Annotated in this window: 79 protein-coding genes (1 of these 79 running past the window's edge); 66 read left to right on the forward strand and 13 right to left on the reverse strand. The window is 46.1% G+C overall.

Annotated features, from left to right (window positions below):
- Positions 1-163 precede the first annotated feature (163 nt).
- Positions 164-517 carry a hypothetical protein gene (locus FHS17_RS06725; protein ID WP_167277060.1) on the forward strand — a complete coding sequence of 118 codons (354 nt, stop codon included), beginning with the start codon at positions 164-166 and terminating at the stop codon, positions 515-517.
- A gap of 726 nt (positions 518-1243) precedes the next feature.
- On the opposite strand, the gene FHS17_RS06730 is transcribed toward FHS17_RS06725, so the two are convergent.
- Positions 1244-1942 carry an IclR family transcriptional regulator gene (locus tag FHS17_RS06730; protein WP_167277063.1) on the reverse strand — a complete coding sequence of 233 codons (699 nt, stop codon included), beginning with the start codon at positions 1940-1942 and terminating at the stop codon, positions 1244-1246.
- A gap of 105 nt (positions 1943-2047) precedes the next feature.
- Here FHS17_RS06730 and FHS17_RS06735 point away from each other — a divergent pair, with 105 nt between their 5' ends.
- The 14 genes from FHS17_RS06735 to FHS17_RS06800 all read left to right on the forward strand — a co-directional run bounded on the left by FHS17_RS06735 (position 2048) and on the right by FHS17_RS06800 (position 27882).
- Positions 2048-3484, forward strand: a complete 1437-nt coding sequence (locus FHS17_RS06735; protein ID WP_167277066.1) for a glycosyl hydrolase family 28 protein — start codon at positions 2048-2050, stop codon at positions 3482-3484.
- 315 nt (positions 3485-3799) lie between these two features.
- Positions 3800-4927, forward strand: coding sequence for a glycoside hydrolase family 88 protein (locus FHS17_RS06740; RefSeq protein ID WP_208420254.1), 1128 nt, complete (start codon positions 3800-3802; stop codon positions 4925-4927).
- A 44-nt stretch (positions 4928-4971) separates the two neighbouring features.
- Positions 4972-5934 (forward strand): ABC transporter permease, encoded by a 963-nt coding sequence (locus FHS17_RS06745; protein WP_167277072.1) that lies wholly within the window; start codon positions 4972-4974, stop codon positions 5932-5934.
- A gap of 18 nt (positions 5935-5952) precedes the next feature.
- A complete protein-coding gene (locus tag FHS17_RS06750; protein ID WP_167277075.1) occupies positions 5953-6825 on the forward strand; it encodes a carbohydrate ABC transporter permease in 873 nt (290 codons plus the stop codon).
- A gap of 74 nt (positions 6826-6899) precedes the next feature.
- Positions 6900-8486, forward strand: coding sequence for a type 2 periplasmic-binding domain-containing protein (locus FHS17_RS06755; RefSeq protein WP_167277078.1), 1587 nt, complete (start codon positions 6900-6902; stop codon positions 8484-8486).
- Positions 8487-8578: 92 nt separating this feature from the next.
- Positions 8579-9481: a glycoside hydrolase family protein gene (locus FHS17_RS06760; RefSeq protein ID WP_167277081.1), complete on the forward strand. Its 903-nt coding sequence runs from the start codon at positions 8579-8581 to the stop codon at positions 9479-9481.
- Between the two features lie 102 nt (positions 9482-9583).
- A complete protein-coding gene (locus tag FHS17_RS06765) occupies positions 9584-11092 on the forward strand; it encodes a response regulator (protein ID WP_167277085.1) in 1509 nt (502 codons plus the stop codon).
- Between the two features lie 5 nt (positions 11093-11097).
- Positions 11098-12834: a sensor histidine kinase gene (locus FHS17_RS06770; RefSeq protein WP_167277088.1), complete on the forward strand. Its 1737-nt coding sequence runs from the start codon at positions 11098-11100 to the stop codon at positions 12832-12834.
- A gap of 33 nt (positions 12835-12867) precedes the next feature.
- Positions 12868-14412: a DUF3502 domain-containing protein gene (locus FHS17_RS06775; RefSeq protein ID WP_167277091.1), complete on the forward strand. Its 1545-nt coding sequence runs from the start codon at positions 12868-12870 to the stop codon at positions 14410-14412.
- A gap of 268 nt (positions 14413-14680) precedes the next feature.
- Complete coding sequence (locus FHS17_RS06780; RefSeq protein ID WP_167277095.1) at positions 14681-20251, forward strand: hypothetical protein; 5571 nt, start codon at positions 14681-14683, stop codon at positions 20249-20251.
- Between the two features lie 270 nt (positions 20252-20521).
- On the forward strand, positions 20522-21904 hold the full coding sequence (locus FHS17_RS06785; protein ID WP_167277098.1) for a glycoside hydrolase family 30 protein: 1383 nt from the start codon (positions 20522-20524) through the stop codon (positions 21902-21904).
- Between the two features lie 15 nt (positions 21905-21919).
- Complete coding sequence (locus FHS17_RS06790) at positions 21920-24685, forward strand: beta-galactosidase (protein ID WP_167277101.1); 2766 nt, start codon at positions 21920-21922, stop codon at positions 24683-24685.
- A gap of 188 nt (positions 24686-24873) precedes the next feature.
- The gene (locus FHS17_RS06795) at positions 24874-26715 is read left to right on the forward strand and encodes an RICIN domain-containing protein (RefSeq protein WP_167277105.1); all 1842 of its coding nucleotides are present in this window, start codon (positions 24874-24876) and stop codon (positions 26713-26715) included.
- A gap of 126 nt (positions 26716-26841) precedes the next feature.
- The gene (locus FHS17_RS06800; RefSeq protein ID WP_167277109.1) at positions 26842-27882 is read left to right on the forward strand and encodes a LacI family DNA-binding transcriptional regulator; all 1041 of its coding nucleotides are present in this window, start codon (positions 26842-26844) and stop codon (positions 27880-27882) included.
- 70 nt (positions 27883-27952) lie between these two features.
- On the opposite strand, the gene FHS17_RS06805 is transcribed toward FHS17_RS06800, so the two are convergent.
- A complete protein-coding gene (locus FHS17_RS06805) occupies positions 27953-28546 on the reverse strand; it encodes a TetR/AcrR family transcriptional regulator (RefSeq protein ID WP_167277112.1) in 594 nt (197 codons plus the stop codon).
- Between the two features lie 232 nt (positions 28547-28778).
- On the opposite strand from FHS17_RS06805, the gene FHS17_RS06810 reads away from it, so the two are divergent.
- On the forward strand, positions 28779-30287 hold the full coding sequence (locus tag FHS17_RS06810; RefSeq protein ID WP_167277115.1) for a DHA2 family efflux MFS transporter permease subunit: 1509 nt from the start codon (positions 28779-28781) through the stop codon (positions 30285-30287).
- Positions 30288-30476: 189 nt separating this feature from the next.
- Entirely contained in the window at positions 30477-32741 is a 2265-nt protein-coding gene (locus FHS17_RS06815; protein WP_167277118.1) for a helix-turn-helix domain-containing protein, read from the forward strand.
- 115 nt (positions 32742-32856) lie between these two features.
- On the opposite strand, the gene FHS17_RS06820 is transcribed toward FHS17_RS06815, so the two are convergent.
- Positions 32857-33033 carry a hypothetical protein gene (locus FHS17_RS06820; protein WP_167277121.1) on the reverse strand — a complete coding sequence of 59 codons (177 nt, stop codon included), beginning with the start codon at positions 33031-33033 and terminating at the stop codon, positions 32857-32859.
- Here FHS17_RS06820 and FHS17_RS06825 point away from each other — a divergent pair.
- From FHS17_RS06825 to FHS17_RS06840, 4 genes are all read left to right on the forward strand, one after another.
- On the forward strand, positions 33008-34639 hold the full coding sequence (locus FHS17_RS06825) for an ABC transporter substrate-binding protein (RefSeq protein WP_167277125.1): 1632 nt from the start codon (positions 33008-33010) through the stop codon (positions 34637-34639). The genes FHS17_RS06820 and FHS17_RS06825 overlap by 26 nt on opposite strands.
- A gap of 74 nt (positions 34640-34713) precedes the next feature.
- Positions 34714-35628: an ABC transporter permease gene (locus FHS17_RS06830; protein WP_167277128.1), complete on the forward strand. Its 915-nt coding sequence runs from the start codon at positions 34714-34716 to the stop codon at positions 35626-35628.
- A 29-nt stretch (positions 35629-35657) separates the two neighbouring features.
- Positions 35658-36557, forward strand: coding sequence for a carbohydrate ABC transporter permease (locus tag FHS17_RS06835; RefSeq protein ID WP_167277132.1), 900 nt, complete (start codon positions 35658-35660; stop codon positions 36555-36557).
- 29 nt (positions 36558-36586) lie between these two features.
- A complete protein-coding gene (locus FHS17_RS06840; protein ID WP_167277136.1) occupies positions 36587-39121 on the forward strand; it encodes a LamG-like jellyroll fold domain-containing protein in 2535 nt (844 codons plus the stop codon).
- Between the two features lie 297 nt (positions 39122-39418).
- Here the strand turns inward: FHS17_RS06840 and FHS17_RS06845 are convergent, their stop codons facing one another.
- Entirely contained in the window at positions 39419-41404 is a 1986-nt protein-coding gene (locus FHS17_RS06845; RefSeq protein ID WP_167277139.1) for a beta-galactosidase, read from the reverse strand.
- A 278-nt stretch (positions 41405-41682) separates the two neighbouring features.
- Here FHS17_RS06845 and FHS17_RS06850 point away from each other — a divergent pair, with 278 nt between their 5' ends.
- The 15 genes from FHS17_RS06850 (at position 41683) to FHS17_RS06920 (ending at position 64465) form a co-directional block, all read left to right on the forward strand.
- Entirely contained in the window at positions 41683-42621 is a 939-nt protein-coding gene (locus FHS17_RS06850) for an ABC transporter permease (RefSeq protein WP_243865263.1), read from the forward strand.
- 128 nt (positions 42622-42749) lie between these two features.
- Positions 42750-43634, forward strand: a complete 885-nt coding sequence (locus FHS17_RS06855; RefSeq protein ID WP_167277146.1) for a carbohydrate ABC transporter permease — start codon at positions 42750-42752, stop codon at positions 43632-43634.
- A 69-nt stretch (positions 43635-43703) separates the two neighbouring features.
- Positions 43704-45296, forward strand: coding sequence for an extracellular solute-binding protein (locus tag FHS17_RS06860; RefSeq protein ID WP_167277149.1), 1593 nt, complete (start codon positions 43704-43706; stop codon positions 45294-45296).
- 166 nt (positions 45297-45462) lie between these two features.
- Complete coding sequence (locus FHS17_RS06865) at positions 45463-47799, forward strand: helix-turn-helix transcriptional regulator (RefSeq protein ID WP_167277152.1); 2337 nt, start codon at positions 45463-45465, stop codon at positions 47797-47799.
- Positions 47800-47921: 122 nt separating this feature from the next.
- Positions 47922-50522, forward strand: coding sequence for an exo-rhamnogalacturonan lyase family protein (locus FHS17_RS06870; protein ID WP_167277155.1), 2601 nt, complete (start codon positions 47922-47924; stop codon positions 50520-50522).
- A complete protein-coding gene (locus FHS17_RS06875) occupies positions 50519-51208 on the forward strand; it encodes a DUF1961 family protein (RefSeq protein ID WP_167277158.1) in 690 nt (229 codons plus the stop codon). Before FHS17_RS06870 ends, FHS17_RS06875 begins: the two co-directional genes overlap by 4 nt.
- 18 nt (positions 51209-51226) lie before the next feature.
- Positions 51227-52024 carry a polysaccharide deacetylase family protein gene (locus FHS17_RS06880; protein WP_167277161.1) on the forward strand — a complete coding sequence of 266 codons (798 nt, stop codon included), beginning with the start codon at positions 51227-51229 and terminating at the stop codon, positions 52022-52024.
- A 110-nt stretch (positions 52025-52134) separates the two neighbouring features.
- The gene (locus tag FHS17_RS06885) at positions 52135-53400 is read left to right on the forward strand and encodes an FG-GAP-like repeat-containing protein (RefSeq protein ID WP_167277165.1); all 1266 of its coding nucleotides are present in this window, start codon (positions 52135-52137) and stop codon (positions 53398-53400) included.
- Between the two features lie 19 nt (positions 53401-53419).
- Complete coding sequence (locus tag FHS17_RS30455; protein ID WP_167277168.1) at positions 53420-54526, forward strand: rhamnogalacturonan acetylesterase; 1107 nt, start codon at positions 53420-53422, stop codon at positions 54524-54526.
- 328 nt (positions 54527-54854) lie between these two features.
- Positions 54855-59303, forward strand: coding sequence for a fibronectin type III domain-containing protein (locus FHS17_RS06895; RefSeq protein WP_167277171.1), 4449 nt, complete (start codon positions 54855-54857; stop codon positions 59301-59303).
- Between the two features lie 131 nt (positions 59304-59434).
- Positions 59435-60247, forward strand: a complete 813-nt coding sequence (locus FHS17_RS06900; protein ID WP_167277176.1) for a helix-turn-helix transcriptional regulator — start codon at positions 59435-59437, stop codon at positions 60245-60247.
- Between the two features lie 77 nt (positions 60248-60324).
- Complete coding sequence (locus tag FHS17_RS06905; protein WP_167277180.1) at positions 60325-61284, forward strand: proline dehydrogenase family protein; 960 nt, start codon at positions 60325-60327, stop codon at positions 61282-61284.
- A gap of 17 nt (positions 61285-61301) precedes the next feature.
- Complete coding sequence (locus FHS17_RS06910) at positions 61302-62219, forward strand: sugar phosphate isomerase/epimerase family protein (RefSeq protein ID WP_167277184.1); 918 nt, start codon at positions 61302-61304, stop codon at positions 62217-62219.
- 157 nt (positions 62220-62376) lie between these two features.
- Positions 62377-63699, forward strand: a complete 1323-nt coding sequence (locus tag FHS17_RS06915) for a discoidin domain-containing protein (protein ID WP_243865229.1) — start codon at positions 62377-62379, stop codon at positions 63697-63699.
- A gap of 109 nt (positions 63700-63808) precedes the next feature.
- On the forward strand, positions 63809-64465 hold the full coding sequence (locus FHS17_RS06920; RefSeq protein ID WP_167277189.1) for a DUF2238 domain-containing protein: 657 nt from the start codon (positions 63809-63811) through the stop codon (positions 64463-64465).
- 47 nt (positions 64466-64512) lie between these two features.
- Here FHS17_RS06920 and FHS17_RS06925 read toward each other — a convergent pair whose 3' ends face one another.
- Positions 64513-65352: an AraC family transcriptional regulator gene (locus tag FHS17_RS06925; RefSeq protein ID WP_167277193.1), complete on the reverse strand. Its 840-nt coding sequence runs from the start codon at positions 65350-65352 to the stop codon at positions 64513-64515.
- Between the two features lie 137 nt (positions 65353-65489).
- Between FHS17_RS06925 and FHS17_RS06930 the strand changes: the two genes are divergently transcribed.
- From FHS17_RS06930 to FHS17_RS06975, 10 genes are all read left to right on the forward strand, one after another.
- On the forward strand, positions 65490-67799 hold the full coding sequence (locus FHS17_RS06930) for a beta-galactosidase (RefSeq protein WP_341805809.1): 2310 nt from the start codon (positions 65490-65492) through the stop codon (positions 67797-67799).
- Between the two features lie 699 nt (positions 67800-68498).
- Complete coding sequence (gene ilvB, locus FHS17_RS06935; protein ID WP_167277197.1) at positions 68499-70238, forward strand: biosynthetic-type acetolactate synthase large subunit; 1740 nt, start codon at positions 68499-68501, stop codon at positions 70236-70238.
- 52 nt (positions 70239-70290) lie between these two features.
- Positions 70291-70683, forward strand: coding sequence for a thioredoxin domain-containing protein (locus tag FHS17_RS06940; protein ID WP_167277200.1), 393 nt, complete (start codon positions 70291-70293; stop codon positions 70681-70683).
- A gap of 103 nt (positions 70684-70786) precedes the next feature.
- Positions 70787-71146, forward strand: coding sequence for an IDEAL domain-containing protein (locus FHS17_RS31030; protein ID WP_167277204.1), 360 nt, complete (start codon positions 70787-70789; stop codon positions 71144-71146).
- A gap of 286 nt (positions 71147-71432) precedes the next feature.
- Positions 71433-73160: a sensor histidine kinase gene (locus FHS17_RS06950; RefSeq protein ID WP_167277209.1), complete on the forward strand. Its 1728-nt coding sequence runs from the start codon at positions 71433-71435 to the stop codon at positions 73158-73160.
- Positions 73161-74813: a response regulator gene (locus tag FHS17_RS06955; RefSeq protein WP_167277213.1), complete on the forward strand. Its 1653-nt coding sequence runs from the start codon at positions 73161-73163 to the stop codon at positions 74811-74813.
- A 107-nt stretch (positions 74814-74920) separates the two neighbouring features.
- Positions 74921-76606, forward strand: coding sequence for an extracellular solute-binding protein (locus FHS17_RS06960; protein ID WP_167277217.1), 1686 nt, complete (start codon positions 74921-74923; stop codon positions 76604-76606).
- Positions 76607-76682: 76 nt separating this feature from the next.
- The gene (locus FHS17_RS06965) at positions 76683-77582 is read left to right on the forward strand and encodes an ABC transporter permease (protein WP_167277223.1); all 900 of its coding nucleotides are present in this window, start codon (positions 76683-76685) and stop codon (positions 77580-77582) included.
- 12 nt (positions 77583-77594) lie between these two features.
- Positions 77595-78476 carry a carbohydrate ABC transporter permease gene (locus FHS17_RS06970; RefSeq protein ID WP_167277226.1) on the forward strand — a complete coding sequence of 294 codons (882 nt, stop codon included), beginning with the start codon at positions 77595-77597 and terminating at the stop codon, positions 78474-78476.
- 139 nt (positions 78477-78615) lie between these two features.
- On the forward strand, positions 78616-80271 hold the full coding sequence (locus FHS17_RS06975; protein WP_167277229.1) for an MGH1-like glycoside hydrolase domain-containing protein: 1656 nt from the start codon (positions 78616-78618) through the stop codon (positions 80269-80271).
- Positions 80272-80303: 32 nt separating this feature from the next.
- Here FHS17_RS06975 and FHS17_RS06980 read toward each other — a convergent pair whose 3' ends face one another.
- The 3 genes from FHS17_RS06980 to FHS17_RS06990 form a co-directional block, all read right to left on the reverse strand.
- On the reverse strand, positions 80304-80729 hold the full coding sequence (locus FHS17_RS06980; protein ID WP_167277232.1) for a hypothetical protein: 426 nt from the start codon (positions 80727-80729) through the stop codon (positions 80304-80306).
- A 103-nt stretch (positions 80730-80832) separates the two neighbouring features.
- Complete coding sequence (locus tag FHS17_RS06985; protein WP_167277234.1) at positions 80833-81429, reverse strand: restriction endonuclease; 597 nt, start codon at positions 81427-81429, stop codon at positions 80833-80835.
- 401 nt (positions 81430-81830) lie between these two features.
- Positions 81831-83189: a uracil/xanthine transporter gene (locus FHS17_RS06990; RefSeq protein WP_167277236.1), complete on the reverse strand. Its 1359-nt coding sequence runs from the start codon at positions 83187-83189 to the stop codon at positions 81831-81833.
- Positions 83190-83355: 166 nt separating this feature from the next.
- Here FHS17_RS06990 and FHS17_RS06995 point away from each other — a divergent pair, with 166 nt between their 5' ends.
- Together FHS17_RS06995 and FHS17_RS07000 are read left to right on the forward strand one after the other, a co-directional pair.
- Entirely contained in the window at positions 83356-84240 is an 885-nt protein-coding gene (locus tag FHS17_RS06995; protein ID WP_167277239.1) for a LysR family transcriptional regulator, read from the forward strand.
- 104 nt (positions 84241-84344) lie between these two features.
- The gene (locus FHS17_RS07000; RefSeq protein ID WP_167277241.1) at positions 84345-85307 is read left to right on the forward strand and encodes a glycoside hydrolase family 25 protein; all 963 of its coding nucleotides are present in this window, start codon (positions 84345-84347) and stop codon (positions 85305-85307) included.
- A gap of 48 nt (positions 85308-85355) precedes the next feature.
- Here FHS17_RS07000 and FHS17_RS07005 read toward each other — a convergent pair whose 3' ends face one another.
- A complete protein-coding gene (locus tag FHS17_RS07005; RefSeq protein ID WP_167277245.1) occupies positions 85356-86051 on the reverse strand; it encodes a helix-turn-helix domain-containing protein in 696 nt (231 codons plus the stop codon).
- Positions 86052-86243: 192 nt separating this feature from the next.
- Between FHS17_RS07005 and FHS17_RS07010 the strand changes: the two genes are divergently transcribed.
- Entirely contained in the window at positions 86244-87323 is a 1080-nt protein-coding gene (locus FHS17_RS07010; RefSeq protein ID WP_167277248.1) for a GntR family transcriptional regulator, read from the forward strand.
- Between the two features lie 43 nt (positions 87324-87366).
- On the opposite strand, the gene FHS17_RS07015 is transcribed toward FHS17_RS07010, so the two are convergent.
- Entirely contained in the window at positions 87367-89853 is a 2487-nt protein-coding gene (locus FHS17_RS07015; protein ID WP_167277253.1) for a family 43 glycosylhydrolase, read from the reverse strand.
- 246 nt (positions 89854-90099) lie between these two features.
- Here FHS17_RS07015 and FHS17_RS07020 point away from each other — a divergent pair, with 246 nt between their 5' ends.
- On the forward strand, positions 90100-91260 hold the full coding sequence (locus FHS17_RS07020) for a glycoside hydrolase family 172 protein (RefSeq protein ID WP_167277260.1): 1161 nt from the start codon (positions 90100-90102) through the stop codon (positions 91258-91260).
- 26 nt (positions 91261-91286) lie between these two features.
- Positions 91287-93161 carry a beta-L-arabinofuranosidase domain-containing protein gene (locus tag FHS17_RS07025; protein WP_167277267.1) on the forward strand — a complete coding sequence of 625 codons (1875 nt, stop codon included), beginning with the start codon at positions 91287-91289 and terminating at the stop codon, positions 93159-93161.
- Positions 93162-93237: 76 nt separating this feature from the next.
- Here FHS17_RS07025 and FHS17_RS07030 read toward each other — a convergent pair whose 3' ends face one another.
- The 3 genes from FHS17_RS07030 to FHS17_RS07040 all read right to left on the reverse strand — a co-directional run bounded on the left by FHS17_RS07030 (position 93238) and on the right by FHS17_RS07040 (position 96347).
- On the reverse strand, positions 93238-94392 hold the full coding sequence (locus tag FHS17_RS07030; RefSeq protein WP_167277273.1) for a mannitol-1-phosphate 5-dehydrogenase: 1155 nt from the start codon (positions 94390-94392) through the stop codon (positions 93238-93240).
- Positions 94393-94488: 96 nt separating this feature from the next.
- On the reverse strand, positions 94489-95169 hold the full coding sequence (locus FHS17_RS07035; RefSeq protein WP_167277276.1) for an HAD family hydrolase: 681 nt from the start codon (positions 95167-95169) through the stop codon (positions 94489-94491).
- Between the two features lie 245 nt (positions 95170-95414).
- The gene (locus tag FHS17_RS07040; protein ID WP_167277279.1) at positions 95415-96347 is read right to left on the reverse strand and encodes an ArsR family transcriptional regulator; all 933 of its coding nucleotides are present in this window, start codon (positions 96345-96347) and stop codon (positions 95415-95417) included.
- A 161-nt stretch (positions 96348-96508) separates the two neighbouring features.
- On the opposite strand from FHS17_RS07040, the gene FHS17_RS07045 reads away from it, so the two are divergent.
- From FHS17_RS07045 to FHS17_RS07115, 15 genes are all read left to right on the forward strand, one after another.
- A complete protein-coding gene (locus FHS17_RS07045) occupies positions 96509-98269 on the forward strand; it encodes a glycoside hydrolase family 2 protein (protein WP_167277282.1) in 1761 nt (586 codons plus the stop codon).
- 179 nt (positions 98270-98448) lie between these two features.
- The gene (locus FHS17_RS07050) at positions 98449-99756 is read left to right on the forward strand and encodes an ABC transporter substrate-binding protein (protein WP_167277284.1); all 1308 of its coding nucleotides are present in this window, start codon (positions 98449-98451) and stop codon (positions 99754-99756) included.
- Between the two features lie 105 nt (positions 99757-99861).
- Positions 99862-100755 carry a carbohydrate ABC transporter permease gene (locus FHS17_RS07055; RefSeq protein ID WP_167277286.1) on the forward strand — a complete coding sequence of 298 codons (894 nt, stop codon included), beginning with the start codon at positions 99862-99864 and terminating at the stop codon, positions 100753-100755.
- A 5-nt stretch (positions 100756-100760) separates the two neighbouring features.
- On the forward strand, positions 100761-101585 hold the full coding sequence (locus FHS17_RS07060) for a carbohydrate ABC transporter permease (protein ID WP_167277288.1): 825 nt from the start codon (positions 100761-100763) through the stop codon (positions 101583-101585).
- 147 nt (positions 101586-101732) lie between these two features.
- Positions 101733-103472, forward strand: coding sequence for a family 43 glycosylhydrolase (locus FHS17_RS07065; protein ID WP_167277290.1), 1740 nt, complete (start codon positions 101733-101735; stop codon positions 103470-103472).
- Between the two features lie 97 nt (positions 103473-103569).
- Positions 103570-104865, forward strand: a complete 1296-nt coding sequence (locus FHS17_RS07070) for an ABC transporter substrate-binding protein (RefSeq protein WP_167277292.1) — start codon at positions 103570-103572, stop codon at positions 104863-104865.
- Between the two features lie 10 nt (positions 104866-104875).
- Complete coding sequence (locus tag FHS17_RS07075) at positions 104876-106663, forward strand: cache domain-containing sensor histidine kinase (protein ID WP_167277295.1); 1788 nt, start codon at positions 104876-104878, stop codon at positions 106661-106663.
- Between the two features lie 12 nt (positions 106664-106675).
- On the forward strand, positions 106676-108301 hold the full coding sequence (locus tag FHS17_RS07080) for a response regulator (protein ID WP_167277300.1): 1626 nt from the start codon (positions 106676-106678) through the stop codon (positions 108299-108301).
- A gap of 425 nt (positions 108302-108726) precedes the next feature.
- On the forward strand, positions 108727-109332 hold the full coding sequence (locus FHS17_RS07085; RefSeq protein WP_167277303.1) for a hypothetical protein: 606 nt from the start codon (positions 108727-108729) through the stop codon (positions 109330-109332).
- A 320-nt stretch (positions 109333-109652) separates the two neighbouring features.
- Positions 109653-110132 (forward strand): sigma-70 family RNA polymerase sigma factor, encoded by a 480-nt coding sequence (locus tag FHS17_RS07090; RefSeq protein WP_167277307.1) that lies wholly within the window; start codon positions 109653-109655, stop codon positions 110130-110132.
- Positions 110133-110741, forward strand: coding sequence for a zf-HC2 domain-containing protein (locus FHS17_RS07095; protein WP_167277311.1), 609 nt, complete (start codon positions 110133-110135; stop codon positions 110739-110741). It begins immediately after the preceding gene.
- A gap of 421 nt (positions 110742-111162) precedes the next feature.
- Positions 111163-111462: a hypothetical protein gene (locus FHS17_RS07100; RefSeq protein WP_167277315.1), complete on the forward strand. Its 300-nt coding sequence runs from the start codon at positions 111163-111165 to the stop codon at positions 111460-111462.
- A gap of 310 nt (positions 111463-111772) precedes the next feature.
- Positions 111773-112438 (forward strand): GntR family transcriptional regulator, encoded by a 666-nt coding sequence (locus FHS17_RS07105; protein WP_167277318.1) that lies wholly within the window; start codon positions 111773-111775, stop codon positions 112436-112438.
- A gap of 21 nt (positions 112439-112459) precedes the next feature.
- Entirely contained in the window at positions 112460-114151 is a 1692-nt protein-coding gene (ilvD, locus tag FHS17_RS07110) for a dihydroxy-acid dehydratase (protein WP_167277322.1), read from the forward strand.
- A 205-nt stretch (positions 114152-114356) separates the two neighbouring features.
- Positions 114357-115343: the 5' portion of an ankyrin repeat domain-containing protein gene (locus tag FHS17_RS07115; protein ID WP_167277326.1), read on the forward strand. 315 nt of this gene lie beyond the right edge of the window; the window shows 987 of its 1302 coding nt (coding positions 1-987); its start codon is at positions 114357-114359; its stop codon lies beyond the right edge, outside the window.

Consider the following 115343-nt stretch of genomic DNA (forward strand, 5'->3'; position numbering starts at 1 on the left):
GTGCTCATCTTCGTATTCCTGCAGAAATTCTTAGTTGAAGGAATGACGGCTGGGGCGGTAAAGGGGTAAGTGGATAATTAGTGCTAGAGGGCCATCTTTCGTGATGGTCCTTTTCATTTGTATATAGAAACTCGTATATTTAAAACAAGGAGGCGAGCTCTAAATGAAAAATACGGCTGATAGAATACAAGGTTTTTATCAGAAACATTACAAGCTTTGCTACATACAATCCTTTAATCTGGTACGTTGTGAGAATGAAGTGGGGATTTTAACAGATAACTTAATCATAACGCTTAGTTCACTTCCGCTAGTGGAAGAGGGGCAAAAAGTAATCATTACTTTTGAGGATGTTAAAGATCTAAAAATAAGCAGCTTCCAGGGAGTATTCCGTGTAGAAATAAACATTCAGGATATTTCAGAGGAACAACTTGAGGATATAAGCTTTAGGGTAAAAGAAGAAGAGCATGATACCTTCGCATTTATGTGTAGAGCTTTTGATTGGGTAAGAACGTACTAGGAAATGTATGGTTCACAAGCTCGTATTGATCTCGATCAAAATGCTGGAATACATGATAATCTCGAGAGACAAGAGCTAATCGCTTAATATAATGCGATAATACAGTTAGATTAGCCATTCTTGAGCAATTTATTACCAATTTGAGATTTTACCTGCACATTTGCATCAGATTCAATGGAAATGAGCATCAACTGCTAAATGGCCTGCACTTTTGCAGGTTGATTGAGACTATATAAGGTACCTGTTGAGTAGAGATAACTCTAGCAACTGGTGCTTTTTTTTCTATAAACGAAACTAATCACGTATTTCTGTCGTCTAACAACTAGAATTAAATCCCTTATAATGGAATCTATCAATCGTAGAGGTGAGTCATTATCAAGCTGCAGAAACGAACGATAACCAGGATAGCCATCATTATTTTAGTTATGATGTGGGTTGTTAGCTTCTTAACCCCGGAATTGACAATCCGAAGGTATATGCTGATCCGCATTCACCTTGGAAGTGTATTTACATCAAATATAACTGATATGAAGCAATATGACCGTCATTATGGGCATTGGTATGATGTAACCAATTATGTAGACAGAGTTACTGGTGATGAATTATTTGTTTTCTATCTTAGAAAATTTGGGCCGTTCTGGGTTGTCTCAAGTGTTGGGACTGCTCCTTAACAGCCATAAAACGAAAACAACCACTTCCCATACAGTAGGGAAGTGGTTGTTTGTTTTAAATAATTGATTTGCCGATAATCTCTTCAACTGGCTTAAGCAGCTTGGGATTACGCATCGTTGTGCTAAGAATTAGTTTTTCTCTCGGCACGGTAATAACAGCTAATTGTCGTCCTTGGCTTAACTTCTGTAAAGCAGCTTCGATCTTTTCAGGTGACATTCGAAATTCCGGTCCCCCTACGGTTAATGAAGATACAACTTCTCGGGAAGCGTTAAATAAAGGCAAGGAAAGTGCAAATACGGATTCCGTATATTCCCCTACTGAATAGGCCCATCCCGCAGCGCGGATCTTCTCAAGATCAAGGCGAAGCGCATCCTCAGAAACGATTGTCTTGTTGGTAAATGGCTGCAGTCCGTTGCTCATCAACGATTCCTGCTCCTCTTTCGGGAGAAAAGCCATAATGACTTTGTTCGATGCCCCTGTGTAAAGTGGAGACCGGCTTCCTACTGTAACGCCATAACGGATCGTTTGCGAGCTTTCCACGATTTCGCCTAAGGAATACTTCTTTGTATCCTTATCCTGCATAAGAAATCCATGCTGTTCGAAGGTAGCTAAAATTCGAAATACGATAGAATGGTTCATTTCCATTGCTTTCGCCAATTCCCGAACGCCCCACTGAGGCGTCTCCTTCGTAAAGTAATTCAATAGTTCGAGTGAATTATCTAACGTTTTTAACAAGGCAACCTTACGTGTCATTATTTACAAGAAATCTAGCAAAATTACGATAGTCCACGCTAATTGGGATGAGTAGAATGAAGGAATAAATGGATAGGCAATAAGGCTGTATGGAGGAATGTTCAATTGACTAAAATAGTGGTTAACGATTTGAGAACGTATTCTATTCCAGACACAATACCGAAAAATAAAGATTTTAATGTGCAAGTACGTACATCGGACGGGGAATGGACGGAGCTGGAGGTATTACTTGTAAAAGTGGATATGCATAACGTCAGGGAGGCATCGCTGGTAAAATTTGATTTCAGTGGTGAAGTTGAGGTGAAAATCTATTGTAACCGAGGATTGGTAAAAGAAGCTGCGATCCGTCCTCTCTCAAAGGGCATATCTGCAAAAGTGATTGATGAGCAAGTGATCCAGTTCATCTTAACCAAGCCCGAAAAACTTTCCATTGAGATCAACGGAGATCGATTCCATAACCTGCATCTCATTGCGAAAGAGCTGGAGGAGGATCACCCTGATCCAACCGATCCTGGTATTGCAGTCATTGAACCTCGAATTCATCGTGTGGAAGACTTGCAAGAGAAACTAACGTCGGATCGCTTTCATACGTTATATTTCAAACCTGGTATGCACCATATTGAGCAGGTCATCATTAACATTCCTTCCAACAAGAAGATCTACATCGAAGGCGGCGCTTATGTAGCTGGATCATTTGTCTGCGATAAGGTGGAGAATGTGCAAATCTCAGGTCGAGGCATGATCTATTTGGCGGAGTTTGGACGCTTCGCTGCCTTCCGTGGAGTTCGGGTGATGTACGCTCAGCATATCGACATCTCTGGAATATCCGTTATCGATCCGCCTCATTACAGCATTTATCTTGGGCAATCCCAACATATCCGAATCTCAAATTTTGAATCATTTAGTACTCGGGGCTGGTCAGATGGTATCGATATGATGTCCTGCTGCGACGTTGAGATCGATGATGTGTTCATGCGTAATTCGGATGACTGTATCGCCATCTACGGTCATCGCTGGTGTTACTATGGTAACACTCGGAATATTACGGTAAAAAATTCAACCCTATGGGCCGATGTAGCCCATCCGACTATGATTGGAACACATGGGGATTATGATGCAGATGGAACTCTAATCGAAAACATCATTTTCGAAAATATCGATATCCTCGAGCATCATGAGCCTCAGGATAATTATCAGGGCTGCCTGACCATCAACGCCGGTGACAAAAATACGGTGCGCCAAGTGTCTTACCGCAACATCCGAATCGAGCCATTTGAGCTCGGACGGATTATCGATATCCGTGTCATCTGGAATCCTGACTACAATCCATTCCCAGGTAATCGAATCGAGCATATAACGTTCGATGGTATCTATTACAATGGCAGCGACAACGCGATTTCCCGCCTCAGTGGTTTCGATGCAGAACGTTCCATCGACGGAGTCACAATCCAGAATTTCTATATCAACAATCTTAAAGTCACCGATCCCACCTCCGGTAATTTCGAGCTGGGAGAGCACGTGAATCGACTTAAGTTTAGTTAGGTTTTAACTTACTATCTTTTAATGGCTGTGCGGATTAAGACCGTACAGCCATTTTTTGTTCGCTCACAAAGTGAAAACGGAGCAATCGAATGATTCTGAAGAAGCGTTAGCGTCCGCCTTTGCTCTGGGATTCCAACCTTATTAATTTTAGATCAAGGAATAACAGAGCAACAGTGGTCGAAGAACATTCGATTGCGCAGTTTGAACGGAAAATTACAAGGAATCTTGTAAAAGTGTGATATTTTCATTTTTTTGATGCGCTTACAATTAGTTTAGCAAGAGGAAATGTTAACAACAGAGAGTAGGAGAATGGGCATGGATAAAGACAAGATTCAGCAGTGGATTGACAGCACATGGGACAAAATCGAGCTTAAGATGTCTGCGCAATGTGACCGGATCGGTGATCGAATCCCTTATGTACCAGAAGGTGGGGTATACCGTGAGGATATGGGAGAGAGCGACGTATTCTGGTGGACGAACGGATTTTGGCCGGGCATGCTATGGCACATGTATCAAGCGACGAAGGAAGACAAATATAAAGCTGCAGCTGAAGGTGTGGAACGCAGACTGGATGCGGCGTTTGACGGATATGACGGATTACATCATGATGTTGGGTTTATGTGGCTGCATTCCGCAGTAGCGAACTATCGCTTTACTGGGAATGAGAGATCGAAGTCTAGAGGCATGCACGCTGCGAATCTGCTGGCCGGACGATACAATCCCCGGGGCAAATTCATCAGAGCCTGGAATGATGACTGCACAGGCTGGATCATTATCGACAGCATGATGAACATTCCGCTCCTATATTGGGCGAGTCAGGAATCAGCTGACCCAAGGTTTCAATATATCGCAATCGATCACGCGGATACAGTGCTCCGGCACACAATACGGGAAGACGGCTCTAGCAATCATATAGCAATTCTGAGTCCTGAGAACGGCGAGTTAATGGAAACGCCAGGTGGTCAAGGTTTTGCGAGTGGTTCCTCTTGGTCGAGAGGTCAGGCATGGGCATTATATGGGTTCGCATTAAGCTACCGTTACACGAAGGATGAACGTTACCTGAACGCAGCAAAACGTATCGCACACTACTTCATCGCTAACGTATCTGCCACAGGATTTGTTCCTGTCGTTGATTTCCGTTCGCCGAAGGAGCCAGTGAAATGGGATACAACAGCAGGTGTATGTGCAGCTTGCGGGCTGCTCGAATTAGCAGATGCACTTCCGGAGCTTGAACAGGATTTATACCGGCATGCAGCAATTAACATTCTTTGTGCAACGGATGAACGCTTCTGCAATTGGAACGTAGGCGAAGATTCTATCGTGGACGGCGGAACGGCAGCTTATCACGGCGAGAGACATACAGAGGTTCCAATTATTTACGGCGATTACTTCTTCATCGAAGCAGTAATGCGTTTGAAAGGCAAGCATGTGCTCATTTGGTAGAAGAAAGCATCAGATGAGAGTGATATGGAAAGGAGCACATCGTAATGGAAAATGCACATCCTGCAATAATTGAAAGCGCTTCTGCGAAGCAATCCAAATTACGACACACCTGGAGAGAGTATAAAAAGAGCAGATATCTTCTCCTGATGCTGCTGCCGGTCCTGGTATGGTATGCGATTTTCTGCTACGGACCTATGTACGGCATTCTGATTGCTTTTAAAGATTTTAGTCCAGTTCTGGGAACTTGGGACAGCCCTTGGAACAACTTTGCCTACTTTGATTACTTGTTCAATCAGTCACCAGAGTTTCCTCGAATTTTAAAAAATACCGTAATCATAAGCGGTCTAAATATTTTATTCGGATTTCCAGCACCGATCATTTTAGCCCTTTTGCTTAATGAGCTGCGAATCACCTGGTTTAAGAAAATTGCGCAGTCGATCTCGTACCTGCCGCATTTCTTCTCGTGGGTTGTTCTATCAGGTATCGTCTTCCTGATGCTTTCGCCTTCAACTGGTCCAGTTAACTATGTTCTTGGATGGTTTGGTATTGATCCGATCTACTTCCTTGGGGATACGAGGTATTTCCGATTTAGTCTAGTTGTGACCAACATCTGGAAAGAGGTAGGCTGGGGAACAATCGTATACCTCGCTGCATTGTCGAGTATTGATCAGACCTTGTACGAAGCTGCGCGTATGGACGGGGCGAACCGCTGGAAGCAAACGTGGCATGTCACTCTTCCATCGATGCTGCCAATTATATCAATTATGTTTATTCTCTCACTTGGCGGCATTCTGAACGCTGGCTTTGATCAAATCTACAACCTGTACAGCCCAGCTGTTTTTGAGGTTGGGGACGTCATAGACACCTATGTTTACAGGCAGGGTATTGTTAACTTCCAGATGGGATTAACAACAGCAGTTGGCTTATTCAAAAATGTGGTCGGGATCACACTGGTCCTTGGCACGAACTATATTGTGAAAAAAATGGGTCAGGAAGGCGTTCTGTAAGGAGGGGAGCAAGACAAGATGAAAATGACAAGCGGTGAAAAAATTTTCCAAGTAATTCTTCTCGTGTTTATATTAATACTTTGTGCAATAGCCATCTATCCATTCATCCATATTGCATCCATATCCTTCAGTGCTCCTAAGGAAGCTGGCCGCTTTGGGTTCCATTGGTTCCCAAGAGACATTGACCTCTTCTCCTGGAAGCAGCTGCTAACGCAGAAGAAGATTTGGATCGGGATGCGTAACACAACGCTTCGTACGGTCATTGGTACTGTGCTCAGCCTCATTGCAATGGCGCTGGCGGCTTATCCGCTCTCACGCAAGCATCTGCCGCATCGCAGCTTCTATACGATGATCATTGTATTCACGATGTTTTTCAGCGGTGGATTAATTCCAACTTACTTGCTGATTAGAGATCTGCACCTGCTTAACAACTTCTGGGTGTACATTCTGCCAGGATTAATTCCAACGTTTTCGATGCTCATTATGCGCAATTTCTTTATGACAATTCCGGTTGAAGTAGAAGAGTCAGCCAAAATCGACGGTGCAAACGATATGCGGATTTTATGGAGTATCATTCTTCCACTCTCAAAGCCGGTTCTAGCTACTTTAGGTTTATGGGCAGCCGTTGCCAATTGGAATGCTTGGTTTGATGCCATTATCTACGTCACTGACACAGATCTAAAGACCATTCAGTTCTTTCTGAGGGAAGTTGTCGTAACAAGCGCGGATGCCGAAATATTCGGAAGGGTTACGGGGGCGGCCAATCTTCAGTATGAGACCTCGATCAAGGCAGCTACTGTCATCTTCGCTGTTGTACCTATTCTAATCGTGTATCCGTTCCTGCAAAAGTATTTCGTTAAAGGGACGATGGTAGGTTCTCTGAAAGGTTAATACGGTGTGGTTTATCCGGATCTCTTACTCCGTTTAAATAATAGTCTATTACATGATAAAGGGGAGCAATAAAAATGAAGCATGGCAAAAAAGTGGTATTAGCGTCCGTATTGGCATTATCCCTTATGGCAGGCTGCAGCAGCAACTCGAACAATACACCAAACAGCACTACTAGCAATAATGCATCACAGACGAATGATGCTAAAGCTACGGATACAGCGAATGAAAAACTTATCGAGATCTCCATCGGTTCGACATGGAATCTGCCATCGGCAGACGGCAACGCAACTCAGAAATATCTTGAAGAGAAATATAATGTGAAATTCATCAACATGAATCTTACAGATGAGAGCTTTAAGCTGAAGCTTGCTTCCAACGAGATTCCTGATATTTTCCCAGGTACACTTCAAGAAGCAGACATGGCCAACTACGCAAGACAAGGGATTATCGCAACAATCTCTACGGATGAGATCAAGCAATATATGCCAAAATATTCGGCCGATATCGATGAAATTGACACCGCGGCATGGGGAATTGCACTTGTTGACGGTAAAAACTACGGCGTACCAAGAATTTGGTTGAACGGCCGATATGGATTTATCCCTACTTTTAATGGAGCTTGGCTGAACAAGATTGGCTATACAGAAGCACCAAAAACGTTAGAAGAATACGAGGATGTGCTGACGAAATTCCGTAATGACGATCCGGATGGCAACGGCAAGAAAGATACTTATGGCATGACAGGCCGCGGTAAAGCGGCAAGAAATCAGCTGTTTAATGAAGTTTTCGCTTCGTACGGGGTTAACCCTTATCAATTCATGCTGGCAGCGGACGGTACAGTCACTTGGGGCGGAATTACAGACCAAGCCAAGGAAGCGGCTAAGAAAATTAATCAATGGTATAACGCTGACCTGATCGATCCGGAATTCCTGACAGACGATAACGATCAAATTACGACGAAATGGAACAGCCAGAAGATTGGAATAAAAGACACCTTCATGTACCATCATCTATTTGGCATGCTGGAGCAGGACAAAGCAAATGGATTCCCGGTTGTATATGGCAAAGGTCTGATGGGTCCGGCAGGCAAGACATATGTCATGTCGAATGGTCCTCTGCAAACTCCGCTTATGTTCGGCAAGCAGCTGGAGAAGGATGATAAGAAACGGATTAAAATCCTGCAAATGCTTGAAGATCTTGCAACTAATGATGAAGTGTATCTCAAAACGACTTACGGTGAAGAAGGCGTATCGTACGATATGGTAGACGGTGTTCCTGTGTGGAAAAAAGAATATTTGGATACTCCGCAGCTTCAGAATGACCTGGGTACAGGTGGTTTCTATAATCCATTCGTAGATCGCTCGCTTTCCAATGCGAAGTTCCAAATGCCTGCCGACAAACAAGCATTCTCGGATAAGCTGAATACTGGTAACGAGATCATTTCCGATCTTCTTGGACCAACACCTTTGGAATCGAAAACGCAATATCTGGCTAACTTGAATACACTCGAGGATTCGTTCTATTCCAAAGTGATGGTAACGAAAGGCGACGTGGACAAGGAGTTTGTATCCTTTAAAGCGGAATGGCTGAAAGCCGGCGGTCAGCAAATGCTGGATGAGGCGACCAAAGTTTATCAAGAGCGTCAAGCAGCGTTGAAATAATAGGCCAAAGGAAGGCTTCTGGACGATCAGAAGTCTTCTTTTTTGCAGCTTAACAGCCTTTCAAATTTCACAATAGATAGAGGGTAGATGATGTGGCGGATAACTATGCAGGCTATTTGTTTGCCTATTTCAAGGGCAATGAGACAGCAGATGAAGAGCAGGTATACTTTGCGCTGAGTAAAGGGAATGATCCACTGCATTGGCTGGAGCTAAATGGCGGACGTCCTGTTCTGACCTCCAGATTAGGAGAAGGAGGGATAAGGGATCCGTATCTGGCAAGGTCACCGCAAGGGGATAAATTTTATCTAGTGGCAACTGATCTGAGTATTTATAGAAATCCGGGCTGGAACCGCGCGGTGACCTCAGGCAGCAAATCTATTATGGTGTGGAATTCCTATGATCTTATCCATTGGTCTGATCAGCGAATGGTCGAGGTTGCTCCGAGTGATGCAGGCTGCACTTGGGCACCGGAGATCTTCTATGATGCGAGGCATCAGCACTTTAAAGTATTCTGGGCTTCTATGGCAGACAGCTTCCCTGGCCGTTATCATCGGATGATGTATGTAACAACAAAAGATTTTGTGCAATTCAGTAAGCCGAAGGTATATATGGATTATGGCTATTCCGTTCTTGATGCGACTTTAATTGAACATCATGGGCAAATCTATCGGTTTACCAAAGGGAAGAACATTATCCAGGAGGAGGGACAATACTTTGAGGATGATTCCTATACGATGATCCATCATCAGGTAGAGCTGGATTTTATGGTTCGAGGGGAAGGGCCTATCATTTTCAAATCCAATGTCGAGGAGAAATGGTATCTGTTTATCGATGAATTTGGATTCAGAGGGTATATTCCGCTTGTGACTTCCGATCTATCATCGGGTACCTGGCAGATGCCCGCTCATTATTCCTTGCCGGATCGGCCGCGTCATGGCTCAGTTATTCCGGTTACGGCTCTGGAATATGAGAGATTACTGCAGGTTTATGGATAGATGTGAGAATCTATCCTTTCTATTTAAATTTGCGACAAGATCATATAAACTTTAAGAAGTTGCAAGCGTTATCATCATGGTAGAAAAGGGGCGGGATGACTCATGCGGCTGCTAATTGCAGATGACGATGATTACACCCGGGAAGGTTTAAGCGAGTCGATCGATTTCGAGAAATTTGGCATACAGGAAGTGTTCCTCGCATGTGACGGGGCTGAGGCATTAAAGCTGGCTGCACTTAAGAAGCCGGATATTGTTCTGACCGACGTCCGTATGCCGAAGCTGAATGGTATCGAATTTGCTGAGAAGCTTGCCGAGACATCTCCGGGATGCCAATTATTATTTATGAGCGGCTATATGGATGTGGAATATTTGAAGAGTGCCATTAAGCTGTCCGCTGTTGAATATATAGAGAAGCCGCTTAAGCTTGCTGAGGTAGAACAAGCTATTCTCAAATCCGTTCTTAGCATTCAGAGTAAACAGAAGCAAACGGCGGTTCTGAATCAAAAAAATGAGCTGGAGCGGCAGCGGCTGGTCGGCTTATTACGTAATACTGGAGCTGATCAGGACACCATTAAGGAGCTATGCCAGGAAACAGGTTTTCCCCTTGGCAAACGTTACGTGGGGATGATTATGTTTAGCAGGAATGAGGATGAGAGCAGCCGTGCCGATCTGGATCTCATTAACCGCTACTGGAGCAGTAACGGGGTAATGGCGATCGGAGAGCAGCTTGACCGATACCGCTGCTTTGTTATCGCCGCTTATGACAAACAGGATTATAAGCGGGTAAATTACTTGGCAGACTTGTTTGTCCGGAAAAATGAGACATACAGCATTGGAATGGGAGTGACTGCTAACCGGCTGGAAGAGCTTCCGGAGAGCTATCGCTTGGCTTGTATTGCAGCGGAGCGATCTTTCTATTATCCAGAGATCCGTTTCTACTCGCAGCAAGAGGAGAGAGAACAGAGCAAAGCTTTCTTCACGACTCTGCTGCCCAAGTTTTATAAAGTTAAAGAAGAACATCCCGATCAGCTTCTGCATTGGGTGGATACCACATGCAGCATGCTGAGAGATCATGAATATACAGACCGTGCACGAATTATTACCTTATTTGAGACCGCTGCGTTAGCCTTGGTTGGCGGAAATCAGAAGCTGCTTATTCAACTGGAGAATGATTATGGCATTCGGAATGTGGAGCAAAGCCTGCGTGAATGCAGGACACTTGATAGTTTGGAAATGATGATGCGGATCATCTGTACGACCTATATGGAGGAGGTTCAGGAGTCCTCTCCTTATTCCCGTCTCGTGCAGGATGTGATTGGGTATATTGCAGCTCATTACCGCAATCCGGACCTTGATTTGAGGACCATCGCTGACCAGATGCATCTGTCGACGGCTCATCTTGGGATGCTGTTCAAGCAGGAGACAGGTACATCAATCAAACAGTATATTAGCGATTACCGAATAGGTCTGGCAAAGAAGCTGGTCATGAGTGAGCATTATAAAATGAATACGATTGCTGAGCTGTGCGGCTACGCCAGTGCGAGCTATTTCGCCAAGGTGTTTAAGGCTTCTACCGATTTGTCGCCACTTGAATATAGAAAGAAGACCTGATCAGGATGAACCTTATCCATACCGTCAATGACATGCCTTTGCGCAAGAAGATCATTATTTTATTTGCTTTAATCGGGATTGTACCGCTCATTATCACCTTCTTTATCTCTTACGGAGAAATTCGCAAGCTTGTTGTGAACGGACAGAACTATGCGGAGAATCAGAGCTATGAGCAGACGCTGACCACCTTAAACCGCAAGCTGGAGCATATTGAGGAGTTATCCTCGATGCTGATCGTCAACAAAGATATGGAAACGATCCTATCCAAAGGTGCTGCCCGTATGAGTGTAGCCGATCAGATTGAGGTCTACGGCAATATCGTGGATTATACACAGATCATGGTATCAAGCTCGGACATCGACAACATCGTTTATTTTGTGGATGACAACTATGCCTTTACAGGTGTAGATACCCTCTTCCGGCGCATGAACAGCATTCGGCAGCAGGACTGGGCACAGAAGGTTATTGAAAATAAAGGCAGCCCTACCTGGACGTTAAATAAAGATATAGATATCCGTACAGGCCTGTCCTACCTGTCGCTGAACAAGCTGCTGTGGAACCCGGAAGACTATACCTCTGCGATTGGCATCGTATCTCTAAATGTGGAATTAAAGCAGATTGAGCAGAGTTTGACCAAATCCAATCCGGAACAACTCGTTTATGTCGAGACCGCAGCTGGTGAGCTTGTCGCAGGCAGCGGGAAGAAGGAGATTGAGACGATGCGGCTCGAGGGGCCTTTTGACAGTAAGGGCTCCTATGTCAACGTATCACTTGCAAGCGGATCCTATATGGCGAGAGGGCAAGAGATTGGGAATACCAATCTGTATCTGATGTCTGTCATTTCCCACCGCGCTGCGGCAGAGAGCATCAATAAAATTAAATATCAAATGGTCATGGTTTATTTGATCATTTGTCTTGTTCTTCTCTTATTTATTTTTCCAGTTGCCAAGTCTATTACACGCCGGATTTATCTGCTAATGAACAAAATGAGCCAGGTGAGGCAGGGCCGTCTGAATGAACTGGATATTCGTCCAAGCAAGGATGAGGTTGGCCAGCTGATCTTAAGCTATAACTATATGATTAATAGCGTGCAGGAGCTTATGGTCGAGCAATATAAATTAGGCCAGGAGAAGACGCAAGCGGAACTGAAGGCGCTCCAATCCCAGATCAATCCCCATTTTCTGTACAATACGCTTGATATGCTTAACTGGATGGCGCAGAAGGAAGAACGGGACAATATTCAGCAGATTATTTATGCCTTATCTGATTATTACAAGCTGATTTTGAACAAAGGTCATGATTTTGTAACGGTCAAGGATGAGCTCAAGCTGAGCACAATCTATATGGAAATCCAGAAGAAACGGTTCAAGAACCGGATTCAGCTTGAAGTGGAAGTTGATGAGCAGGTGATGGACTGCATGCTTCCTAAGATCACTCTTCAGCCGATTGTCGAGAACGCGATCCTTCACGGAATTTCTGAAAAGCCAGGTGGAAGAGGAACGGTTCGGATCACAGGCCGCATAGACAACGAACGTCTCATTATACAAATATGCGATGACGGTGTTGGCATGTCGGAAGAGGGAAGCAGTCAGCAGCGCAGACATCGCGGAAGCGGCTATGGCATCAGCAATATTATGAAGCGGCTGGATTTATATTTTGGTCAGACTGCAGAGCTCACGCTGCAAAGCACGCCAGATGAGGGGACTTGTGTCACGATTGATGTTCCGGTCACTCACCGATAGAGAGATGGTTGGTTTCAAGGGGGTTAGTATAGTATGCGATTACTTCGATTAATGCCGGCTTTGCTGGCTATACCAATATTCATGAGTGGTTGTTCGGGGCAGGCGAATGATGCGCTTGATGTTACAGATGTAAACGAGGTTATTAAGCCGGTTATTCAGCTCAATGCGATTACGATGGGAAGCCCGCCTGCAGGTGGTATGGATTCCTTTTATAAGCAGCTTGATGAATTGACCATACGGGATTTTGGGATGACAATCCGGTTTGACTTTATCCCTTGGGATGAAGAGAAGAGCAACATTGGCATGGCGATTGCCTCAAAGAAATATGATTTCTACGTGGGTGGCTCCTGGTCAGACTTCAAGTCCTTTGCCGCCAAAAATGCATTCGTTAACTTGACCCCTTTATTAAATCAGGTCCCAAAGCTGGTCGATCACTATCAAGGTATATTGGGAAAAATGAAGATTGATGGGAAGCTCTACGGCATTCCGCAATTAAATGTACCCGGGGCAGGCCGTGAAGGCATGTTTTATCGGGAAGATTTGAGAAAGAAGTGGGGATTACCTCCAATTAAGAACTTTGAAATAATGGAGCAGTATTTGTATAAAGCAAAAGGGGAATACCCGGACACACCAATGATTATTGATAAACGATACAGTGATAATTTGTGGTTTTCCTTAACCGGGGATAAATATTATAAGGTGACCGAGCTCGCAGTTGCACCGATTGATGACCCCTATAACGTGACGAGTATGTTTGATACCCCAGAGTATAAGCAAATGGTAGCAAAATCAAAGCAATGGTATGACGACGGAATCGTCGACCATGATATTCTTGGGGCGCAAGAGAATGAAACAACAAAGACATTAGGCTTAATGAAGGAAAATAAGAAGCCGCTGGAATTTAACAATCATTTTGGAGCGGTCAGCAATTCTTATGTTTCAACCCTGCAGTCTACTTATCCCGAGCAAGAATACGGTTGGTTTGACTATATGTTTGATATGTTCCCAGGCACTGTTTTTATGCCAAGTACGTCTGTTAACGCCACAACACAGATTTCGATAGGATCCAATTCCAGGTATCCTGATCTAGCGCTTAAATTTCTTGAAAAAGCCCATACAGACCAAGCCTACTACAATCTGCTGACGTATGGTGTTGAAGGGGAGAATTATCATTTAATGGATGGTAAGATTTCTTACGAAGGAATTAAGGATGAGAATAAAAAGCAATCTTGGACCGGCGTGTTAGACGGTTATATGAATGTTCCAATTCGATATCCTGAGGAGTGGCAGAAGACCGTCGATAAGCTTACAGTAACGGAAGGACCTAAGCTTGCGGAGAAAAATGGTGCCGATCCGTATCAGGATTTCCTGTTTGATACGTCATCCCTTTTCGAACAGCTGTCGAATCTGGTGACGGTACAGGAGCAGTACATTCAACCGCTTAATCTAGGGATTAGCAAGGACATCGATCATGACCTTGCGGTTCTTAAGGTGAAGCTGAAGGAAGCGGGAATTGATACGTATATGAAGGAGCTTCAAGCGCAGCTGGATAAGGTGAAGCTCAGCAAAAGCAAATAGGGAACTGTAACGAATGAAGGCTATCCAATGGAACAATGTCATTAAGGGCTAAACTTAATGACATTGTTCCATAGGGATAGCCTTTTTTATTACCTATATTCTAACAGCGAAAAGTTAAAGGAATCTTGCAAAATTGTGATAGGAGCGTTGAAAGCGGCACTCTATAGTTAAGATAGATGGAACGAAGGAGGGAATCTACTGTTTCAAAATTACATTTTATAAGCCTAATTGAAAGCGGTGTCATTTATATTCGAGGAGGAGTTTATTTGTGCGAGATTTACTTTTAAGTAAAGTATGGATGCGTTTGATGTCCGTCATCTTAACCGTGAGTATGGTAACAGCGTTTATTCCACAAGGTACAGCTGCTGCGGCAGAAGAGGTTGATGAGGTAATCAGTTCCGGCTATACGGTAGACATTCAAGAAAGTATCAGCAGCAATGGGTTTACTCACCCAGGTGTTGGACTAACGAAGGAGACGCTCGAGAACTTAAGGACACAGGTACTGGCGCATAAGGAGCCATGGTATTCCTATTATAAAGGTATGATAGCATCAGCCCAGGCTTCCAAAACGGTCTTGATTAAAAATCAAAGCACAACGGATCCTACAAAGCCGGCAGCTAATTATTTTAACAGCCAGGGCATCCAATCCCGATTTATTAGCGATGCGCTGCTGGCGTATACGCAAAGTATTATGTATTTCATTACTGGCGATGTAACTTACCGGGCTAATGCCATGCAAGCGATACGGATCTGGTCCCAGATGGATCCTGCACAGTATGCATATTATACAGATGCTCATATTCATACAGGAATACCGCTGAACCGAATGGTTACGGCAGCAGAAATTCTGAGATATACAAGCAGCCCGACGCCTGAACTTGAATGGACGGAGCAAGATACGACGAGCTTCACGAACAACCTGATAAATCCGGTCATTGAAACGTTCCAGCACAGCAATAACTATTTCATGAACCAGCATACGTATCCACTGATGGGAGCGATGGCCGGTTATATCTTTACCAACAATAAAGAGAGGTACAACGAGGCAGTTGAATGGTTCACCGTGAATAAGACTGCGAATGATCAAGGCTTTAATGGATCAATCCGCCAGATGTTCCGAATGGTGGATACGAATGATTTGACAGGTGAACCGGTAACGCCGCATGTCCAGCATTTGGAGATGGGACGTGATCAGGCGCATGGCGGCGGAGACTTGACGAATGCTGTGACGATTTCCCGAATGCTCCTGGCTCAAGGAACAAAGGTGGATCCGGAAGATGGTACCGTATCTGAAAGCGCTGATGCAGTAGGGCCTTTCGAGTTTTTAGATAATCGTATTCTCGCAACCGCTAATTATTTCTGGCAGTATATGCTTGGTTATGATACCCCTTGGACACCGGTGGCGTATGCGATTTCACCGGACGGCACGATTAGAGATACCTATACCCATATTGCGAGCGGCTACAGAGGCAGGTTTAATACCGCAAACTTCTGGGATCTCTACTATTACTATACTTATGTGAAAGGGGAAAATGTGGCCGAGAAAGCTCCGTATTATTATGAGGCTTTTAAGAAGAGAACCCCACTTACTTTCTATTACGGCGGCGCTCTTAATAACAACTGGGATAACGTAGATGGCGGCGGTGATTTTTGGCTTTATATACCGAAGGAAGCCGAGTCAGAAGGAGAAGTGAATCTGCCCAAGCAGCAGACAAGCGCATCCTTGCTTGAAGTGGAAGAGCGGTATACCTCGTTAGATCATCGTACGGAAACGGTGCAGGAAGGAGATACTTCCTTCATCAGAATGAACGCAGCAGAAGCTGGAACAAAGATTGCCTTCCTGAGCTCCGGTTACGCTGCATCACAAACCTTTGGATTAAAGATCCGGACGAATGGTACAGCGACATTGGATATGCTTGGATCGTTATGGACATTGCCCGATACGAAAGGACAGTGGACCTATTTCACGGTATCGGGAACGATGGGTGACATTGCTTATTTGACGGTAAAAGGGGCAACTGGTACAACCGTCGATATAGATCATATTAATGCACAGGCAGGGGCACAATTGACACCGCCGGTATTTAGATCTGGCAGCTCTGATTTGAACGTATTTACTTACTTGGGAACAGCTCTTAGCCTGGATTTGTCTGCTGAGGATGCAGGCAGCACAGGCGTTATAACTTATGAGCTTCAAGCTTCTCCTGAAGGCTCGGAGATTAATGATGAGACAGGTGCATTTACCTGGCAGCCGGAGCAAGCTGGGACTTTGTCCTTTGTTGTTACCGCATCAGACGGTGTAACCGTGACAACTAAGAAAGTAACCGTAGTGACAGCTGGCGACAGGGCGTCTGCAGTAGAAGCAGCTATAACGCCATATGATTCAGATGAAGTTTACGTCTCCACTTCACTTGCTCATTATAAGTCTGTTTATGATGAGACGATGAACTTGATCGGAACAGCATCAGATGAAGACTTTAACGAGCAGCTGGGAGAGCTTCGAAATGCAGCTGAGAACCTGGAATTAACAACTCCTCTAAGATCGGATGGCAGTATCCATTACTCCGACGTTGTTTACTGGTCCAGCTGGGGGGCAGATGTGACCAAGCAAGATGATTTAAGCTATGATACAGGTGGCTATTATGGACTCGCTCTTGGAACACCGCCGCATCTATACCATATTCTTGATTTCGGACCGGATTATAAGGTTTCTGCGAACAAATTTGGATTCCAAAGTAATATTTTCGCCGATCGTCTAGCCAATTCAACCGTATATGGCTCGAACGATGGGGAGAACTGGACACGTCTGACACCGGGTGTCACACGTCTGACGCAGGAATTCCAAACACTTGATGTGGATGCTGCTTATCAGAATGAAAAATACCGGTTTATCAAGCTGGAAATGATTCAGCCTTTGCCTGATGTTCTGTATGGCATCGTCAGAAATTTCCTGGAGCTGCCCGAATTCAGAATTTATGGCACACGTTATGAGATTGACAATAAACTCGAATCGGTCTCCATGAGTTCGGATCAGGGCGTAAATGGCAAGATCTCAACAGGGGATTCGGTCAAATTAAACATCCAAACACGTGAAGAAATTCAGAACGTGAAGGTTCGTATCCAAGGTCAAGATGCTGCCGTCAGCAAGCTTGATGATAAGAATTGGACGGCGGAAGCTAAAATGGAACCAGGTGCACCAACCGGTCCTGTCAAATTTACAATCGATTATCTGAAGACTGATGGTACAAACGGAGAAACTGCTTTTTCAACTACGGACAGCTCTTCTCTTTTCCTTGTGGATGGGACGACTTATCTCGATGTGACCAAGCTCGCCAAAGTAACAGCTTCCGATCCGCAGTGGCCAGGAACCGGATTGACTGCTGATCAAGTAGGTTATTTGTTGTTTGATAGAGATTCAACTACGTATGGGGACCTTACCAATAGTACAGGAACGTATACCGTTGATTTTGGAGAAGGCGTATCCGTAGAGCTGAATGAAATTGTACTTATGCCAAGATCTACTCATCCTGCCAGAATGAATGGACTTATTATTCAGGGCTCTAAGGATAATGTGAATTGGACGAATCTTACGAAAGCGGTAGCCTCATCTCAGCCTAACAAATGGTTAGATATAAGTAAGGATCAGCTATTGGAGCATCGAGCTTACCGTTATTTCAGGCTTTATAATAGCACCGCATGGAGTGGTAATGTAGCAGAAGTTGAGCTTCATGGCACGTATACGGCATCTGCTGAAGTCGTGGCATCCAAGATCACAAGTCTTGCTGTACCGGCAAAAGGGGCTACCAGCTTAACGCTGCCTAAAGTGCCCGGAGGTTATTCGATCTCTCTTGCATCCACGGCACCTGAAGGAATTATTGGGACAGACGGTACAATTACTCAGCCTAATATGGACACGATTGTCTCGGTGGTTCTGACTGTAACGAGCGATGCGGATGGTTCTACAGCAAATACAGGTGTAATTCCTGTTGTAGTACCAGGTAAATCTGCTCCAATCAAAATCGATGTCACGGGGCTGGCAACCGTTACGGCCTCAGATAATCAGTATGTGAAAACGGGTTCCGGCCTGACGAAGGAACAAGTAGGATATTTGTTGTTTGACGGTAATACAACCACCTATGGTGATCTGATCACTGGCCCAGGTTCATATTACACGATAGATCTCGGTACGAACTCTTCGATTAATCTGACCCAAATCAAGCTTTCCCCAAGAGGGACGATGGGCAGCAGATTAAATGGACTTGTCGTTCAAGGCTCTAACGATAATACCAGCTGGACCAATCTGACGAATCCTATTTCGGGTGCGTTATCCAATACCTGGACCGATCTTAGACTAGATAAGATTGTGGACCATAATGCTTATCGTTATTTGAGACTCTATAATGCAGAGAGCTGGTATGGAAACCTTGCAGAAGTGGAGATTTTCGGTTATTACGACTATGACATCAATTCGAAGGTCGTTGCCCCAGATGGCTATACCCAAGCCAGCTACTATAACTATTTGAAAGAAATCGACAACATCAAGAAAGCTTCTATCGAGCCTGGAGCAGACAAAATGGACATTCTTGACCAACTGCTGAAAGCAAGAAATCTTCTAGTGTCTCTAGCAGACATTTATCCGAAGATCACCATTACATCGTCTATGTCGCTCGCCTCGTCTGTTTCCTGGGATGGAACAGCTGATGCTGTAACGAATGGCTGGCGTGCATTTGACGGAGATGCAGCCACTTCACCGGATACAAAAACCGCATCAGGCTGGGCTCGAGTGGATTTGGGCGTAGGCAATGAAAAGGTTATCGGCAGCATCCGGTTTATACCGCGTGCTGGTAATATTCCACGGATTAACGGTGCTCAGATTCAAGGCTCTAACGATGGAATGAATTACGAGACCTTATTTACGATTAACGGAATAACGGATTTGAAATGGTATTCTCAGCTCATTAACAGCAGTAAAGCTTATCGTTATTTGAGATACAACACACCAAGTGGTTACGCCAATATCGGGGATATTGAATTCCATGAGAAAGTGGCAGATCGCACATTGCTCGAGTTGTATATTGAAGAAGCCAAAGCTGTAGATCTTGACCCGTATACAGCTGATAGTGTCACGGCCTTCCAGACGGAATTAACGGCAGCGAAAGAGATGTTTAACAAACCTTCTGTAACGCAGGAGGAGATTGATACGGAGGCTGCAAAGCTTCGGCAAGCTCAATCGAATTTGAAAAAGCAACCCGTTCTCGCAAAAGGTGCTCCCGGTAAAGCTGTATTGTCCGATAACAACGGGTATGATACAGGCATTAAGGATGGCGACTATTCCGTCACAATGAATCTATGGTGGGGATATAACGGTACCGAATTCAAGCTGTACGAGAACGGCGAATTAATCAAGACACAGAAGCTGACGGACAACTCGCCTGAGGCGCAAACCTTCAAGACCGATGTTACGGGGAAAGCTAACGGAACGTATAAGTATACCTGCGAGTTAATCAATTCGTTTGGTACGACGGCATGCGATCCGCATGTTGTAACGGTCATAGAAGCGAGCCCTGGTAAGCCGGTTTTGTCCAATGATAATTGGGATAGAGATGGGGAATACAAGATCACTATGAATATGTGGTGGGGAACCAATGCAAGCGAATACCGTTTATATGAGAACGGTCAGTTGGTAGATACTCAGTCTCTTACAGCTGGCACGCCAAATGCTCAGTCTGCAGTAACGAGCCTTACAGGCAGAGAAGCAGGTGAATATGAGTATGAGGCTGTGCTTGTTAATGCTGCAGGAGAAACGAAGAGTGAGAAAATGAAGATTACGGTGAAATAGTTGGATCAAATAAGGTTGTTGACGAGACTGTCCCTAGGGCAGTCTCGTTGTTCCAAATGGAAGCAATAAACAAGTATTGACAGTTATGTTAACGCGGGAATATAATAAAAACCAGACGGATGAAAGCCCTTTCATAATTGGTGATTGGCTGTTTATTTGTTGTACCCGCATCAGGGTATTTATTTTTCTACTTAATGAAACCCGTTTCATGAAATAGGTTTCAGGTATGACTCTTTATATCTTGGCTGCCAATTCGGAATAGGAGGATATATGAATCATTCATTCGGGTCTAAGGCCATATCTATCGTGCCTGCAGATGGTTACGAAGGTTTTGAAGGTTGGGGTACTTCGCTGGCATGGTGGGGACATATTGTTGGTCAGTGGAGCAATATAGACAAACGGGAAGAAGTTCTGGATCTTGTATTTGACGCGGACAAAGGTCTTGGCCTCAATATTGTCCGGTACAATATTGGCGGTGGAGAGAATCCGTCGATCCAGCCGAATACGCTGCGCCCTGGCGGCGATGTTCCGGGATTTCAGCCGGAGAAGGGTGTATGGGATTGGAATGCGGATGAAGGACAACGTTTGGTCATGCTTGCTGCATTCGATAGAGGAGCAACCATTGCAGAGGCTTTTTCCAATTCACCTCCTTACTGGATGACGATCAGCGGCTCGGTTACTGGCGCAGTTGATGGCGGCAACAATTTGCAGGAAGAGTATTATGAGGATTTTGCAGACTATCTGACAGAAGTAGTTCAGCATTACAAAGAAGCTTACGGTATCGAATTCCGGACACTTAATCCTCTCAATGAACCAATCTCGAATTGGTGGAAGAAAGGCAATATTCAAGAAGGCGCTCATTTCACAATAGATAAACAGATGGAGATTATTAAGCAAACGGCTAACTCTCTTCAATTAAAAGGGTTAAGCGGAACAACGGTTAGTGCACCGGATGAGAACAGTGTGGATGAAACACTTGAGATGCTGCATGGTTATGATGAAGAGACGTTTAACAGCCTTGCTCAAATCAATACCCATACGTACACCGGCGTTCAATTGTCGGAGCTTCGCAAGTTGGCGGAGGAGAAAGGGAAACGTCTCTGGATGTCTGAGTACGGCACCGGCGGAACCGAGCCTCATAATCATGAGGATCTGAGCAGTGTGCTTGAGCTGGCGGAGCGAGTCATCACAGATTTGCATCAGCTGCAGCCCACGGCATGGGTGTATTGGCAGGCGATTGAAGATGAAAGCGCACAGAACAACTGGGGCTTTATACATACGGATTTTAGGCATGGAGACGGCAGCTATGAGCTGACGAAGCAGTATTACGCGATGGCTCAATTCAGTAAGTTTATTCGACCGGGCAGCCGGATTTTGTTTACTGGTGATGAGCGTTCTATTGCAGCCTATGATGCAGCAATCAAACAGCTTACAATCGTCACTTGTAATACCGGTGATTCGAGAGAAGTAAGTTACGACCTAAGCGCATTCCAGATAGATGACTGTGCAGCCAAAGTATATCGTACGTCACAGCGTGATAACTTGGCTGAATCTGAACTGTCCATGTACAGTAACGGATTTACGTTAGAACTTGACGGACAGTCTGTAACAACTGTTGTTTTGTCGAATATCGCATTCACCAACCAGATCTAGGGGAGGAATAGAGAGATGCAGGAAACGTTATCCAGTACGGATGGGAAAGTATATGCTCATACAAACTTAGCCGTTCAATATGACAAGTTCAGTTATAACATTAACGGACAGCAGATTTTCCTTAATAGTGCTGCCATACATTATTTCCGTATGCCAAAGGAAGAATGGCGGGAAGTGCTTGTTAAGGCAAAGCTTGCAGGGATGAACTGCGTAGATACATACTTCGCCTGGAATGTTCATGAACCGGAAGAAGGGCAATGGAGCTTTGAAGGAGACAATGATTGCGGCGCTTTTCTTGACCTGTGTCACGAATTGGGGCTTTGGGTAATTGCTCGTCCGGGTCCTTTTATTTGCGCAGAATGGGATTTCGGCGGATTCCCTTACTGGCTGAACAACAAAGGCGGGATAAAATTCCGGTCCTACGATGAGCAGTATTTGACTTATGTGGACCGCTATATGGATCAGATTATTCCGATTATCTGTAAGCGGGAGATAGGCGCAGGCGGTTCTGTCATTCTTGTGCAGGTGGAGAATGAATACGGTTATCTCGCAGACGATGAAACAGCACGAGATTATATGCACCATCTACGGGACGTGATGCTTGAGCGTGGAGTAACTGTACCACTGATTACATGCGTGGGCGGCGCTGAAGGAACGATTGAAGGTGCAAACTTCTGGTCAGGCGCTGATCATCATTACGGAAACCTCGTTAAGAAGCAGCCTCATACACCTAAGATTGTAACGGAGTTTTGGACGGGATGGTTTGAGCATTGGGGAGCTTCTTCCGCTACTCAGAAGACGCCAGCTTTATATGAGAAAAGAATGCTCGAAACGCTGCAAACGGGCTTCAGCGGTATAAGCCATTATATGTTCTACGGCGGTACCAACTTTGGCGGTTACGGCGGCCGCACAGTAGGGGCAAGCGATATCTTTATGGTGACGTCCTACGATTATGATGCACCGCTGAGTGAGTTTAATCGGGTAACGGACAAATATAATACAGCCAAGCGAATGTCCTATTTCGTAACAGCTGTAGAACGGATGCTGCTTAATACCGTCGAAGGGGATTCTGCTCTCGCTGCACTGCCACAAGGCTTTAAGGCACGGGTAAGAGAGAACGGTAATGAACGGATCTGGTTCGTCGAAAGCTCGAAGGATGAGCGCGAGACAACAAGCATGACGATACAAGGTGGCCGTACGATCCCTGTTACAATCAATGCTGGAGCAATCCTTCCGGTTATCGACAGGCTGCAGCTGGAGCCGGGTGTACAATTGACATGTAATACGTATCTGCTCGCCAATGAGCAGATCGACGGTATCCATACTTTAATCGTGTCGGCAGACAACGGCCAGCGCTCGTATATTGAGATCGAGTCGGAGCAGCCCGTTCTAGTTGAGTATGATGGAGTTAGAAGGCAGCAGCTATTAAATGGAGATAAAAAGGTGATTTTTGACCTCTGCCATTTCCAAGAGGCACAGATAGTTACACTCACCATTGGTAATAAGCCTTATCAGATTATTGCTATTAACAAAGAGACGGCCGACCGTTCATGGCGTATCATCGATAAGAACAGTGCGAAGTGGGCAATTGGTTATGCTGACTTTGATTTGCTGGCGGACGGCACCTTCAAGGCAGCATTACAAGATGGTGTGGAGCAACCAATTCTCCTTGGAGACTGGAACATGGAACCAAGCCATCAGGTCGCTCCTTACGTTTATCTGGAGGCTCCTTCACTAGAGGAGTGGAGCTCGGAGACTTGTGAGTTATCGGCTGCACAAGGTGAGGAAGCTGCCCAGCCTAAAGCATTCTCTGAGCTTGGTCAGCCTTATGGACATTTGCTATACGAAAGCGATTTTGTGGCAGGAGATCAGACAGAAGCCACTCTCATTATCTCGAGGCTTGAGGATACGGCTCGGGTATATGTGAATGGTACGGAACAAGCGCTGGTAGAGAAAGTAGGTGCTGCAGCAGTTAAGCTTCAAGTGAAGCCAAATAGCAGCAATCGTGTGCAGATTCTAGTGCAAAATATGGGCCGCCTCAATTTCTCGCCAAATTTAGGTGAGGTAAAAGGGGTAGCCGGTGCAGTCTTTGCAGACGGGCAGTCTTATGATCTCCTTCCGAATTGGAAGCATGAGGAGACAACTCTAGAGCTGAATGAAGTGAACGAACTTGCCAGCGGAACGATCATCCGCAGAACGTTCACGATGGATGGCGATTACGACCGTGCTGTCCTGGTAGGAGCTGTTAGCGGGAAGCTTAGCATTAACGGCAGAGAGATTATAATTGAAGGTTATCAAGATTGGTTCCTGCACCATACGCTTGATATTTCTGATTATATTCAGGATGGTGTAAATGAGATCGCTATGGCCTATGTGAAGTCACCACTCCAAAGGCTTGAACTACTCGTCTCTTCCTCGGAGAAGGAAATAAATAACTGGCGAATCGCTGATGTCGAGAAGCTGAAACGCGTAGCGTATGGTGGCGAAACAGGCATACCGGTATGGCATACGGTACAATTTGCTAAACCGTCGCTCCCTGAAGAAGTTAACGCCAAGTTAAAGCTTCGGTTAACGGGAATGAGCAAAGGTACGGTATGGCTTAACGGCTACAATCTAGGCCGATATTGGCAGGTAGGTCCTCAAGAGGATTACAAGATCCCAATGGCATGGCTTAAAGATCGCAATGAACTGGTTCTATTTGATGAAAGTGGAGCAAGTCCATCCAAGGTACGTCTGCTCTACGATAAACAATCCAATAAACGCTGGATTTCGCTCCAATAAGATAAAGCATAGTTAATAAGTTATAAACCGCTGCTTAGATGATGTTCATTATTTTGAATAAATCTGCTAGGCAGCGGTTTTTGTTTGACTAGTTTGTAACCGTTTACATGGAAAGGGGTGATGCCAAAACGTCCATCTCAGCGAGAATCGTCATAAGACTGAGGAATCTCAAATAAGGAGAGGAAAACATGAGAAAGATGAAACGATTATTGGCCGGAGTTGCGGCAGGCGGTATGCTTGTGGGTAGCTTTGGAATGACTGCATCTGCGGCAGGCTCTTACACAGCAGCTGCTGATCCATCTCAGCAGTATCAGACGGTGGAGGGCTGGGGAACATCCCTCGCCTGGTGGGGCAAAGTAGTAGGCGGCTATTCGAACAAGGATGAGTATGCGGACAAAATGTTCAGCACGACAAGCGGAATTGGCCTAAATGTCCTTAGATACAATATTGGAGGCGGCGAAAATCCAAGCTTGAATTACTTGGAATACCGTAAAGCAGTGCCTGGCTTCCAGACGACACAAGGTGTGTATGATTGGACAGCCGATGCCAACCAGAGATATATGCTGCAAGCAGCCAAAACCAGAGGCGCCAATGTATTCGAAGCCTTCTCTAATTCCGCTCCTTACTGGATGACTAATAGCGGCAGTGTTACCGGAGCTTCCGGCGGTGCTAACAATTTAAAAACGGATTATTATGATGATTTTGCCGATTATTTGACCGAGGTCGTCAAGCATTTCCGCGACAACTGGGGCATTACTTTCAAAACCTTAACCCCGCTCAACGAGCCGGTATCGACATGGTGGTCACTTGGCAACAATCAGGAAGGCATGCACTTTGATCGGGCGAATCAGAACACCATTCTAAGCCAGGTCAACTCTTCTCTGGTTGCAAAGGGACTTACAGGGACAAAGCTAAGTGCTCCGGAGGAATATAGCGTTGATGATTCTTCGGTTTCCTACAATAGCTATACGAGTGCCGTAAAATCTGCTATTTCGCAAATCAATACCCATACGTATGGTGGGACGAATAGGGCGGCTTTCCGTAATATCGCTGCCTCGAACGGGAAGACTCCTTGGGTTTCGGAATATGGGGACGGGGATGCCAGCGGCTTGACGATGTCCCGCACCATCTTGAAGGACATGAAGAACATGGGAGTAACCGCTTGGATTTATTGGCAAGCCGTTGACAGCGCAGATGGCTGGGGCTTTTTCAAAAATGTTCTCAACAATACTCAAACCACAAGCTATACCGTGAACAAGAAATATTATGTCATGGGTAATTACAGCAAATTTATTCGCCCGGGTTACAAAATTATTGGGATGAGCGATGCCAATACGCTTGCGGCGTATGATGCGGCATCCAGCAAGCTGGTGCTCGTAACGACTAACAGCGCAACAACGGACACGTCAGTTACCTATGATCTGAGCAAGTTTACGGCAACAGGCAGCTCAGCAGCAGTATACCGTACATCCTCCACCGAGGATCTTACCCAATTGTCGAACGTAAGTGTAACGAACAAGACGTTCACGGCTAACGCTAAGGCAAGCTCGGTCACCACGTATGTCATCTCCAATGTGACGTACACCGGAACAACGGGTTATCCTTCGACTGCCATCTACAAGCTGGTAAACAAGAACAGCGGGCTCGTCATGGATGTGAACAACGCATCTACAGCGAATAGTGCATCCATTCTTCAATACACGGATAATGGCGGCAACAATCAACGCTGGCAGCTTGTTTCCGCAGGCAATGGCTACTATAAGATCAAAAATGTAAACAGCGGCCTGCTCCTTGATGTCAATCAAAGCTCCACGACAGGGGGGGCTGCACTTATTCAGTACCAGGATAATGGTGGTTACAACCAGCAATGGCTGCCGGTAGACGCAGGGGGGTCACTCATCTTGGTTAACCGGAACAGCGGATTGACGGCAGACGTCAATTCGGCCTCAACGGCAAGCGGAGCAGCGGTAATCCAATGGGCGGATAATGGCGGGAACAACCAGCAGTGGACGCTTGTTAAAGTGAATTAGAACATAGTACGATAGTTTCATAGAAAGCACGACTTAAGGCTGAATCGCTCATGAAATCAATTTCATTAGCATACAATCTTTGGTATAATTTTAGGTATATTAGTTGTACTAGAAGGGAACCAGACGATGAAGCAAGTTACCGTATACGATATAGCCAAAGAAGCCAAAGTATCTGTTGCTACGGTCTCCCGGGTGCTTAATGACACTGCTCCTGTACGCGCTTCCACGCGGGAGAAAGTCGAAGCGATTATGCAGAAATATCAGTTCCAGCCTAACGCGAATGCGAGGAGCTTACTGAAGAAAGAGACGGGGATTATTGGCGTTATATTGCCGGATATTACGAACCCCTTTTTCCCTGAGGTGTTTTCCGGTGCAGAGCAGGAGGGGCGAGAGTTCGGACATACCTTTTTCCTTTGTAATACCATTGGCCTACATGACAAGGAATCTGAATTTCTAACCATGATGCAGGAAAAACGGGTGGACGGCATTATCTTTATGGGCGGGCGTATCAACTTGAAGGATTGTAAGCCAGCTTTAATTCAAGAGGTCGTCGAGCATGCGCAGAAAATTCCTTTGGTGCTCGTGAACGGGAATCTCAAGGATTCCGGTTTAACACGTGTAATTACGGATGAATATGCGGGCACTGTTCTTGCTGTCAAACATTTGATCGACATCGGCCATACGAAGATCGGATTTATCGGCGGCGAGAGTCATATGTCTACCACAGCGGTGAAAATTCGGGCATACAAGAAGACGATCAAGGATGCCGGATTGCAGCTGCATGAGGAATGGATCCTGCCGGGCAGCTTCTCGGTAGATTCGGGGCGTGAACAAATGGAGGCTTTATTGAAGTTAACAGATAAGCCTACAGCTGTCTGCTGTGTGAATGATTTTACTGCTATTGGTGCTATTAAGGCAGCCGTTGAACAAGGTCTGCGTGTGCCGGATGATATTTCGATCGTTGGGTTTGATGATATTCCGTTAGCTCATCATGTTATTCCAGAATTAACTACGGTCTCGCAGCAAGCGAATAGTCTTGGACGTACAGCGGTTCGAGTGCTGCGGGAGCTTATGAGTAAAGAAAAGGTCAAGAAGGTGTACTCGCTGGAGCCGGAGCTTGTCATTAGACAAAGTACGGCACCAGTAACAGATGGATATAAGATTTAAAAAAACAGCGGTAGTAGAAAATCGCCTTCACCTGATTAGTATTCCCAGGGTGGAGGCGATTTACATGTCGTTATTCTGTGTTATCTTCAAGCTTGCGCAGCATAAGAAACTGCTTGGCAAGAAACATTGGGGTATAGGGCATGTCCACCCGAAGCCAAGACACGATTGTTCCAATTAAGGCAGCTGAACTGTACCAGACGGCAATATCTTTCTGAATATTGTTTTTGGTAACAAAAGAGCTGTTTCCCCGCTTTTCGATTCCATCCGAGATGAGTTTAGTCAACAGTCTCAATAATCGATCTGTAAAGATTGTTGTACGATGGGATGCAAGAATGACCTTATAAAATTTCGAATGCTCCGCAATATGTTCGAGTAAATTAACAAGCAAAGTAGAATTAATTAATTCCGGTGAATCTGATTTTACAGTTGATTGATCCAATACGCGATGAATATCGTCAATCATGTCATCTGCCATCTTGTCCAGCATATCCGGGATGTCCTTATAATGAAGGTAAAAAGTGACGCGGTTAATTGTAGCGCGCTCTGCAAGGCGATTGACAGAAATCTTCTCTATCTCCATCTCCTCTAGCAGCTCAATAAAAGCATCTCTAAGCAGCTGGCGTGTCCGTAGAATACGAGGATCTGTCCGAGTTGTTTTGTCCATTGATCAAATTCCTTTCTTTTAGTAGTAATTCCTTTAGTTGTGAACTACAATTTCATTTTTAATGTATTATTTTCGAAGGATAAACTACAGTTATTTGTGTAACTGTCTACTAATTTACACTTTTGAATGGAATCGTCGCTTGTAAAGAAGGCGCCACGAGCTATAATTTAATTTATACAATGTTCACTATACGACACGTTGTAAATTTAGTCTAGAGAGACAAGAAAGAAGGATGGAGCGGTTGAGTAAAAGTTTAAATTCAAGCGGCAGTTCTATCAAGAAGGGGCCAATTTTATTCGTCTTGATTATAGGCGCCTTTATTTCGACGCTGAACCAAACGATTATGAGTGTTGCAGGTCCAGAATTGATGAACGATTTCAGTATTTCGGCGGCAACGGTACAATGGCTGACAACGGGTTATATGTTGGTCAACGGTATTTTAATCCCGATTACTGCTTTTCTAATGCAGCGATTTACGACGCGTGAGTTATTCCAGACGTCGATGATTTTATTCCTTATCGGTACCATTGTATCGGCTATTGCAACTGATTTTAATGTACTGCTAATCGGTCGGTTAATTCAGGCGGCTGGTGCTGGTATTATTATGCCTCTTATGATGACGGTTATCTTGACCTTGTTCCCTCCTGAGAAGCGGGGCGGTGCAATGGGATTGGTTGGTACTGCAATTATTTTCGCCCCGGCGATTGGACCAACTCTTGCTGGCTGGGTTCTGGAGAACTATAAATGGGAAATGATGTTCTACGGTATGATCCCGCTTGCAGTTATTGTTATAGTGTGCGGTTATATCTTCCTTACCAATGTATCGGAACGTTCTTATCCTAAGGTTGATGTCGTTAGTATTATCTTGTCCACTATTGGTTTTGGTGCAGTATTATTTGGCTTCAGTCGGGCAAGTAGTGCCGGATGGGATAGCGTAGAAGTACTATTGTCGATTATCGTGGGCCTTTTATCTCTGGGGCTGTTTACTTGGCGGCAGTTGACCTCAAGCAATCCGCTTCTTGAGCTTCGTGTCTTCAAGTACAATATGTATTCCTTAACAACCTTCATCAACATTGCCATTACTATGGTTATGTATGCAGATATGATACTGCTTCCGTTGTATCTGCAAAATGCACGTGGTTATACAGCTATGGAATCGGGTCTGCTCTTGCTTCCTGGCGCGCTTGTCATGGGCTTACTGATGCCAATAACAGGTAGACTGTTTGATAAATTCGGAGCGAAATGGCTGTCGATAGCGGGTATGGTTGTTGTCATTGCTACAACACTTGGTTTCATTAACTTGACAGATTCAACCTCCTATACGTATTTGGTGCTTATGTCTACAGGCCGCAGAATTGGCATGGCGCTTCTGATGATGCCAGTTCAAACGGCAGGACTCAACCAATTGCCTAACCGTCTGAATGCGCATGGTACAGCAATTTCCAATACAATCAGACAGGTAGCTGGTGCGATTGGTACATCGTTGCTCGTTACCATCCTGACGACCCAAACGAAATCGCATTTAACGGATGCGATGGCATCTGGTGCAACAGAAGGTGTGTCGCAACAGCAAATGATTACGAACGCTACGATCAGTGGTATGAATGATGCTTATCTGGTTATCGTAGGTATTGGTGTTGTAGGTCTCTTGCTCACCTTCTTCCTTAAACGTGTTCCACAAGCAACAGAGGAGAAAAGCACAGACACAATAGTAAATAAAGCTGCTGTTCAAAAAGGTTAATAGAAGATTTAGAAGAGCTGTCCTCGTGGGCAGCTCTTTTTTTATACCGTTTTGTCCTCCACTTTTACGACGTTTCCTGCTTTAGGCCGTAGTCCACAATCTTTTCGGGTGGTATAATAAAACAGTTAAAGAGGCTTTTTCCATCCTTTCCGTATGGTAGCTTGTTATTGGAACGAAAGGTGGCATCCCGTGAAAAAGAACCGCATGAACCTGCTGATTCAGCATCTTGTCTCTTATCTGCTGGTGCTCTTGTTTCCTGTACTGATCATATTAGCTTACTATTACCCACATTCTACAGCTGTCGTCAAACAGAAGGAGATGGACTGGAACACTCATCTGACAGAGCAAGTTATGAATTCTATGGATACGTTTACGCGTTATGTGTACAATTTGCCGTTCGAGCTCGTGAAGAACCGGGAGATCAAATTGTACAATACCGATGACAGAGACTATCAGCGGGTAATGATTGCTAATGAAATGCGCAAATATAATGCAACAGACGGCTTTATTGACAATACGCTGCTGTATCTGAAAAACATGGGTTATTTATTCGCCAAAACAGGAAGCGCTTACAAAGAAGAGGATTTCTCGAAGCCGGGTATTGGATATTACTACGAGAATTGGCCGCAAAAACAGATGTTTGCACAGCTCAGTCATTTGAAAGCACCTATCGTGAGGCCAGTAGAGGATGTTATCATACCGGGCAGTAATCATGTCCGTATGCTTACCTTTGCGCTTCCGCTGCCGATTGGCGGCTATGAAACTCCAGGAGCTGTTCTCATCATGGTTCGTGAGGATACGATAATCCGTATGCTTAATTCCATGTCTGAGATGTACAGCGGCAACTTTTTTATTATAGACACCGATGGACGCTCCTTGTTGTCTTCTAACCAGTCAGCTTACATTCCGGCAGATGAGCTTCAAGAATTTCTATCAGGTCTTGTAGAGAATGGGGAAGGAGCCGGCTTGTATAAAAAGGATGGTCATTCCTTTATCGTCTCTCACACCGTCTCGGATAAAAATGGATGGCAATACGTTAGTGTGCTGCCTGTGACCGAAATGCTGCAGGGCATTCAGTCTGTGCAGCGTAACACAATCCTGCTTATTGGTTTAATGCTGCTGCTTGAGTTTTTGATCATCTACATATCCATCCGCCGAAATTATCAACCGATCAAACGGCTGGTCGATTTCGCTGCCAACTTATTCGAGACAGTGGAGCGGAAGCCAATGAATGAGTTTGAGACCATCCGTTATGCACTTGGCGAGCTTGTATCAGCCAACAGCTCATTAGATGCCCGGGTGAAGCAGACGATGCGGGATAATTTATTGTTTGAGCTGGTCAGCGGGAAGACAGCATACGGACAGGAATATCTCGAGCAAGCCCTTACATATGGCATTGAATTTCCATATCACTCGATTGCAGTGGCTGTTATCGCAATGGATTCGTCTGTAAGTGATGACTGTACAGCCGAATATTTACGTTCAATTGAAGGAAGACATTCAGACGAGATGACAGGCTATATGCTTAAGAGTATTTACAGTCATGAAATGATCTTCGTATGCTCACATGAGCTCTCTTATTCCATTAAACCATTCTTAATAGAGCTTTGCAGGGAGCTGGAAGAAAAGACGGAAGCCAAGGTTCATATAGGCATTGGAGTAACCACCAAGCCAGACACGACAGATACTGTCCATGTTGCTTATTTGCAGGCGATGCGGGCTATCGAGCATTTGCGGCTGCGCGGCGGTAATCCTGTACTCGTATTTGATGAACTTGATTCACCCAAAGCCGGGTCGATTTCCTATTTCGCTGAGCTGCTGCAATCGCTAGAACTGGCGATTCTTAAGAATGATGCGGGGTCTGTCCAGAATATTACGGAGCGAATTAATTGCCAGCTTAGAAGTGAGGGAATGCCGCCTCATATGGTAAGAAGTGTATATATTAACACGGTGAGTGCCCTTCTAAATGGTCTTCAGCGGTTTGGCCCTAATGATGATGGATTGCTTAGACTTACCGATACAGCTTATCAGTACCGTTATACGGTTGAACAGATGACCGGTATTATCAGCGACAGTTGTACACGGCTCTGTGGAATCATTCAGAACATGCTCCCGACTGTGCGCCATGCATCACAAGAAGAGATAACCGACTTTATTGAGCAAAGGGGATTACATGCCGATTTTTCCCTCCAGCTCATCGCCGATCACTTCACGATGTCTGCTTCGAATTTCAGTCATCATTTCAAAAAAACGATGGGTCAGAATTTTAAAGAATACATTGATGTATTCCGTATTCAGACCTCCATTCAACTTCTGAGGAGTACGAATCAGACGCTGGATGCTGTTGCGCAGCAGACGGGTTTCTCCAATACCTCAAGCTTTATTCGCTGCTTCAAAAAAATCGTAGGAACAACTCCAGGGCAGTACCGGGAAACGCATAAGCTTATTTCCTGACTTGAAGTTGCTGCTGTATACCCCGGCCTGCCGAATTGATCGGCAGGCTTTCTGTTTGTTTAGTGGCAAGGGGCAATTTTTGAAGATATACAATAATTGAATTTAGCAAACGCTTTCAAAAATTGCTGATCGTTCGAATACTGTCCGTATACGGCTTCGTGCTGATGAGATTAGAGTGATTGTACCGGGAGCCAAAGTCCTGGCGCAGCGCTTCAGACTGATGCTGCTGCAAGTTATTAAACTTACTTATATGAGGGGGCAATGACATGCGGAAAAAAGTAGTCAGTTTCATCTCCGTCCTGCTGGCGGCAACGACAATGATGTCAGCATGCAGCAACTCGGGCGGCAACAATGGTAATGGCAATACGAATACGGGAAGTAGTCCAACGGCTAACAGTTCCACAGGTACGGACAGTGGGAAGAAAGTTAAGCTGACCGCCATTATGACGAAGCATCCTTTGACGAAACCTCTCAAAGAAATGGAATGGCTGCAGCAAGTAGAAGACAAAGCAGGGGTCGAGATCGAATGGCAGGAAATTACGGCTGACTGGGATCAGAAGAAGGGGACAATGCTGGCGAGCGGCGATGTACCTGATCTCTTTATTGGTCCAAACGTGATCACCGATGCGGACTTCGCACAATTCCAAGGCTTGTTCCAAGATCTGTCCGGTATGCTGGATCAAGCACCTAATGTTACGGCGATGTTCGAAGCGAAGCCGGAGACGAAGAAGATTGCCGAGCAGTCGGACGGAAAAATCTTTGGTCTACCGAAATATCAGCGTTATTGGCCATCTACGGCTTCACGTATGTACATTAACCAGAAGTGGCTCGATAATCTGAGTCTGAGCATGCCTACAACGTGGGATGAATTATATGATGTGCTTGTTGCATTCAAAGAAAAGGATGCAAATGGCAACGGTGATCCAAATGATGAAATTCCGATGGACTGGCCGGGCGGAATCGGCGGTTATTTCAACGCTGCTTATTTACTGAGCGGTACGGGGATGACCCTTACAGATGGCAGTCCGCAAGGCTACTTTGTTGAAGATGGTAAAGTGAAAAACTTTCTCGTTGATGAGCGCTACAAGACGATGGTTACCTTCTTGAACAAGCTGAATAAAGCAGGTCTCATTAATCCGGAAGTATTCACGCATGATTATACGAAATACCAGTCCGTTGCCCGCGGCGAAGGGGATATGGCGAAGGTTGGTTTTACGTTCGGATGGGTAGCCTCCGACCGGTTCGGCGAGCAGCTTGCTCCGCAATACACCTCGATGTCGCCAATAAAAGCTACTCCGGACAGTGCAGTATCTTGGAGCTATGACTATAACTCTTTGAACTATGGTATCAACCAAATTGTGATGTCAGCCAAATCGAAAAACAAGGAAGCGGTTATGCGCTTCATTAACGAGCTGTACGCTCCTGATATGGGGATGCAGGTTCTCTTCGGATCCCTTGGACCAAACATTAAGGATAACGGAGATGGCAGCTATAGTGTACTGCCGCCGGCTGATACGAAAATGGATCCAGGTACATGGAAATGGACATCTACGATGGCTGATAACGGTGCTTTCTATATCCCGGATACACTTCAATTGACGCTTGGCAAAGATATGCAGGAGGTTCTTGAGCAATCGAAGCCAATTGACGCCATTCAGATCGACGTAGATAATGACGTCTTCCCAGGTTTCCTCAAATATTCGAGTGCAGACAACAGCACGATGGGACTCAATAATACGAATGTCATGAATCTGGCGAATACCAACTTTGCCAAATGGGTTACAAAAGGCGGCATCGAATCAGATTGGGACAGCTATGTGAAGGAAAGCGAGAAAGCAGGTCTCAAGCAAAATCTTGAAATTATGCAGAAATACTACGACGAATACAAAAAGCAATAACAAGCAGGGGATCTGCTATGCGGCTTTCCAGAGCGGCGTAGCAGATCCGGCATGTTAAGGAGGGATATCAGCCTATGCGAACACGTGGAGGAGGACTTCGGACATTACGGCGGGATTATCAGCTTTGGATCATGATCGCGCCTGCTATTGCCGCTGTTCTAATCTTTAACTATATTCCGATGTACGGGATCCAGCTTTCGTTCCGGGACTTTGATTTTTCGAAAGGTCTGACCGGTGGCGAGTGGCGTGGCCTAGACTATTTCCGGCAATTTATTGACAGTTATCTATTCTCGGATTTGATGCGCAACACGTTTCTGATCAGCCTAGCGACGATTATCGTTGGGTTTCCAGCACCTATTATCCTCGCTTTAATCTTGAATCAGATCCGCCGTAAGCGGATGAAAACGTTGATGCAGACGACCGTTTATTTGCCGCATTTTATATCTATTATCGTGCTCGTTGGGATGATGAACGTTCTGATGTCACCGGAGACGGGTGTCATCGGTTATATGATGAAGGGACTTGGCTTAGGTCATATCAACTTGATCGCCTCAACCAATACGTTTATTCCGGTCTATGTACTCTCAGATATTTGGCAGCATTGCGGCTGGAACAGCATTATTTATTTGGCAGCGCTGTCAACAGTTGATCCGCAGCTATATGATTCGGCCAAGATTGACGGCGCGAGCAGATGGCAGCTTATCCGGAATGTAGATATTCCTGCTCTAATCCCAACAATCCTTATCCTGTTCATTCTTAGTATGGGGAATATCCTTAGCACCGGCTTTGAGAAAATCTTCTTGATGCAAAACTCGCTTAATTTGCCCGTCTCAGAGGTAATTTCCACCTATGTGTATAAGATCGGGATCATATCCAATCAATTCAGCTATGCTTCTGCTATCGGGCTCTTTAACACGGTCATTAACTTCGTATTCTTGTTTGCGATGAACGCCATATCGAAGAAGATGTCTAATACAAGCTTGTATTAAGACAGTTCTCGGAAAGGAGGGGGTCTACCTTGGCACTTAAAGGTTTAACCGGAAAGGAATTGGCTTTTCACATTGTGCTGTATGCCTTATGTGCGGTTATTTTTCTAATCATCGTTTATCCGCTGTACTTTATCATCATCGCTTCCTTTAGTGATTCAACACTGGTCTCGACGGGAAAGGTGCTGCTGTTTCCGAAGGGGTCAAGTCTATTCGGGTATAAGGAAATATTCCAGGACAGCCGTGTGTGGATCGGATATCGGAACACCTTGTTTTATACCGTATTTGGCACATTCGTAAACATGCTGTTTACGATGCCAGCTGCGTATGTGCTGTCACGGAAGGAATTTAAGGCGAGACGTCCAATCATGTTTCTATTTGTCATCACGATGTTCTTCAACGGAGGTCTTATTCCAACCTACCTGTTAATGAAAGACCTTCATCTGACGAACACGTTTTGGGTGTTTATTTTACCGTTTTGCGTTAATATCTTCTTTTTGATTATTGCACGTACCTTCTTTGAAACGGCGCTGCCCGCGGAGCTGCATGAGGCCGCTGTAATGGATGGCTGCTCGCATTTTATGTATTTTGCCAAGGTTGCGCTGCCACTCTCCAAGGCTCTAATCTCTGTTATTGGCCTCTATTACTTAGTAGGTCATTGGAATGATTTCTTTACGGGCTTGATCTACATTCGGGATAACAACCTGCAGCCGCTTCAGATCGTACTTCGTGACATCCTGTTGTCTAATCAGGTGTTCCAAAACGGTGCGGGTACAGGTGGTGGAGCTGCGTCGGGCGGTTATGCCCAGCGGTATGCGGACCAGATCAAATATGGCGTCATTATCGTGTCGTCTCTACCGATTCTCATGTTATATCCGTTCCTTCAGAAATATTTCGAGAAAGGGGTTATGATCGGCTCGGTTAAAGGATGATCTCATATGAAGAGGAGAATGTTCGAAGAATGCGAAAATCTTATAAGTTGATTTTGTCCACGTTAATTCTTACGTTAGCAATTCCAGTAACTGTAATGGGGAGCGGGGCAACCACTGCATCTGACAAGAAGCCTGGCGCAAATAGCGAGCCGGCTGCACCAACGTACAGCAATGTATCGGTCCATGACCCTTCGATCGTCAGAGACGGAAACAACTTCTATGTATTTGGCTCCCATATAGAGGCTGCCAAATCAACGGATTTGATGAATTGGGAGACGTTTACGAACGGATATACCACTCCAAACAATGTGATTTACGGGAATCTATCACAGAATCTCGCGACATCTTTTAAGTGGGCCGGGGAAAATGATTCCGACAGCAAAGGCGGCTTCTCCGTCTGGGCTCCGGACGTTTTCTGGAATGACAGCTATGTCAATGCAGATGGAACGAAGGGCGCTTATATGATTTATTATTGCACCTCATCAACTTACATCCGCTCTGCAATTGGTTTTGGCGTGTCGCAAAACATCGAGGGTCCGTATACGTATGTGGATACTCTCGTATATTCCGGATTTACAGCTGGTGAGGCTTATGATGCCAACAGTGTTATTAATAAGAAATGGACAAACACGAATATCCCGCAGCTGATCGAGGGCGGGAAACTAAGTGGCTCCAGCGACAAATGGTTTAATAGCGATGGCACATTCTCCAATATTACGTATCCAAATGCGATTGACCCGCAGCTCATGTTTGATGAGAACGGTAAGCTGTGGATGTCTTACGGCTCTTGGTCAGGCGGCATATTCACGCTGCAGATTGATCCGGCAACAGGCAAAGCAATCTATCCGGGGATAGACTCCGTTACGAAGGACGGCAGACTAGTTGACCGTTATTTTGGAACGAAGATCGCTGGCGGCTTCTACAAATCCGGAGAAGGTCCTTACATGGTCTATAACAAGCAAACGGACTATTATTATTTGTTTGAAACGATTGGGTGGCTGGGTGCAGACGGCGGCTACAATATGAGATTGTACCGCTCCAAGAATCCGCTTGGTCCTTTTGTAGACGCTTCTGGGAAAAGCGCTGTACTTCCAGGCGACACGGATGTGTCCGCATTTGGAAATAAGCTGATGGGGAACTTCCTCTTTAAGCGTGAAGTTGGCGACCCTGGAACAGGCATCGGCTACGGCTATGTTTCGCCAGGCCATAACTCTTTCTACCAGGATCCGGATACAGGGAAAATGTTTCTAGTCTTCCATTCCAGGTTCCCGCAGAAAGGCGAGGTTCACGAAGTTCGTGTGCATCAGATGTTTATGAATAAAGACGGCTGGCTTGTCACTGCGCCATACCGTTATTCGGGCGAATCGCTGGAGAAAGTGAAGCGCGAAGATCTAAACGGCGAATATAAATTTATTAATCATGGCAAAGGAACAACGGCTGACCTAGTAGAGTCCAGCTACATCACGCTGAATAAGAATAATAAGGTGACTGGCGATGTATCGGGGACTTGGATGTCGACGGGTCATAACGAAGCAGAACTCACTTTGGATGGCAAAACGTACAAAGGTGTGTTCGTGAAAGGATGGGATCCTAGCTCCGAACAATTTGTTATGACATTTACAGCTATGTCTAATGAAGGGGTAACTATTTGGGGCAGTAAGCAGGAGGATCTGAAGGACTCACAGATCGTTGCGGATATTAAGGCAGATTTGAATATAGGAGATACCAGCCGTGTCATTGCAAATCTGAATCTTCCTTCTGAAGGCATGCGTCATGCCTCTATCACATGGACTTCCAGCAATCCGGATGTCGTGTCGGCAGCAGGTGTGGTTGTTCGTCCTGAATCTGGTTCAAGTGCAGCAACCGTAACGCTGACCGCTGTTATTACGAAGGGAACCGTGACAAGCTCGAGGAGCTTTAACTTAACCGTGCTTCCTTATGAAGATGCATCACTTGTCGCGAAGTATTCCTTTGAGAATGACTTAGCTGACTCCACGGGCAGCTTTGGTGCAGGATCGATTACAGGTAATCGGATCGACAATACGGGAGGCACTATTTCGTATACGGCTGGCGTTGAAGGCAATGCTGCGGTATTGGATGGAGCGTCTGGTGTACGTTTGCCGAACAAGCTGATTGACAGCAATCAGTATTCGGTATCGCTGTGGGTGAAGCCTGAGCAGTTGACGACCTATACAACAACTTTCTTTGGAGCAAAAGACGGCTACAACTGGGTCAGCCTGCTCCCTAAAGGGCCGGTTGGCGATAACACCATGGTATGGTCGGGCAGCAATGTCTGGTATGACGGGATCGCAGGTCTAACTATTCCAACAGGCTCGTGGACACATCTAGCTTATTCCGTAGATAACGGAACTTTGTCCGTATATGTTAACGGGGAACTGAAGTTTAATGGTTCGAACTTCCCGGATATTTTCACCGGAACCGATTCGGTCTTCAGTCTTGGTGTGAACTGGTGGGATACTCCATTCAAAGGACAGCTTGATGAGCTGCAGGTATATGAAGGAGCACTGAGTCCTGTGCAGGTTGCAGAGCTAGCAGAACAATAGGAGCTAGAGGCTAACGAATCGTAGTCATCTTATTTGCTCGTAATTGCGGCATTTCAAAAACTAACGAATCCTGGTAACGCTATTTCATCAAATTTCGTGTTTTCTGAGCCTCAAACAGATTAATAGTGATATATGGATTCGTTAGAATTGGACAGCAGCCTGTATTGGTCGAATAAGGCTTATACGGTTCGTTAGAGCGGCTCGGTAGAAACACATAGGGAATATTGCAATAACAAACAGAGGATGTCCCATGGGGCATCCTCTGTTTGTTATGAAAGGTGGACGAAACCAACCAAGCTAGAATCTTACAACCCTATACTCGTATCTTCCGAGTTCGAGTTTACTTCCAAGGACAATCGGCTCACCTGACAGCACATCGACGCCTGCGCGAGGGATGGTTACACTGCCGCCGATGCCATCCATGTTGACGATAATCCATAGCTCGTATCCGTCGCCGCGTCTTGGCGCGACAATTGTGCCGGGTGTCACATGCGAGCGGAGCGTCACACCAGCTTCATCTGCATAATGCTGGATGAGAGTTTCTAGTAAATGCTGCCCCTCGTCGCCTGTTGGCATGGAGCCGAGCATAACGATTTTGCCCTCACCATGTGCTTTCTCGGTGATAAATGCTAGGCCTGGTGTCAATCCGCCTTCAATGGTACCGATCACAGTGGCTCCTTCGGGCTTAAACACGCTGCTCCAAAAGGAAAGAGTAGCTGAATGTCCAAAGGCATGACCAATAGTGCCACTGCCATCCATCGGGTAGGTGAAGACAGCTTCGACACCAGCAAGCCGCTCCAGCTTGCTGAGGGCGGAATCGGTATGAACCGTATGCTCCACCGTACGACCGCCAGTGAGAGGGCCGATGACCCAAATTCCACCGTCCTCTACAAACTCCGTTGCCCGATCGATAAATTCCTCTGACACGTAAGGGAGAAATGGAGTGAATAGCAGCTTATACCCGCCGAGCTCCGAGCCCTCAGGCACAACATCCCGGTGAATACCTGTGTTCAAGATCCGCGTGTAGAAGTCCGTCATGAGTCCGCGATGATTCAGCTTGCGGTGCGGCTCTGTTTTCAGGAATACCTTGGCTCTGTCCGAGTAGGTTAAAGCCACTTCCGCCTGCGCCGGTCGTGTGGACAAAATCACCGCTTCAATATCCCGCACAGCTAGCTCAACTTCAAGCACATTCGTATATCCGACTGTTGGCTTACCCCAAGCGCTTATCACAGAGCCATGTGGCTGCTCACAGCCGGCACGCTGCTGCCGCCAGAGCCAATAGCAGAAAGCTTCGGCACCAAGCGAATAAGCAGCAACAGCCTCTGCCCGTAAGTAGCCGTTTGGATGTGGTTTTGCGTAGCTCTCAAGCGACCCTGCGAAGGAAGGGCTTGTCTCCATAATCCAGTAATCCCGTCCACGCTTGAAGCTGCGAAATAAATCATTGTTGATCAAAAAGGCTGGCACATGATCCGTTGTGGCGTAAGTATCAAAGGAGGCAAAATCCAATCCGCGGAATAGTCGCTCATTATCTACACTAAAAGCCATACTGCTGTTATGGGTAATTGGTGCATCGGAATACATCCGAATAATCGCTGCCTGCTCATCAGCAAACTCCGAAATCTTCTCCATCGAGAACTGCTGATACATCGTCTTAAGGGAGGAATTATGAAGGAAAGGCGCAGGACCGGGCTGTGGAACCTGATCGAAACGATGATAATATTCGCTCCAGATTTGTGTTCCCCAAGCATCGTTAAGCCGTTCGATCGTTCCATATCTTTTCTCCAGCCAGTGATGCCATAACGTGAGACAAGTCCCGCACATACACTCGGCTACATGGGCTTTGAATTCATTATCGAGCTGCCAGCCAATTAGACCAGGCAAGCGGCCAACTGCCCTTGCGATATGTTCTGTAATGACAGCAGCCTTTTCCCGGAAGGAAGAATGGTTTGTACAAGCATGCTGCCGGGAGCCATGTCCCATTGTCTGCAGCTGCTCATTCACATACATTCGATCGGGATGACCGTGGCTATACCAGATTGGTGGTGTTGCAGTTGGCGTACACATAATCGTCTCGATCCCATTCTCATACAACCGTTTAATCATGCGGACAAAAAAATCCAAATCGATTTCGCCTTCATGAGGCTCCATGGTCGACCAGGCGAATTCACCAATCCGAATGACATTTATTCCGGCTTCCTTCATTAGTCGAATATCAACCTCAAGAACCTCTTCGCCCCAAAGCTCCGGATACCATGCAGCACCGTGGTAAAGCTTCTTTCCCATGTTCATCACCTATCCTTCATCATTCTTGCAGTTTCACTATAGGCGCTAGGCAACACCTGAACAATCGTACAATTTTGCTCGGTTTGACTGGGCTTTCTACTATTTTGACGGGTTTGCATTATCTTGATTTGTACCTGTAACCAGGGTTTGGAAGGGCTTACACAAAAATGTCTGATTGGCGGAAAGGCATTATCGGTTCAATAATAAGGGCATGAGAGGCAACCAATACTTGGAGGTGAACGTGGATGAAGCAGGCGGCTGCTCCTAGCCCGATCGAGATGATGCAGGAGACGACTACAAACAAATTGAGAAGACCTAGCGTGATGGGGAGGCTCAAGAGAGATAAGTGGTTGTACTTGCTGCTAACTCCGGGCCTGTTATATTTCATTATTTTCAAATATGTGCCGATGTGGGGCGTAATGCTCGCATTCAAAAACTATCAGCCCTTTTTGGGCTTTTGGAAAAGTGATTGGGTAGGACTTGATCATTTCCATGTTTTCTTCACCAATCCTGAATTTTTCATGCTGCTGCGAAACACTTTAATACTCTCCTTATACAATCTGGTGTTCTATTTCCCGGCACCTATTATATTGGCTCTTCTATTAAATGAAATTAGGCTGGCTTTCTTCAAAAGAATCGTTCAGACGCTCATCTATATCCCGCATTTTATCTCGCTTGTTATTGTAGCAAGCTTGACCTACGTGTTTCTGACGACCGAAGGTGGTCTAGTGAACGAAATGCTGCAGAAGTATTTTGGCAGCAAAGTCGACTTCCTTTCCAGTCCCGAATGGTTCCGGCCGATGATTATTATGCAGACCATCTGGAAGGAAACCGGCTTTGGTACGATCATCTTCCTAGCTGCGCTGGCCGGTGTTGATGTAGAGCAATATGAGGCAGCGATTACAGATGGAGCGAACCGCTGGAGACAGTTGTGGCATATTACACTCCCATCGATTCGAAGCACGATTATTATTTTGCTGATCTTGCGGATGGGGGACGTGCTGGACAATGGATTCGAGCAGATCTTCCTCATGCTGAACCCCCTTAATAGGGACGTAGCGGAAGTGTTCGATACGTACGTGTACATGATGGGGATCACGCAAGGCGCATTTAGCTACAGTACAGCTGTAGGTTTGTTCAAAGCGGTTATCGGTGTCGTCCTGGTGCTTGGGGCGAACTGGCTTGCCAAGCGTTTCGGACAGTCCGGCATCTACTAGGGTGCTTACGAAGGAAGAATCACCACCTATGGTTGCATTCTTTAAGATTTTGCTTACGAAGTAAGAATCACCACCTATGGCTGCAACTGAGCCACAAGTGTGGCAATTCTTTTTAGGAGGAGAAGCAAATGGCAAAACAATATAGAAGTGTCTCTGGAACGGCGTTTGACATCACCAATCTGATCGTACTAAGCGTAATCAGCTTGCTTGCTGTGCTGCCTTTTATATACATCATAGCGGGGTCGTTCGCATCTGATGCGGAATTAACGAAGAGAGCTGTGTTCCTCATACCTGAGACGTTCACGATAGCGGCTTACCAGTTTATTTTCTCAACGGATACGATATTGCAAAGTGTCAAAGTGTCCATGTACGTTACCGTTCTTGGGACATTAGTCAACTTGTTCTTTACCGTAACGATGGCGTATGCGTTATCGAAACGGAATCTAATGGGACGTAATACGGTGCTCAATTTGATTGTCTTCTCGATGCTGTTCGGCGGCGGTCTTATTCCAACTTATCTCGTTGTACGTGACCTGCATTTGCTAGATTCCTACTGGGCTTTAATCCTTCCTGGTGCAATCAGCGCCTTTAACCTGATCATTGTGAAAAACTTCTTTCAGGAGCTGCCCGCGGAGCTGGAGGAGGCGGCAAAGATTGATGGATGTACCGAGCTTGGACTACTCTGGAAAATAGTGCTCCCGCTCTCGATGCCAGTGCTGGCAACCTTTACGTTGTTTTATGCAGTTGGGCATTGGAATAACTTCTATTCCGCGCTCTTGTACATCAATGATCCGCAGAAATGGCCGCTTCAGGTCATGCTGAGACAAATCGTACTCCTGTCGCAGACGGCTGCTGGCGACATCAATTCGATGGATCCGAATTTCGTGGCACCGCCGGATCAATCCATTAAGATGGCGGTTATCGTCATTGGTACCATCCCGATTCTGCTCGTCTATCCGTTCCTTCAGAAGCATTTTGCTAAAGGAGTCTTGATCGGTTCGGTCAAGGGGTAATACGGATTACGATATAAGCAATGATTAAAGTAATTATTAATGTAATTATTAAAGGAGGCGCTAATAAGAATGAACAAAAAGACGCAGAAATGGGTAGCAACAGCAGCTCTTGGAACATTGGCAGTATCAGCACTTGCAGGCTGCAGCGGCAATAAGGAAGAGAGCGCAGATCCCGAAGCATCCTCCGCAGCGACGACAGAAGCTTCGGCAGCAGCAACTGCCGAGACAAACGAGAAGCCGCTTAAAATCAGCATCATGCTCCCGATCTTCAAGACAAACTTCCCGAAGGATGATAGTCCTGTGGTTACGGAGATTGAGAATAAAACCAATACAAACATTCACTTTGAATGGGTGCCAAATGCTTCTTATGGAGATAAATTCAACATCACGCTGGCTTCTACCAAGCTGCCTGAAATCATATATGTACCTGGTTCCAAAGATCCCAGCTTTGTGAATGCCGTCAGATCAGGCGCATTTTGGGAGCTTGGCCCTTATTTGAAGGATTATCCGAATTTGAGCCAGGCGAACGAGGTTATTATGAATAACTCCTCAATCGATGGAAAGAACTATGGCATTTATCGAGGCCGTGCCCTAGGGCGTAACGGTATTGTATATCGCAAGGATTGGCTGGAAGCAGTAGGCCTCTCACAGCCTAAGACCATTGACGATTTCTACAACATGCTGAAAGCATTCAAGGAGAAAGATCCGGACAAGAACGGTAAGGATGATACTTACGGTATGGTGTTGGTCAAATGGACAGGCGGCTGGGCAAGCGCCTTTGATACGATCAAGCTGTGGTTCGGCGCACCAAACAAATGGGGTGTTGTAGATGGGAAGCTTGTGCCGGAGCATCAAACACCGGAATATTTGGAAGCGCTCAAATTTATGAAGAAGCTGTATGATGAGAAGCTGATCAATCAGGATTTTGCCGTATTTGATTCAGCGAAATGGGTTGATCCGATCGTCAACGGCCAAGCCGGTGTCATAGTTGATGTTACCGATACTGCCGCCCGTATTGAAGATAAAATTCATGCGGCACTAGCGAAGGAGAACAAAGATAATCCGGATGCGCAGTTCATGGACAATATGATTGGGGTAACAGGTACGGATGGTGCTTTAAAAGCACTGCCGACTTCCGGCTTCGCAGGCTTGCTTGCGATTCCTAAGACAACGGTTAAGACAGAGGAAGAACTTAAGCGTGTATTGAAATTCCTTGATCAAATGAATGACGATGACCTAACAACCCTAGCCGGCTACGGCATGGAAGGCAAGCATTATACGAAGGACGGCGAAGCTCTTGTTCCAAGCAAAGATGCAGCGCTGCTGGAATCTGAAGTAGAGGGACTCAACCAAATGCTTCCATACATTCCGGCAGGACGAGGACTTACTGTACAGCAAACGCCGCTTCGTCTTCATACAACCGAAATTCAGAAGGAAGCTGAGCAATACATCGTTCCAAATCCAGCCGAGCCATTCATCTCTAATGTTTATTCGCAAAAAGGACAGCAGTTGGATAACATCATCAACGACGCACGTATCAAATTTATCGTTGGCCAAACCGATGAAGCTGGCCTTCAAGCTGCCTTCGAAACCTGGAAAAAATCCGGCGGCGACGATCTTGTAAAAGAAATGAATGACCTTTACACTGCTTCTGCGAAATAAACCAAATAAGCTTTGTCAGAACACCCATCAGAACTCCAATTGGAGGATGGGTGTTTTGGCATGAGAATGTCTGATTTTCGAACAAAATAGTCTGAATTTCCTGCTTCCATTTATTCCAAATTTATTATAAGGTCAAGTTTATAATTAAAAGAAACGGGGGAATTGGATGCTCCAAGGAAGAAAAATATGGCGGAACCGGACTGAAAGCGGTAAAGGACGGTTTTTCAGAAAAAGCTTAATTATGATCTTCATCGTTTCCGGTATTCCCGGACTTATTATTGGAGCTCTTGTCTATTGGATGGCCGGCGGCCGTATAGAAAGTGAATTGCTGCAGCTTCATTACCAGCAGATTGAGCAGCGCTCTGAGCAATTAGACGATCAATTAAGCAATTTGGAGCTTCTGCTTTCCCACTGGGCTTTTGATAATAAATTTGACTATAGCTTGAATGGACTTGATTTTGTTCATGAGTTTAAGAGAACGGATGACATTACAAAGACGCTGATTGCGATGCAGGGCTCGAATGCCTTGGTGAAGAAGGCAGAGCTGTTTGTTGGCGGAGACAGCAAGGTTTTGTTTAACCCTGAATATACACCGCTGCAAACCCAGCAGGATTTAAGCATCTATAATAAGCTGATTCACGGTAAAACCGTTACTTACTGGACGCAATGGGCTTTTGATCCTGCTCGTCCGGATGAGAAGGATTTAACACTTGTTCATCATATTCCCGGCGGCAGTCCAAATCCGTTTGGCGTTCTGGTCTTCCGATTCGATAGTGCCAAAATCGCCAGCTTGCTGCAGACGATGACACCATATTACGAGGGTGAAGCATTCATGCTGCAGAAATCAGGGGATCTTTATGTTTCCGCTAACGGAAGCGCTTCCAATTCTCCATTTGTGCAGGCGCTTCGTGACAAGATCGACAATATGAAGGAGGAGAGAGGTTCATTCTTCTTCGAATGGAAGGGCTCGACTTACACCGTCTCCTACGGAAGCTTGTCCAGAATTTCGGATGAATGGCTGTATGTATCGGCTTCGCCAATTACAAGCATTATGTCTCCGGTGATGTTCATATCCAAATTGATTATTACGGTTAGTCTCATCGCGCTGCTCCTTGCAGCATTGCTGTCTTGGCTGGCTTCTCATCGGATCTACTCCCCTGTGAAAAGGCTGGCTACCATGCTTGGCGGTCATTCTGGGGAAACCGCATGGGGCAGGCAGGATGATGAATTTACGCTGATCGAACAGCAATATCAGCATCTTCATAAGGAGCGGCTTGAACTGAATTCGAAGCTTGCGGAGCAGCTTCCACATGTGAAGGAAAGCTTCCTGCATCAGCTTTTGCAAGGCTACATGTACGCCTATTCCGAAGAAGATTTGCTGCGCCGAATGGAGCATTTTAAATGGGAGGTACAAGGCCGTCAATTTGTCGTATTGTTCATCCAATTGAATGGGATAGCGAATATGGACGAAACGTTCCGCAGCGGAGATGAAGGGCTGGTAACTTTCGCCGCCGTTAATATGATGAAGGAGCTTGCTTCTAAGCATTTTGAACAAAGTGATACGCTCAACTTTCATGATTTGACGGCGGGAATTGTTCTGCTTATACCGGAAGGTTGTTCTCATAAGGCAGAAATCGAGGCGTTTAGTGAGGAGCTAACGACTTCCGTTAACCGCATCTTGAGAATGCGGGTGACGATGGCAATCAGTCGACAAACAGCACAAATTTCTGATCTTCCGAATGAATTCGAACGGGTGAAGCAGGCGGTCAGCTACCGCAACTTTGATAACGCCAATCAGATTATTGATATGGAGCAAGGTGTGCTGGATGGAGAAGCATGGGCGGAACCGCAGTATCCGTTTGCACTGGAGCGTGAGCTTATTCAGGCACTTCGGACAGGCAAAGAGGAAGAAGCGTCTGAGCTTCTGCAAGCTTTTATCGGTACATTATCCTGCCAAGGCGCCAAGGAAATTGATGTCCAGCAAGGAATGCTTCATCTGCTTGGCAATGTACAGCATGCGATTATGGTGTCCGGCGTCAATCCGAACCGGCTGTTCAAAGGTGTGAATATGTATGAGCAGCTATCGCAAATTCGTGAGCCGAAGCGGATGCAGTTGTGGTTCAAGGACAAAGTACTTGCTCCATTCCAGAAGGAGCTGAGCTGCCGCTCGAATTCTGAAGTCAAACGCCTAATTGAAGGCGCGATGATTTATTTGCAGCAAAATTATAGACATGATATTTCGCTAGATAACTGTGCGGAGCATGTCGGTACGAATCCGTTTTATCTCAGCAAATCGTTTAAAGTCGTGACGGGGAAAAATTTCATCGACTACCTGACAGAGCTTCGTATTGAGAAGGCGAAGGAGCTCCTTCGTGATTCGGAAATGAAAATTAACGATGTGGCGGAACAGGTTGGCTATCAGCACAGCTACTTCAACCGGATATTCAAAAAGCTTGAAGGCATGACGCCAACAAGCTATCGGGAGCAGAGTCAGCACTTGTAAAACAAGATCGTGCAAACCGGGCAATATTGTGCAAATCGCATCTGGGTACTCCTGCAATAATGTCTCATTGAGCGTTAGCTAGCGCTTATCTAAAATGAGACCATATGGAAGGAGATGAGGGCATGGCTTTGGACAAAACGATTCGGTTGAACAGTTTATCACAAAAGGTGTCAATGCCGGTTGGTATGACTTGGGGTGTTCCTTGGAGGGAAGGCGAGCTTAGCCGGGATGAAGCTTTGCGTCTAACGAGAACGAAAGACGGTACGGCCGTTCCCATGCAGCATTGGGCAACCGCCTACTGGCCGGATGGAAGTGTGAAATGGACCGCCCATGCTGCGGCAGAAACAGAAGGCGGAGCAGATGCTTATTCGCTGACCAAAGGCGAATCCACATCTCCAAGGCATCAGATGATAGTTACGCAGACAGACGAGACGATTCTGCTTGATACAGGTGTCATGGTGTTAACGCTTGGCAGAAGCGGCAGTCAGTGGCTGCGCAGTATTACCCGTGGCGGTGCCGAGGTGTGCAGCGGAGGCGAATTGATAGGCTTGAAGGAAACTAGCAGCGAAGCATCTGGCATCAAGACGACTCGGACAGAACCATTCGAGAGCCAGGTACACCGAATGACCATAGAGCAGGAAGGACCGGTTCGAGCTGTTGTGAAAATCGATGGGAGACATCGTGCAGCCGGCAGTTCGAGAGAATGGCTGCCCTTCTCCATGAGACTGTATGTCTATGCGGGACTAGAAACGATTCGGATCGTTCATACGTTCTATTACGACGGTAATCCGAATGAGGATTTTATAAAAGGTCTAGGAATTCGCTTTGCTGTACCAATGAGAGGTGAGCATTACAATCGTCATGTCCGGTTTGCCGGCGATAGCGGACTGTTCTCTGAATCCCCCAAAACCCTCCATACACGAAGAACAAAAGGGAAGTACCGGGATCTGTTCGAGGAGCAGACCCTAGGACGTTCTGTCAGCTTTGATCCTGAGGAGGACGCCTATTTCCTTAGTCTATTAGATGACTCCGCAACATGGGACAGCTTCAAGGTAATGCAGCAATCATCTGAGCATTACCGAATTTGGAAGCGGACAAGTGAAGGCTGCAGCTGGGTGAAAGTGACGGACGGACGGCGTGCAGGTGGTGTGGCTTATGTTGGTGGTTCTGGTGGTGGCCTCGCTTGTGGTCTAAGAAACTTCTGGCAAAAGCATCCCTCCGGGTTCGAAGTCCATGGAACCGCACAGGATCAAGCTTCGCTTACGGTTTGGCTGTGGTCCCCTGATGGCGAAGCGATGGATTTACGACATTACGATACGAAGACACATGTGGAATCCTCGTATGAGGGGGCGGAAGAGCTTCGCGCGACGCCATATGGCATTGCCAACACGAATGAACTGACCTTGTGGTGTACAGAGGAGACTCCGGCTCCAGAGCTGCTGGAACAAATGAGACAGGAAACAGATCTTTCATCACTGCTAGTGTGCGAGCCATCCTATTATCATGAGGCTGGGGCGTTTGGGATTTGGAGCTTACCGGATCGTTCAACCGAAGCGAAGCGTGAGCTGGAGGAGCGGCTAGATGGTATTATTTCCTTTTACCAAGATGAGGTTGAGCAGCGCAAGTGGTATGGGTTATGGGATTACGGCGATTTTATGCACAGCTATGATCCTGTCCGGCATGTCTGGAACTACGATCTAGGCGGCTGCGCATGGCAGAACACCGAGCTTGCACCAAATATGTGGCTGTGGATGATGTTTCTGCGTTCGGGCAGGGAAGATATTTTCCGGATGGCAGAGGCGATGACCAGGCATACAAGCGAAGTGGATGTCTATCATTTTGGCGAATATGCGGGATTAGGCTCGCGCCATAACGTTGTTCATTGGGGCTGCGGCTGTAAAGAAGCAAGAATCGGAATGGCCGGCCTGCACCGATATTTTTATTATTTGACAGCGGATGAGCGGATCGGCGATATGATGGATGAAGTAAGAGACTCGGATTACACAACGGTTAATCTGGATCCGATGCGGTATTATTTTCCGAAAGATGAGCATCCAACGCATGTTCGGGTTGGTCCCGACTGGGCGGCCTTCAGCTCCAATTGGATGACCCGCTGGGAACGTTACGAGGATAAGGCATACCGGGATAAAATACTAGTCGGAATCCATTCCATCAAAGGAGCTAATTACGGACTGATCTCAGGTCCAACTTACGGCTACGATCCGAAGACAGGTGTCTTAACACCGATGGGTGATGACAACTGGGGTCGGCATTTGGCCATTTGTATGGGTGGTCCACAGGTCTGGTTCGAGCTTGCTGGTATGCTGAAGGATCCACAGTGGGAAGAAATGATGGCCGAGTTAGGCGTGTATTATAACAAGTCCCAGGAAGAAAAGGATAAGCTGACCCATGGACAGATCAGCACGAAGCGCTTCGAGCATCCGGTGCTTAGCGTGGCGATCGTCGCCTATGGCGCTTACTATAAGAAGGATGAAGAAACCGCAAGGAAATGCTGGGAGATTCTACAGGGCAATCCGTTTGCGACCGTTCATCTGCAAGAGGAAGCCTCGATAGTGACCCACGTTGATACACTCAGGGAAATTGACTGGATGAATACAAACGAGGCTGCGCAATGGTCGCTGAATACAATTATTGCTTTGGAGCTTATTGCGGATTATCTTCCTGAGAAACAGGAGATGAAGCTGCAGGAGCAGTCCAAATGACGGAATTAAGCAGGCTCATTCCCGCCGAGTGGAGAGTGATTTATAACAATCCGCTGCAAACAGCTGGTGATGTACGGGAGTTCCGAATGGAGGGAGACGCAGCGGTTTCCTTTCCCATGGGTCGGATGCGACTGGAAAGTACAAGAGATGCTGCTGAAGGACAGGCAGCTAATCTCGTATTTTGGTGCCCGGAGCAGTTCCCGGCGAACCTCGCGGTAACCTGGGATTTTTGGCCGGTGCGGGAGCCGGGGCTGGCTATTGTTTTCTTTTGTGCGATAGGAAAGGAAGGGCAGGATCTGTTTGATCCGAGGCTTGCCAATCGAAGCGGGATATACGATCAATATCATCATGGGGATATTGACGCTTTTCATATTTCTTACTTTCGCAGGCGATATCCGGAGGAGAGACAGTTCCATACGTGCAACTTACGGAAAAGCTACGGCTTTCATCTTGTCGCACAAGGAGCGGACCCGATACCGGATGCTCTGGATGCTGTCGGACCGTACCGGATGCTGCTGATGAAACAGGGGACATCTGTGTTATTTGCAGTTAACGATCTGGTATTATTCAGCTGGCAGGATGACGGCACAACATGGGGACCGCTGCTTGGAGGAGGGAAGCTTGGTTTCCGTCAGATGGCTCCGCTTATTGCAGAATACGGGAAATTACAGGTGTACGCCCCGTAAGGGAAAGGAGGATATGCGATGTCGAGAATTTTGATGTGCTTTCCCGAAGGGCGGCACAAAGCACTAACTCTTAGCTATGATGATGGCAAGTTGGCAGATCGGCGGCTGGTTGATATTTTTAACCGCAATGGGCTGAAAGGAACCTTTCATCTGAATTCGGGATTGTTTGGTCCAATAGACAAGGTAGGAGCCGATGAGGTGAAGTCACTGTACGAGGGACATGAGGTATCAGCTCATACGTTGACTCATCCAACCATCGCTCGCTGTCCAAATGAGCAAATCGTATATGAGATTATGGAGGACCGGCGTAATCTGGAAAGTCTCGTCGGGTATACGGTGCGTGGCATGTCCTATCCGAACGGCTCCTATAACCGTAGAATTAAGGATCTAATGCCCGGCCTTGGGATCGAATATGCACGTGTTGTTCCAAGCTCAGGGAATTATGGGATGCCAGATGACTGGTATGAATGGCAGCCGACCTGTCATCATAACCGCGATCTGATGAAGCATGCAGAGGAATTCGTCAGCCTTCAGAAATCACAATATTTGTACCTCATGTACGTATGGGGACACAGTTACGAATTTGATATGGATAACAACTGGGAGCTAATGGAGCAGTTCGGCCAATATATCGGCGGTAAATCAGATATTTGGTATTGTACCAATATTGAGCTAGTTGACTATACGAAGGCATTCGAAGGGCTGAGGTTCTCAGCTGGACTTAGCTTCGTCTACAATCCTTCGACGTTAAGTGTATGGCTGAATGTAGACGGGCGGGCGGTTGAAGTGAAAGGCGGAGAGCAGATCAGCTTCTAAGACGAAGTAAGAATTGTCACAAAAAGCATGCGCCAATTCTTTAAGCCAATGCTTACGAGGTAAGAATCATCACAAACAGCATGTGCCAATTCTTTTTAGGAGGGAATAGGATGACTCTAGTAACGATGAAAGAACCTTTTCTTATCGGGAAGATAGATATCGCGTCGGCAGGACCACATTGCAAAATGCTGTTAGGTGACTTGAACGGTGACGGCCGGATGGAGGTGCTGCTTGTTCAGCCGGACAACCGACAGGACGTGCGTTATATTCCTCATCAGGTCCAATGCCTGACCGCCTTCGATCTGGAGGGAAATCTGCTCTGGCAGACCGGTAAGCCTGATCCTGGTGCAGGCCGTCAAGGCTCGGATTACCCCGCCCAAATCGCCGATATTGATGGTGATGGCAAGCTTGAGGTTCTCTGCGTTATGGATAGCCGACTTCTCATTATTAACGGTCACGACGGAACAATTCGGTCTTCTCATGAGCTTCCTCATCCTCATGCTCATGACTGCATTATCGTCGCCAATTTGACCGGCGGAACACATGCTGGAGAGATTATTTTGAAGGATCGTTATCACCGCTTATGGGCGCTTGACCGCCATATGAATCTGATTTGGACGTATGAGGGTAATCCCGGTCATTTCCCGTGGGTTTATGATCTGGACGGTGACGGTTGCGATGAAGTGATGGCTGGTTATGATCTGCTGGATCATGATGGCATGCTCTTATGGAGCTGCCGCGATCTGGAGGATCATGCCGATTGCATATGGGTTGGCGATGTGAATGGAGACGGAGAACCTGAACTCGTTATCGGCGGCAGTGTCACTGTGATGTATGACAAGCAGGGCAAAGAATTATGGCGCTATGAGGGTTCGGTTGAGTCGCAGCATATCGCACTTGGGCGATTCCGAAATGACCTTCCTGGTCTGCAGATTGCAGGGCTGGATCGGCTCGTCAGAGAGGATGACGGCAAAGGACTAGTTGGCAAGGATGCCTTGTTCTTGCTCGGCAGCGACGGTCAGGAGCTATGGAAGGAAGACCGTAAAACGCCGGGCTGGTTGACAATCATCGAGCCCCTGCGCGGCTGGACTGAGGATGCTCCGGACTATATTCTGGCTTTCCGGCGCGGCGGTGGATTGTTCCCGGCTTTGTATGAAGGAAATATGAATCCGATAGTAGAGTTTCCTACAGAAGGATATGTTGTCCATGCTGACTTATGGAACAGCGGTACAGAGCAGGTAATTATTTATAACGAGGGAACGGCTGATATTTATTCCAGCAAGCCTGCTATTCTTAGTGAGTGCGTGACGGGTGCTCCGCTTCCGCAGCCAAAACGGCTATCCAGCTCAACGTTATACCCCGGCGGAGAAATATAATAAAGGAGACATCAGCGATATGACACAATCCTATCGATTTGATTTTGGAACTGGAGCCCCGGCAGAGGGATATACGAAGATAACCCCGCAATCGGTATATGATTCCTTTACGGGATATGGCTTTACTCGGACAGATAAGGTGAATGCCAAAGACCGTGTAGAACCCGGTGCTCTGCGCAGAGATTTTTGTATCCCGGTTGAAACAGCTTTTCTGCTCGATGTAGAGGATGGGACCTATCGCGTCTCTGTCCTGCTGGGAGATGAAATTACTGCAACGGAAACAACGATTAAAGCAGGTGCTGGCAGGCTTATGGTACATAAGCAACGAACAACGCCAGGAAGCTTCTCGCGTTTAAGCTTTTCTGTCTGGGTGACGGATGGTCAGCTTAAACTGTCCTTCTCAGGGCTTGCCCCGCGAATTAATGCGATGGAGATCGAGCCGGCACCTCAAGCCTGCACGCTGTTTCTGGCAGGGGATTCCACGGTAACGGATCAGCCTGATGACGGATATCCATATGCAGGATGGGGACAAATGCTGCCAATGTTCGTGAAGCAGGATGCGGCAGTAGCGAATTACGCATTGTCAGGCCGCAGCTCCAAAAGCTTTATAAGTGAAGGCGTGCTGGACAAAATTTGGAGCAGAATCAAGCCTTATGATTATCTGCTTATTCAGTTTGGTCATAACGATCAGAAGCATGATGAAGAACGTTACACGGAGCCTTTTACCACCTATAAACAAACACTCAAGCTGTATATTGACGGGGCACGTGAGAGAAAGGCAGTTCCGATTCTAGTCACATCCGTGCAGCGCAGGTTCTTTGAGGAGGACGGCTCCCTTCGCGATACACATGGCGACTATCTAACGGCTGTAAGAGAGCTTGCATCAGAAGAGAATGTACCGCTCATTGATTTGGCCAACTCTAGCAAAGCGTTATATGAGACTTTAGGTCCGGAAGCAACAAAGAACCTGTTCATGTGGCTGGCACCTGGGGAGTTTATGAATTTCCCTGACGGAGTCGAGGACAATACGCATTTTCAGCAGCTCGGAGGTATTAAAATCGCGAAGCTGGTGTATGAAGAGCTGAAGGCGATGCGCCTGCAGCCATTGATGCTCTATTTGAGATAAAGATTAATAGATCTATTAATAATCAATCTATTATTCCAGCACTAACCGACAATAGAGTCGAAATATATTTATCATTTTTAAGAAGATAGGCGGTTGCCATTTGATGGAGGAAGGAGTACAATGTCTCCATGAAACCGCTTTCTTCTAGTTTTTTGCTTGTTGAAGGTAATTTAGGTTTTATTTATTTTGACTTTCATGTAACCGGTTTCATGAAACGGGTTTCTGAAAATGGGGGTGAACTGCAGAAGGAGTCGCCGTAATACAGGGGATTTACGTGTTAGTCGTGTTTGCTCGTACTCTACTTTAATCAAAAGGGGAGATCATGAAAGTGCGGAAAAAACCGATTGCTTGGCTTCTTGTCTTATCCATTTGTGTATCCTTCTTTAATTTCTCATCCATGCCGAAGGTCTCGGCAGCTAGTGCTATTGATTTCCAAGATGATTTCTCTGATAACGATTATACGGCTTCTCCGACATGGACTGTCGCCATCGATCCTGCTACCAGCAAACCTATTGGCACTTGGGTCGTTGCTTCGGATCCAACAGATGCAAACAACAAAGTGCTGAACCAGACGGATGCAGGCGAGGGCATTATTACAACGGGTGAGAATTGGGACAATTCAACCGTAACGATGCGAATTTACACGGGGAATGGCGGAGCTTATCCGGGTATTCTGGCTCGTGTTCAAGATTATAAGAACTTCTACTATTTCCAGATGCAGACAACAACCGGTGTCGTATTATCCAAACGGATTAACGGAACAGATACAACGATCAAAACAGTTCCGTATACGCTAAGCAAAAATAAATGGTACACACTGAAGCTGGTGCTGAATGGCAGTTCGATCAGAGGCTATGTCGTTGAAAATGGTGTCGATAAGCTTTTGTTTGATGCCGTTGATTCGACTTATTCCAGCGGCAAGATCGGCATCCGAAATAAGTGGCAGGCGGTTCAAGTAGATGATGTCAAAGTGACCGGCATCCCTGCTGCAAACACATCTGCTATTCAATCCGATGAAGCTGCAAAAACGACCTCGTCCGTATCCTTGAGTTGGAATTCGGTAGAAGGTGCTGCCAGCTATAACCTTTATCGCTCTACAACTTCTGGCAGCGGCTACACCTTTGTGAGGAATACGACGAATACCAGTTATGTAGATACCGGATTAACCTCGGATACCAGTTATTATTATAAGGTAGCTTATCTTTACGGCGGTTTGACCGAATCACAGTGGTCTTCTGAGCTAAGTGTACGGACGGTTGGTGTACCGCCAGTGGCGCCAACAGGGCAGACAGCTGTTGCTGTTAACTCTTCGACTATTAATCTGAACTGGACTGCAGCGGCCAAGTCAACGGGCTACAAAGTATCCCGGTCTTCGGATGCAGGTCAAACCTACACAAAGATCTATGAAGGGACAGCTGTTAGCTTCCAGGATAAAAATTTATCGCCAAACACGGAATACAGGTATCAAATTATTGCCTATAACACGTTTGGCGATTCACCAGCAGCTTCGGCACAGACTACAACCTATCCATTTGATTCCCCAGCACATTTTACAGCAAGCCCAACTGCTTCGACTGTAACCTTGAATTGGGATGCGATGCCAGGTACAGCAGTCACCTATACCCTTAAGAAATCGACAAGCGCAACGGGTACATTCACCACATTGTACACTGGACCAAACAATACCTATACGGATACCGGCTTAACGCAAGGTGCAGGGTATTTCTATAAGCTGAGTGCTGTAGTTGACAGCGTAGGTTCAGCGGAGTCCACTCCGCTTGGTATCAGCGCTACTCGAACGGCAATTGTTCCGAGTGCAATTTGGACCGATACAACGGGGCTTGCTATTGATGCTCATGGTGCAGGCTTTATGTACGATGAGAAGACGCAAAAATACTACTGGTACGGGGAATATCACAAGGGTGCATGGCCATCTGGCGGTGTTCGAGTATATTCTTCCACTGATCTTCTGAACTGGAAAGATGAAGGCATGGCGCTGTCACTCATCCAGTCCAAGGATGATTTCACGAATGTAAACTCTCCAGTCTATGACCTGTATAAAGACAGAACAGACACGGACAACATTTGGGCGGATATCCGTAAAGGAAGAATCGTTGAAAGACCAAAAGTTGTCTATAACGATGAAACAAAGAAATACGTCATGTGGGCTCATATCGATGGCGACAAGAATGCTGACAATGATGCCCAGAACTATGGAAAAGCTCAAGCCGGCGTCGCGATCAGCGATTCGCCAACAGGACCATTCGTCTACCAACGAAGCTATCGGATGGACATGGCACCTGCAGGGCAAACGGATTATCATCCGAGCGATAAAGGTATGGCGCGGGATATGAACCTGTTCAAGGATGATGACGGTACTGCATACCTCATCTATTCGTCTGAAGAGAACTTGACGATCTACATCTCGAAGCTTACGCCGGATTACTTGGACGTTGCAGGCTGGCATAAGGACGGACTAACGGATGAAGATGGAAATCCTGTTCGGGATACCACTTACAAGTCCGTTTATGGCGTCGATTATGTTCGAGTATTCCCAGGTGCTCAGCGCGAAGCACCAGCGATGTTCAAATATAAAGGCAAGTATTATATGATCACATCTGGTGCGACAGGATGGGCAGCGAACCAGAACAAATACACGGTTGCAGACAACATCTTTGGAACGTGGTCTCCGATGACGGATCCTTTCGTTCGTACATCGGCAAGTGATCCAGATCCGACCAAAGCTTTTAATACACAATCTACCTATGTTATTCCGGTTGATGCGCAGGCAGGGAAATTCATTTATGTCGGCGACATCTGGAATGGCGGCAACTTCGCTAATGATGGCGCGAAATATGTGTTTCTTCCAATCGAATTTGGAATGGGTACTGATATTGCAATCAAATGGTACTCCAGCTGGACAACAGATCTGCTTGATGCGATGGGTCAGGTGAATGTGACAACAAAATTCCCTGAAGCCGTTACTCTTGGTGAAGTGCCTAATCTGCCAGCTAATGTTGATGTGCTGGAGAATGGTGAAACAGTCTCCACTCCGGTAACCTGGTCAATCGATTCCCATGCGCTATCCGCAGCAGATTTCTCGAAGCCCGGACCAATTACAGTACAAATGACGCTTCCGAATTATCACAATAAAGTACAAAGCGTTAAGCTGGTTGTCATTCCGGACAATACATTGTATTTCGTTAATGCGGGTGGGTATGCAACCCCCGATTACAACCTGATTGCATCTTATATGCAAGATACACTAGCGAACAAAGGAACTGTAGAACAGGCCTATAATCAAGATGACATAACGCCATGGGGTTACTTAGGGACAAACTCTGCACCTTCCGGGTCGACTAGCGGTGACATTTTCTCAACCGTCCGTTATTTGAACGGAGGCAATGTAGCTAATTCTGCAGCAGGCACGGATTTGTCTTATAAGTTCACGTTAGAGAATGGCTCATATGATGTTTACCTGGGCTTTAACGACCCTTGGACAAACACATCAAGAAAAGCGAATCTGCTGTTTAACGATACGGTAAAAGGTGCTGTCACGTTTACGCCAAGTAATGTCATGGCTTATACCGGCGTTAATATCACAAACGGATCACTGAATGTAACCGTAAGAAATACCGCTGCACAGGATCCAATGATCAGCTGGATTATGATCGTTAAACCTGATTTAGCACCATCCGGGGACACTTCCATGGGCCTCAAGGCTGAGGCAGCGTCCTCGACAAGCGTTAAGCTGAGTTGGAATAAAACAACAGGTGCACTTGGCTATAACCTGTATCGTGCGGACAGTGAAGAAGGCCCGTACACGAAAGTGTACAGCGGTACAGCTGGAACTTACACCGATACTGAATTACCATCAGAACATACCTATTACTACAAAGTGGGTGTGATTGGCGGTTCAAGCACGGAGTCGGCTGTGTCCAGTGTACAAAGTATCTTGATTGAACGTACAGCGCAGGAAATTGCTGACGGTATTACAGCAATTGAAGCACCAGCGAAGGATGCAGCTACACTAACGCTGCCACAAGTTCCAGCTGGCTTCACGCTTTCCATTCTCTCTTCGGACAGTGAAGTGATCGGCACGGATGGCGTTATTACACCGCCAGCAGCTGAAGCAACGGTTCAACTGGTACTGCGTGTGACTCGAACTTCGGATAACTCGACTGCAGATACAGAAGCCATCTCTGTTGTTGTGCCAGTTAAGAGTCCAGAAGCACAGGAAATCGCAGACGGGATTACGTCAATCGAAGCACCTGCAAAGGATGCGACAACATTGAAGCTGCCTGAAGTACCAGCAGGTTATACAATTGCCATCCAATCCTCTGACAGCGCTGTAATAGGGACGGACGGTGTTATCACGCCACCAGCAGCTGCAACAACGGTTCAGCTGGTGCTCCGTGTAACTCGTACTTCGGATCATACAGTCGCTGATACGGCAGCCATTACGGTCATCATACCAGCTGCAAGTGAAAGTACGGCACAGAAAATTGCAGACGGCATTACGTCAATCGCTGCACCAGCGACAAATGCTAAGTATGTTACGCTGCCAGAAGTACCGGAGGGCTTCACGCTTGCTATCCAATCATCAGACAGCAAAGTAATCAAAACGAATGGTAAAATTACTCCTCAAAAAACAGACACGACGGTTTATCTCGTGCTTCGAGTAACAAGAATCTCAGATGGTTCAGAAGCAGATACGGTTTCTATTGCGGTAATCGTACCTGCAAAGAGCCATGGAAACTCCGACAAAAAGGACTGAGGCTCCAGTACAACCCATACACCTGTAGGAGTTAAGTATGAGGGCAATCCAGAAGCAGGCAATCTGCTGGATTGCCCTTTTTTAGTAAGCTGTTATAATAGGCCCTATATCAAGGGGGTGTACCATAGATCATGCCGGATGTAATGTTTTACCGGGATCATTCCCTTCCATTCTTGGAAGCTAAGCATTGTTTGAAGAGTGATCTTGCCTATCAAAAGCATTTCCATGAAGAGTATTCGATAGGGTTGATTGATACAGGAGAGACATATGCCTGGTGCGATGGGTCAATGCACCGGGTGGAAGCAGGGAGAATGATTAGTTTTCCTCCAATGATGCTCCATGCCTGTCATCCGGAAGAAGGCGCAGACTGGAGTTACAAGATGCTGTTTATTAAGCAGGAGTGGCTTCAAGGTTTGAAACAGCAGGAGCTTGACCAGCTACATATCCCTTTTTTACTTGGAGAGGGGAAAAACAAAGCTTGCCGACGCTATTTAAATCAAACGATGGATGCATTAGCAGGGTCAGGTACACCACTTGCGATAGAAACATCGCTAATCGAATTGATGCAAGCTATTGTAAGTCCTAATATGTCCGATTTTGAGCATAGAGGCCGCAGCATCAAACAAGACCGGAAATACGTTAATCTAGTAAGTGAATATTTGCATGAGCATTATACGGAAAAGATTACGCTAGACGACCTCGAGCGTATAACGGGTATCAGCAGATTTCATCTCATTCGTTTATTCAAGCAATCGAGCCATTTGCCGCCGCATGCCTATCAGAACTTGCTGCGAATTAATCATGCTAAGACAGAACTCATGAAGAAGCAGCGGCCGATTGCAGATATTGCGGCGGAAGCGGGATTCTATGACCAGAGCCATTTTTCGAGAACCTTTAGAAGGATCGTAGGAGCTACCCCGCAAAAGTACGCCATATCTATGTAATAGAAAGAGCAATTTTATACAATACCGCCGCTCCGTTCTCAAGTACAATGAGGGCAATTGAGAAAGGGAGTGGCATCATGGTTCAACATTTGGAACTGGAACAGCAATTTACAACTGCATTTAAAAAAATGGCAAGGCGCGCGGATCTAAAAGCCTATGTAGAGAAAACCCCGGAGTTAAACCGGATTTTGCGTCAGGCTGCTTTGCGGTATATGGCTGGAGATACTCTTCAAGACGGAATTGCTGCCGGGACAAAACTTGTAGAAAGGGGTTATTCTCTTTCCATCGAATATATTGGGGAGAATACGCTAAGCGTCTCAGAATGTGAACAGGCTGCAGCAGAGATGAAAGCGCTTATCTATGAATTGAAGAAGGCTGGAATCCCGGCCAGGGTATCGTTTGATTTGTCACATATCGGGCTGTCCATAGGCAAGTCGCTCGCATATTCCTGTTTGATAGATTTGGCCGGACAGACAGCAGATACGGATATTGAGCTGTTTATCAGCATGGAAGAGTCGGGGAAAACAGATGACATATTATCCGTCTATAAACAGGCAGCAGCTGTCTATTCCGGTATTGGGATTACATTGCAGGCACATCTGCTGCGAACACCGGATGATTTGGCAACCCTCACATCGCCTTGTCGGATTCGTATTGTGAAAGGGGCTTATCAAGAACCGGACAATCTCTCAATCTCCCGGTCACCTGAGTTGAATCAACGTTATTTGCAACTGGTTGAAAAAGCTGTCCAACAAGGGCATCGGGTTTCTATCGCAACCCATGACGAAGTTATGATTAACTCTGTACTGGAACGTGAGTGGCTGGAAAATAATCATGCTGAAATCGAAATGCTGTACGGTATTCGCCCGGACCTGGCCAGTAGACTTCAAAAATCCGGAAAACCCGTACGTATTTATACTCCTTACGGACAGGAATGGTATTTGTATTTATGTCATCGAATTGCCGAATATCCGCCTAATCTGTATCAAGCTGTTATCGATATGGTAAGCAAACAGGAAATGAACAACAACTACTAGGATGGAGTGTGTTCAATATGGCAACGAATAATTATCACTTAAATGACGGTTCTTCACTTGCACCAAGGCTAGAGCTGCAGCAGTCCTGGTGGGCCATGATCGGCCTTGGAGAGAATGGCCGGGAGTGGACGATGGAAGAGAAGTTTGAGCAGATTGCGGCTGCCGGGTTCACCGGTATAAGTGCAACTATGCCGGCTGAACAGGATTATGCGGAATGGCATCGTCTGCTGGATAAGTATCAGTTTACCTTCAGTACGGTTGCTTTCCCATCAAGTAAGAGCGACATGAGGGATATCTTGGACACAGTGAAGCAATTTGGCAGGGTGCAATATATTAACTCTCAGGTCATGGATTCATTTGTTGTTGGTGATGAGGCAGTCCAATTGCTGCAAGATCTTCTTGAAGCGTCAAATGAAGCGGGTATTCCACATTTTATCGAAACACATCGGGGAAGGATCACACAGGATTTGCTCCGGACGACAGACTATGTACGGGCATTGCCGCAGTTACAGCTGATTATTGATTTATCGCATTACATCGTCGCCGGTGAATTAGACGGTGGTGTCGGCAGCCGCGCCGAGGCAGAGTTTAATGTTCTCTTGGAACGAACGGCAGGTATTCATGCCCGCATCTCGAATGGGGAGCAGGTTCAGATTGATATCGGTAAGAGCGGCAAACATCAGATGGTGGAGAATTTCAAACGCTGGTGGCGTAAAGGGATGCAGAACTGGTATGCGAATGCAGTCCCTGGCGATATTCTCTCTTTTGTTCCTGAGCTGGGTCCCCCAGGATATGCGATTACGCGCCTGGATGAGAATGGCCGGGAAATCGAAACGACTGACCGCTGGCAGCAGGCGCTTCTCTTGAAGCAAATTGCCGAGGAGCTGTGGCAAGAGGTTGTAGCCGAGGCTGCGAATAAGAATGCTGTACGTTAAATAGAGGCAAACGCTGCTGCTCACTCATGTGGGCAGTTTTTTTTGTGTTCAAAGACAGAAATGATCAATAAAATTCCCTGATTTGCCAATTTATCTTCCAAATGATCAATCGGAATGAAGGTTTTGCCCATACCCAGATGGAGTGTAGCCGTTCTATATGACGGTAAACGGCGATGGCATTTCGGCTATTACGCGGGATTATGGTTCGTCAGCTACCAATAGGCATGGCGTGGTTACGACGGAAAGTGTGTTCTGGAATACGACAGGACTTGCCGCTCACAGCAGCAAGAACGGCATTATTGTGGAATCCGAGCAATTCGGGAACGGTTATGTCATTGGAACCAAAGGTCCGGTGAACGGTGTTAATGTTCAGATTACCGGTTCGATTCCTGAAGCAGACACTAAGCCGTTTGATATGGCGGAAGGTGTTGGTGAAGGAGATCGTTTATCACCGCAAAGCTTATTCGAGGATCAATATACAAGGCGGGAAAGTCAACTGGCAACAGGACTAGCCTCGCTGCTCGTGAATGGTGAACCATTGGATGGCGTACAGTTTCTGAAAACGGCATATACGGTTGTTTTGCCTTACGGAACAAAGGATACGCCAACTCTTGAGGCTACAGCTCTTGCCAGCGATGCGGTCGTCAAAGTTGAACAGTCGGCAGCACCTAACGGCACGGGTACAATTCATGTCACAAAGAATGGGCAGACGCAGGACTATAAAGTAACGTTCCAAGTTGCTGCTAATCCCGCTCTTCCTAAGAGTATCTCGCTCTCCCCTGACCGATCGACTCTTGGATGGCGTGTCACTAGTGATGCGATAAGTGTGGGTCATGAAGGAACGCTGAAGTCTCTTATTACGCTGAATAACGGAGAGACGATCGATCCGGTTCAGGCTGGTCTCATAGTAAAATATAAAGTGGATAACAAAGAATTAGGCAGTATAAAGAAAGGTAACGTGTTTAAAGCGAAAAAGCCTGGAACGGTGAAAATTACGGCAACAAGCAAAATGAACGGCACTGAAGTTTCGGCTTCAAAAACGTTTACGGTATTGGATGCAATGGCTGAGCCGGAAGGTAAGCTTGCAGCAATAAAGCAAGTGACGGCAAGTGCGAATGATGGCAACCTGCCAATCAATACGATGGATCGTGATCCGGATTCCAGATGGTCGGCCGACGGCAGCGGACAATATTTGCTGGTCGAGCTGGAGCAGTTGAGGAAGATCGATCAGGTCAGCATTTTGTTTTATAATGGCAACACTCGCTACAGTACCTTTGATATTGAGGTATCCGAAGATGGTGTTTATTATGAGAAAATCCTTGATCATCAGAAGAGCAATAAGCCTTCACCTAATGCAGCCGAAAGCTTTGTTTTCCCTAAGCCGGTCAAGGCTAAATACATCAAATATGTTGGCTACGGCAATGAGCTGAATGGCTGGAACAGCATTGTGGAGTTTTGGGCACATGTAGCTAAGAAATAAGCTTAATCTACAGCAGGAGAGGGACATCCCTCTCCTTTTTCTCATGACAGGATGCTTCCTCGTCATTTCGGGAAAGCTAATCCTAATTATGGATAAAGGAGACTTACGCATGACAGGCTGGTCCAAATGGCTGCGAAGCCATCTGATTCCTTTCAAGCAGAATAGACTATTGCAGATTATTATCGCGGTGTTCATCGTGTTTTGGATCATCATGGCGATCCGGCCCTCAGACTGGAAAATCTGGGCGGTCGAAAACGCGCTATTGCTTGTTTTCATCATTGTTCTGGCTATCGTATACCGTAAATACCCGCAGAGTAATTTATCGTATCTGCTTATCGCCTTTTTCCTTGCCATGCATGCTTATGCTGCGCATTATACGTATCAGAATACACCAATCGACGAATGGTTGAAGCAGGCCTTTCATATTAAAAGAGGCTTTTATGACCGAATCGTTCATTTTGCTTTTGGTCTGTTAATCGCCTTCCCTGTGCGGGAAGCTGTCCAGTATTTTCTCAAGCTCCGCACGAAATGGCCTCCCTATATCGTGACGTTCACGATGATCATGACGGCAAGTGCCTTATATGAGCTGCTCGAAATGTGGTCGGCGTATCTGTTTAACCGGAAGATGGCTGCCCAATACATTGGACTTGAGGGCGATCCATTTGATGCGCAGAAGGATATGACATGCTCTCTCTTTGGTGTCCTGCTGGCTATTGTGATTTTTCTGATTTTGCATAAATTGCTAAATAAAAGACATACCAAATAACCTCTTTCGGCTCAAAGGCTGAGAGGGGTTATTTGCTTACATTTACATCAATGATTTAACAGATATTGCTTTGGCGTCTTCCCGAAGGTTCGTTTGAACATTCGGATAAAATAGCTTGTCTCCATGCCAACAATTTCGGCTACCTTCTCAATCGTGATGCCAGACTGCTCCTGAAGCAACTCCATCGATTTGCGCATACGCAGCTGCAGGATATACTGCTGCGGCGTTACCCCAAATTGCTCAACAAACAGCCGGTGAAAATGCTGGACGGAATAACCCGCCGATCGGGCGACATTAGCCAGCGCAAGACGCTCATTGTAATGTTCATGCATTAACTGGACAGCCGTTTGGAGCGCAGCATTGGCCTGTCTGGAGGGAGACTCGTTCTTGCTTGCTTTCTTTGACGCGGATTGTCCTTCCAGAATCGTGAGCATCATATTGTACATTCGTTTAGACGATTCCCAGTAGGCATGCTCTCCGTTCTGACTGATCAAATACCACAGAGATTCTAGTTGATCCCATAAGCTGTCGAAATGAATTGTAGCTACCATATTCAGAATCAGCTCGTCCATTTGCAGCAGTAAAGGTTCAGCTGTATAACCACGGAATGCAACAAAGTCTAATTCCCAGTTCTCCTCATCTCGTTCAGGATAATATTCATGAGGTGTATTGGCAGGTAAAATAAAGATGGTTCCAGGTGATAATCTTAGCTCCTGACGTCCGTCTATACGGAATCGGCCATAGCCGCTTCGGGACAGAAAAATTTGATGAGCGGGATAACCTTCGGGCCTATCCAGATGCTTTTGCGCATGGCTGCCGACACAGCAAACATAGAGCGGTAAAAGCTGTTCCAGATTGGCAAATTGGGCAAGCAGGAAGGGCATCATAACGGCATGGAATCTCCTCTTATGTTAAGATTGTACGATTTCTTGGTGTAACTGTTATACGGATATTAGACTACTTCTTATTATAATCAAAAGTAGATAAGTGGATATAACGATTATTGGAGGAGGCAGTCAAGTTGGTGCAAAACGAGAAGGTATATCGTATTCAAACCGATTCATATAAGCCAAAAGAAATCTATCCATCTTCTTTAAAGCTTGGAGGAGCTCATCCAGAAGGTGACCATATTTCGTTTACAAATTACTACATGGAACTTAACGGGAAGCCATATTTTGCGGTATGCGGTGAGTTTCACTACTCCCGTTATCCGGAGGCAGAATGGGATACCGAATTACAAAAGATGAAGCTGTCGGGGATTACGGTTATTCCGACTTATATTTTCTGGAATCATCATGAAGAGATGGAAGGGGAGTTTCATTGGGAGGGCAATCTGAACCTTCGCAAATTTGTCGAGGTATGCGGCCGGAATGGTCTTTATGTCATTCTAAGAATTGGTCCATTTTGTCATGGTGAGGTCCGTAATGGTGGTTTACCTGACTGGCTGTTCGGCAGAGCCTTTGATGTCCGTTCGAATGACGAAGGTTATCTGAACTATGTGTCTCGTCTGTACAACGAAATCGGTAAGCAGGCAGCTGGTCTATTGTATAAAGACGGTGGTCCGGTTATCGGCATTCAGTTGGAAAATGAGTTCCGTGCGGCTGCAGCTCTATGGGAGATAACGGCAAAGCAAGGGGACGAATATATGAGCGGAGGCACAGGTGGGGCAGAGCATATTATTCGCCTGAAGGAGCTTGCACAGGAAGCAGGATTAACAGCCCCAATCTATTCGATTACCGGCTGGGGAAATGCTCCAGTTCCGGAGGATGAGGTGCTTCCTCTGTATGGCGGTTATGCCTATACGCCATGGACCGTGAACGAGAAGCAGCCGGAGCAAAAGCCTACTGCTGAGTATTTATTTACGGATTACCATAACGATACGAATGAAGCCCGAGACTTCGCTCCTCCCTATGCGCGGACAAAATATCCTTTTGCCTGCTGTGAAATGGGTGGAGGCATGCAGGCTTGGTATTTAGCCAGATTCCAAGTGGATCCTGAAAGTGTGCTGGCAATGAGCCTGGTCAAGATCGCCAGCGGCTGCAATTTTATCGGCTATTATATGTTCCATGGCGGGACCAATCCGATTGGCAAGACCGGCTATCTGAATGAAAGCACGACTCCAAAAATTACGTATGATTTCCAAGCTCCTATTGGCGAATTTGGGCAAATTCGGGCTTCGAATCATTTGATTCGGCCGCTGCATTATTTTCTGCAGACTTTTGGCGGACTACTCGCTCCTATGGGCACGCTTCTGCCGGAAGGTGCAAGCGGGCTGCGACCGGAAGATACGAACACCCTTCGTTATTCCGTTCGAACAGACGGGCATTCCGGATTTCTATTCGTAAATAACTATCAGGATCATGTCGAGATGTCCGAGCACGAAGGTGTTCGGTTTGCTGTCGAGCTTGGCGGCGAGACGTTGGTGTTCCCAAGAACGGAGCCTCTTACGGTCCGTCCTAATGCTTCATTCTTCTTGCCATTGAACATGAACTTAAGCGGCGTTCAATTACGAAGCGCAACCGCGCAGCCAGTGACGTTGCAGCAATCGGGTGATGTGAATACCTATTTCTTCTTAATGCTGGAAGGTAATGAGGGTGAATTTGTTCTTGGTGATCACGGAGTTGCATCGATAGAAGCAGACCGTGGAGTTGTGGCGCAGGAAGAGAGCGGGGAATACATCATAACGGTGTCTTCCGATACTTCCAGCCTGATCCGTATTTATCGTGAAAATGGTTCAGAAGTGCGGATTTATGCGATGACAGCAGCAGAAATGGCATTGATGTGGGAGCTTGTTATAGACGGTGAAAAGCAAATTTTGTTCTCGACGGCTGTACCCGTATGTTCGGATAAGGGAATTGAATTTGTGACGAGCAGCTCATTCACTGCACGGGAGTATGATGGAGCAAGCAAAAACGGATTTACTTCTTATCAGCTTCATGTACCTGAGAAAAAGTCGGAGCTTTCAATTGTCCGCATTCATGATCATAAGGTGGCTGTACGCTTTACACCAGACGTCATGGACGATCTGGAGGATCTTATTCTGAACATTTCATACACAGGAAATGTGGGTTATGCCTTCTCTGAAGGGCAGCTATTTCATGATCATTTCCATAACGGAGACCTTTGGGAGATTGGCCTCGCGAGATTCCCTCATGTGCTGCAAGCAGGTGAAATTATCCTAGAGACAACGCCGCTTCGGATTGGGAAGACAACTTTTTCAGATGATAATAATATGGCTGCTGAGCAGCATTTCGAAGGCGAGAAAATTGCTCTTTTCCACGACATAACAGCTGTTCCTATTTATCGGGTTAGGATGAATTTGGGGAGAAAATAGGATTGAAAACAAGATTTGCGTATGCTATGATGTGCAAAAGCGTTGAAGAGAAATACATGCAAGCCGCTTATGTTCAGAGAGCAGGGGGAACGCTGAGACCTTTGCCTTAAGCGATGTATGGAGTCGTCTCGGAGCTGTTGACTGAAGGCTGAGCTCAGAATTTTCAGCTGTGTAGGATCAACCGGACTGGCACACGTTATCGTGCAGCAGGTAAGAGCAATCTTACTTCATGAGACCGGCATCGCAAGATAACCGGTAAATCAGGGTGGTACCGCGAAGAGTTAACCCCTTTCGTCCCTAGGTTAGATCAGCTATGCAGCTGACGCCTAGGGAAGAAAGGGGTTTTTATTATTAATATGACTTTAGAAGCAATGAAGAGAAATAGCGACAAGCTGCTTATGCCCAGAGAGCAAAGGAAAAGCTGAGACCTTTGCCATAAGCAATGTCCGCGGTCATCTCGGAGCTGTTGATCAAAACGTCTCTTTAGAGTCGGAGTAGGTTCAACCGGAGTAGCACACGTTATCGTGCTGCAGGTAAGCGCATAGTCTTACCTCTTGAGACCGGCATCGTAAGATATCCGGTGAACCAGGGTGGTACCACGAAGAATAAACCCCTTCGTCCCTTATTGGCCTAGCAGCCTAGCTGCGTCAGCCGATAAGGGATGAGGGGGTTATTTTAATTTACAGGGGGCTGCCGATTATGGAACAAACCATTCAAAAAACTCAAGCAACTCAAGCAACAGAAACGAAACAAACCTGGATGACAGGTTCTGAAGCATTACTGCAAGGATTACTGGATGAAGGTGTAGATACTGTATTTGGTTATCCAGGCGGAAGTGCCTTATATATTTATGACGCGATGACTCGCAATGCGGAGTTCAAACATATTCTTACCCGGCATGAACAAGGCGCTGTGCATGCTGCTGACGGTTATGCAAGGTCGACGGGAAAGGTTGGCGTATGTATTGCCACTTCCGGACCCGGGGCGACTAACCTTATAACGGGCATCGCGACAGCTCATATGGATTCCATTCCAATGGTTATTATTACGGCTAATGTCATGACATCTTTGATCGGGACGGATGCCTTCCAAGAGGCTGATATTATTAGTATTACGATGCCAATTACGAAGCATAGCTTTTCCGTACGAGATGCTGCGGACATTCCTAGAATTTTGCATGAAGCCTTTTATCTAGCCACTACCGGGCGGAAAGGTCCCGTGCTCATCGACATTCCGAAGGATATTTCCAATGCGAAGCTGTTGTATGAGACTTACAAAGCAGAGGTTCAATTACGTGGATACGTGTCGAAGCCGGCTTTGGATAACGAGAAAATTGAGCAGTGGCTGGAAGCAATCACCGAGGCTAAAAGACCAATTATTATTGCTGGCGGAGGGATTGTCCACTCGAATGCATCCGATGAGTTAATCCAATTTGTTAATCAGACACAAGTTCCTGTTGTAGCAACTTTACATGGATTAGGCGGATTTCCCAGCGGACATGAATTAGGGCTTGGCATGGCCGGCCATCATGGCAACTTCGCAGCGAATATGGCCATTCAGCAGGCCGATCTCATTATCTCACTTGGTTCACGGTTTGATGACCGGCTGACGATGAAGGTCGACGGCTTCGCCCCACAGGCGAGACGAATCGTTCATATCGATATTGATCCAGCGGAGATTGGGAAAATTATTAATGCAGATATTGGCATAGTAGGTGATTTGAAGGACATTCTTGCTTATGCCTCTACGAAAGCAAAACCTTCTAAAGCGGCAGGCTGGATGGATCAATTACGGCAATATCGGTCACAGCATCCTTTACGCTATAACGATTCAGACACGGAAGTGAAGCCGCAGTTTGTTCTTGAGATGATTCATGAAGCTTCGCATGGCGATGCAATTATAACGACGGATGTTGGACAGCATCAAATGTGGACAGCACAATTTTACAAGTTTAATCACCCGCGCTCGCTCCTGACTTCCGGCGGTCTTGGAACGATGGGCTTTGGTTTCCCGGCGGCGATTGGTGCGCAGATTGGCAATCCCGATCGATTGGTTGTCTCGATTAACGGGGATGGAGGGATGCAGATGTGTGCGCAGGAAATGGCGATTTGCGCCGTGCATCAGATCCCGGTTAAGATCGTCGTTCTTAATAATCGAGTACTTGGCATGGTGCGGCAGCAGCAGGAGCTGATGTATGAGAATCGTCTCAGTCAGATTGATCTTGCTGGAAGCCCTGATTTCGTTAAGCTGGCTGAGGCTTATGGGTTGAAAGGACTACGAGCGAGCAATAAGGAAGAGGCAATCGCTGCCTGGAAGGAAGCGATAGAGACACCAGGGCCAGTGCTTGTTGAGTTTATGATTCCGATGGATGAAAATGTTTATCCAATGGTTCTTGGGGGTACTGCTTTAGATGAGATGCTTTTAGGTGATTTCGAGTAAAACCTTCTCCGGTTTTTTACGTATAATGGTTATCACCCATCAGGAGGAGAAAATGAGGAAATTCATCTTTTTACTTGTGGCAGCCGTATTTACCCTTATCTCGCTGTCTGGTTGCAGCAAAGGTCCATCGAAAGCAGATGTTTTAAAGGAACTAAAACCTGCCGAGAATGAAAAGTACGCCATCCATTTATTTTACAAGGACAGTCTTCCTGGTAGTGAAACAAATGAGGTTAATCTGTTCCAAAACTCAGATCCAGCGATTAACAAGGCGATTGTGAAAATTCAGTTCTGGGATCACTATCAAGAACGGAATAGGAAGTGGGCCAAGGCGATCGGCGTCAATGAATTTCCGATGTATGTCCTTGTTGATGCAGATGGGATCGTACTGATGACTCCTTATTGGAGCCAATTGAAAGAATTTCTAACGGAATCACTGCTAAAATAATAAACCAGGCGTAAACCAGTTGACAGCAATAACTGTATACATTATTATAACAGTAATAACTTAAGTTACAGTTACTCACTTTCGATTAAAGGCGGTGATGACCGTGAATTTTGAAGTCAGCGATTGGGTGCAAGGTCAAACGATCAGTGGCGAATTTATTTTCGGCTATGTCGAGCAGATCGACTTGGAGCAAGGTGTTGCAAAGGTTTATGTTGTAAAGTCAGATAACGAGGATTCTGCCGGTCGAATCGCGCTTGCCAAGCTTCATCATATGAAGGAGCAGGCACAATGGTCTCCTGAAGAGGAAGACATTCGTGGTCTGATTGATCTCGCATTAGAGACGCAGGATCAGGAATGGTTTATGGAGCTCAGCGATCAGTTGAAGGATACGGTAAAAGGCGATTCCAAAGGTCGCAGCGTATTCTCGAAAAATAATGTATCCCGTTTATCGACATATATTTAAGTGTTGTATGAATGAATTAATTAAAAGTGGCCAGTGCAGGATCCAAATCTGCACGGCCACTTTTTTGTTTTTAAAAAGTAAAAGAAGGTTAATAGCAAACGGAGCAATGGCGATCGGAAGAACGTTCGAATGCGAAGTTGGCTGTTTAACTAAAGTTTTGCTTTTTTGTCCCTGGGACTATACGACTAGTCTTTCTTTATTTGCTGGTCATTCTTCAAATGCTCGTATTATAATAACGTCAATTCAGTTTCATGAAACCGCAATCATGTTTAGAAGGGGCGTTATTATGTTTTTTAAGAAATATCCGTGGAAGAAAAATGCGTTAAGAAGATTGATTTTCTCGTTTATTTGTATTCTTTTGCCACTCTATATTCTAAGTATGATTATCTACAGCTGGGGAGTCCGAACGCTGCAGGATGAGATTTCGAAATCAATGATCTCCCAAGTGTCTCAGTATTTCAGCGGGATGGAGGAGGATTTCAAGCGAATTCAAATTTTGCAATATGATGCTCTGAACGATGATAATTTGAACCGACTTGGAGCGATTCCGGATTCGCTTAATGACATCGAAAAGATGCAAAGCATCCTTAGGCTTCAACAGCGGCTTAACGCCATTCGCAACAGCAGCACTTATATAAAAGACGTATACGCTTATATTCCGGCCATCCAGAAAAATGTTTCTGCGCTTACGATCACAACTTTTGATCAGAATCAATTTGATGCTTTAAGTCAATTCCCATTCGAGAAAGACTCTCCTGTGATGAATCTGAATGGCGGGATGTTCCTAAGTGCGGTGTATCCATTCACGAAGCCAAATAGTACGAGGGAGCCGTTGTTCATTATCGCGATTGAACTAGACGAGGGCAAGCTTGCAGAAAAGCTAAAAACGATGGTGAACTCCACCGAAGAGGGACTGATCTATCAAAGCCCGCAGTTTGTTATGACAACGAGTAAGGAGCCCTTTGTAAACAATGCCATTTCTGCCCATATGAACGAAAAGAAAAGCACTAAATCCGTCAGCGTTAATGGCAAACACTATCTTGCTGTTTACACATCCTCTCCATACTTTGGGGCGGTATTGAGCAAATATGTGCCAGAGAACGCCGTATTCGAGCCGCTTCGCAAGTATCGGAATTGGTTCCTCATGCTGGCAGCGGTCTCTTTGATTATCATCGTTATCTATTCATTATACGTCTATAAGTACATCCATAAGCCGCTCGACAAGCTGGTTAAAGCTTTTCGAAAAGTGGAATATGGCGATTTTAATGTTCAGATCGGTCATAAGCACAATGATGAATTTCAATATATTTACACCCGGTTTAATGTCATGCTGGACAATTTGAATTCCTTAATTGATCAAGCCTACAAGCAGCAGATTCTAACTCAAAAGGCGGAGCTGAAGCAGCTGCAGTCTCAGATTAATCCGCATTTCTTATATAACAGCCTCTTTATTCTTAACACGATGTCGAGGCTTGGGGACTATGACAATCTCGAACAATTCTCGAACCAGCTTGGCGAATATTTTCAGTTCGTCACTCGTAACAGCTCCGATGAAGTGCCGCTTGAACGAGAGGTGAATCATGCGAGGGTCTATACGGAAATTCAAGAAATGCGCTTCTCCAATCGGATTCGTATCGATTTTGGCGAGCTGCCGGATCATACCGGACACATCATGGTGCCGAGGCTTATTTTACAGCCGATTATTGAGAACGCCTTTGAGCATGGACTTGAGAAGAAAGCAGAAAATGGCTTGCTGATGGTTCAATTTAAGAAGAATGATCAAGGGATACAAATTATTGTAGAAGACAATGGCGGACATGTTGAGGCTAGAAATCTTGAAGAACTAAAGAATCGCTTAAACTATCCGGAGGCTACAGAGACAACGGGTTTATTAAATATTCATCAACGAATACGGCTGAAATTTGGACAAGACAGTGGATTAACAGTGGAACCAAGCGAGCAGGGTGGCCTGAAGATCACGATGACAATGAATACCTTGGATGGAGGCGTATAAATGTACAGACTTTTAGTTGTGGATGATGAAGTGATTATTGCAAATGGGGTCAGCGAGGTTCTTCAAAATGTTGCTCATCTGGAGCTTGATGTGTATAAAGCTTATTCCGGGAATGAGGCGGTTAAGTTATTTGACCGCACCCGGTTTGATATCGTGTTGACCGATATTCGTATGCCGGGAATCGATGGTCTGCAGCTGCTGGAGAAAATCCGGGAGCGATGGCCTCAATGTAAGGTTATTTTCTTAACCGGCTATAACGAATTCAATTATGTATACTCCGCTATTCAATACGAGGGAGTCAGCTATATTCTGAAAACCGAAGGCTATGACAAAGTGATTCGAATCGTCGAGCAGACAATAGCGGAAATAGAAACTGAGCTAAAGGCGGAAACCTTACTCAAAAAAGCTCAGGAGCAGCTGGAAGCGACACGAGGTCTTCTTCAGAACGATTATGTATTAAGAATCTTGAAGGAGCAGCTTAATTTGCAGGAAATTAATCAGGAGCAGTTCGACGAGCTGACTATTCCGCTGCGTGCCGATTGGCCTGTCCTTATTCTGCTGGGACGGAACAACAGCTTATCTGAACGATTGACTTTTTCGGAGAAATCCCGCCAGCTGTACAAAATCAAGTTAATTGCTGAGCAGTATTTGTCTACACATGCCTCCATTATCGCTGCGGTGAATGAGAATATGGATCTCATCTGGCTAATCCAGCCTCTCAGGGAGCAGCAGAGTGGTGAAAGGGAATGGGAACGTATGCTGACCTTCGTGAAGGGTCATCTGGAGCTTATTCAGGCGGGTTGCCGAGAGTCAGCTGGTGAGATTGTATCGTTCGTCTTGGATGACAGCCCAGTAGAATGGGCGAATGTAGCCGATCGGTTCGCAACGCTAAACATGATGATGAATTATCGGATTGGTCAAGGATCCGGAATGCTGCTTCTAGATAAGCTTGTCATTGAGAAGCAGTCCTCAGGAAACCATCGGGATAAAGTCCGTCAATCCAAACTGACAATGCTTGCTGATCAATTGGATAATGGACATCGAGCCGAATTCCATAACAGCTTACAAGAATGTGCGCTGCCTATGCAGCACATATCCAGCATGCATGATGTTCCAACTCAAGAATTTTATTATTCGATTGCCCTTATCTATCTTTCTTATATGAATCGCTGGCATTTGGTAGAAACAGTGGCAGCTGAGATTGGCCTGCACAAGCTGATGCAGCCGGGCGAGCATGACAGTTGGAAAACCGCGTTTGACTATCTGGGGCATGTAGGTGAGATGTTATTTAATCTCCAGAATCAGGAGGAAGAGAGAAGGGCAAATGCAGTTATTACACTCATTCAAAAGCATGTTCAGGAGCATCTGTATAACCCGGATGAGCTGTCGTTAGTCCGGCTTGCGGAGCTTGTTTATTTCAATCCTTCTTATCTTTCTCGATTGTTCAAGCAAGTAACAGGAGAGAATTTATCTGAGTATATTTCATCCGCTCGAATGATGAAAGCGAGGAAATTGCTCGAGAAGCCAGAGCTGAAAATTCAGGAAGTAGCCGAAATGGTTGGTTACGGTACAGCGACGAATTTTACTCGCTCCTTCCGCAAGGCTCTGTCAATGACACCACAAGAGTATCGGTCTTCATTCATGCTTAAGTAAACAGCTGATTCAAAGGTAAAGACATGAATATTGTTTCCCTCTCGCTGGACAACTACCATTAGAGATATAGGGGCCCTACTAAAAATAAACATTCCAGGGAGGTTCATATGAATAATAAAAATAAAGTGAAATCGACGGCAATTGGCGTTATGGCTGCGATGATGATGCTCTCTGCTTGCAGCTCCGGTGGTTCGAATAATGAGAATAATGCAACTGACAAACCTGATAATAACACAGCTACAGCAGCAACAAATTCCACAGAACCGGCTGTTGATCCAATGGCGAAATATGATCCTCCTATTGATATTACAGCTTGGCGTTATACGGAATCCACCTATCAGTACGAGAATGGCGATACGATAGAGAACAACATTTACACGAAAGCTTATGAAAGTGATCTAGGGATTAAGCTGAAATACCAGTGGACGGTTCCGATTGAACAATTTGATCAAAAGCTGAATGTATCCATAGCGTCCGGTGATCTGCCTGATATTATGTGGCTGAAGAACAAGCAGCTGACCGATCTTGCTGAGAACGATATGCTATATGATTTGACGGATTTGTTCGAGAAGTATGCTTCTCCAATTACAAAGAAAATAATGCTGCAGGACGAAGCCAGCTTTAATACGGCGAAAATCGGCGGCAAACTGATGGCGATCCCAAGTACGGCATCAGCTGTGGATGGCCTGCCAATCCTTTATCTGCGGACCGACTGGTTAAACAAGCTTAATCTTCCGGAGCCAAAAACGATGGATGATGTGATCAAAATTGCGGAAGCGTTTACAAAAAATGACCCGGACGGCAACGGAAAACCGGATACGTTTGGTCTTGGTCTGACGAAAACCTTTATGACTGACGGCCAGTTCGGCGGGTCCGGCTTCTTCTCCGGTTATCATGCTGCACCAGAAAAATGGGTGAAGGATGCTTCCGGCCAGCTTGCATACGGCAGTATTCAACCTGAAATGAAAGCTGCTTTGCAGCAGCTTCAAGATATGTATAAGCAAGGTCTGCTGGATAAAGAATTTGGCGTTAAGGACCGTGCGAAGGTGACGGAATCAATCGTTAGCGGCAAGCTTGGCATGTTCTACGGTACGATGTCTGCTCCACTCTCGGTTATCCAAGAGAATGTAAACAGCGATCCAAACGCAGAGTGGAAATCCTTCCCTCTCGTCTCCTTTGATGATCAGAAGGCAACACCAATTGGTAAAATGCCGATCCAGCGTTATTTTGCAGTCAGCAAAGACAGCAAGCATCCGGAAGCGATTATTAAGCTCTTGAACTTCAGCATGGAGGGCTTTGAAGAGGATGCGGTTGATAATGGATTTGGTTACAGCAAGAATAACATCCCGGTATACCTGTACAGCCTTATTAGTGCAGAGCCTGCTAAGAAAAACCTGAATGCCCATCTGAATGCGATAGCAGCGCTGGAATCCAAAGATCCATCCAAATTATCAACGGAAGAGAAAGGCTACTATGACAAAATCGTAGACTTCCGCGGTGGCAATCGTGAGAACTGGGGGACAGAGCGCGTATTCGGCTCCCCAAGCAGCTTCGACGTTATTAACCAATATGTCAATGACAACAACTATACGTTTGATGCCTTCTATGGAGCATTGACTCCTACTATGGTAGAAAAGCTGTCTTCTCTGCAAAAGATGGAAGAAGAAGTGATTACTAAGATTATTATGGGTCAATCTATCGATACATTTGATAAATTTGTAGAAGACTGGAAGAAGCTCGGCGGCGATCAAATTACGAAAGAAGCTAACGAGTGGGCAGCAAAAAATAAATAAGATGGTGAAGGAGAAGTGGGAAGAGGGGTTACATCCGCTTTCCACTTCTTCGTCCATATAACGGAGGTTTCACAGTATGCAATTAAAGAAAAAGCTCCAGGAATGGCCTCTGCATCTCATGTTGCTGCCCGGCATTCTATTGACACTATTATTCAGCTACGTGCCTATTATGGGCATTGTGATTGCTTTTCAGAAATTCTCACCAGCTAAAGGGATTTTCCATTCCAAGTGGATTGGCCTCGATAACTTCCGCTATATGCTGGAGCTGCCGAATTTCACGAGTATTTTGTGGAATACCATTTTTATTGCTGTGTTAAAAATCATTGCTGGTATGATCGTGCCAATCGTGTTCGCACTTCTTCTCAACGAGATTGCGGGAGCCTTCTTCAAACGAACGATTCAAACGATCATTTATTTCCCTTACTTTTTGTCCTGGGTTATCCTAGGCGGCATTTTGATCGATATTTTATCCCCGTCCGGTGGTATTGTGAATCAAATGCTTGGGATATTTGGAATCGAACCAATCTTCTTCTTGGGTAATGAGAAGTGGTTCCCTTACACACTGGTCTTAACAGATACTTGGAAGCATTTCGGATATGGCACGATCGTCTATTTGGCGGCATTGACTGCTATTGATCAAAGCTTATATGAAGCTGCAACGATGGATGGCGCTAACCGATGGAAGCAGACGCTGCATGTGACCCTTCCTGGTATGATGCCAATCGTGGTCCTAATGGGTGTGCTGAGCCTCGGTAATGTACTGAATGCAGGGTTTGAGCAAGTCTTTAATCTTTATAGCCCTATGGTCTACAGTACGGGCGATATACTGGACACCTTTGTTTACCGGATTGGTTTATTGGATGCACAGTATGGGGTAGCTACAGCAGTTGGTCTGTTTAAATCGGTTATTTCCTTTGTGCTTATCGTTATATCCAATAAGCTCGCCGGACGTTATGCCGGCTATCGGATCTTTTAAGGAGGGCACATCATGCATAAGCTTACGCTCAGTAGAAAAAGCTTTCTCATCTTCAATTATATCCTGCTTGGTTTAACGGCCTTTGTTTGTATATTGCCGTTGATCAACGTGCTCGCGATATCCTTTAGCTCCAGTACGGCAGCCGCTGCCGGTTTCGTCAAGCTTCTCCCGGTTGATTTCACCTTATCTTCGTATAAATACGCGCTTCAGAAGCATGAGTTTGTCGACGGATTTTTTGTATCTTTAAAAAGAGTTGGTTTAGGTTATGCGATCAACATGCTGCTGTCCATCTTAGTCGCCTATCCACTTTCCAAGGAAAAGAAAGCACTCTCTCTGCGTAACTTTTACGCATGGTTTTTCATAATAACCATGCTGTTCAGCGGTGGTCTGATTCCAACTTACATGACGATCAAGTCTGTACATATGCTCGATACGATATGGGCATTGGTGCTTCCAGGGGCAGTACCGGTATTTAATGTCATCCTGCTTATGAACTTCTTCCGCGGATTGCCAAAGGAAATTGAAGAAGCTGCTTATATAGACGGGGCAGGTTACTGGCGTGTGCTGTGGAAAATATATGTTCCGCTCTCCATGCCGGCGATCGCTACGATTACGCTGTTTACGATTGTGACCCATTGGAACTCCTGGTTTGACGGCTTAATTTATATGAATCAGCCCATCCATTATCCGCTTCAAAGTTATTTGCAGACGATTATTATTACAACGGATCCAAGCTTAATGTCCTCGAACGAGCTGCTTAATACAGGTGATGTCAGTGACCGGACTTATAAAGCGGCGCAAGTGTTCCTCGCAGCATTCCCGGTATTGCTGGTGTATCCGTTCCTGCAGAAATATTTTATGAAAGGCCTTGTTATGGGCAGCGTGAAGGGCTAAACATCTAGCCGTCAGGAGGGAAGAGTTAAGATGGAGAAGCTTTAGCAAACACGGTGGGGAGATTTGGGGAACGGCTAGGAGTAGCTTATTATGGCCCTGTATTGTAAGCCCGAAACTTACTAATTGACAAAAGAGGCGAATGACCTTGCTATTAGAAAAACTTCGTGCAATTGACTTCGAGAATATAGTTGGACAGGCGGCCAAAAAGGCTGATGAACAAATAATAGCTGACTGGCGGAGTACCGGGGTTAAGTTCGCTGCTTCTTCAGAACGGCTTCAAAGTGTATATTATGCGGGCATTCGTAAGCTTCTTGACTGCATTGTACCTAATCATAAGGAGCATCCCGTGCTTCAGGAGGGAGGGGCGTACGCAGGCTGCTGGCTGGAGAGCACGGGCACCATTAACGCGGAACTGCTGTCTCGTTTTCTCCCTCGTGTATCCCATTCTACTTATCTCTTGTTTGCTGAGTTTCAGAGAGAAGATGGCCTAATTCCTTATAAGATTACAGCAGTAGGACCAGCCTATCGGCAAATTCAGATGGTCACGCCGCTTGCTCGAAGCGTCTGGAATCATTATTTGATGAATGGTCGTGACGCTTCGTTCTTGCGAAGAATGTACCAGGCGATGTCCCGATTTGATGATTGGCTTGTCCGATACCGGAATACGCGGAGAACCGGATGTGTGGAAGCCTTTTGTACCTTTGATACCGGGCATGATTTGTCGCCGCGCTTCTGGCATGTTCCAGATACGGCTCATCTGAATGATGCTCGTTTATACAGCCCAGAATCACCAATCCTGCCGTTTCTGGCTCCTGATTTAACCGCAAATGTTTATTGTCAGCGTAAATATCTGGCGCTTATCGCGGCTGAGCTTGGCGAGCTAGATGCTGATCAAATGCGTTGGAACGAGAAAGCAGAACAAAGCTTAAGTAGCCTCTATCAATATTGTTATGACGAGACGGATGAGATGTTTTATGACCGGGATCGGAACGGGGAATTTGTTCGTGTGCAGTCCGATGTGCTGCTGCGGGTATTGGCCTGCGAAGTAGGAGATCGAAACCGATTTGATGCAGCGTTGAAGCGTTATTTACTGAATACGAGTAAGTTTTTCGCCAAGTATCCGCTCACTTCTATTGCGATGGACGATCCACGCTTTGATCCCTCTTCTGCTTACAACAGCTGGGGAGGACCGGTTAACTTCCTGACGATCATTCGTACGGCACATGCGTTTGAATATCATGGGCGGTATGTGGAGCTGACGTGGATCATGTTCCCAATCATAAGCGCGATGGCTAGGATGACTCGTTTCTCGCAAACATTAAACCCATGGACTGGTGAAGAAGGCTATACGGATACCTATTCTCCGGCTATATTGGGTATGCTGGATTACATCGAACGTTTATGCGGTATCGTGCCTACTCCAGATGTGGAACTGTGGTTTACTGGGCTTGTCCCTTATCCGATGGATCACGGTGAAGAGGTAGCGGAGGAGACTGCCTATTCCCGTACGGTAGGCGGGATTGAATTTGAACTGGTTAATACACGCCAGCGTTCAACGGTGTATCGTAATGGTGAAGTGTTTTTGCGGCTTCCATATGGAGTTCGTGCGGTCACGAATCACAAAGGGGAGTTAATCGCTATCATCGGAATGCTTGCAAGCGAGGTAGAAGGAACGATTCAGCATGAAGGGAAAGACTACGAGGTTACAATCAAAGGCAATGAGCGGAAAGTACTTGTTGGGGAAAGTTTCGTAACGATGTCGGACATCGGGCTTGTTACGCCGGCTTATAGATAGACAAAAGAGTTCAGATAAGCCAGTCAGTTGGCTTATTTGAACCCTTTTTTTAATAATGCGCTTAACGGATTATTTTTACCAAGAGGTGATTTCCCAAACGGCAGGGAAGGAATAGAAAGCGCAGAGGGAGATGCTTTTTTCGATGCTGCAGGTGCTGTAGCAGTTGCTTTACCTTTGCTTTTGCTTATGCTTATGTTGTTACCCTTGTTGCTGCCCTTACTTTTCCCATTCGTGCCCTTGACGTTCTTACTGCCATTGCCGCCATTAGTGTTATTAGTTGTATTGCCATTAGCTTGCTCTTCAGTTTCTCTCCCCGTTTGTTCCATGTCCTGCTCTGACGTTGTCGAGCCATTACCTGATCCAACCGAGATAGATTCCGGGGCGATCTGTTTCACAAATCCAAAATGAATGATACCACTATTGTTTACGACTACAACCTTACCGATCCAGCAAAACATGTAAGACTCGCATCCCCTCATAGCGGTGGCTTATCTCATAGTTTATGGACAAAATGCTGGACCCGAATGGGTGTTTTTATAGGGAATAGAGCCTTTTTACGGCTCAAGCATAGTCAGGTTTCACTGAGGAGAATACCGATAGTTCATCTTCCAGTATGTGTATGCTTTGAATCCACATTTCTAGAAAAGCGGTTCCATCAATTAAACGGACATTGACCTCATCTGCATATTTGATGGCAAGATCACTGTAAGAGCATGTCGCAATGATTGCTACTTTTTGTACCTGTTGTTTAATCATTTGACTATGTAATATAGCTACAGGCTCAAAATTAAGCTTCACATTAGGCTCGTAGCATTTTACTTGAATAAGCTCAACGCCGTCATTCGTGTCATGCAATATATCTATCCCTCCGTCATTGCTGGAGGGTGTCACTGTACATTTCCCCTTATATACAACTTCTATGGTTCTTGCGACAAAACGTTCGAAGTCATAAGGTGTATCTTCTGTCTTTCCTTCTTCTTTTTTGAATCTTTGATACATTCCGGCTAATAAAATTTTATGTACATCTTCTTTTGATTTAAGGAATTCACTAAGTTTGTTTTGCTGTAATCGAATCTGGTTATCTTTTAGAGAATAGAGGTGGAAAGCATAATAACCAAGAGCAAATAACGTTAATACTAGCAATGTTTCAGGAACCAAAACGAATCATCTCCTTTTATGCAATCTAGTATTAACAGAACAAGAGGTATTCATAATGGAGATAAATGAATGAAGGGGCTATCCTAAAAGTCATAAAATGACGATGGGAATGCCCCTATAGGTTCAGTAACGAATGTTCTTCCAATCGAAGTCCACTCCTTGTGAGAATAGAAGTACCATAATAGAAAGATTAGGCTGGATCCTTAAGGTTAGTTTTTGCTTTGTGAGGGGCCAATGTGCGGAGTAAAAGGTTTGAGCCGGAGAAACGCAGTGCTCGCCTTTGTTCTCGGATTTCAACCGCTTAAGCGAGTTGTAATCAAGAAATCCGAGAACAACAGCGATCGGAGGTCCAAACCTTTTACGCAGTACTTGGACTTCCGAACCAAACATGACTTACAACTTTATTTATTAAGCTGCAAAGCGAGTTGCTGTGAAGGGGATTCCGGTTCTTTAACTACCGGTTTTACTTCGAATTTCTCCCATTTGACGAAATTCTCCAAAATAATGACCAGCAACACGCCAATAATGAGGCCGTTAGAGAGAATTGGCGTTAAGAGCGGAGGGAACTCCGCGAAGGCTGAAGCGGGAATGTTCATAATACTGATCCCCGTTAATACGGGAAGCGCAACTCGATAGATCGTTTTGGCGTTAAACGTTGTTCCTTGGAAGGAGCGAATCGCAGTGCCAAACATCTGCAGATAAGCAACAAATAATACCGCGTTCCCGACGGATAAAGGCAGCTGTGCCAGCCATCCACCTAGTGCGGGGAAGATCCCGACGATAATAAACATGGCAGAGCCTGCAATGAGTGCGGCACGGCGTAATACCTTTGTATTTTCAAGAAAACCAATAGATGATGCAAATGTTCCAAATGGAATAAGACCAAGACAGCCAGCCAGGATGGAGAAGCTGTTTGTGAATAGAATCGATCGTACAAACTGCTTATCTGATGCTTCTCTTTTGAAGAGTCTGCCTGCAGCTGTTAAGCTGGTCAACGTATTTGTCATGTTCACAAGACCGGCTAGAAGACCAACCATCATAATTCCAGGTTCAAATCCAGGTGTTCCCCAGGGCAGCCAATGCCAAATGCCGTTGCTGCTTCCAGTTGCTGCACCTATTCTGCTTTCGCTTCCGAACAATAAGGCATAAGCGATCCATCCGACGATGATACCGCCAAGCAGCGAGAACTGCCCCCATTTGCCCTTGCCTTTCAAATGAATGAGCGCTACAACCACGATAATAAACAAGGACAAGCCAGCTAATTGCAAATCCCATTTGCCGCCTTGATCATAACCAATCATCCCTTTGAAGAATGTATTGGCGAGCTGGAATGTAAGAAGCAGCAGGAAGACGCCCATTACCATTGGGGTAAAGGTCCGCTTCAGTACTTTCAGAAAACCGCATAAGGCGAGTACAATAACGACTGCACTGGACAAAATAAATCCAGTACTTAGGCTGGCAGCAACCGTGCCGATATCCATGCCCATTGCAGGGGCAGAAGCGCAGATACTAAGCACAAGCCCCCACCATACGCCAGCCGGACCATCCATTAGTGCATATCGATGCCCCCAGATTGCCTGAACGATACAGAGCAGACCGGTCAATATAAAGGAGCGCTGCATGGAGGAAGCGATATCTTCCGGTGCAAGTCCCAGTGCATGTCCGATCGAGAGCGGTACCATCACTGTATTGGTAAATATAAAGAAAAGCCACTGCATGCCCGCAAGCAGTACAGTAAGTGAATCTTTTGACTTCAACATGTTATTTCCCAGCTTTCCACATAATATCCGTACGTTTCGAGCTTTGATTTTCTCCCGAATGCTCCGTATATGGTATCATGGGCATAACTATATTAAAAATATTAAATAAATTGCGAAAGCATATGAAAATCATATAGCTGGTTTGCAGATCGGATCGGAACTGAAGATGGACATCAAACAATTACGTTATTTTATTGCCTTGGCAGAAGAGCTTCAAGTAACTTCAGCTGCGTATCGCCTACATATGTCTCAGCCTCCGCTTAGTCAGCAGTTAAAGCTGATGGAAGAGGAGCTCGGCGTGTCGTTATTTATTCGAAGCGGACGTTATCTCGAATTAACCGCCCCAGGCAGAACGTTGTATGAGCATGCTCTTACCATTACGCGGCTGTTGGAGGAAGCGAAGGAAGAAGTAAAAGAATCCGGGCTTGGAGTAAGAGGGAAGCTGTCCATTGGCATCAATACGTTGTCCGACGAGCGGCTTCCCGGCGTTCTCAGCGCTTTCCGCATGTTGTACCCGAAGGTTACTTTCAAAATCCAGCAGAATGAGACGATCACCTTAACCAGACTTATCAAGGATAAAGCACTTGATTTGGCGATTGTCCGCCTTCCGATTAACCTTGAGGAATTTGATCATGTCATTCTTGGTGCTGAGCCGTTGTTTTTTGTAACGGGAACGGGAAGCGAGAACGAGGAGCACGAAGCGATAACCTATGATTACATAGCTGAGCATCCGTTAGTCCTCCCGAGTACAGAAGGTCTTGGTCTTTATCATTTGATTCTGGATCAATTTCATTCACGAGGATTGTCGCCGTCCATTATTGGGGAGTGCTCCGATATCGGTATGCTTGTGGAGCTTGTAGCTTCCGGGTTTGGCGCTTCCATTCTGCCGCGGACCTCTGTTAACCGGTATCAGAATCATCGCATTCGCGTATTCCCGATTGAAGGACCAGATGTCACCTCAAGCTCCGCAATCATTTGGTTGAAGCAGCATTATCTAAGCAAAGCCGCGCAAAAGCTCATTGAATTGATAGCGGAGCGTCCGATTACTTAAGGGGCAGGAGGCTACTTTCTGCCAAAATGCCGTGTCCTATCTGTTTGAGTCTGAATTTATTAATAGGAAGGGAAGGTAAATACAGACTCGAAGGAGGGGATGTCATGCAAGGAAGAACCAAAGGCAACGCCCAAGGCATTGACGTATCCCATTACCAAGGAGACATTGATTGGCAGAAAGTAGCGGGTGCTGGCATTTCGTTTGCTTTTGTCAAAGCAACGGAGGGTGAGACCTACAAGGATCCAACATTCATGCGTAATGCCTCCGAAGCGGCAGCAGCAGGGCTTCTGGTCGGTGCTTATCATTTTCTGCGGGCAACATCTGCGGCAGCTGCCAAAAGAGAAGCGCAGTATTTTTATCAAACCGCTTCACAAGCCAACAAGCTGCTGCTGCCTCCCGTGATGGATTACGAGACGAATTCGGGTAACCTTAGCGACGCAAGCATGAGTGCTGTAGCAAAAGCTTTTCTGGAGGAGACGGAACGGCTATTTGGGGCCAAGCCAATCTTTTATACCGGTAACGCCTTTGCGAAACATTTTGATACCTCGCTTGGCAGCTATCCGCTATGGATCGCCAGATATAATGCTTCAACACCACCTGACGATGCAAAGGCATGGGGAAGATGGACCTTTTGGCAGTACAGCGACGGAAGCTCCGGTGGTACATTGCCAAACGGCAGCCGGAGGATAGCGGGTATTAGCGGGAATGTCGATTTGAACGAATATGCAGGCACGGAAGAGGACTTGCTGAAAGCATATGGGCCAGAGGAGGATCAGCCAATGACAGATGCAGAAAGACAGCAAATGGAGGAGCTTTCAGAGCGGATCGCCGCTCTTGAGAAGCATGTTAATTTGTCGGGTGACCAGACGCCGCCGAGTTGGACGAAGACGTCGACTTCAGCTGCTATGAAGGCAGGTATTATCACCTCGGTAAACGATAAAGGGATGCCGGAGTTTATTACGATTCAAATGCTGTATAACGCAGGCTTATGTAATGCGGAATTAATCAAATTTTTCAAATCATTTAGTGCCGATACTCGCAAGGCGATCGAAGATCTGCTGAAGTAAGATGTAAAAAAATCCCCTCCGGTCTTGCCGTGAGGGGATTTACCTGTATTAACCTAAAGTTTTGATTAGCTCATTGCCATGAATATCAAAAAGGGAATAAGCTTTATCGACCATGGCTTTATCTTTCTCGAATAAATGAAGGGCTTTATCGCGGATTCCACTTGTTGTAGACACATGATTAAGCTGCTGCACCATAAATTCAGAGTTACATAAGGCAATGACCTTCTTGCTGTATATCGTTAGCTTTTGTTGAAACTCCACGGCTGCTTCTATTATTTCTGGAGAATAAACGACAACTTCACCATCTGCAGCCTTCATGTTGCGATGGTCGACTAATATATTTAACTCATCTCTGCCATATGCTGAGCAGATGCCTAATATGGTCGATGTTAAATAATCGACATCTTGCTTACCGCCAAACAAGCCGTTAACCTGGAAGGCTAATATTTTCTTATCATGGTCCAGATGATAGCTGAATCTTTCTTTAAAAGGTACTGTAAAATCACTGGGTTGATAGGCAAGATTACACGAGAATCTCTCACTTGAGAAAAGATATTGAATGGAGACACGAAGAGCGGCTGCGATCTTTTCAATATTAACCAAACTAAGATTGCGTTCTCCTCGTTCAACACCACTTATGTACGTTCTGTCGAGCCCGGAATGATAGGCCAGCATTTCTTGCGACATCCCGCTGCGGGCACGTAATTCCCTGACGATTTGTCCAAATTCGGAACGAATGTCCATGAAGATAGTCCTCCAGATCTGCGTTAGTAGCAATTGGAATACTTAATAGAAGAGAAAGCTTCGTTCATTCTATTGGAATAGGATGGAGGTGTCAATAACATGGAATCAAGTTTTCCCCTTAAAGCTGCTGTTGTTTTGCGGGGCATTCACGAAGTATAGTAAAAGTGGTGATCGCCCTTGAAGGATATTCCATTGTATAAACAAATTCAAGAAGCTATTAAAAATCAAATATCACTTGGAAACCTGCGGCCAGGTGACAGAATTCCATCAGAGATCGACTTGGCTGCCCAGTTTCATGTAAGCCTAATGACAACAAAAAATGCCTTGGCCGGCCTAGCAGAAGAGGGGATTGTTGTCCGCTCCAAGGGCAGGGGTACTTTTGTTGCCGGACAGGCTCCTTACAAGCTGTTTTTTTCGGAGGAGGAAAGCAGCGGGAGGAAGCTGCAGATGCCGATGAAGCATCAATTAATTGGCATGATTATTCCATCTATGCGTACGAAAGTCGAACAGCGGCTGCTTGACGCTATTGAGAAGGCTGTTGACGGATTCGGCTATACGCTGGTGATTCGTGTGTCGAGAGGCAGTGCCGTGAAGGAACTGCAGTCGCTTGAAGATCTTGGTGCACTTGGTATCAGCGGACTCATCTTATTCTCGATTGGGGCACAGAATGAGCGCCGGACGGTAGTGAGGGCAGAGGAGCTTGAGTGCCCGGTTGTTCTGATTGACCGTTACTATACGGATATACCGCTAGTAAGCGTCAGTTCGAATAATCAAGCTGGAGCACGACAGGCTGTTTCTTATCTGGCAAGTAGAGGGCATCAACGTATCGCGTTACTTACGCCGCCAATTGAACATAGTGTTATGGCGGATAGGCTTTCCGGATTCGACAATGCGGTAATCGAATACGGGATTGAGGAATCTTCTATTCTACGTTATACCGTTCCATATGAAGTATTTAATGTTTCGAGGAGAGAAGGGGCGGAGTGGATAGAGCATTGGATGCGGGAGCGGCATGCCGAATTTTCCGGACTAATAGCTACTGATGTAGAGCTGGCCAGGCTAGCTTATCATGCTTTAAAGCGGATGTATCTGATGTCTGGTAAACAACTGGTCACCTTCGATGATCCGGAAATCCCGGAGGTCGCTTATATTCGTCAGAATGAAACGGCAATCGGTGGGAGAGCGGTGACGCTGCTAATGAACCGTATCCTTCGCGGGGAGAAGCTGCAAGGCAGACATGTTGTTCCAACACGGCTCATATTCCCTTCATAAAAAGAAGAAGGCGGACCTCGTCAGGGGTCTGCCTTTTTCGCACTTATGGATTGACCTTGAAGTTATCGAATCGTGTATGGTTGTTCATTGTACGCAATCCTGCCTTACCGTGAGTAAATGGGTTGCTGCTGTTGTCCGTATAGGTGATCTTTGGTGTGGTCATATCGTTCACATATACTTTGATCGTTGTGCCGGAGGTTGTAACCTTCATATGATGCCAGGTCCCCGCTGCCAGTGAGATCGGCGAAGAGCCAACAGCCGTGTAATTATAATTCATCTTGCCTAAGTAAACCCCGCTGGACTTGATAAAGGCATAATAACCTTGGAGATAATCTGGATTATTGACCAGTACAGTACCATTTGACGGATTATTCACTCGGACCAGCATGCCGGCATCGCCGGTAGTGTCCACAAGCTTAATATCTGACTCAACGGTATAGTCCGCCCAGCGCTCATTACCAATCGTCGTTTTGCCAAATACGCCTGCTCCTGCAGAATCCAGCTCACCCGAGTTAACAGACCAGTTGCCTTCAAACCTTGTCCATCCGTTGTCATTGCCGTCATTAAAGTCGTCAGTCAGGCTGGTGACTGCATCGCCGCGGGAGAAGGTCATCCCAGAGAAATCAAATTCCCCTTTAACAAACTCGAACCGGAGCTCGTGATAACCGGCTGTTAGATAAAGTCCTTTTTTACTCGCCGTTGTCCAGCTTTCCCAATCGCCAGAGCTTGGTACATTTACAATGCCGGTCAGATCGGTTGACGCGTCCCATACGCGGAAGCTTGCATCCGTGTAGGTAGTAGCAAGGCGCGCATCCAGATCGTAGTAGCCAGTCTCAGCAACATTCACGCGGTATTTCAACCATTCACCGGTTTGATTCCAGCCTACGACATTTTTACCCTCCGCTGCTGAGCTGCGGATATCTACCAAACCCATGCGGTAGGCGCCGCCAGTGTTGCCTGCGGTCAAATCATGATAGGCTGTTCCCTCAGCCCCATTCATATAATGAACAGCTTCAATTTTGCCTGGAAGAGGTTTGTACGCATTCCATGCGCTGCTTCCGTTCACTTTGTTGCTAAAAGCGGTGTAGCCAAAGTCGGCATGAGCATCCGTTGTGGTGTACCCGATCTTGCCGCCTGCGATTCCGCTTACAGTACGAGTCTGTTTCTTCATTCCATCCACATAAACGTTGAAGCTGGTACCTTCTTTCTCCACGCGGATCTGATGCCATTTGGTATAGTCGTATCCTGATGGAAGAGCTGCATATTGCCACCCTTGGCTGACGCCGCCAACAACATAATTCGTCTCCAGTCGGTTCAAGCTTCGGTTCAATACCGCTGTACCGTAGTTGTTCTCATCCGTGTAGGAAAATACAGCGCCATACACCGGGTTGCTGGTTGTACCTTGCTTGATCTGCTTCGTGTTGAACTCCGCTGTATAATCGCTTGCGGTGCTTGTACTGGTCACTTGGCGGTAAGTAGTTGCGCTGCCAATCGTGTCCTGCCACATCAGCTCCTGATTATAGATCCCCCATGTACCGCCGCCGATATTCGTCCAGCCGGTCCCAATCGATGTCCGGTTGAAGCGGTCTTCAAAATCGGCCAGCTCGGGATTTTGCTGGGAAGCCGTAGTTGGACCAAGCAGCAGCATCTTGTCGCCGTTCCAGACAACGCGGTCCAAATTCATTTTACGGCCAGGATAGACCAGATTGCCGCCTGAAGCGTGACTGTGATACACCATGAAGTCAGAATCAAGGTCAGGTCCTTTGATCATGCTGTTATGTCCAAGGCCAACATTCGAACCTTCCGTATCAATCAGAACGGGATTCTGGCTGTCTGCCGGTGCGAAGCTGGTGGTAGGGCTTGTACTTGTTGCATAGTTAACTCGATATGCTGTGCTCCAAACATGATTACCCGTGTAGGTCATATAATATTTGCCGTTACGCTTGAAAGTAGTAGACCCTTCTGTCCAGCCAGCCATCGATAATCCTGTGCCCACAGCTGTACCAAAGGCTGTAGGGCTCGTCATTGGACGTGCGTTAATCGTGTTAGAGCCGGTCGAGTAGAAGTACCATTTGCCGTCATCATCGATAAAGACATTACCGTCAATGCCCATGCCAAGGTTGCCTGTTGCTACGGTGAAAGGCCCGGTTGGACTGGTGCTTTGGAGTACATAATGTCCGCCGCCGCCCGGGGAAGTGTACATGTAGAACATGCCGTTCCAATAGACGACTTCAGGTGCATAAGCAGCCTTCGTGACCGCTTCTGTCGTGCACAATCCGCGGTAGGACCAATCTACGAGATTAGTAGTGGACCATACCTTGACGCCGCTCTGATCATCAACGGTACTGACGTAAAGGTAATAGGTGCCGTTAAATTTTAGAATATACGGATCGCCTTCACCATAGAAATCATTGTTTGCCCAATGCCAGGAATCTGAAATAGTAATCGGATTGCTGTACGCGCTCACCTGGAGCGGCATCAGCATAACAGAAGCTGCAGCGCCAAGGAGCAGGGTTTTCCATTTCTTCATCAATGATCATCTCCTCAAATAGTGGAATAGACGCTTTAGTAAGCGTTTTCAAAACGTAGTATAACAGGCGACCGTCTTGAGGGCTTATATCTAATTAGATATAAAAACAGCTACTTGGCGTGATTTTGAAGAAATATCCGGGCGACGAAATAGTCAGGCTTGAAAAGCCTTATTTATTATATTTGTAATAAATGATATATTTGTAGAAAGCGCTTACTTTATTAACTTTATTAGGGAGGAACGACGATGAACAATCTTTATATGCGCAAAGAGGGTATCTCGAGAAGAAGCTCAAGCTGGGACCAAACCGGAGGAAATACGGACCACATTATAATAGGCCCGGGAGATACCAGCATGATTGCAGATCTAGCCGGTTCAGGTGTCATCCAGCATATTTGGATTACGATCGCTTCCTCTGACCGTCATTATTTCCGCAAAATCGTCATGCGTATGTATTGGGATGGCGAGCAAGAGCCAAGCGTGGAGGCACCTATTGGCGATTTCTTTGGCGTTGGTCACGGTGTGGCAAGCCATTACGTCTCTCTGCCGCTTAATATGATTACAACTCAAGGGATGGTCGAGGATAAAGCGGCGATGAACTGCTTTTTCGAGATGCCTTTTGGCAATGGCGCAAGAATTGAAATCGAGAATGAATGCGAGAAGGAAATCGTCTTTTATTATTATGTAGACTATGTAGAGAAGCCGGTGCCGGAGGACGCGTTCCGATTCCATGCCCAGTTCCGTCGGGAAATGCCAACGAAGGGTCTTATTCAGCTAGAGGGATTGAAAGCGGAGCATGACAAGTATGATCATCCTTTTTATGCGAATGACATCGTCAATGCGGTTAAAAATCTAGATGGGGCTGAAAATTATATATTGCTTGAGGCTGAAGGCGAAGGACATTATGTAGGCTGTAATTTGAGTATTGACCATCTTGATCCGATCCCCGGAAACAGCTGGTTTGGTGAAGGCGATGATATGTTCTTCATCGATGGCGAGCCGTGGCCTCCGCGGCTTCATGGGACGGGGACAGAGGATTATTTTTGCGCGGCCTGGTGTTATCCTTCGGGAAAATATGACGGTCCTTATCACGGCATCTCGCTGGCTGCGCCAATACGTGCGAATGGTCATGCCTGGACGGAGAAAACACTCATTCCTACGGAGATGGATTACTCCGGCAAATGGACAACGTATCGATTCCATATCGTAGATCCGATTATTTTCCGGAAGTCGATACGCTTTGGCATTGAGCACGGCCATGGCAATTGCCAATCCAATGATTACAGCTCGGTTGCATACTGGTACCAAAGGGAGCCTCATAAGGCATTTCCTCAAATTCTGCCAGTAGAGCAGCGGCTTCCTCTGTCGGAGCGGGCAAGTATGAGCCATTTTCTGAAGAGCTTCTAGTCATCAACAGCATAGGGAGGAATTTCATGAATACGGTACTTCATCCTCTAAAGCAAACTGCCTTTGAGGAATTGCCACTAGGATCCATCCGGCCGATTGGCTGGCTCAAAGATCAACTGCAGATTCAGGCGGAAGGGATGACAGGGCATCTGGATGAGTTCTGGAGCCATGTCGGTCCAAACAGTGGATGGCTTGGCGGCACGGGAGAAAGCTGGGAAAGAGGACCTTACTATTTAGATGGACTTGTTCCACTGGCCTATCTTCTGGAAGATGAGAGATTAATAGCGAAGGTAAAGCCCTGGATCGAATGGACGCTTGCAAGCGCTCGGGAAGACGGACAGTTCGGCCCATCCTCGAATGATGATTGGTGGAGCCGGATGGTTATGCTGAAGGTGCTCATTCAGCATGCTGAATATACCGGCGATGAACGAGTCATTCCTTTTATGACCAACTACTTCAAATACCAGCTGAAGCATCTTCCGAATCGTCCGCTTGCAGAATGGGCAAAGGCGAGGGGTGGAGAGAACTTAATCAGCGTGTATTGGCTGTACAACCGTACTAGTGAGCCGTTTCTGCTGGAGCTGACACAAATAATCAGTGAACAAACCGAGAATTGGAGGGGGTTATACGAGCAGTTCCCGTATTGGAACCGTCAAACCTCCTTCGATCACCGTGTTCATGTCGTTAATGTAGCAATGTCATTCAAGCAGCCAGCGCTCCATTATTTGCAGACGGGGAATGAACTGGATAAAGCGGCTGTATATAAAGGCATTCGAAGCGTCATGACCTACCATGGCCAAGTAAATGGCATGTTCTCTGGTGATGAGTGGCTGGCCGGAACGCATCCAAGTCAAGGGACGGAGTTATGTGCTGTTGTTGAATATATGTATTCGCTGGAACATCTCATACGGATAACCGGGGACGGTTATTTTGGGGATATTCTGGAGAAGGTCGCGTATAACGCGCTGCCTGCTGCGATCAGCTCGGACTGGAAGGTTCACCAGTATGATCAGCAGGCGAATCAGATCATGTGTACACATGCCAAGCGGAATTGGACGGAAAATAATAATGAGGCCAATCTGTTTGGCATCGAACCGCATTTTGGATGCTGCACTGCCAATATGCATCAAGGCTGGCCGAAATACGCGGCTAGGCTTTGGATGGCAGCTGAGGAAGGTGGACTTGCTGCCATCTCCTATGCACCTTGCCGGGTAACCGCGCAAGTTGGTGCGGAGAAGCGGACTTCGGCTGTTGTACAAGTTGAGACCTCGTATCCGTTCCGGGATACGGTCAACATAAAGGTTGAGCTAAGCTCGCCGGAGACATTCACCATGAAGTTCAGAATTCCGGAATGGTGCAAGGCGCCGGTACTGCTGATTAATGGCGAGCCTTATCCTTTGCAAGCTGTTCAGGGGTTCGCCTCGATTCACCGATTATGGAGGGAGCAGGATGAGTTCTTGCTTACGCTGCCCAAGCAGGCGAGGCTGGTTCCACGTGCAAACGGTGCAGTTGGTGTTCAATATGGTCCAATTATGCTGGCTATTCCAGTCAAGGAGCAATGGCAGAAGCATCGGACCTATCCTCCCTTTCATGATTGGGAGCTCTATCCGAGATCTCCATGGAATTATGGTGTAGAGCTTAGTGAGCAGTCTGTTTCGGATAAAGCCAGAATAATAGAGGATGAAGTCCAGAAGCAGCCATTTGCTGCAGAAAATTGTCCGATCCGTATGAGTGTTCAGGCACGCAGACTTCCTCAGTGGACAATGGAGATGAATTCCGCAGGCACACCACCGGTCAGTCCAGTTATTAGTAAGGAGCCGCTAGAAGAAATCGATCTTGTTCCGTATGGCTGTGCGAGGCTGAGAGTTGCGGAGTTTCCGGTTCTTTGCGAGCTTCCATAATAGTTCTTTCTTAAAGTCGGCCTAATGCCCTTCCTAGCGGGGGCATTAGGCCATTTTTTGTGCAGCAAGTTAGAGATTATACTTTAAAGATTTGAATCCGTTTATATTCCTTCATGATCTCGTCATGCAGTGCATGCTCCTCTGGTATGCCCATATGTCTTCGAATGACATGATCTGCCCCTTTTTGCCCGATTGCCAGCTGCAGAATTTCAGCTTCCGGATCGGCATGGTAATCAAAATGCAGCGCTGAAGCAATGGAAGATGCCAGATTAGTTACGCCATGACCCAGATTGTAAGCCTGAATGGCTGGTCTCACAAATCTCTCTGCTGCAGACAACTTACGCAGGGGAGAACGGCCAACACGGGTGATCGAATCGGTAAGCGCAGAATTGGAAAATCGACGCAGCGTTTGGTTTACGTACTGTTGCTGCTCTTGTTCGTCGAAGCCGTGCTTATCAACGAGCAATTTAGAGGTTTCATCCAAAGTCTGCTCTATTCGGTCGCGGATTCGATCATCCTGCATTGCTTCCTGTATCGTTGAGATTCCCTTCAAATAACCATGATAAGCGGCGCTGCTATGGCCTGTATTAACGGTGAAGAGCTTGCGTTCAATGTAGGGCTCAAGGGAATTGGCATATTTGACGCCATGGATGCCTGGGAAACTATCTAGCAGCGCCTCTTGATGTATAACCCATTCACTGAAGGGTTCTACCACAACGCTAAGCGGATCTTTATTTTTCTGATGGGGAACGATACGGTCCACGGCTGTATTGGGAAAAGAAAGGAGACGGTTCGCTGCTTCATGAAGCTCGGCTGGTAGCAGCGCATATACCCATTTTTTTAATTGCGTGCTGGCTTTTAAGGCGTTTTCACAAGCCATGATGTGCAGCGGCTTGCTTTCGTTAAGAAGCCGAAGCTCGATTCCGGGTGCAATTTGCGCCGCCACATTTCTTAAGGAGGATGCACCAACAGCCGTTGTTATTAGGTCAGCATCCGCGACTCGAGCTTTTACTTCTCGAAGTTCGTTTACATGAAGAGCCGTTACATGGTTTACCCGCCACTGTTCCTTTGTTTCGCCCGCCATCGTGACAACATACGACTGCTGCTGGCGTAATGCGGTGACCTGTTTATAGTTTCTCGTTACAAAACATATCTCGTAGCCGGATTTTGCAAGCATCAACCCGATAAAACCCCGTCCGATGTTACCTGCTCCAAAGTGTACGGCTTTCATGTTTATCACCTCATTATTATTTGAATATTCAGATAATTAAGATGAGCGAAAGCCTGTGCCTCGTCTCAATGATAAGGCAAAGACTTGGGGAATTTATTAAACCGCTGGCTTTGCTAAAAAGCCGGATGGATCATTAATTAAATGCTCGAAGCTAATGTCGGCGAGTGATTGGCCATGCTGCGTAATATTGCCGAAATCCAGATACTGCGTGATTTTATTAGGGAGAACGACACAATGGAGTCCTGCTGCAATGGCCGATTTGGCGCCATTAGGAGAATCTTCGATCGCAATGGCATCTCCAGCTGGAATGCCAAGTATCGAAATGGTTTGAAGATAGAGGGAGGGATCAGGCTTTACCAGCTTGACATGATCAGCGGTTTGAATACATTCGAAATACGAGGTTAGCTCCAGCTTGTCGAGATAAGGTGTAATCCACTCCAGCCTGGAACTAGAAGCAAGACCGATACGAAGGCCAGCAGCTTTTGCGGATTCTAGGAAGCTGATCACTCCAGGTCTCACCGTCTCTTGCTTCATCAGCTCAGCATGCTTCTCGTGTACTCTCGAACGGAATACATCCCGGTCGATGGCAATTCCGCAATCCGTGATCAAATATTCATATGGATTAAACAAATGAAGACTAGTTCCTATACATTGCGAGTATTGCTCCAAGGTAAGCTCGACTTTATGCTCCGCATAGAGTGCTCGGAATGCCTCGTACCAGGGTGTCTCCGTGTCTAGAATCGTTCCGTCGAAATCGAAAATCAACGCTTTTGCCATTTGCATCTCCTCCTTGCGCTTTCAGCGCTTCGTAGTCGCTTTTGGGCAGTAAAAAGCAAAAAGACCCTGTGTACACAGGGCCTTGCTTGAGTAAGCAATAAATGATTGCAAGACCCTCCCTGGTAAAGAATTACCAGCGAATAAGCGTAATTCAATCCTACAGGAAGGGGGTGGTAGTGTCAATGAATGCAATCGCTTACTCATGAAATTGATTTATGATAATTTTTTAATGCACATTTTTCGGGCTAATTAGCTCTGCTGCGGTCTTTATAAAACACATGCACGACAATATCCTGCTTATAGTTGCCAAATTGCTTGCCAAACAAGCTGATACCGCCGCAGTGGCGGGCTGTCTCCAGTGAGGCGAGCCTAAAGCGGAAGTCTTCCCCTAGTTTGATGCCCACATCATTCACCGTAACCTCAGATAGCTTGACACCATCCAGGTAAGTACCTGTTTCCTGAATCGTTAAGGTTTTGAGTAGACCGTTCTGCGTACCAAGCTGCCACCATGCAGGTGTTAAGGCGCCGCGTTTGCTGCCGAAGTCGCCTGGACATGTCCAAACCCCAACTTCAATATCGTTAATAAAGAAGCTGATATCTGACGGCCAATTCTCGTCATAAGAAGGGGCCTCCGAGCAAAGCTCCAAGGAAATCTCAACTTGCTGAGCCGTTTGAGCAGCATGTAGATAATTGGGGATTCGGTATTCAACATAACCGCTGCCGAACCAAATATGCGCCGCATTCATCCGCTCCGGATCGGAGAAGTATCTCGGATCATCAACTAGACCTAATATCTTCGTGTCGGAAGCGAGTCCGCAGGTTGGTTTTACGGCATAATTCGAGTATTGCCCGATTGGAATTTCTATGGTGTATTTCGACTCTTTCTCTATTTCATTATCCATAGAAGAAGATCGAAGCTGCAGAGTAAGCGAATCAATAGCAAGGGAGCACATCTTTGGGCTTCCTCGAGTACCGGACAAGCTTTCTGTCTTAATCAGACCGCCGTCCTCCATCTTCTGAATATGTTTGGTCACGATAGCGGATGACAAGCCAAGTGTCTCTGCTAACTCTTTAATACTCATCGACCGGTCACTAAGGAGCTCGATCATTTTCACACGCGTTTCAGATGAAAAGCATTCGAGCATTTCCATATATTTGGTACTGATTTGAATATGCACGTTATTTCCTCGCTTTCTTTCTACTCGGCTATTATATAACCATTAAGTTAATAAAACAACTTTTAGTTGACGTTAATTCGGTCAGGAGATAAAATAAGCTCCAGAATCATATTTATTTGTTAATATAACAACTTATTGGTTAACTAACGGAGGCGTACAAGATGACAAACTTGCCAAGAGCAGAATATCCTAGACCCCAGTTCAATCGTGATGCATGGGTATGTTTGAACGGAGAATGGAAATTTGATTTTGATGATGCACGTGTTGGTAATGAAGAAGGATGGCATAACGGGAATAAAGACTTTTCCAAGCGGATTGAGGTTCCATTCAGCTTCGAAAGTAAATTAAGCGGCATCGGCGATCCAACATTCCACGATGTGGTATGGTACCGCAGACAGCTTGAGATTCCAAAATCGTTCCAAGGCAAAAGAGTTGTGCTGCATTTTGGTGCAGTAGACTATGAGGCTTCGGTTTGGTTAAACGGCCAGCTCGTTGCAACGCATGAAGGTGGACATACACCATTCCATGCCGACATAACAGACGCATTGCAGGCAAATGGCGACAACACACTGGTTGTCAAAGCAGTTGATCATGGTACGGATGTATTCCTGCCTCGCGGTAAACAGTTCTGGGAAGAGAAATCCCGTGCGATCTGGTACACACGTACAACGGGGATCTGGCAGTCCGTATGGATGGAAGCGGTAGCACCGGTTCACCTTCAGAAGGTGAAATATGTAGCGGATATCGATATGAATGAAATTCAAATCCGCTCGTTTGTAGGCGGTTTTGTACAAGGGACGAAGAACGTAAGCCTTTCTGTCAAGATTTCTTTCGCAGGAGAGATTGTATCGGAAGACACGTATCAAGTGCGGGCAGGCGAAGAGAGTCGGAAAATTAAGCTCAGCGGCTTAAACGATCATGGAATGGACCGGTACTGGTGGCCGGAGCGTCCAAATCTGTATGACGTGGAATACGTGGTGTCGGTTGACGGTGCAGAGGTTGACCGGGTGACAAGTTACTTCGGTATGCGGAAAATCTCGATCGAAAACGGCAAATTCAACTTGAATAACCGTCCTTACTTCATGAAGCTTGTACTTGATCAAGGCTACTTCCCTGACGGCAACCTGACTCCACCAACCGATGAAGCGATTAAGCTGGACGTAGAGCTGATGAAGGAAATGGGCTTCAACGGTGCGCGTAAGCATCAGAAGGTCGAAGATCCTCGCTTCCTGTATTGGTGCGACAAGCTGGGCCTTATCGTATGGGGCGAGATGGCGAATGCCTATGACTACTCTGAGGAGTATGTCCGCCGGATTACGAAGGAGTGGCAGGAAGCGATGGACCGTGATTTCAACCATCCTTGTATTGCCGTATGGGTTCCGCTAAATGAAAGCTGGGGAGTACCAAATATCCAGATCGACGAGCGTCAGCAGCAGCATGCGATGGCTATGTACCACCTGACCAAATCGCTTGACCCGACTCGTCCTGTCATCTCGAATGACGGCTGGGAAATGGTTGCTACTGATCTGTACAACATCCATGACTACGAGTGGAGACGTGAGGTGCTCGAGGATCGTTATGGCAGTGTGGACAAAGCAGTGTCGGCTATGCCAGCCAACCGCCGTCTTAGCGTAGGTGGTCACGAATATGATGGACAACCGATTCTGATTACTGAATTCGGCGGAATCGCCTACAAGAAAAGCGACTGGGAAGGCTGGGGTTACTCCGGTGCTTCGAACGATGAAGACTTCGTTGAACGTCTTCGTAATGTGATTCAGCCGCTTATCTTCTCCGGCGTTGTTCAAGGCTACTGCTATACGCAGCTGACTGACGTTGAGCAGGAGATCAACGGGCTCCTCACTTACGACCGCAAGCCGAAAATACCGCTCGAGCTGATCAAAGCAATCAACGAAGGCAAGTAACAGCAGAAGCCCGGACAGCCAGAGAACGACCTTAAGGCTGTCCGGTTTTTTTGTCCGCTCTAATACGAGCATCTATAAATATGTCCATTCCTTCTAAAAAAGCGACATGGGAGTGCTATCCCCCGAAAGCTAGAATGAGAAACAGAAAGAGCAGCAAACACATTCTAGGGGGAAGCAAAATGAAAAAAACGACTAAGCTCTTAGGTACTTCGTTAATCGCACTTAGCCTGGTTGCAGCAGCGGGCTGCGGCAGCAATAATGGCGGGAATAATGCTGAAAGCAATAATCAAGGCAGCACGAATGCAGCAGCAGGCAATAGCACAAACGCTAAAGCTGAAAAAGCAGATATCCTGTTCTGGACGCCATTCTCCGGCGCTGATGGCGAGTTCATGAAGAAGATCGTTGAGAAGTATAACTCTTCCCAAGACACCTACAAAGTGAAACTCGTTATTCAGCCAAATGGTGAATATTATAAGCTGCTTGACGTGGCGATGAGCGCAGGCAAAGACCGCCCTGACCTGGCGATCATGCACGTAGACCAAATTCCTACCTATGTAAACAAAGGTCAGCTTCAGCCGATGGACGATCTGGCAGCAGCTTCCGCCATTAACAAAACAGATTATGTAGAAGCACCAGTAAATTACGAGACAATTGACAACAAATGGTATGGTATTCCGCTCGATATTCATCCGCTCGTTATGTACTACAACAAAGACTTGTTCGAGCAAGCTGGAATTACAGCTCCACCAACAAACCGCGCGGAATTCGAAGCAGATGTCGAGAAGCTGACGAACAAAGATAAAGGCACATACGGCTATGTTGTTCCAACACTTTGGCCGCAGCAGTTCATTTTCCCAACACTTGTATGGCAAAATGGCGGCGATCTCTGGAACGGAACAGACGTTGCTTACAACTCACCGGAAGCAGTAGAGATGGTGCAGTGGATGCGCAGCCTCGTAGACAAAGGTGTATCCCCGGGCAACGTACAGCAAGACGGTGAGAACACGTTGTTCCTGCAAGGTAAAAACGCGATCCAATTTAACGGTCCTTGGATGAAAGGACAGTTCGACGAAGCGGGTATCAATTACGGCGTAGCGCCTGTTCCACAAATCGGTAAAGCCAAGCAAGCAGTATATGCAGGCTCCCATAACTTCGTATTGCCTAAAGGTGTAACAGACGCAAATGTTGTAAAAGGCATCGGCGATTTCGTGAAATATGTATCGACCAACTCGATGGACTGGGCGGCTTCCGGCCAAGCGCTGGCATCCAAGCCAATGCTTGAATCCGAAGAGTTCAAAGCTCTTGATATGCAAAGCAACGTAGCGAAAGCATTTGAATATGTTCAATTCGCGCCTAACGTACTGAACTGGGCAACGATCTCAGATCCAATCTGGGGCGAACTGAGCAATGCGCTGCTTGGCAAGAAGGACGCTCAAAAAGCGATGGATGATGCAGTAGCGAAGTCCAGACAAGCGATGAAAAAATAACCGTCACCTTTATACAATATGATCATTATGGGAGGACGAGGAGGCGAATAAAATCGCTTCTTCGTTCTCTACTTTTATCCTTAACCGGAAATGGAGGAGCTGCACTTGGTTAAGAGCACTTTGCAATCACGCTTAACGTCAACTTTGTTTGTACTGCCTTATTTGCTCAGCTTCTGCGCTTTTCTGCTGATCCCGATTTTGTACGGGCTGTATATTTCATTCCATGATTTCGAGCTTCTGTCGGATGATCATAAGCTTGTTGGCCTCGATAATTACATCAAAATATTTACACCTGGTTCCTATTTATTCGAGCAATTTACGACAGGTTTATGGAATACGGTCCAGTTCGTACTGTATTCCGTCCCGCTGCTTGTTGTTCTCGGTCTTGCTCTCGCCTTGCTGCTGAATCAGCTGCCGAAGCGAATTCGAGGGATGTTCCGTACTTTTTATTTCATGCCTTATGCGATCTCCGGTTCTGTAATGGCCGTTATTTGGCTGATGATGTTTGATACGAATGCGGGCTTCCTGAACGGACTCTTGGCTAAGCTTCATATTGATCCGGTGGCTTGGCTGACGGATATGCCGTGGGTATGGGTATCTCTGGTCATGACTACGCTTTGGTGGACGATTGGCTTTAATATGATTATTTTCACCAACGCTCTGAATGAAGTGCCGGAAGATTATTATGAGGCGGCTTCGATTGACGGTGCGAATGCATGGAGGAAGTTCGTCAGCATTACACTACCATCGATTCGTCCAGTTATGTTGTTTATCATCATTACTTCTACCATTGCTTCGTTTAACGTTTATGCGCAGCCGTTCCTGCTTACACGTGGAGGACCTGGCGACAGTACAAAGGTTCTGCTCATGAACGTGCTGGATGAAGCATTCAAAGGCAAGCAGGTTGGTTCAGCTTCCGCAATGGCAATTATGATGGCGATCATTATCATTATTGTCTCGGCTGTCCAATACCGGATTGCTTACGGAAGGAAGGAGTAGGCGGCATGAAAAAAACATTACTTGTTCTTGTTGCAGTCATAATCGCAGTTATTTTCCTGCTTCCACTTATTTGGATGTTGTCCACTTCCTTCAAGAATGATTTTGAAGCTCTGGCAGGACAGTTGAGTCTTATTCCGAAGAAGCCAACATTCGAGAACTATGTTGACGGTTTAAAAGGAAACCTGATGAATGTTCCAATTACTCGCTGGATTACGAACTCCTTATTCGTAGGCGCTGCGGGTACAGCTATTGTGCTTCTATTCTCGTCGATGGCTGCGTATGCGCTAGCTCGTCTGCAGGATTTGCCGCTTCGCAAGCTGATGTTCCCGATGTTCATTGGCTCGATGATGATTCCAGGCGTATTGACCTTCCTGCCGATGTACATGGAGTTTAACGCACTTGGTTGGATTAATACGTATGCAGCCCTCATTTTCCCTTACTCGAGTGGTGCATTTGGTGTATTTCTACTCTTTCAATTTTTCACAGCGTTTCCGAAGGAAATCGAAGAGGCAGCCCGGATTGATGGTGCAAACAAATGGCAGATCTACTCGCGTATTCTGCTGCCAGCTTCGGTATCCATTATGGTGACGCTTGCGATCTTTACCTTTATGGGTATTTACAATGATTTCGTTTGGCCGCTTTATTCGACGACTTCGCCGGAGATGCGCACCATTACAGCCGGCATTGCGATGATGGCACAAGGCAGCTATACCCAAGCGTACGGCAAGCTGATGTCGATGACAGTTATTGCAACGCTTCCGGTGTTCATTATTTTCATCGTTGGCCAACGTTCATTCGTTAAAGCGATTACACAAGCAGGAGTCAAATAGGCTTACGAAGTAAGAATCGCCTATAAATCTGGTACCCAGACTTATAAATGGCCATTCTTTAAGACAATGCTTACGAAGTAAGAATGACCACATATGGCTAGTTACTAGCCAAAAGAGTGTCCATTCTTTTCAGGAGGTAATCGAAAGTTGAACTCAAAACGATGGTCTGCTATAACAGCAGCTGTGCTGATTGTTATAGCAGCTGGAATAGGGGTGTGGACAATGAAAGATCAAGGGCAGGAAGCACAGGAAAACACAGCCGTTTACAACGGACATGGAGGTACGTTCAAGAACACGCTTGCAGAGATCGATACGCCTGACCCAGCCGTTGTTTATAAGGATGGCTACTATTACATGACCTTTACGCACAATGGTGCCGATGTGATGGTTATGAAATCTCGTACAATCGACTTCAAGCAGGCAGAGCGGAAGACAGTCTGGTACCCGGATATGGGGACGAATTATTCAGCTGAGCTGTGGGCTCCCGAGATTCAATTTATTCAGGGAAAATGGTATATCTACTTCGCTGCTGATGACGGGCTTAATGAGAATCACCGGATGTTTGTCTTAGAAGCTGATACGGATGATCCGATGGGAAGTTATACCTTCAAAGGCCAGGTAAAGGACGACTCCAACAAATGGGCTATTGATGGTCTTGCAATGGAGCTCGACAATAAGCTTTATTTCGTCTGGTCCGGCTGGGAAGGCGACATCAATTTACAGCAAAATACGTACATCGCGCCGATGAGCGATCCGGTCACCATTAGCGGACCACGTGTCTTATTGTCCGAGCCTGATCTGGAATGGGAGAAAGCCGGCGGTCCTCCTTATATTAATGAAGGGCATTCCATTCTCCATCATAACGGCCAGGTTCATATCGTCTATTCAGGCGCAGGCAGTTGGACGCCGTTCTATTCACTTGGCATGCTAACGCTGAAAGAAGGAACCGACCCGCTTGTTGCCTCGAACTGGACCAAAGCGGAGCAGCCGATTCTCAAAATGGACGAAGAAGCAGGCGTATACGGTCCAGGACATAATTCCTTTGTTTCGTCGCCTGACGGCACAGAGCAATGGATCGTCTATCATGCGACAACAGCGCCGACGGATGGCTGGGGTAACCGCAAAGCACGTGCCCAGAAGCTGACTTGGGATGCGGAAGGCAATCTGCAAATTGGTAAGCCGCTCTCACTGGATACCGCCATTGAAGTTCCTTCGGGGATGGGAGTATTTAAGGCGGAACCGGCAGCAGCAGATGTAACATTTAATCTGATTCTGTCCAACGTTCATACAACGGGTCCATTAATGATTCATTATAAGAATGAAACAGGTGAGATGCTTAAAGCTAAAGTAAGCGTGAACGGTGAGCAAGCATCAGAGGTTACACTTCCGAAGAGCAGCGGAGTGGGTTATGCCTATACCGATATCCCTCTTGCGGCAGGCATGAACGAAATCAGTATTGCAATTGATGGCGGGCAAGGAACAATTGAAGCGATTGAGCTTCCAAGATATGAAGCGGAATTCGCCTCGACAGGTCCGCAAGGAACGGCCGAAGAGAATCTGTTTGCCTCGGGTACAGGCAAAGTTGTTATTGCCCCTGGCGAAGGTGAAGCGGTACGTTTCGAGAACATTCTGGTTCCTGTTAGCGGCAAATATGAGATTCGCATAGCCGCCGCGAATTCATCTGGTAATGATGCAGAGCTGCATATCCGAGTGGAGGATGGCAAAGGAAAAGACGAAAGGGTTATTTTCCCATCCGGTAAGCGCAACAATTACCAGACACAATCTGTCACAATACAATTGAAGGCTGGCAAGAACGCCCTTATACTTGAGAATGCGACAGAAGAAGTACACGTCGATTATATGGACATCAAGAGAGTTTCTAACTAATAGCTTAGCTTACGAAGTAAGAATTGTTAGCAATTCTTCTGAGCTTATGCTTTCGAAGCAGGAATTGCTTCACCATTCTTTTTAGGAGGCGCTGGTCATGAGAGGCTTGTCCTTTCGAACAATCATTCTAACTGCAATTGGGGCAAGCCTTGCCTTGACTGGCTGCAGCCAAAACGATAATAAAGAGACGGTATCCGCTGAAGCTAAGGCGCAGGCTATTCAACTCAATTATTGGACCCCCTTCAGCGGGGGCGATAATTTATTTATGACCGAAATGGTAGATCAGTTTAATCAAGAGCATGATGATATTCAGGTCGTCCAGATGAATTCACGTCTGGACGATTATTATTCACGGCTGAGAACAGCCATTTTATCGGGCAATGCCCCAGATGTTGCTATTATCCATGCGAGCTCATTGCCCCAATTTGTGCAAAACGATTACGTTGAAGATTTATCTGAGCCTGCCGAAGAGGTGGGTCTAGATTGGAATGTATATAACAAATCGGTTATGAAAGCCGCTTTATTCCAGGGTAAACCTTATGCAGTGCCGCTGGATACCCATGTGCTTGTCATGTATTACAATAAAACCTTTCTAGAGCAGGCTGGCGTGCTGGATGATCAGGGTAAACCGGCGATTGAAGGCGGAGAAACAGGGTTTACGAAGTTTCTGACAACGATTAAGCAAGCTGTGCCAAGTGATATCGCACCACTCGCCCAGCCAAGCACACGGATTGATTCTGTCTGGCTGTGGTGGAGTTTGTACAACCAGATTCAAGGCGGCGGGAAGTTTTATAACGAGGACAGTACAAAAGCAGTGTTTAATAATCCGGCAGCGCTGAAAGCTTTAAGCTATGTGGAAGGGCTTTATAAAAGCAAGCTCATTCCGCCGAATATTCCTGATGCATTTAAGCTATTTAATGAAGGGAAAGCAGCCGTTCTGATTAGTGGTGTATGGGCGACTGGCGCACTTGAGAAAAATGAACAGTTGAACTTCGGCGTTGTTCCGCTGCCAACCATCTATGAGAAGCCGGCCGCATGGGCAGATTCGCATACATTAACGATTCCTGCTCAGCACGAGATGACACCTGAGAAGCGCGAAGCCGCGATGACCTTTATGAAATGGCTGGCCGAGCACGGTGCCAAATGGGCAGAGGCAGGCCATGTACCAAGCGTAAGTGCGATATTGGACACAGATGCTTTCAAAGCGCTTGACTACAGAAGTGATTATGCGGAAGCGGCGAACGCGGTAGCCTTCTGGCCGAAGCATACGAAACAGCATAGCTTGATTGAAGTTATCATCCGACAGTTCGAGCGAATGATTTATGGTCAGCAGACACCAGAGCAGGCGCTTCAAGCAACTGAGGCGCAGATTAATCTCGAGTTGTCGAAGTGAGGGTGATAGGATGAATCTTCTTAAGCGTCCACAACATTGGTTCAAAAACCTGGCACTCGCACGCAAGCTCATCCTTATAAATGTACTGCTGATCGTTGTCCCGCTTGGGGTAATTGGAGCCTGGTCGTTCTCGATCTTCGCTTCCAAAATGGAAGAGCAGGTAGGTAAATATCAGCTTCAGATGCTGAAGCAAGTGACGCTGAATATTGATACCTATATGAATGAACTTAATCGGCTGTCGCTCATGCCGTATCAATACCAGGAGATTTTAGATTTTCTCGGTACCTCCCGAGACCCTGGAGAAGCGCTGACCTTGCAGGAGATCGATGATCTGAACAACTTTGTCTCCAAAGTATTCCTGAACGGACGCGTCGATATTATGGGCATTTCGTTATTTGGTGAACATGGAGCCTCTTATGTCGTGCTGCCGGAAAGCCAATATATGACGACCTATCAGCTTGGCGGTAATCCAGAATGGCTCGATAAAGCAAAGGGAAGATTCGGCCAGCCAACCTTCATCACGACACATGATGTGAAGTCGACAAGCGGAACGGTGTACAAGGTGTTCTCCATCGCCCGTGAGCTCCGCAGCTTTGACAGCGGAGATACACTTGGCTATATCGTTATCGATATTGATCCTGCGGCGGTCCGTAAACTGCTGTCACAGGTAAGCCTTGGAAGCAAGGAATCTCTGTACATGACTGACAGTGTGGGGGATCTGGTGCTGCGTAAGGAAAAAACAGCGATTTATCCTGTTATAGAAGGACTTACGCAGGAAGGGGTCTCGCATCATAAAGTAGACGGGAAAAGCCTGTTGGTTGCTCATGTCAATTCGGAAGTGACGGGATGGACAACCGTTGGTGTCGTTCCTATATCAGAGCTTATGAAGGACAGTGTTGTTGTCCGCAACTCCATTTTACTCATTGGCGGAATCTGTATCAGCTTAGCTGTACTGTTGTCCGTCGTGATCGCCTTCCGGATTACGAGTCCACTTCGGATGCTGCGTACGTTGATGCGCAAGGTGGAGCGGGGCGATCTGAAGGTATCTTTCCCAGTCAAGCAATGGGATGAGGTTGGTCAGCTGGGTAGCGCTTTTAACATGATGGTATCGCATTTGAGCGAGCTGGGTTACCGGTTGTATGAAACGGAGATTCGGGAAAAGGATGCCGAAATTGCAGCACTGCAAAGCAAGATCAACCCGCATTTTCTATACAATACGCTTGGCTCAATCTCCATGTATGCCGAGGTAGAAGGCAACCAGGAGGTTGTTAAGATGACGAATAATTTAAGCCGTCTGCTCCGCTACTCGTTAAGCGGCCGCAAGGACACGGTGACACTGCGCGATGAGATGGATCATGTTCAAGGCTATATGACAATTCAAAAAATGCGCTACGAGGAACGAATTGATTTCCGTGTGGAGGTTGATGAAGCCTTGTATAGCTGCCCGGTTATTCCTCTTATGATTCAACCGATTGTGGAGAACGCCATTAATCATGGGCTGGACAAAGGGATCGGAGAGGGTCTTATCCGGCTTTCCTGTTATCAGGAGCAAGGGGTATTGACCATCGTCATTGAGGATGATGGAATTGGCATGACCAGCGAGCAGCTGAGCACGATTCGTTATAGGCTGGAGAAAATTCATGATCTTGGCGGCACAACCGGCAACGGTCTTATGAACGTGCACCGCAGAATCAGGCTGCATTATGGGGAGCAATACGGACTTCAGCTGGAAAGTATGCCTTTCCAAGGACTTAAGGTCATTATAAATATGCCAATCGCTTATTCCATGACAGGTTAGGAGGACAAGCCAATGCCTACCATTCTTATAGTTGATGATGAAGCTATTTTTCGTAAGGGTCTACGTAAAATCGTCGAGTCCTCTTCCGGCAGTTGGCAGGTTGTCGGCGAAGCAAGGGATGGGTATGAAGCACTTGAAATGGTAGAGAGCTTACAGCCCGACGTACTTCTGACCGATATCCGCATGCCCCGGATGGATGGACTGCAATTGATTCAAATTACGAAGAAGCGGTTCCCGAATCTGCTCGTCATTGTGCTCAGCGGCTTTGATGAGTTTACGTACCTGCAGCAGTCGCTGCGCCATGGGGTTCGGGATTACCTAATGAAGCCGGTGGAGCGGGAAGAGTTGTTCAAGACACTAGATCGACTCGAAAGTGAGCTGGCTAAGGTTCAGACGACAACAGAGGTTTATGCAGCTGAGCCTGCAGATGCACGGATGATCCGTCAGCATGTGAGCGAGCATCTGGTTGCCGGGCTTCTGAAGGGCTACGTGAATGAAGGGGATTTGGCGCTTCTAGCAAGAATCGGCCTAACCTTTACGGAGCCCAACTTTGCCTGCATGCTTATCAAGCTGGACAAGGATGCCCTGGATCAAGAACGATATGATAAAGCAGATCCAAGCTTATTCCAGCTGTATATTCAACAGATCGTTCAGGAATTGCTCGACCAGCGTGCCAAAGGTTTTTCGTTTATTTTATCAGAGACAGAAGTCGTTGCTCTTGTGAATGTGGCCAGTCAGCATGAGGCAGGAAATCCACTCTTTGAGCTGTCGGAGACTATTCGCAGGCGCATGATTTCGTTATCGAGATTGACAGTCACGATTGGCTTAGGTCGGACGGTTAGTGGGATCAAGGAGATCCCGCGCTCGTTCCAGGAAGCGAAGATCGCGCAGCTGCATCGGTTAATTGTAGGCGGAGATAGAGTTATCAGTTATGAACGGATGAATGAAGGTAATGAAGAACTAGCATGGAACTCAACACGAGAGCATGCGCTCGAACAGCTGGAGTCATCCATTCACGAAGGAAAGCCTGAGCAGACGATCCAGCATGTTGTCACCTTCATCACGAGTCTTTGTTTACAGGCAAAGAGCCCTGAGATCATTCATCAGCAAATATGCAAGCTGCTTATTCATGGATACGAGGAAGCAGAGAAGTTAGGGCTTACGAAAAGCTGGCTTGGTGAACGGACCATTCAAGCTGTGCTGCTGGAGATTTGCTCGCTTAACTCACGCGCTGAGCTTATTGAATGCTGCCGTTCTTATCTTGGCAGACTGTCGGAGTGTATCGCGTACGGGCAGCGGCATTCCGATCATGATCCGATTGAAAAGGTCATTCGTTTTGTCAATCAGCATTACCAGGAGCCACTGTCACTGAAGCATGTGGCGGAGCATGTTTTCCTGAATCCTGCTTATTTGTCTACCTTATTCAAGCAGCGTACAGGAACATCTCTAGTGGAATATTGGACCGATCTGAGAGTGAGCGATGCGAAGAAACGTCTCGTCACCTCGAATGAGAAAGTGACGGTTATTGCAGAGAGTACAGGCTTCGGGAATATCCGGCATTTCAACCGTGTATTCAAAAGCGTTACAGGATTCGCGCCTAACGATTACCGTGAGCAGGCTCGGTCACTGAAGGTATAAGTAATTCCTTATTATATTGAAAAAACAAACATAGATAGCCATTCAGGTTTAATCACTGAACGGCTATTTTTTATTTTAAGAATAGATGATTGAGAAACCTTCATTCATTGGTGACCACAACAAAAATAATGTTATTGCGTTTTTAAGAGATATATCAGATGAAGAAAGATGCAATGCTGCACAGAGAAAGAAGTCGACCATCTTGGTGGTCGGTCTATTCAATTTATTAGCTAATGAATACTTACCTATAATTTTTGTGAGAAAGTTCATAAGGTTCACCCGAAACATCTGAATATCTTCATGTTGAAGTATGAACTTTTATACTTATATAGGTTCATCATTTTTACTTATACTAAAAGCATCCCAGTACGGGATTGGCGATTGAATCGCTATCTACAACATGAATTAAAGGGGGATTTTCAGTTATGACACAAACATCAAGTACGATTCCAAGAGCCGCAGTGGTTGGAACGGCATCCGGTGTTTTTTTTATGGCACTTTTCGGTACTTTGTGGGCGTACACTGGAATTATGGGACTGCAGGGCTGGGGGCTTCCATTGTTGTTAGTTATTGCAATAATCATGGGAGTGTCACTGTTCATCAGCGGATTTTCACTAATAATTGCATCTCGACAATTAACGAATCAGGCCTCCACAACTGACGTAAGGTTAGGGAAGCGTACAAGGCTATGGTTCAACCTTATTTTCGCGGCGGAAGGAATAGCTATAGCAATCGCGATTGCTATTTGCAATAATACTGAGAGCACTGAATTAATCCCTCTTGTAATAGCTATTATTGTCGGCGTTCATTTTTTTCCGTTGGCTCCTCTATTCCAAGTCAAATTTTATTATTGGACAGGCGCACTTCTTTGTTTGCTCCCTATCGTTATACGGCTATTCGTGCCTGCGGAGTTCACGTTAGGGGAACATCAGATCAATGCATATATGTCTATAACAGGCATTGGCTCTGCTCTGATCCTATGGGCAACTGGACTGATCATATGGCGAATAGGAAGAAGATTGGTTAGATGATGCCGATCAGAATAAACGGATATAATTTCAGTAAATGACTTATTTTTCTGAGAAACTACAGTTGAATAGCCAAACAGATGAAGCTGCCGGCCACGATAGGCAGCTTTGCTTTGTTGTGTAAAAGGACAGATATCAAGGACAATCTCTTGTTCTTCGATGCTTTCGGAAAATATTGACTAGGTGCTTACTTATGGTGTTCAGCGTAATGGGGCTATCAGCGATAATGCAAAAGCGTGAGTGACACGTATGCTATAAAAAAATTAACTTCAATTGTAACGAACTATTAATTTATTGGATATATAGTCGAAGGGAGTGAGGAAGTGGCGGAGGATATAGAAAAAATCTATAAAAATTATGCAAAAAGTGTCTACCGATATTTACTTAGCCTTACTCATGATGAAGATTTGGCTGAGGAATTAACAGAGGAAACATTTTACCGCGCTGTATACTCGATTCATACCTACAACGGCTCCTGCAAAATAAGTGTTTGGCTTTGCCAGATCGCTAAGCACGTGTGGTATCAGGAACTTGGGAAAAGAAAAAGGCATCCAAACGAAGAGTTACACGAAGAGATCCCTTCTCCGAATATGTCGCCGGAAGAAGCCACCTTGTTCCAAAGTAACAAAATGGACTTGTATCGAGCTATTCACAAATTGAGTGAACCTATGAGAGAAATTGTACATATGCGTATATCCGGTGAATTTTCCTTCGCAGAAATAGGTGAAATACTGGGAAAAAGTGAAAATTGGGCACGTGTCACTTTCTACCGAGCAAAACAAAAAATTATGGAGGTGTTATAAATGATCAAATGCCATATTGTCCAAGACCTTTTGCCAAGTTATATAGACGGCTTGCTCAGTGCGGAAACTGAACATGACATCCAGCAACACTTACAGGAATGCGAAACATGCCGTGTGCTTCATGCTAAACTGTCCACTTCGTTAGACAACGCCAATTTACATGTAAATAAGAAGGAAATTGATTTTTTAAAGAAGGTACGAAAAATAACAACGAAGAAAGTGGTAACGGGATTAGTAATACTCCTGTTGATTTTTGCCCTGTTAACTTACTTTTTCGCCATAGGCTCACCTGTCACCAAGACAGATCTCATCTATACAACCAACGTTAAGGGGGACATGTGGCAAATAAATATGGAGCTTACTAACGGCAAAGCCTTGCTTGTGAAAACAGAAACGATTTATGGCGAAAAAGACAGCAATGGTATCAAGCCTGTTATTGGTGTGCTTGTAAAACCTCGCGAATTGCTGCCTTCACCAGTCCTGGAAAGCGACAATACCTCCTTTATGTTTGGCAGCACGACTGACAGCTTCAACAAGCATGATTATAAAGTCATTCTCCGGTTAGGAGACGGTGACATTGTTTTTACATCAGATAACTATGACAAGTAAGGGCAGGATTGCTAAATCACTGCACGAATACCTTAGATATGACTGATATCACTAGGTTTGTAAAAAAGAACTTTTGAAGTGATTAACTTGAAGCAAGGATTAATCGTTTTTCTAAATGGAACTTCAAGTTCCGGAAAGACATCCATATCAACAGAACTATTACGCTTTAATGAGTATGAAATTGAACTAAATACTGAAACCCTGAGACCAGACGAATGCGCCAATATGATATTAGATTTTATTAGATCAAATCGTGAATGCTCTGCTTTTAAGAAGTTAAATAAAAGAAGTGTTGGTGTTTCATAGAAACCGTATCCTTCAGAGAACACCAAGTTCACGCTTCGGGGGATTTGACAGAGTTCATTACGTTAACGTGAACAATAGCTCAATAACTACAAGCCTTACAATGGAGGGTATAACTATGTATTACGATGCGATGAGAAAGATTTTGTATGTAATGATTCTAGCAGGAATTTTTTTAATTATTCTTGGGTTATGGCAATACCTTCCTCATACACACTCATCCGAAACCCCTAATAGTGTGTATATGTCGATAACAGCAAAGAGGGTTGTATTTCCATTACTCGGTGTCATTCTAACAGCACTTGGTATTACATTATTAAAGTTTGTTGGTGAGGTTAAAAAAGAAACTCTCTCGCTTAGAGATGAGATAATAAATTTAACAAAAAAGGTAGAAAAGAATTCCAATAACAGTTTCTAAATTTACTTGGTTCGTTAAAGGAAACGTTAGATCCAGAGAAATGCAGCAAACCAAAAGAAGTATAAATGAAGATGAAGAAGCAAGTAGCGTAAAGATAACTTTGAATGTTTGGTCTTAGAGTTTGATGAAGAGAATTTCGTGCTGTCGCTGGTATTTTAGGACAGAATAACGTAAGGATAGACATGTATATTCTACGCAAAATGAAGCCACCCAAGGATACGGGTGGCTTCATTTTTTTGTTCCAACTTGCATTTAATATAAGTATGCGATATATTGCATATATGTAAACGAAAAAGTAAGGATGATAACAATGCCAGTACCTAAAGGATTTATCTCGCCAGTACGGATGTCCGCTAAAGAAAGGGCCTTCTCCCAAATTCAACGCTGGATTATCGATGGCACGTTGCAACCTGGTGAAAAACTTATCGATGCTGAATTGGCTGAGTCGCTTGGTGTAAGCCGCACACCTATTAGGGAAGCATTTCAGCTACTTGAAGTACAGGGGCTTGTTTCCATGCATCCTGGAAAAGAAACCAAAGTAACGGAAATTGAGAAGGACGACATCTTTAAAATGTATTCTACGATGGCAGTTCTTCAGGCTTTAGCAGCAGAAACTGCCGCAAAAGTGATAGTTCCTGAGCAGATCGAGCAACTGCGCGCGATTAATTTAGAATTTGCTAACGCGATTAAGAGTGGTCAAGCTTACCAAGCCATGGAGGTGGATGAACAGTTTCATAATCTTATTGTGGAGCTTTCCGATAATTCTTATGTCGCTTCATTCAGCGCATCGCTTCAGATTCATAAACGACGCTTTAAATACGTGTTCCTAAAGCAGCCGGTTGCTGCGACACAAGCTTCAGTTGATGAGCATGCTTTGATTATTACAGCTTTCGAAAAGAACGATAGTGACCTCGCTCAAGCCATTATAAAGCAAAATTTCATTCGTCCGATGCAGGAACTATACGGGCTACTTTAAAACAGAAAGGGGCAAACAAAGATGGTGAACAAAAAAGATCTTCGTATTCGTAGCAAGGTAATCAGTGAGGGTGTCAATCGGGTACCGAATAGAGCGATGCTCCGCGCCGTTGGTTTTACTGATGAAGATTTCAAAAGGCCGATGATTGGCGTTGCTAGTACTTGGAGTGAGGTAACCCCATGTAATATGCACATAAATGAATTAGCGATTCAAGCCAAGCAAGGGGCGCGTGATCATGGTGGCGCTCCGTTGATTTTCAATACAATTACCGTTTCTGATGGCATATCAATGGGGCATGGAGGCATGCTGTTCTCGTTACCAAGCAGGGAAGCCATTGCAGATTCTATTGAGATTGTAACAGGAGCTGAACGCTTTGACGGTCTCGTGGCAATCGGTGGATGCGATAAAAACACGCCTGCCTGTTTGATGGCAATCGGGCGGATGAATATTCCTTCCGTTTACGTATACGGCGGAACGATTCAACCTGGCAAGCTCGACGGTAAAAACGTTGATATCGTTACGGCCTTTGAAGCAGTCGGCCTATATCATGATGGGAAAATGACTGATGAACAGCTCCACAAGGTGGAATGCAGCGTTTGTCCAGGTCCGGGCTCCTGTGGTGGCATGTATACCGCCAATACAATGGCTGCAGCGGCAGAAGCTTTGGGCATGTGCCTTCCCGGTTCCTCCTCTACGCCAGCAATCTCTCCTGACAAAGCGGAAGAATGTGCTGCGGCAGGCAGACAAGTCATAACGCTTCTGGAACGTGATATCTACCCCAAAGATATCATGACGAAAAAAGCGTTTGAGAATGCGATTACTGTGGTTATGGCTCTAGGTGGTTCAACAAATGCGTTTCTGCATCTGCTCGCCATTGCACACTCGGTAGGCGTTGATTTGACATTAGATGATTTTGAGCGAATCCGCCTGCGTGTTCCCCACCTGGCTGACCTGAAGCCAAGTGGCCGATATGCCATGCAGGATTTAAATGATGTTGGTGGCATACCGGGAGTAATGAAGTTGTTGCTCGCTGAGGGTCTTCTTCACGGTGATTGCTTGACGGTCACTGGTAAAACTTTAGCAGAGAATCTAGCTGAGGCAGCTCCACTACGAAACGACCAGGAGATTATTCGCCCATTAGATAAGCCACTGAAACCGAATGGACCATTGGTTGTACTCAGAGGTAACCTAGCTCCTGAAGGTGCCGTTGCCAAAATGTCAGGCATGAAAAAGCTGCGGTTTGCCGGACCTGCAAAGGTGTATGACAGCGAGGACGAGGCAACGGAAGCAATCTTGAGAAATGAAATCCATAAAGGGGATGTATTGGTCATTCGCTATTGCGGCCCTAAGGGCGGGCCAGGAATGCCGGAGATGTTATCTGTTACGGCACTAATTGTAGGTAAAGGTCTTGGTGGAGAAGTTGCCCTTATTACGGATGGCAGGTTCTCTGGCGGCTCGCATGGATTTGTGGTCGGTCATGTATCGCCTGAAGCACAAGTAGGTGGACCAATCGCGTTGCTGAGAAACGGGGATACTATTACCATCGACAGCGAGACGCAGCAGATCACATTTGATGTAACTGACGAGGAGTTAACTGATCGGGCGCAAGCATGGGTACAGCCTCCACTTAAAGTAAATTCAGGTGTACTAGTAAAGTATGCTAGACTAGTTTCTTCTGCATCTAAAGGTGCAGTAACTGATATCTTAGAATAAGGTTTAAAATCGCGTTAATAGGAACCCCGCGGCAGCCGGCCAGATCGGCTGCTTTTTTGCGACTTGAATTAGTGCAGCTAAAATTTTGTGCAGAGTACTATTTCGAAAAGGTATCGGGAGCAAAGCCATCGAAGATAGTATTGACTCTTTTAAAAGTATTTTATGACAAGCCTCAAACTAGCATGCTAGGAGGAATAATCGTATTATGACCGATAAGAATAACCATTTGGTGATTTCAGATGATGAGCTGGATAGGAGTATCATTGAACAATTTAAACAAGGTGTTAGCGGTAACGACCCGGAAGCTGTAGAGCGATTACTGCAACTACATCCGTTGCTGGCTGTTCAAATCGACGAACCTTGGTTTGCTTTTGATACGCCTGCGATTGTAAGTGCCGCAAATAGGGGAGACCGTAAGATGGTTGACGTATTGCTGGAGTACGGGGCGAATATCAATACCAAGAGCAGCTGGTGGGCGGGAGGCTTCGGCGTTCTGCATCATGATCATTACGACTTATCCCGTTATCTTATCGAACGGGGAGCCATTGTGGATCCGCATGCTGCGGCTGCACTGGGAATGGTGGATGCTCTTCGAAAAATGGTGGAAGAGGATCCGGACATCGTCAATCTGCGTGGGCCGGATGGGCAGGTTCCATTGCATTATGCCGGTTCCCAGGAGATCATCGATTTCCTGCTGAATCACGGTGCTGATATTGATAGGCGAGATTTAGACCACAACGGTACTCCTGCTCAATATGCTGTGAACAACCTGGAGCGGTGCAGGCATCTCGTGCAACGTGGTGCGCAAACGGATATTTTTATAGCTTGTAAGCTAGGGGACATCGAGCTTGTCCGCCGTATGTTGAATGAGGATCCGAACTCGTTACAGGTACAGGTTGGAAAAGGGGACTTCACCGCTCCAGGAGGGCATATTTATGAATACAATATCGGCGGAGCTATGAGACCACTCTTTTTCGCGGAGCGGCTAGGTCATGAAGAAATCACAGATCTTATACTTTCCTATAGTTCAGTTGAGCAGAGATTGCTGCTTGCCTGTATGCGGGCAGATCGAAGAGGCGTCGATAGCCTATTAAAGGAATATCCGGGCATTGTTCAATCTCTTCAACCGGAAGAGCAGAGCATCATTGCGGATGCGGCATGGAATAATCAAACGGATGCCGTTCAACTCATG

Source organism: Paenibacillus lupini (assembly GCF_011761355.1).
Lineage (GTDB): Bacteria > Bacillota > Bacilli > Paenibacillales > Paenibacillaceae > Pristimantibacillus > Pristimantibacillus lupini.

Excerpts from the sequence above, each read along its gene's own strand:
- FHS17_RS06725 (WP_167277060.1), top strand. The coding sequence starts at position 164 with ATGAAAAATACGGCTGATAGAATACAAGGTTTTTATCAGAAACATTAC.
- FHS17_RS06730 (WP_167277063.1), bottom strand. The coding sequence starts at position 1,942 with ATGACACGTAAGGTTGCCTTGTTAAAAACGTTAGATAATTCACTCGAA.
- FHS17_RS06740 (WP_208420254.1), top strand. The coding sequence starts at position 3,800 with ATGGATAAAGACAAGATTCAGCAGTGGATTGACAGCACATGGGACAAA.
- FHS17_RS06745 (WP_167277072.1), top strand. The coding sequence starts at position 4,972 with ATGGAAAATGCACATCCTGCAATAATTGAAAGCGCTTCTGCGAAGCAA.
- FHS17_RS06750 (WP_167277075.1), top strand. The coding sequence starts at position 5,953 with ATGAAAATGACAAGCGGTGAAAAAATTTTCCAAGTAATTCTTCTCGTG.
- FHS17_RS06755 (WP_167277078.1), top strand. The coding sequence starts at position 6,900 with ATGAAGCATGGCAAAAAAGTGGTATTAGCGTCCGTATTGGCATTATCC.
- FHS17_RS06765 (WP_167277085.1), top strand. The coding sequence starts at position 9,584 with ATGCGGCTGCTAATTGCAGATGACGATGATTACACCCGGGAAGGTTTA.
- FHS17_RS06770 (WP_167277088.1), top strand. The coding sequence starts at position 11,098 with ATGAACCTTATCCATACCGTCAATGACATGCCTTTGCGCAAGAAGATC.
- FHS17_RS06775 (WP_167277091.1), top strand. The coding sequence starts at position 12,868 with ATGCGATTACTTCGATTAATGCCGGCTTTGCTGGCTATACCAATATTC.
- FHS17_RS06785 (WP_167277098.1), top strand. The coding sequence starts at position 20,522 with ATGAATCATTCATTCGGGTCTAAGGCCATATCTATCGTGCCTGCAGAT.
- FHS17_RS06790 (WP_167277101.1), top strand. The coding sequence starts at position 21,920 with ATGCAGGAAACGTTATCCAGTACGGATGGGAAAGTATATGCTCATACA.
- FHS17_RS06795 (WP_167277105.1), top strand. The coding sequence starts at position 24,874 with ATGAGAAAGATGAAACGATTATTGGCCGGAGTTGCGGCAGGCGGTATG.
- FHS17_RS06800 (WP_167277109.1), top strand. The coding sequence starts at position 26,842 with ATGAAGCAAGTTACCGTATACGATATAGCCAAAGAAGCCAAAGTATCT.
- FHS17_RS06805 (WP_167277112.1), bottom strand. The coding sequence starts at position 28,546 with ATGGACAAAACAACTCGGACAGATCCTCGTATTCTACGGACACGCCAG.
- FHS17_RS06810 (WP_167277115.1), top strand. The coding sequence starts at position 28,779 with ATGGAGCGGTTGAGTAAAAGTTTAAATTCAAGCGGCAGTTCTATCAAG.
- FHS17_RS06825 (WP_167277125.1), top strand. The coding sequence starts at position 33,008 with ATGCGGAAAAAAGTAGTCAGTTTCATCTCCGTCCTGCTGGCGGCAACG.
- FHS17_RS06820 (WP_167277121.1), bottom strand. The coding sequence starts at position 33,033 with ATGAAACTGACTACTTTTTTCCGCATGTCATTGCCCCCTCATATAAGT.
- FHS17_RS06830 (WP_167277128.1), top strand. The coding sequence starts at position 34,714 with ATGCGAACACGTGGAGGAGGACTTCGGACATTACGGCGGGATTATCAG.
- FHS17_RS06840 (WP_167277136.1), top strand. The coding sequence starts at position 36,587 with ATGCGAAAATCTTATAAGTTGATTTTGTCCACGTTAATTCTTACGTTA.
- FHS17_RS06845 (WP_167277139.1), bottom strand. The coding sequence starts at position 41,404 with ATGGGAAAGAAGCTTTACCACGGTGCTGCATGGTATCCGGAGCTTTGG.
- FHS17_RS06850 (WP_243865263.1), top strand. The coding sequence starts at position 41,683 with ATGATGCAGGAGACGACTACAAACAAATTGAGAAGACCTAGCGTGATG.
- FHS17_RS06855 (WP_167277146.1), top strand. The coding sequence starts at position 42,750 with ATGGCAAAACAATATAGAAGTGTCTCTGGAACGGCGTTTGACATCACC.
- FHS17_RS06860 (WP_167277149.1), top strand. The coding sequence starts at position 43,704 with ATGAACAAAAAGACGCAGAAATGGGTAGCAACAGCAGCTCTTGGAACA.
- FHS17_RS06865 (WP_167277152.1), top strand. The coding sequence starts at position 45,463 with ATGCTCCAAGGAAGAAAAATATGGCGGAACCGGACTGAAAGCGGTAAA.
- FHS17_RS06870 (WP_167277155.1), top strand. The coding sequence starts at position 47,922 with ATGGCTTTGGACAAAACGATTCGGTTGAACAGTTTATCACAAAAGGTG.
- FHS17_RS06875 (WP_167277158.1), top strand. The coding sequence starts at position 50,519 with ATGACGGAATTAAGCAGGCTCATTCCCGCCGAGTGGAGAGTGATTTAT.
- FHS17_RS06880 (WP_167277161.1), top strand. The coding sequence starts at position 51,227 with ATGTCGAGAATTTTGATGTGCTTTCCCGAAGGGCGGCACAAAGCACTA.
- FHS17_RS06885 (WP_167277165.1), top strand. The coding sequence starts at position 52,135 with ATGACTCTAGTAACGATGAAAGAACCTTTTCTTATCGGGAAGATAGAT.
- FHS17_RS30455 (WP_167277168.1), top strand. The coding sequence starts at position 53,420 with ATGACACAATCCTATCGATTTGATTTTGGAACTGGAGCCCCGGCAGAG.
- FHS17_RS06900 (WP_167277176.1), top strand. The coding sequence starts at position 59,435 with ATGCCGGATGTAATGTTTTACCGGGATCATTCCCTTCCATTCTTGGAA.
- FHS17_RS06905 (WP_167277180.1), top strand. The coding sequence starts at position 60,325 with ATGGTTCAACATTTGGAACTGGAACAGCAATTTACAACTGCATTTAAA.
- FHS17_RS06910 (WP_167277184.1), top strand. The coding sequence starts at position 61,302 with ATGGCAACGAATAATTATCACTTAAATGACGGTTCTTCACTTGCACCA.
- FHS17_RS06915 (WP_243865229.1), top strand. The coding sequence starts at position 62,377 with ATGACGGTAAACGGCGATGGCATTTCGGCTATTACGCGGGATTATGGT.
- FHS17_RS06920 (WP_167277189.1), top strand. The coding sequence starts at position 63,809 with ATGACAGGCTGGTCCAAATGGCTGCGAAGCCATCTGATTCCTTTCAAG.
- FHS17_RS06925 (WP_167277193.1), bottom strand. The coding sequence starts at position 65,352 with ATGATGCCCTTCCTGCTTGCCCAATTTGCCAATCTGGAACAGCTTTTA.
- ilvB (WP_167277197.1), top strand. The coding sequence starts at position 68,499 with ATGGAACAAACCATTCAAAAAACTCAAGCAACTCAAGCAACAGAAACG.
- FHS17_RS06940 (WP_167277200.1), top strand. The coding sequence starts at position 70,291 with ATGAGGAAATTCATCTTTTTACTTGTGGCAGCCGTATTTACCCTTATC.
- FHS17_RS06950 (WP_167277209.1), top strand. The coding sequence starts at position 71,433 with ATGTTTTTTAAGAAATATCCGTGGAAGAAAAATGCGTTAAGAAGATTG.
- FHS17_RS06955 (WP_167277213.1), top strand. The coding sequence starts at position 73,161 with ATGTACAGACTTTTAGTTGTGGATGATGAAGTGATTATTGCAAATGGG.
- FHS17_RS06960 (WP_167277217.1), top strand. The coding sequence starts at position 74,921 with ATGAATAATAAAAATAAAGTGAAATCGACGGCAATTGGCGTTATGGCT.
- FHS17_RS06965 (WP_167277223.1), top strand. The coding sequence starts at position 76,683 with ATGCAATTAAAGAAAAAGCTCCAGGAATGGCCTCTGCATCTCATGTTG.
- FHS17_RS06970 (WP_167277226.1), top strand. The coding sequence starts at position 77,595 with ATGCATAAGCTTACGCTCAGTAGAAAAAGCTTTCTCATCTTCAATTAT.
- FHS17_RS06975 (WP_167277229.1), top strand. The coding sequence starts at position 78,616 with ATGACCTTGCTATTAGAAAAACTTCGTGCAATTGACTTCGAGAATATA.
- FHS17_RS06980 (WP_167277232.1), bottom strand. The coding sequence starts at position 80,729 with ATGTTTTGCTGGATCGGTAAGGTTGTAGTCGTAAACAATAGTGGTATC.
- FHS17_RS06990 (WP_167277236.1), bottom strand. The coding sequence starts at position 83,189 with ATGTTGAAGTCAAAAGATTCACTTACTGTACTGCTTGCGGGCATGCAG.
- FHS17_RS06995 (WP_167277239.1), top strand. The coding sequence starts at position 83,356 with ATGGACATCAAACAATTACGTTATTTTATTGCCTTGGCAGAAGAGCTT.
- FHS17_RS07000 (WP_167277241.1), top strand. The coding sequence starts at position 84,345 with ATGCAAGGAAGAACCAAAGGCAACGCCCAAGGCATTGACGTATCCCAT.
- FHS17_RS07005 (WP_167277245.1), bottom strand. The coding sequence starts at position 86,051 with ATGGACATTCGTTCCGAATTTGGACAAATCGTCAGGGAATTACGTGCC.
- FHS17_RS07015 (WP_167277253.1), bottom strand. The coding sequence starts at position 89,853 with ATGAAGAAATGGAAAACCCTGCTCCTTGGCGCTGCAGCTTCTGTTATG.
- FHS17_RS07020 (WP_167277260.1), top strand. The coding sequence starts at position 90,100 with ATGAACAATCTTTATATGCGCAAAGAGGGTATCTCGAGAAGAAGCTCA.
- FHS17_RS07025 (WP_167277267.1), top strand. The coding sequence starts at position 91,287 with ATGAATACGGTACTTCATCCTCTAAAGCAAACTGCCTTTGAGGAATTG.
- FHS17_RS07030 (WP_167277273.1), bottom strand. The coding sequence starts at position 94,392 with ATGAAAGCCGTACACTTTGGAGCAGGTAACATCGGACGGGGTTTTATC.
- FHS17_RS07035 (WP_167277276.1), bottom strand. The coding sequence starts at position 95,169 with ATGGCAAAAGCGTTGATTTTCGATTTCGACGGAACGATTCTAGACACG.
- FHS17_RS07045 (WP_167277282.1), top strand. The coding sequence starts at position 96,509 with ATGACAAACTTGCCAAGAGCAGAATATCCTAGACCCCAGTTCAATCGT.
- FHS17_RS07050 (WP_167277284.1), top strand. The coding sequence starts at position 98,449 with ATGAAAAAAACGACTAAGCTCTTAGGTACTTCGTTAATCGCACTTAGC.
- FHS17_RS07060 (WP_167277288.1), top strand. The coding sequence starts at position 100,761 with ATGAAAAAAACATTACTTGTTCTTGTTGCAGTCATAATCGCAGTTATT.
- FHS17_RS07070 (WP_167277292.1), top strand. The coding sequence starts at position 103,570 with ATGAGAGGCTTGTCCTTTCGAACAATCATTCTAACTGCAATTGGGGCA.
- FHS17_RS07075 (WP_167277295.1), top strand. The coding sequence starts at position 104,876 with ATGAATCTTCTTAAGCGTCCACAACATTGGTTCAAAAACCTGGCACTC.
- FHS17_RS07080 (WP_167277300.1), top strand. The coding sequence starts at position 106,676 with ATGCCTACCATTCTTATAGTTGATGATGAAGCTATTTTTCGTAAGGGT.
- FHS17_RS07085 (WP_167277303.1), top strand. The coding sequence starts at position 108,727 with ATGACACAAACATCAAGTACGATTCCAAGAGCCGCAGTGGTTGGAACG.
- FHS17_RS07095 (WP_167277311.1), top strand. The coding sequence starts at position 110,133 with ATGATCAAATGCCATATTGTCCAAGACCTTTTGCCAAGTTATATAGAC.
- FHS17_RS07100 (WP_167277315.1), top strand. The coding sequence starts at position 111,163 with ATGTATTACGATGCGATGAGAAAGATTTTGTATGTAATGATTCTAGCA.
- FHS17_RS07105 (WP_167277318.1), top strand. The coding sequence starts at position 111,773 with ATGCCAGTACCTAAAGGATTTATCTCGCCAGTACGGATGTCCGCTAAA.
- ilvD (WP_167277322.1), top strand. The coding sequence starts at position 112,460 with ATGGTGAACAAAAAAGATCTTCGTATTCGTAGCAAGGTAATCAGTGAG.